This window comes from Aliiruegeria haliotis (assembly GCF_003003255.1).
GTDB lineage: Bacteria > Pseudomonadota > Alphaproteobacteria > Rhodobacterales > Rhodobacteraceae > Tropicimonas > Tropicimonas haliotis.
In genome coordinates this window covers 114,275-226,223 of record NZ_PVTD01000003.1, presented here as the reverse complement: position 1 = coordinate 226,223, position 111,949 = coordinate 114,275, and the positions used below count along the sequence as shown (strand labels likewise).

At 63.5% G+C, this 111,949-nt stretch carries 110 protein-coding genes and 2 tRNA genes (2 of these 112 cut by a window edge); 55 read left to right on the top strand and 57 right to left on the bottom strand.

From position 1 onward, the window contains the following. Positions 1-62, top strand: the 3' portion of a protein-coding gene (gene greA, locus CLV78_RS10320) for a transcription elongation factor GreA (protein WP_106204724.1). It extends 409 nt beyond the left edge of the window; only the last 62 of its 471 coding nucleotides appear in the window; its start codon lies beyond the left edge, outside the window; it ends in the stop codon at positions 60-62. Positions 63-74: 12 nt separating this feature from the next. Beyond that, entirely contained in the window at positions 75-1,106 is a 1,032-nt protein-coding gene (locus CLV78_RS10315; RefSeq protein WP_245924942.1) for a hypothetical protein, read from the top strand. Here CLV78_RS10315 and CLV78_RS10310 read toward each other — a convergent pair. Next, complete coding sequence (locus CLV78_RS10310) at positions 1,089-1,730, bottom strand: GNAT family N-acetyltransferase (RefSeq protein ID WP_245924940.1); 642 nt, start codon at positions 1,728-1,730, stop codon at positions 1,089-1,091. The genes CLV78_RS10315 and CLV78_RS10310 overlap by 18 nt on opposite strands. A gap of 59 nt (positions 1,731-1,789) precedes the next feature. Between CLV78_RS10310 and CLV78_RS10305 the strand changes: the two genes are divergently transcribed. Both CLV78_RS10305 and CLV78_RS10300 read left to right on the top strand, forming a co-directional pair. After that, positions 1,790-2,515: an AzlC family ABC transporter permease gene (locus CLV78_RS10305; protein WP_245924938.1), complete on the top strand. Its 726-nt coding sequence runs from the start codon at positions 1,790-1,792 to the stop codon at positions 2,513-2,515. Then, entirely contained in the window at positions 2,512-2,841 is a 330-nt protein-coding gene (locus tag CLV78_RS10300) for an AzlD domain-containing protein (RefSeq protein ID WP_106204721.1), read from the top strand. Before CLV78_RS10305 ends, CLV78_RS10300 begins: the two co-directional genes overlap by 4 nt. Before the next feature lie 2 nt (positions 2,842-2,843). Here the strand turns inward: CLV78_RS10300 and CLV78_RS10295 are convergent, their stop codons facing one another. The 5 genes from CLV78_RS10295 to CLV78_RS10275 form a co-directional block, all read right to left on the bottom strand. Continuing rightward, positions 2,844-3,536, bottom strand: coding sequence for a hypothetical protein (locus CLV78_RS10295; protein ID WP_211300976.1), 693 nt, complete (start codon positions 3,534-3,536; stop codon positions 2,844-2,846). A gap of 50 nt (positions 3,537-3,586) precedes the next feature. Beyond that, positions 3,587-3,727 (bottom strand): aa3-type cytochrome c oxidase subunit IV, encoded by a 141-nt coding sequence (locus CLV78_RS10290; RefSeq protein WP_106204720.1) that lies wholly within the window; start codon positions 3,725-3,727, stop codon positions 3,587-3,589. Between the two features lie 108 nt (positions 3,728-3,835). Continuing rightward, positions 3,836-4,309: a DUF6173 family protein gene (locus tag CLV78_RS10285; RefSeq protein ID WP_106204719.1), complete on the bottom strand. Its 474-nt coding sequence runs from the start codon at positions 4,307-4,309 to the stop codon at positions 3,836-3,838. Positions 4,310-4,329: 20 nt separating this feature from the next. Beyond that, on the bottom strand, positions 4,330-5,385 hold the full coding sequence (locus CLV78_RS10280) for an MBL fold metallo-hydrolase (protein ID WP_106204718.1): 1,056 nt from the start codon (positions 5,383-5,385) through the stop codon (positions 4,330-4,332). Further along, positions 5,385-7,094 (bottom strand): acyl-CoA dehydrogenase family protein, encoded by a 1,710-nt coding sequence (locus CLV78_RS10275; RefSeq protein ID WP_106204717.1) that lies wholly within the window; start codon positions 7,092-7,094, stop codon positions 5,385-5,387. Before CLV78_RS10275 ends, CLV78_RS10280 begins: the two co-directional genes overlap by 1 nt. Positions 7,095-7,217: 123 nt before the next feature. Between CLV78_RS10275 and CLV78_RS10270 the strand changes: the two genes are divergently transcribed. Further along, positions 7,218-8,168 carry an L-threonylcarbamoyladenylate synthase gene (locus CLV78_RS10270; RefSeq protein ID WP_106204716.1) on the top strand — a complete coding sequence of 317 codons (951 nt, stop codon included), beginning with the start codon at positions 7,218-7,220 and terminating at the stop codon, positions 8,166-8,168. Here CLV78_RS10270 and CLV78_RS10265 read toward each other — a convergent pair. Beyond that, positions 8,165-8,740 carry a YqgE/AlgH family protein gene (locus CLV78_RS10265; protein ID WP_245924936.1) on the bottom strand — a complete coding sequence of 192 codons (576 nt, stop codon included), beginning with the start codon at positions 8,738-8,740 and terminating at the stop codon, positions 8,165-8,167. The genes CLV78_RS10270 and CLV78_RS10265 overlap by 4 nt on opposite strands. Positions 8,741-8,854: 114 nt before the next feature. Between CLV78_RS10265 and CLV78_RS10260 the strand changes: the two genes are divergently transcribed. Further along, entirely contained in the window at positions 8,855-9,673 is an 819-nt protein-coding gene (locus CLV78_RS10260) for a protein-disulfide reductase DsbD domain-containing protein (protein ID WP_245924927.1), read from the top strand. A gap of 16 nt (positions 9,674-9,689) precedes the next feature. On the opposite strand, the gene CLV78_RS10255 is transcribed toward CLV78_RS10260, so the two are convergent. The 4 genes from CLV78_RS10255 to CLV78_RS10240 all read right to left on the bottom strand — a co-directional run bounded on the left by CLV78_RS10255 (position 9,690) and on the right by CLV78_RS10240 (position 16,170). Next, positions 9,690-13,100, bottom strand: coding sequence for an efflux RND transporter permease subunit (locus tag CLV78_RS10255; RefSeq protein WP_106204900.1), 3,411 nt, complete (start codon positions 13,098-13,100; stop codon positions 9,690-9,692). Between the two features lie 9 nt (positions 13,101-13,109). Beyond that, complete coding sequence (locus CLV78_RS10250) at positions 13,110-14,600, bottom strand: efflux RND transporter periplasmic adaptor subunit (RefSeq protein WP_106204714.1); 1,491 nt, start codon at positions 14,598-14,600, stop codon at positions 13,110-13,112. A gap of 150 nt (positions 14,601-14,750) precedes the next feature. Further along, the gene (gene moaB, locus CLV78_RS10245) at positions 14,751-15,293 is read right to left on the bottom strand and encodes a molybdenum cofactor biosynthesis protein B (protein WP_106204713.1); all 543 of its coding nucleotides are present in this window, start codon (positions 15,291-15,293) and stop codon (positions 14,751-14,753) included. A 49-nt stretch (positions 15,294-15,342) separates the two neighbouring features. Continuing rightward, complete coding sequence (locus CLV78_RS10240; protein ID WP_106204712.1) at positions 15,343-16,170, bottom strand: uracil-DNA glycosylase; 828 nt, start codon at positions 16,168-16,170, stop codon at positions 15,343-15,345. 159 nt (positions 16,171-16,329) lie between these two features. Here CLV78_RS10240 and CLV78_RS10235 point away from each other — a divergent pair, with 159 nt between their 5' ends. From CLV78_RS10235 to plsY, 5 genes are all read left to right on the top strand, one after another. Then, a complete protein-coding gene (locus CLV78_RS10235) occupies positions 16,330-17,280 on the top strand; it encodes an aspartate carbamoyltransferase catalytic subunit (RefSeq protein WP_106204711.1) in 951 nt (316 codons plus the stop codon). Further along, positions 17,273-17,701: a hypothetical protein gene (locus CLV78_RS10230; RefSeq protein ID WP_106204710.1), complete on the top strand. Its 429-nt coding sequence runs from the start codon at positions 17,273-17,275 to the stop codon at positions 17,699-17,701. Before CLV78_RS10235 ends, CLV78_RS10230 begins: the two co-directional genes overlap by 8 nt. Further along, positions 17,698-18,243 (top strand): aspartate carbamoyltransferase catalytic subunit, encoded by a 546-nt coding sequence (locus CLV78_RS10225; RefSeq protein WP_106204709.1) that lies wholly within the window; start codon positions 17,698-17,700, stop codon positions 18,241-18,243. The genes CLV78_RS10230 and CLV78_RS10225 overlap by 4 nt, the downstream gene beginning before the upstream one ends. Continuing rightward, the gene (gene pyrC / locus CLV78_RS10220) at positions 18,240-19,511 is read left to right on the top strand and encodes a dihydroorotase (RefSeq protein WP_106204708.1); all 1,272 of its coding nucleotides are present in this window, start codon (positions 18,240-18,242) and stop codon (positions 19,509-19,511) included. Before CLV78_RS10225 ends, pyrC begins: the two co-directional genes overlap by 4 nt. Positions 19,512-19,697: 186 nt before the next feature. Further along, positions 19,698-20,306, top strand: a complete 609-nt coding sequence (gene plsY, locus CLV78_RS10215; RefSeq protein WP_106204707.1) for a glycerol-3-phosphate 1-O-acyltransferase PlsY — start codon at positions 19,698-19,700, stop codon at positions 20,304-20,306. A gap of 26 nt (positions 20,307-20,332) precedes the next feature. Here the strand turns inward: plsY and CLV78_RS10210 are convergent, their stop codons facing one another. From CLV78_RS10210 to CLV78_RS10200, 3 genes are read right to left on the bottom strand one after another with little or no spacing between them, the layout of a single operon-like run. Continuing rightward, complete coding sequence (locus CLV78_RS10210) at positions 20,333-21,805, bottom strand: carboxypeptidase M32 (RefSeq protein WP_106204706.1); 1,473 nt, start codon at positions 21,803-21,805, stop codon at positions 20,333-20,335. Positions 21,806-21,809: 4 nt separating this feature from the next. Beyond that, a complete protein-coding gene (gene ctaA / locus CLV78_RS10205) occupies positions 21,810-22,964 on the bottom strand; it encodes a heme A synthase (protein WP_106204705.1) in 1,155 nt (384 codons plus the stop codon). A 4-nt stretch (positions 22,965-22,968) separates the two neighbouring features. After that, complete coding sequence (locus CLV78_RS10200; protein WP_106204704.1) at positions 22,969-23,730, bottom strand: RNA methyltransferase; 762 nt, start codon at positions 23,728-23,730, stop codon at positions 22,969-22,971. 131 nt (positions 23,731-23,861) lie between these two features. On the opposite strand from CLV78_RS10200, the gene CLV78_RS10195 reads away from it, so the two are divergent. Beyond that, positions 23,862-24,479, top strand: coding sequence for a thiamine phosphate synthase (locus CLV78_RS10195; RefSeq protein ID WP_106204703.1), 618 nt, complete (start codon positions 23,862-23,864; stop codon positions 24,477-24,479). Positions 24,480-24,578: 99 nt separating this feature from the next. Here the strand turns inward: CLV78_RS10195 and CLV78_RS10190 are convergent, their stop codons facing one another. The 9 genes from CLV78_RS10190 to CLV78_RS10150 all read right to left on the bottom strand — a co-directional run bounded on the left by CLV78_RS10190 (position 24,579) and on the right by CLV78_RS10150 (position 36,348). Then, a complete protein-coding gene (locus CLV78_RS10190) occupies positions 24,579-25,808 on the bottom strand; it encodes a DNA recombination protein RmuC (protein ID WP_106204702.1) in 1,230 nt (409 codons plus the stop codon). Then, entirely contained in the window at positions 25,805-27,715 is a 1,911-nt protein-coding gene (gene mutL / locus CLV78_RS10185; protein WP_106204701.1) for a DNA mismatch repair endonuclease MutL, read from the bottom strand. Before mutL ends, CLV78_RS10190 begins: the two co-directional genes overlap by 4 nt. Positions 27,716-27,813: 98 nt before the next feature. Beyond that, positions 27,814-29,118: a M16 family metallopeptidase gene (locus CLV78_RS10180; RefSeq protein ID WP_170111662.1), complete on the bottom strand. Its 1,305-nt coding sequence runs from the start codon at positions 29,116-29,118 to the stop codon at positions 27,814-27,816. 5 nt (positions 29,119-29,123) lie between these two features. Further along, the gene (locus CLV78_RS10175; RefSeq protein ID WP_106204699.1) at positions 29,124-30,473 is read right to left on the bottom strand and encodes a M16 family metallopeptidase; all 1,350 of its coding nucleotides are present in this window, start codon (positions 30,471-30,473) and stop codon (positions 29,124-29,126) included. An 86-nt stretch (positions 30,474-30,559) separates the two neighbouring features. Continuing rightward, on the bottom strand, positions 30,560-31,096 hold the full coding sequence (locus CLV78_RS10170; RefSeq protein WP_106204698.1) for a DUF3035 domain-containing protein: 537 nt from the start codon (positions 31,094-31,096) through the stop codon (positions 30,560-30,562). 52 nt (positions 31,097-31,148) lie between these two features. After that, positions 31,149-31,631, bottom strand: a complete 483-nt coding sequence (lspA, locus tag CLV78_RS10165; protein ID WP_106204697.1) for a signal peptidase II — start codon at positions 31,629-31,631, stop codon at positions 31,149-31,151. 4 nt (positions 31,632-31,635) lie between these two features. Next, positions 31,636-33,225, bottom strand: coding sequence for a bifunctional phosphoribosylaminoimidazolecarboxamide formyltransferase/IMP cyclohydrolase (purH, locus tag CLV78_RS10160; RefSeq protein ID WP_106204696.1), 1,590 nt, complete (start codon positions 33,223-33,225; stop codon positions 31,636-31,638). Positions 33,226-33,241: 16 nt separating this feature from the next. Further along, positions 33,242-35,005: a heparinase II/III family protein gene (locus CLV78_RS10155; protein WP_106204695.1), complete on the bottom strand. Its 1,764-nt coding sequence runs from the start codon at positions 35,003-35,005 to the stop codon at positions 33,242-33,244. Between the two features lie 53 nt (positions 35,006-35,058). Continuing rightward, complete coding sequence (locus CLV78_RS10150; protein WP_106204694.1) at positions 35,059-36,348, bottom strand: RsmB/NOP family class I SAM-dependent RNA methyltransferase; 1,290 nt, start codon at positions 36,346-36,348, stop codon at positions 35,059-35,061. A gap of 97 nt (positions 36,349-36,445) precedes the next feature. Here CLV78_RS10150 and CLV78_RS10145 point away from each other — a divergent pair, with 97 nt between their 5' ends. Beyond that, positions 36,446-36,670, top strand: coding sequence for a DUF1674 domain-containing protein (locus CLV78_RS10145; RefSeq protein WP_425427941.1), 225 nt, complete (start codon positions 36,446-36,448; stop codon positions 36,668-36,670). A gap of 5 nt (positions 36,671-36,675) precedes the next feature. On the opposite strand, the gene CLV78_RS10140 is transcribed toward CLV78_RS10145, so the two are convergent. After that, positions 36,676-37,512 carry a GNAT family N-acetyltransferase gene (locus CLV78_RS10140; RefSeq protein ID WP_211300975.1) on the bottom strand — a complete coding sequence of 279 codons (837 nt, stop codon included), beginning with the start codon at positions 37,510-37,512 and terminating at the stop codon, positions 36,676-36,678. Beyond that, complete coding sequence (gene dapB / locus CLV78_RS10135; RefSeq protein WP_106204692.1) at positions 37,512-38,321, bottom strand: 4-hydroxy-tetrahydrodipicolinate reductase; 810 nt, start codon at positions 38,319-38,321, stop codon at positions 37,512-37,514. The genes CLV78_RS10140 and dapB overlap by 1 nt, the downstream gene beginning before the upstream one ends. Positions 38,322-38,419: 98 nt before the next feature. Here dapB and rbfA point away from each other — a divergent pair, with 98 nt between their 5' ends. Then, positions 38,420-38,839: a 30S ribosome-binding factor RbfA gene (rbfA, locus tag CLV78_RS10130; protein WP_106204691.1), complete on the top strand. Its 420-nt coding sequence runs from the start codon at positions 38,420-38,422 to the stop codon at positions 38,837-38,839. Next, entirely contained in the window at positions 38,829-39,602 is a 774-nt protein-coding gene (locus CLV78_RS10125) for a phosphodiester glycosidase family protein (protein WP_106204690.1), read from the top strand. Before rbfA ends, CLV78_RS10125 begins: the two co-directional genes overlap by 11 nt. A gap of 15 nt (positions 39,603-39,617) precedes the next feature. On the opposite strand, the gene CLV78_RS10120 is transcribed toward CLV78_RS10125, so the two are convergent. Together CLV78_RS10120 and CLV78_RS10115 are read right to left on the bottom strand one after the other, a co-directional pair. Beyond that, a complete protein-coding gene (locus tag CLV78_RS10120) occupies positions 39,618-41,297 on the bottom strand; it encodes a Y-family DNA polymerase (RefSeq protein WP_106204689.1) in 1,680 nt (559 codons plus the stop codon). Between the two features lie 79 nt (positions 41,298-41,376). After that, positions 41,377-41,694 (bottom strand): DUF2834 domain-containing protein, encoded by a 318-nt coding sequence (locus CLV78_RS10115; RefSeq protein WP_106204688.1) that lies wholly within the window; start codon positions 41,692-41,694, stop codon positions 41,377-41,379. Positions 41,695-41,853: 159 nt separating this feature from the next. Here CLV78_RS10115 and CLV78_RS10110 point away from each other — a divergent pair, with 159 nt between their 5' ends. Further along, the gene (locus CLV78_RS10110; protein WP_211300974.1) at positions 41,854-42,606 is read left to right on the top strand and encodes a lysophospholipid acyltransferase family protein; all 753 of its coding nucleotides are present in this window, start codon (positions 41,854-41,856) and stop codon (positions 42,604-42,606) included. Positions 42,607-42,637: 31 nt separating this feature from the next. Here CLV78_RS10110 and CLV78_RS10105 read toward each other — a convergent pair whose 3' ends face one another. The 3 genes from CLV78_RS10105 to argH form a co-directional block, all read right to left on the bottom strand. Beyond that, positions 42,638-42,796: an argininosuccinate lyase gene (locus CLV78_RS10105; RefSeq protein ID WP_245924925.1), complete on the bottom strand. Its 159-nt coding sequence runs from the start codon at positions 42,794-42,796 to the stop codon at positions 42,638-42,640. Continuing rightward, positions 42,793-43,101 (bottom strand): hypothetical protein, encoded by a 309-nt coding sequence (locus CLV78_RS10100; protein ID WP_106204686.1) that lies wholly within the window; start codon positions 43,099-43,101, stop codon positions 42,793-42,795. The genes CLV78_RS10105 and CLV78_RS10100 overlap by 4 nt, the downstream gene beginning before the upstream one ends. A 179-nt stretch (positions 43,102-43,280) precedes the next feature. Then, entirely contained in the window at positions 43,281-44,681 is a 1,401-nt protein-coding gene (argH, locus tag CLV78_RS10095; RefSeq protein ID WP_106204685.1) for an argininosuccinate lyase, read from the bottom strand. A 22-nt stretch (positions 44,682-44,703) separates the two neighbouring features. On the opposite strand from argH, the gene CLV78_RS10090 reads away from it, so the two are divergent. From CLV78_RS10090 to CLV78_RS10070, 5 genes are all read left to right on the top strand, one after another. Next, on the top strand, positions 44,704-45,261 hold the full coding sequence (locus CLV78_RS10090; RefSeq protein ID WP_106204684.1) for a TlpA disulfide reductase family protein: 558 nt from the start codon (positions 44,704-44,706) through the stop codon (positions 45,259-45,261). 533 nt (positions 45,262-45,794) lie between these two features. Next, a complete protein-coding gene (locus CLV78_RS10085) occupies positions 45,795-46,265 on the top strand; it encodes a hypothetical protein (RefSeq protein WP_106204683.1) in 471 nt (156 codons plus the stop codon). A gap of 45 nt (positions 46,266-46,310) precedes the next feature. Next, positions 46,311-46,721 (top strand): hypothetical protein, encoded by a 411-nt coding sequence (locus tag CLV78_RS10080; RefSeq protein WP_106204682.1) that lies wholly within the window; start codon positions 46,311-46,313, stop codon positions 46,719-46,721. Beyond that, positions 46,718-47,653, top strand: a complete 936-nt coding sequence (locus CLV78_RS10075) for a sterol desaturase family protein (RefSeq protein ID WP_106204681.1) — start codon at positions 46,718-46,720, stop codon at positions 47,651-47,653. Before CLV78_RS10080 ends, CLV78_RS10075 begins: the two co-directional genes overlap by 4 nt. A 313-nt stretch (positions 47,654-47,966) precedes the next feature. Continuing rightward, on the top strand, positions 47,967-49,220 hold the full coding sequence (locus CLV78_RS10070) for a DEAD/DEAH box helicase (RefSeq protein WP_106204680.1): 1,254 nt from the start codon (positions 47,967-47,969) through the stop codon (positions 49,218-49,220). Positions 49,221-49,302: 82 nt separating this feature from the next. Here the strand turns inward: CLV78_RS10070 and CLV78_RS10065 are convergent, their stop codons facing one another. Further along, entirely contained in the window at positions 49,303-49,875 is a 573-nt protein-coding gene (locus tag CLV78_RS10065) for a DNA-3-methyladenine glycosylase I (RefSeq protein WP_106204679.1), read from the bottom strand. Positions 49,876-49,986: 111 nt separating this feature from the next. Here CLV78_RS10065 and CLV78_RS10060 point away from each other — a divergent pair, with 111 nt between their 5' ends. From CLV78_RS10060 to phbB, 3 genes are all read left to right on the top strand, one after another. Beyond that, positions 49,987-50,832: an EAL domain-containing protein gene (locus tag CLV78_RS10060; protein WP_106204678.1), complete on the top strand. Its 846-nt coding sequence runs from the start codon at positions 49,987-49,989 to the stop codon at positions 50,830-50,832. 442 nt (positions 50,833-51,274) lie between these two features. After that, positions 51,275-52,450, top strand: a complete 1,176-nt coding sequence (locus CLV78_RS10055) for an acetyl-CoA C-acetyltransferase (protein WP_106204677.1) — start codon at positions 51,275-51,277, stop codon at positions 52,448-52,450. Positions 52,451-52,617: 167 nt separating this feature from the next. Further along, entirely contained in the window at positions 52,618-53,343 is a 726-nt protein-coding gene (phbB, locus tag CLV78_RS10050) for an acetoacetyl-CoA reductase (RefSeq protein ID WP_106204676.1), read from the top strand. A gap of 68 nt (positions 53,344-53,411) precedes the next feature. Here the strand turns inward: phbB and CLV78_RS10045 are convergent, their stop codons facing one another. Continuing rightward, on the bottom strand, positions 53,412-53,594 hold the full coding sequence (locus CLV78_RS10045) for a hypothetical protein (RefSeq protein WP_106204675.1): 183 nt from the start codon (positions 53,592-53,594) through the stop codon (positions 53,412-53,414). Positions 53,595-53,715: 121 nt separating this feature from the next. Between CLV78_RS10045 and gcvA the strand changes: the two genes are divergently transcribed. Both gcvA and yddG read left to right on the top strand, forming a co-directional pair. Continuing rightward, positions 53,716-54,657, top strand: a complete 942-nt coding sequence (gcvA, locus tag CLV78_RS10040; RefSeq protein ID WP_106204897.1) for a transcriptional regulator GcvA — start codon at positions 53,716-53,718, stop codon at positions 54,655-54,657. Beyond that, positions 54,654-55,541 (top strand): aromatic amino acid exporter YddG, encoded by an 888-nt coding sequence (yddG, locus tag CLV78_RS10035; protein WP_106204674.1) that lies wholly within the window; start codon positions 54,654-54,656, stop codon positions 55,539-55,541. The genes gcvA and yddG overlap by 4 nt, the downstream gene beginning before the upstream one ends. On the opposite strand, the gene CLV78_RS10030 is transcribed toward yddG, so the two are convergent. The 3 genes from CLV78_RS10030 to CLV78_RS10020 form a co-directional block, all read right to left on the bottom strand. Next, a complete protein-coding gene (locus CLV78_RS10030) occupies positions 55,528-55,695 on the bottom strand; it encodes a YdcH family protein (RefSeq protein ID WP_106204673.1) in 168 nt (55 codons plus the stop codon). The genes yddG and CLV78_RS10030 overlap by 14 nt on opposite strands. 152 nt (positions 55,696-55,847) lie before the next feature. Then, positions 55,848-56,597 (bottom strand): tRNA1(Val) (adenine(37)-N6)-methyltransferase, encoded by a 750-nt coding sequence (locus CLV78_RS10025; protein WP_106204672.1) that lies wholly within the window; start codon positions 56,595-56,597, stop codon positions 55,848-55,850. A 1-nt stretch (position 56,598) separates the two neighbouring features. Next, positions 56,599-56,820, bottom strand: a complete 222-nt coding sequence (locus CLV78_RS10020; protein WP_106204671.1) for a putative signal transducing protein — start codon at positions 56,818-56,820, stop codon at positions 56,599-56,601. 56 nt (positions 56,821-56,876) lie between these two features. Between CLV78_RS10020 and CLV78_RS10015 the strand changes: the two genes are divergently transcribed. The 5 genes from CLV78_RS10015 to CLV78_RS09995 all read left to right on the top strand — a co-directional run bounded on the left by CLV78_RS10015 (position 56,877) and on the right by CLV78_RS09995 (position 63,485). Beyond that, a complete protein-coding gene (locus CLV78_RS10015) occupies positions 56,877-57,878 on the top strand; it encodes a polyprenyl synthetase family protein (RefSeq protein ID WP_106204670.1) in 1,002 nt (333 codons plus the stop codon). Between the two features lie 127 nt (positions 57,879-58,005). Continuing rightward, on the top strand, positions 58,006-59,274 hold the full coding sequence (lysA, locus tag CLV78_RS10010; protein WP_106204669.1) for a diaminopimelate decarboxylase: 1,269 nt from the start codon (positions 58,006-58,008) through the stop codon (positions 59,272-59,274). A gap of 46 nt (positions 59,275-59,320) precedes the next feature. Further along, positions 59,321-61,921 carry a TIGR02302 family protein gene (locus CLV78_RS10005; RefSeq protein ID WP_106204668.1) on the top strand — a complete coding sequence of 867 codons (2,601 nt, stop codon included), beginning with the start codon at positions 59,321-59,323 and terminating at the stop codon, positions 61,919-61,921. 72 nt (positions 61,922-61,993) lie between these two features. Beyond that, positions 61,994-62,926 (top strand): L-lactate dehydrogenase, encoded by a 933-nt coding sequence (locus CLV78_RS10000; protein WP_106204667.1) that lies wholly within the window; start codon positions 61,994-61,996, stop codon positions 62,924-62,926. A 232-nt stretch (positions 62,927-63,158) separates the two neighbouring features. Further along, positions 63,159-63,485, top strand: coding sequence for a DUF3775 domain-containing protein (locus tag CLV78_RS09995; protein WP_106204666.1), 327 nt, complete (start codon positions 63,159-63,161; stop codon positions 63,483-63,485). 128 nt (positions 63,486-63,613) lie between these two features. On the opposite strand, the gene CLV78_RS09990 is transcribed toward CLV78_RS09995, so the two are convergent. Then, positions 63,614-64,756: a saccharopine dehydrogenase C-terminal domain-containing protein gene (locus CLV78_RS09990; RefSeq protein ID WP_106204665.1), complete on the bottom strand. Its 1,143-nt coding sequence runs from the start codon at positions 64,754-64,756 to the stop codon at positions 63,614-63,616. 11 nt (positions 64,757-64,767) lie between these two features. Further along, on the bottom strand, positions 64,768-65,823 hold the full coding sequence (locus CLV78_RS09985) for a saccharopine dehydrogenase (protein ID WP_106204664.1): 1,056 nt from the start codon (positions 65,821-65,823) through the stop codon (positions 64,768-64,770). A 273-nt stretch (positions 65,824-66,096) separates the two neighbouring features. Between CLV78_RS09985 and CLV78_RS09980 the strand changes: the two genes are divergently transcribed. From CLV78_RS09980 to CLV78_RS09945, 8 genes are all read left to right on the top strand, one after another. Continuing rightward, positions 66,097-68,031 carry a long-chain fatty acid--CoA ligase gene (locus tag CLV78_RS09980; RefSeq protein ID WP_245924973.1) on the top strand — a complete coding sequence of 645 codons (1,935 nt, stop codon included), beginning with the start codon at positions 66,097-66,099 and terminating at the stop codon, positions 68,029-68,031. Then, complete coding sequence (locus CLV78_RS09975; protein WP_106204662.1) at positions 68,028-68,282, top strand: hypothetical protein; 255 nt, start codon at positions 68,028-68,030, stop codon at positions 68,280-68,282. The genes CLV78_RS09980 and CLV78_RS09975 overlap by 4 nt, the downstream gene beginning before the upstream one ends. Then, a complete protein-coding gene (locus CLV78_RS09970; RefSeq protein ID WP_106204661.1) occupies positions 68,270-69,088 on the top strand; it encodes an ABC transporter ATP-binding protein in 819 nt (272 codons plus the stop codon). The genes CLV78_RS09975 and CLV78_RS09970 overlap by 13 nt, the downstream gene beginning before the upstream one ends. Before the next feature lie 114 nt (positions 69,089-69,202). Continuing rightward, positions 69,203-70,156 (top strand): branched-chain amino acid ABC transporter permease, encoded by a 954-nt coding sequence (locus tag CLV78_RS09965; protein ID WP_106204896.1) that lies wholly within the window; start codon positions 69,203-69,205, stop codon positions 70,154-70,156. A gap of 127 nt (positions 70,157-70,283) precedes the next feature. Beyond that, complete coding sequence (locus CLV78_RS09960; protein WP_106204660.1) at positions 70,284-70,535, top strand: hypothetical protein; 252 nt, start codon at positions 70,284-70,286, stop codon at positions 70,533-70,535. Further along, positions 70,535-71,611: a branched-chain amino acid ABC transporter permease gene (locus CLV78_RS09955; protein ID WP_106204659.1), complete on the top strand. Its 1,077-nt coding sequence runs from the start codon at positions 70,535-70,537 to the stop codon at positions 71,609-71,611. Before CLV78_RS09960 ends, CLV78_RS09955 begins: the two co-directional genes overlap by 1 nt. Before the next feature lie 99 nt (positions 71,612-71,710). Next, positions 71,711-72,997 (top strand): ABC transporter substrate-binding protein, encoded by a 1,287-nt coding sequence (locus CLV78_RS09950; protein WP_106204658.1) that lies wholly within the window; start codon positions 71,711-71,713, stop codon positions 72,995-72,997. A gap of 74 nt (positions 72,998-73,071) precedes the next feature. Then, positions 73,072-73,914: an ABC transporter ATP-binding protein gene (locus CLV78_RS09945; RefSeq protein WP_106204657.1), complete on the top strand. Its 843-nt coding sequence runs from the start codon at positions 73,072-73,074 to the stop codon at positions 73,912-73,914. A 62-nt stretch (positions 73,915-73,976) separates the two neighbouring features. Here CLV78_RS09945 and CLV78_RS09940 read toward each other — a convergent pair whose 3' ends face one another. The 3 genes from CLV78_RS09940 to yihU form a co-directional block, all read right to left on the bottom strand. Next, positions 73,977-74,711, bottom strand: a complete 735-nt coding sequence (locus CLV78_RS09940; RefSeq protein ID WP_106204656.1) for a sulfite exporter TauE/SafE family protein — start codon at positions 74,709-74,711, stop codon at positions 73,977-73,979. Positions 74,712-74,723: 12 nt separating this feature from the next. Next, positions 74,724-75,776: an aldose epimerase family protein gene (locus CLV78_RS09935; RefSeq protein WP_106204655.1), complete on the bottom strand. Its 1,053-nt coding sequence runs from the start codon at positions 75,774-75,776 to the stop codon at positions 74,724-74,726. Positions 75,777-75,857: 81 nt separating this feature from the next. Beyond that, positions 75,858-76,745 (bottom strand): sulfolactaldehyde 3-reductase, encoded by an 888-nt coding sequence (yihU, locus tag CLV78_RS09930; RefSeq protein ID WP_106204654.1) that lies wholly within the window; start codon positions 76,743-76,745, stop codon positions 75,858-75,860. A gap of 262 nt (positions 76,746-77,007) precedes the next feature. Here yihU and CLV78_RS09925 point away from each other — a divergent pair, with 262 nt between their 5' ends. From CLV78_RS09925 to CLV78_RS09910, 4 genes are all read left to right on the top strand, one after another. Continuing rightward, positions 77,008-77,781, top strand: coding sequence for a DeoR/GlpR family DNA-binding transcription regulator (locus tag CLV78_RS09925; RefSeq protein WP_106204653.1), 774 nt, complete (start codon positions 77,008-77,010; stop codon positions 77,779-77,781). A gap of 139 nt (positions 77,782-77,920) precedes the next feature. Continuing rightward, on the top strand, positions 77,921-78,505 hold the full coding sequence (locus CLV78_RS09920; protein WP_245924922.1) for a TRAP transporter small permease: 585 nt from the start codon (positions 77,921-77,923) through the stop codon (positions 78,503-78,505). Next, positions 78,505-80,004: a TRAP transporter large permease gene (locus CLV78_RS09915; protein WP_106204651.1), complete on the top strand. Its 1,500-nt coding sequence runs from the start codon at positions 78,505-78,507 to the stop codon at positions 80,002-80,004. The genes CLV78_RS09920 and CLV78_RS09915 overlap by 1 nt, the downstream gene beginning before the upstream one ends. 43 nt (positions 80,005-80,047) lie before the next feature. Continuing rightward, positions 80,048-81,106: a TRAP transporter substrate-binding protein gene (locus tag CLV78_RS09910; protein WP_106204650.1), complete on the top strand. Its 1,059-nt coding sequence runs from the start codon at positions 80,048-80,050 to the stop codon at positions 81,104-81,106. Between the two features lie 62 nt (positions 81,107-81,168). Here the strand turns inward: CLV78_RS09910 and CLV78_RS09905 are convergent, their stop codons facing one another. Further along, positions 81,169-81,654, bottom strand: coding sequence for a tetratricopeptide repeat protein (locus CLV78_RS09905; RefSeq protein ID WP_106204649.1), 486 nt, complete (start codon positions 81,652-81,654; stop codon positions 81,169-81,171). A gap of 27 nt (positions 81,655-81,681) precedes the next feature. On the opposite strand from CLV78_RS09905, the gene CLV78_RS09900 reads away from it, so the two are divergent. From CLV78_RS09900 to CLV78_RS09860, 9 genes are all read left to right on the top strand, one after another. After that, on the top strand, positions 81,682-82,971 hold the full coding sequence (locus CLV78_RS09900) for a cytochrome-c peroxidase (protein WP_106204648.1): 1,290 nt from the start codon (positions 81,682-81,684) through the stop codon (positions 82,969-82,971). After that, positions 82,971-83,855: a PfkB family carbohydrate kinase gene (locus CLV78_RS09895; protein ID WP_106204647.1), complete on the top strand. Its 885-nt coding sequence runs from the start codon at positions 82,971-82,973 to the stop codon at positions 83,853-83,855. Before CLV78_RS09900 ends, CLV78_RS09895 begins: the two co-directional genes overlap by 1 nt. Further along, positions 83,855-84,880, top strand: a complete 1,026-nt coding sequence (locus CLV78_RS09890; RefSeq protein WP_106204895.1) for a tagatose 1,6-diphosphate aldolase — start codon at positions 83,855-83,857, stop codon at positions 84,878-84,880. The genes CLV78_RS09895 and CLV78_RS09890 overlap by 1 nt, the downstream gene beginning before the upstream one ends. 11 nt (positions 84,881-84,891) lie before the next feature. Continuing rightward, positions 84,892-86,274, top strand: coding sequence for an L-fucose/L-arabinose isomerase family protein (locus CLV78_RS09885; protein ID WP_106204646.1), 1,383 nt, complete (start codon positions 84,892-84,894; stop codon positions 86,272-86,274). 3 nt (positions 86,275-86,277) lie between these two features. After that, positions 86,278-87,369, top strand: coding sequence for a Gfo/Idh/MocA family protein (locus tag CLV78_RS09880; RefSeq protein WP_106204645.1), 1,092 nt, complete (start codon positions 86,278-86,280; stop codon positions 87,367-87,369). Positions 87,370-87,484: 115 nt separating this feature from the next. Then, positions 87,485-87,847, top strand: a complete 363-nt coding sequence (locus CLV78_RS09875) for a rhodanese-like domain-containing protein (protein ID WP_106204644.1) — start codon at positions 87,485-87,487, stop codon at positions 87,845-87,847. A gap of 87 nt (positions 87,848-87,934) precedes the next feature. After that, positions 87,935-88,912 carry an NADPH:quinone reductase gene (locus tag CLV78_RS09870; RefSeq protein WP_106204643.1) on the top strand — a complete coding sequence of 326 codons (978 nt, stop codon included), beginning with the start codon at positions 87,935-87,937 and terminating at the stop codon, positions 88,910-88,912. Positions 88,913-89,048: 136 nt separating this feature from the next. Further along, the gene (locus CLV78_RS09865; protein WP_106204642.1) at positions 89,049-90,269 is read left to right on the top strand and encodes a phenylacetate--CoA ligase family protein; all 1,221 of its coding nucleotides are present in this window, start codon (positions 89,049-89,051) and stop codon (positions 90,267-90,269) included. 381 nt (positions 90,270-90,650) lie between these two features. Next, on the top strand, positions 90,651-92,303 hold the full coding sequence (locus CLV78_RS09860) for a peptidoglycan-binding domain-containing protein (protein WP_106204641.1): 1,653 nt from the start codon (positions 90,651-90,653) through the stop codon (positions 92,301-92,303). Positions 92,304-92,348: 45 nt separating this feature from the next. Here the strand turns inward: CLV78_RS09860 and ald are convergent, their stop codons facing one another. Continuing rightward, positions 92,349-93,467 (bottom strand): alanine dehydrogenase, encoded by a 1,119-nt coding sequence (gene ald / locus CLV78_RS09855; RefSeq protein ID WP_106204640.1) that lies wholly within the window; start codon positions 93,465-93,467, stop codon positions 92,349-92,351. A 128-nt stretch (positions 93,468-93,595) separates the two neighbouring features. Here ald and CLV78_RS09850 point away from each other — a divergent pair, with 128 nt between their 5' ends. Next, positions 93,596-94,057 carry an Lrp/AsnC family transcriptional regulator gene (locus CLV78_RS09850; RefSeq protein ID WP_106204639.1) on the top strand — a complete coding sequence of 154 codons (462 nt, stop codon included), beginning with the start codon at positions 93,596-93,598 and terminating at the stop codon, positions 94,055-94,057. Between the two features lie 33 nt (positions 94,058-94,090). Here the strand turns inward: CLV78_RS09850 and CLV78_RS09845 are convergent, their stop codons facing one another. The 3 genes from CLV78_RS09845 to CLV78_RS09835 all read right to left on the bottom strand — a co-directional run bounded on the left by CLV78_RS09845 (position 94,091) and on the right by CLV78_RS09835 (position 96,608). Beyond that, complete coding sequence (locus tag CLV78_RS09845) at positions 94,091-96,058, bottom strand: calcium-binding protein (RefSeq protein ID WP_106204638.1); 1,968 nt, start codon at positions 96,056-96,058, stop codon at positions 94,091-94,093. Positions 96,059-96,331: 273 nt separating this feature from the next. Continuing rightward, complete coding sequence (gene ykgO, locus CLV78_RS09840) at positions 96,332-96,457, bottom strand: type B 50S ribosomal protein L36 (protein WP_039685556.1); 126 nt, start codon at positions 96,455-96,457, stop codon at positions 96,332-96,334. A 76-nt stretch (positions 96,458-96,533) separates the two neighbouring features. Then, a tRNA-Val gene (locus tag CLV78_RS09835) sits at positions 96,534-96,608 on the bottom strand. A 154-nt stretch (positions 96,609-96,762) separates the two neighbouring features. Between CLV78_RS09835 and CLV78_RS09830 the strand changes: the two genes are divergently transcribed. Next, positions 96,763-97,626 carry an N-formylglutamate amidohydrolase gene (locus CLV78_RS09830; protein WP_106204637.1) on the top strand — a complete coding sequence of 288 codons (864 nt, stop codon included), beginning with the start codon at positions 96,763-96,765 and terminating at the stop codon, positions 97,624-97,626. Between the two features lie 41 nt (positions 97,627-97,667). On the opposite strand, the gene CLV78_RS09825 is transcribed toward CLV78_RS09830, so the two are convergent. The 5 genes from CLV78_RS09825 to CLV78_RS09805 all read right to left on the bottom strand — a co-directional run bounded on the left by CLV78_RS09825 (position 97,668) and on the right by CLV78_RS09805 (position 103,297). After that, on the bottom strand, positions 97,668-98,621 hold the full coding sequence (locus tag CLV78_RS09825) for an alpha-L-glutamate ligase-like protein (RefSeq protein ID WP_106204636.1): 954 nt from the start codon (positions 98,619-98,621) through the stop codon (positions 97,668-97,670). Then, the gene (locus CLV78_RS09820) at positions 98,621-100,153 is read right to left on the bottom strand and encodes an inactive transglutaminase family protein (RefSeq protein ID WP_158263502.1); all 1,533 of its coding nucleotides are present in this window, start codon (positions 100,151-100,153) and stop codon (positions 98,621-98,623) included. Before CLV78_RS09820 ends, CLV78_RS09825 begins: the two co-directional genes overlap by 1 nt. 1 nt (position 100,154) lies before the next feature. Beyond that, positions 100,155-100,712, bottom strand: coding sequence for an ATP-dependent zinc protease family protein (locus CLV78_RS09815; RefSeq protein ID WP_106204634.1), 558 nt, complete (start codon positions 100,710-100,712; stop codon positions 100,155-100,157). A 381-nt stretch (positions 100,713-101,093) separates the two neighbouring features. Next, positions 101,094-101,447 carry a hypothetical protein gene (locus tag CLV78_RS09810; protein WP_106204633.1) on the bottom strand — a complete coding sequence of 118 codons (354 nt, stop codon included), beginning with the start codon at positions 101,445-101,447 and terminating at the stop codon, positions 101,094-101,096. Positions 101,448-101,461: 14 nt separating this feature from the next. Beyond that, positions 101,462-103,297 (bottom strand): S8 family serine peptidase, encoded by a 1,836-nt coding sequence (locus tag CLV78_RS09805; RefSeq protein ID WP_106204632.1) that lies wholly within the window; start codon positions 103,295-103,297, stop codon positions 101,462-101,464. A gap of 382 nt (positions 103,298-103,679) precedes the next feature. Here CLV78_RS09805 and CLV78_RS09800 point away from each other — a divergent pair, with 382 nt between their 5' ends. Beyond that, positions 103,680-104,426 carry an SDR family NAD(P)-dependent oxidoreductase gene (locus tag CLV78_RS09800; RefSeq protein WP_106204631.1) on the top strand — a complete coding sequence of 249 codons (747 nt, stop codon included), beginning with the start codon at positions 103,680-103,682 and terminating at the stop codon, positions 104,424-104,426. 155 nt (positions 104,427-104,581) lie between these two features. Here CLV78_RS09800 and CLV78_RS09795 read toward each other — a convergent pair. The 7 genes from CLV78_RS09795 to CLV78_RS09765 all read right to left on the bottom strand — a co-directional run. Then, positions 104,582-104,657 (bottom strand) — tRNA-Trp (locus CLV78_RS09795). Between the two features lie 296 nt (positions 104,658-104,953). After that, entirely contained in the window at positions 104,954-105,289 is a 336-nt protein-coding gene (locus CLV78_RS09790; protein ID WP_106204630.1) for a cupin domain-containing protein, read from the bottom strand. 68 nt (positions 105,290-105,357) lie between these two features. After that, a complete protein-coding gene (locus tag CLV78_RS09785) occupies positions 105,358-107,691 on the bottom strand; it encodes a DUF4962 domain-containing protein (protein ID WP_106204629.1) in 2,334 nt (777 codons plus the stop codon). 76 nt (positions 107,692-107,767) lie between these two features. Further along, positions 107,768-109,324, bottom strand: a complete 1,557-nt coding sequence (locus CLV78_RS09780) for an extracellular solute-binding protein (RefSeq protein ID WP_106204628.1) — start codon at positions 109,322-109,324, stop codon at positions 107,768-107,770. A gap of 38 nt (positions 109,325-109,362) precedes the next feature. Continuing rightward, the gene (locus CLV78_RS09775; RefSeq protein ID WP_106204627.1) at positions 109,363-110,244 is read right to left on the bottom strand and encodes a carbohydrate ABC transporter permease; all 882 of its coding nucleotides are present in this window, start codon (positions 110,242-110,244) and stop codon (positions 109,363-109,365) included. A gap of 12 nt (positions 110,245-110,256) precedes the next feature. Further along, a complete protein-coding gene (locus CLV78_RS09770) occupies positions 110,257-111,234 on the bottom strand; it encodes an ABC transporter permease (RefSeq protein ID WP_211300971.1) in 978 nt (325 codons plus the stop codon). 10 nt (positions 111,235-111,244) lie between these two features. Continuing rightward, a protein-coding gene (locus tag CLV78_RS09765; RefSeq protein ID WP_106204626.1) for an ABC transporter ATP-binding protein crosses the window boundary here: on the bottom strand, positions 111,245-111,949 show its 3' portion. 390 nt of this gene lie beyond the right edge of the window; the window shows 705 of its 1,095 coding nt (coding positions 391-1,095); the start codon falls outside the window, past its right edge; the stop codon is at positions 111,245-111,247.

Here is a 111,949-nt window from a genome sequence, read left to right as displayed (position 1 = left end):
TCGAAGTTCGCACACCGGGCGGCGAAAAGGGGTATGAGATCCTCAGCATCAAATATGTCTGAGTCGGCCCCGCGATGAACCAAAAACCCGCCCCGAAACTCGGCGCAACCACACCTCCGGCCCCGAAGGCAGGGCGGGACCCGGCCGATGTCATCGGGCTGGCGGTGAGTGCGCTGTGGCTTCTGGGCGCCGGTGTCTTTTTCCTCGTGCTACCCGGGGACGACACGGCGGGTTTCGACCCAGCACGGTTCCTGATGACCCTGCTCGCGGTGTTCCTGCCGGTTGCGCTGATCTGGATCGCCGTGACGTCGGCGCGCAATGCAAGGCAGATGCGGGAGGAGAGTGCGCGGCTTCAGGCCGCCATCGATGCCATGCGGCATGCCTATTCGAGCCAGGCGCCGCAGCAGGCTGACGGGTTGCGGCTGCCACTGGAACAGAAGCTTGACGAGATCGCGCGGGCCCAGAAGAAAACCGAAGCCGCTTTGGCACACCTGACCTCGGTCAATGCGCAGGCGAATGTCCGGTTGCGGCCCACCGAGCGACCGGCGCTCTCGGGCGCGAAGCCAGCGGAGCCGAAGCCCGATGCCGCGCAACCCACGCTGGCCCTCGGCACGTCGGTTGAGGATATCGCGGAACGGATTTCGTCGGAGGATTTCATCCGCGCGCTAAACTTTCCCGAGGACGAGCGGGACAGGGAAGGCTTCCGGGCCTTGCGCATCGCGTTGAAGGACCCGACGGCCTCCGCCCTCGTGCGCTCCGCTCAGGACATCCTGACGCTTCTCGCCGAAGACGGGATCTACATGGACGACCTTGCCCCGGACAGTGCCCAGGCAGAGGTCTGGCGCAAGTTCGCAGAAGGCGAGCGCGGGCGCAGCATTGCCGGACTCGGCGGCATCCGTGACCGCTCCAGCCTGGCACTGACGGCAGGACGTATGCGGCAGGACCCCGTGTTCCGCGACTGTGCCCATCACTTCCTGCGGCGCTTCGACACCACGTTTGCCAGCTTCGAGAAGAACGCGACGGATGCAGAGATCGCAGCTTTCGCCGAAACCCGGTCGGCGCGCGCGTTCATGCTTGTGGGGCGGGTGTCAGGGACGTTTGACTGATCGCGGGCGCGGCGGCACCGGACATGTCATGGTCGTCGCTTCCCGAAACCCGAAGATGCGACCGAACGGCCGCGTCCGCACCTTGCCAGTCGGGATGAACCCCAATCTTTCGTAAAGCGCCCTCGCACGCGGATTCCGGTCGATGACGTCGAGACGGACGGTCTGCATACCCTGCCGGGCGGCTTCCTGCATGATCGCTTCGATGAGGGTCGTGCCGACACCTCGGCCACGCGCATCCGACGCAACGAAGATCCCGTCCATCAAGAATTGCCCCTCCGCCATCGGCCGGTCGGTCAGGTCGAGCAGCACGCCGCGCCAGACCGCGCCGATGGCACCGTAGACCCGCGCAAGGTCACCATAGGTTGCCGCCACGAAACCGCCGCGTTGGGTCTTGTACCCGGCGACGCCGAGCAAGGTGCCGTCCTCGTCCAGAACCGTCAGGGCGTGGCTGGGGCGAACCGCGCCATGCAGAAACCGCAGCGCAAGGTCCTGTGGGCCTAGAATTCGCCCGAGCTTGCCGGAGAATGCTTCCCAGAACATTCGCGCCACCTGGTCCCTGTCCTCTTCGCGAAACCCTCGCTCGACACGCACGCCCGCCCGTCCTTTCAGCCGTTCGGCTGCCACTGATTGCATCCCGCGCCGGGATCCCCTATGCGCGGACCATTGCAATCTAGAGCTTGCCAGTGAACTTCACCACACCCCTTGCGGCCTTCCTTTCAGGAATGCGCAGCAGCGCCCCATTCCTGATCGTCGTCGTGCCCTTCGGCTTCCTGTTCGGTGTCATTGCCACGGAGGCCGGACTCGGTATCCGGGAGATCATGGGCTTCACCGTGCTGGTCATTGCCGGGGCGGCGCAGATCACCGCGGTGCAGATGATGCAGGACAATGCACCCGCGCTGATCGTTCTGGCTTCCGCGCTTGCGGTGAACCTGCGGATGGCGATGTATTCCGCCTCGCTGGTGCCCTACCTGGGCGCGGCGCCGATGTGGCAGCGGATGGCGATGGCCTACCTGATGTTCGACCAGAACTATGCTCTCAGCATGGTGAAATTCGAAGAATGCCCGGATATTCCCCTGTCCCAGCGGGTCGCCTACTACATGGGGGCGGTGTCGTTGGTTGCGCCTTGCTGGATCACGTTCACCTATCTCGGCGCAGTGGTTGGCGGGCAGATCCCGCCGGAAATCGCGCTCGATTTTGCCGTGCCGATCACGTTCATCGCCGTTGTCGCGCCGGCCCTCCGAACACTTCCGCATGTGGTGGCGGCATTCGTGGCATCTGTGCTGGGGCTGGTCTTGGCAGGGCTGCCCTACAACACCGGCATGCTGGTCGCTGCCGCGGTGGCGCTGGTCTGCGCCGCAGAGCTGGAGCGCAGGCTGACAGCCGGAAAGACACGAAGGGCGGTAGGATGACCTATGCAACCTGGGAAATCTGGGCCCTGATTGCCGGGATGGCGGTGGGCACTTTCCTGATCCGGTTTTCGTTCCTGGGGCTGATCGGGGGGCGGGAACTCCCGCCTTGGGTCCAGCGCCACCTGCGATACACGCCCGTTGCGGTTCTGCCGGCGCTCGTGGCACCGCTTGTGGCCTGGCCGGAGGCCACCGGCGGTCAACCGGATCTGGCCCGGATCCTGGCCGCGCTCGTGACCGCAGCGTCGGGATACATCACGCGCAGCCTGCTTGCTGCAATCGCCTGCGGGCTCGGCACGCTCTATTTCGCGCTCTACCTGCTAGGCTGACGCTACTGCAACTCGGGGTGGGTGTTGTATCCCGGGTCGGGACCGTATTCGACGATGATATCCGCCCGCGCTGCGGGGTTGTCGGCGACATAGGTCGTGTTGCTTTCGCCGTCCGAATAGAGATCGGAACGATCATCCGGGCCGCCGTCATAATAGCGGGAGATCTTCACGCCGGGGATCTTGTCGAAATAGCGCATTGTTGCCTTTGGGAAGGGGGACGACGGGGCGTCCTCGAACCCGGGAACTCCGCGCAGGATGCGCCCGATGGAGGTCGTGCAGAACGCGTTCGGGACCGCGCCGTAGGACTCGATTCGAGCGAGCGCGATGGCGGCTTGCTCCGGTGTCACCTCGACGTCATGCCGGATCACCCGGAACGTGTTGCGTGCGTGGTAGTCGATGAAGAAATCCAGCAGCGGATCGGTGATGCCGTAGTGCACGTCCGCGCGCTGCGGTGCGTAGGGATGGTGAAAGGTGCCCGCCGGGTTGAAGATCACCCGTTGCGAGCCGTTGACCATCAGCCCCGAATGCGCACCCTCGTTGGAGCGATTGTTGACCATGGTGAAAAGCGTGATGGTCGATGGACCGGGGGCCCGGTAGCGCGCAGCCTGAACGGCCTCGTCCGGCGCCCAGGGGCCGGAGCCGGTGCAGGCAACCAGCAGCAACGGCAGGCACAGTGCCAGCAACAGTTTCTTCATTTTGGGATCTCCTGTTGCCTTCTCTGCCGTGTCCAGGAAAGGCGCCCGGATCAGCCGTTGACCAGGCCAATGAAGATGAGCAGCAGAATGCTGATCACGGCGCCCCAGGTCACCATGCGGATGAACCCGTCAAAGGTCTTCTCCTGCACGGAAATGTCCATGCTGCCGTGTTCGTACTTCGAGTCTGCCATGCGCCTTGCGCCTCCCGTTGAATGTCCTGTCGCTCAGCCTGATTAGCGGATCAATCGGGCGGTGTTAAGAGCCTCGCCGATCAAATCTCGGATCCATGCGACCAGTCTCTAGGCCTCGCCGTCGCCCTGTTCGTTCAACTCCTGCGCGAGTCGGAACCCGATGCGGCGGGCCTCCTGGGTTTCGCCCTGTTTGGGCAGCGCCCGCAGGATGACGTTCAACTGGCTCACGTGCTGGATCAGCTGGGTCCGGGTGCCGGCGCCGTCGGTGCCGTAGAATGTCACGATATCGGGGTCGAAGTATCCGATCCCCTCGATCCGCAGAACGCCTGCGGTCGCGCCGGTGAAGCCCATTGCGACCTCGTGGTCGCCGTCCAGAAGGTCCTCGAAGTTCTTGATATAGAGGATGAGCCGCTCATAGGCCCATTTGGCCGGACTCTTCTTCTCGGGTGGAGTGCGGGCGACCTCCGGAAGGGGATGGCATTCGAAACCGCGACGGGCCTCCGGATCGGCGTGAACTGCGTGGGCGCGTGGGGGATTGGCCTCGTCGGCGTGTGGACCTTTCGGGTCCTTGTCACCTGCCATGCTGGTATCCTTCCCGTTGTTCAACCCGCTCCGACCCGCTGCCAGAGCCAGGCACCGTCCTGACGGCGCTGACGGATCACGTGACCCGCATGCAACAGATGATTGAGGTGTCCGACTGATTCCACAAGGGCCAGACCGTATTCGCCGGCCCCGATCTGCCGTTTGAAGAGCGGCTGGAAGCAGTCATGCGCCGTCCTCGGCTGATCAAGGTGTGCAAGCAGCCGCTCCAATGCGTGGTGATGGTTGTCGATCAACTGCCGCATCCGGACCGGCAGACCGGTGAACGGCAGCTTGTGGCCGGGCAGGACAAAGTGGTCCTCTCGCGCAAGACCGGCCAGCCGTTCGCAGCTTTCCAGCCAGTCGCCCACCGGATCGGCATCCGGCTCGGTCGGGTAGACACCGAGGTTGGGGGAAATGGATGGAAGCAATTGGTCGCCCCCAAGCACCAGCCTGTCGTCCCGGCTCCAGAAAGTCGCATGTTCGGCCGCGTGGCCATTGCCCATGTGCACGTCCCAGTCACGTCCGCCGATGCGGATGACGTCACCTTCTCTGACGCGTGTGAACCCGAGCGGCAGGGGCCACACGGTATCGGCGAAGTTGAACGGACGGTCTTCCATGCGGCGGGCAAGGACCTCCGGGTCCATGCCCGCGCCGCGGTAGAAGGCCAGTGTTTCCTCGGGCCAGCTTTCCTGAACGTCGAGCGTCAGCATCCGGGAGTAGAGCCATGCCGTGCGGCTTGTCACCAGCTCCGCGCCGTGTTGCGACTGGAACCAACCGGCCAGCCCGACATGATCGGGGTGGTGATGGGTGACCACCACGCGTGCCACAGGCTTCCCCGCCAGCGGCCCGGACGTCATGATCCGCTCCCAAAGCGCCCGGCCGCGCCGGCTCGATAGCCCGGTATCCACCACGGTCCAGCCGTCGCCATCGTCGAGCGCGTAGATGTTCACGTGGTCGAGCGCCATGGGCAGCGGCAGGCGCAGCCACAGCACGCCGTCGGCAACCTCGATTGCCTCACCCTCTGCTGGCGGAGCCTCGTGCGGATAGCGGAGCGGAGCGAGCGGGCGCGCGTCCATCACACGGCCTGCAAATCTTCGACGCTCATGGTGTAGAGACCCTCGGCACCCTCGCGCACTTGCGCGATCAGCCCTTCGTGTTCCGGCAGGAGGCGCTTGATGTGGAAGGTCGCAAGGCTGGTGCGCGGGCCGGTCCCGCCTTCGGCCATGGCCGCCATCAGGTGATAGTGCGCACCAAGCACCCGGGCGAAGGCGCGCAGGTAAGGCACGCAACCGGCGAAGCGGTCCTGCATATCCTGCTCGACCAGCCATTCGGTCACTTCCCGGAAGTTCTCGGCGGCGTTGAACATCGGCTTTGCGAGGTCCGGAAGCGTTCCGCGTGCGGCCTCGGCATTGGTCTCCACCTCGTCCAGCAGCGCGTAGGCCGCGGCCCCGCCATCCATCATCTTGCGTGCCACCAGATCCATTGCCTGAATGCCGTTGGTGCCTTCATAGATCTGTGTGATCCGAACATCGCGAAGGTACTGGGCGGCGCCGGTCTCCTCGATATAGCCCATGCCACCATGCACCTGTACGCCAAGGCTGGCGACCTCATGGCCGATATCCGTGCCATAGGCCTTGGAGATCGGCGTCAGAAGGGCCGCCCGTGCCTTCCAGTCCGCATCGCCGGTTGCGTGTCCCATGTCGATGGCCACCGCATTGGCGAGAGAGATAGCGCGGGCGGCAAAGGTCTCCGACTTCATGGTCATCAGCATCCGGCGCACGTCCGCATGCTCAACGATCGTACCGGTGCCACCGACCTTGCCCTGCTTGCGCTCCATTGCATAGGCGACGGCGTGCTGGGTTGCGGCCTCCGCCAGCCCGATACCCTGTGCGGCAACGCCCAGCCGCGCATTGTTCATCATCGTGAACATCGCGGCCATTCCGCGATGTTCCTCGCCCACCAGCCAGCCCCTGGCGCCGTCGAATTCCATCACGCAGGTGGGTGATCCGTGGATGCCGAGCTTGCTTTCCAGGCTCACCACCTTCACGCCATTGGCAAGGCCGGGCGTCCCGTTGTCATCCGGCAGGTTGCGCGGCACGAGGAAGAGGCTGATCCCCTTCGTCCCCGGCGCACCATCCGGCAGGCGGGCCAGAACGAGGTGGCAGACGTTTTCGACGAAATCGCAATCTCCCCAGGTGATAAAGATCTTCTGCCCTGTCACCGCATAGGTGCCGTCATCGTTGCGTTCGGCCCGGGTGACCAGAGCGCCGACGTCGGAGCCTGCGCCCGCCTCTGTCAGGTTCATCGTGCCCGACCACTCGCCGGAGATCAGCTTCGGCAGGTAGAGGTCCTTCAGTTCGTCCGAGGCGTGGGCATTCAGCGCCTCGATCTGCCCCTGAGTTAGCAACGGGTTGAGTTGCAGCGACAGGCAGGCGGAGGACATCATGTCGTTGATCGCGGTCTGTAGCGCGACCGGCAGGCCCATGCCGCCATGCTCGACGGGGCCGGATACGTTCACCCATCCGCCCTCGGCGATTGCGCTGTAGGCCTCGGCATAGCCGGGCGCCGCCCGCACGCGGCCATTTTCCAGCGTGGAGTGATGTTCGTCGCCGGCGCGGTTGACCGGAGCGATCACCTCTTCACAGAGTTTGCCTGCCTCTGACAGGATCGCCTGGGTCATGTCCTCGGTCGCTTCGGAGAACATGTCCGTGGCCCGGACTTGGTCCAGACCGACGAGGGTTTCGAAAAGAAAATGGAAATCGGCGAGCGGAGCGCGGTAGGACATCGGGATTCACCTCAACATGCGGCCTTGGCAGGGCGGTGCCCAAGGCGTATCACCCTTGGTTCAAAAGGAAGTCTAACGCCTGCACAACAGCGGCACAAAACGGACGCAGCGTCACGAGGTTTCATGCCCCCTGTAACCGAACGTCTCGAAGCAGATCTGGCGGGTCTTGCACGTGCCCGCACACTCCTTGGCGCCGGGGAACTCGTGGCCTTCCCGACAGAGACGGTCTATGGCCTCGGCGCCGATGCGCGGCAGGGAGCTGCGGTGGCGCGAATCTTCGAAGCCAAGGGCCGGCCTCGTTTCAATCCGCTCATCGTGCACGTGGCCGACCTCGATACGGCGGAACGCCACGGGGTGTTCGGGACCGATGCGATGGCGCTGGCCGATGCCTTCTGGCCCGGCCCCCTGACCCTGGTGGTGCCGCTGCGAGAAGACTCCGGGCTCTCGCCATTGGTGTCGGCCGGTTTGGAAACGGTGGGCATTCGGGTTCCGGGCGGTGGTGTCGCGCAGGAACTGCTTCGCCTCTTCGACGGGCCGGTGGCGGCGCCGTCGGCCAATATCTCCGGAAAGGTCAGCCCGACCCGCGCGGAACATGTCCTCGATGGGCTCGATGGTCGAATTGCAGCGATTCTGGATGGGGGACCGGCGGAGGTCGGCGTGGAATCCACGATCATCGGTTGTTTCGACCATCCCCGGATGCTGCGCCCGGGTGGCTTGCCGGCCGAGGCGATCGAAGCTGCGCTGGGCCGCCCGCTCGCCCACGCGCCGGTTGGCGATACGCCCAATGCCCCGGGGCAACTCGCGTCCCACTACGCCCCCGGCGCGCCGGTACGGCTCAACGTGGACAGCCCAGAGCCCGGAGAACGGCTGCTTGGCTTCGGTCACGTGCATGGGGCGGCGTTGAACCTGTCGCCCGGCGGAGACCTCGTTGAGGCGGCGGCCAACCTGTTCGACCATTTGCGGCGGATGGATGCCAGAGGGGATGCCCCCATAGCTGTCTCACCGATCCCGGACCATGGGCTCGGGCGCGCGATCAACGACCGCCTGACCCGTGCCGCCGCGCCACGCCCCTAGGCGCGCCCGGCGCTGGCACTGAGCGTCAGCGGATCGATTCCGAGCGTCGCCAGCGCCATTTCCCATTTCTGGGAATTGTCCGCCTCGAAGACGATTTCGTGACTGGCCTCGGCCGTCAGCCAGCCGTTGTGAGCGATCTCGCCCTCCAGCTGTCCGGGGGCCCAACCCGAGTATCCGAGCGCGAGCAGGGCCTTCTTCGGACCGCGCCGAAAGGCCATGTCTTCAAGGATCTGAAGTGTCGCCGTCATGCTGAAGTGATCGTCCACCCGCAAGGTCGTGTCCTCGATCTCGTATTCGGAGGAATGCAGTACGAACCCCCGCCCGTGTTCGACCGGGCCGCCGACGTGGATCTCCGTCGGCAGGTCCGGCTCGCTCATTGGGATTTCAAGCTGCTCCAGCAGGTCGTCGAACATCAGGTCCACGGCCGGCTGGTTCACGATCAACCCCATGGCGCCATCTTCGGAATGGGCACACATGAAGATCACCGACTTGTCAAATCGGGGATCGCTCATGCCGGGCATGGCAATGAGGAGTTTACCGGAGAGATCCATGAGAGATTCGGAGCGTGTCATCGCGGGAACAATGCGGTGCAGCGCTGCACCACACAAGAGTACGTGAGCGCGCAGGTGAGGAGGTTCGCCATTATGTGATTTCCCATGTTGCGGGGGCTGCGTATTGTCGCGCTCATGATCCGTTTTTCACGACTTCTGCTGGCTGCGGCCATGATTGCCGGCACTGTTTCGCCATTCTCCGCCAAGGCCGGCGGGGCACCTCAGGACGTCGTGCAGGCGAAGATCCTCGGTGGATGGGTGACAGAGAACGGCACCCGAATGGCGGCGCTGCACCTGCGACTGCTGCCGGGGTGGAAGACATACTGGCGCGCACCGGGTGATTCCGGCATCCCGCCGAGCTTCAGTTGGAAGGGTTCGAAGAACCTTGGCGGGGTGCAGTACCACTGGCCGAGCCCGGAGGTGTTCACCACTTATGGTATGCGCAGCATCGGCTACAAGGACGAGCTTGTCCTGCCGATCGAGTTGCACCCTCGTCACCCGGGCCAGCCGATTGTCATTCGGGGCAGGATGGACCTCGGTGTGTGTGAGACGATCTGTATGCCCGCACATCTGACCTTCAAGGCAGAGCTGTCGGGCCTTGGGGCATCCGATCCGACGATCCATGATGCGCTCGCGCAGCGTCCGGTGCCAGGGTCGCGTGCAGGGGTCTCCTCCGTGGATTGCGAGCTTGAACCAATCTCTGACGGGCTGGCGCTTCAGGCGACCATCCGAATGCCACGTCTTCAGGGCGAGGAAGTCGCGCTCGTAGAAGCCGGCGATCCGCATATCTGGGTGTCGGAACCCGATGCGCACCGCGCCGGCAATGCGCTTCGTGTCACCGCCGACCTTGTTCCGCCGACCGGGCGGCCGATGGCGCTCGATCGCAGCGCGCTCCGGTTCACGGTCATCGGCGCCAACCACGCGGTCGATATTCAGGGCTGCACCACGAACTGATCGCGGGAACAGCCTGTCAGGGGGTGTCGACCCTCCGTCTCGGCCCGGCAATCCGCAGTGCCACAGCGCCGAGGACGAAGGCCGCGACCCCGATTGCCAGCGATGCTGCGGCAAACAGCCCGAAAGCCATGAACAGGGACACGTCCCCCAAGGATAGCGACGAGGCTAGCGGTGCCCAGACCTCCCCGGTCGCGAGGACCGCACCCATCGTGGCCAGGAACGCGGCAAGTGTGGCGACCGCCGCGAGGATGGTCATCGCGGCGACACCACCTGTCCGCCCGGGATTTCGTATGGCGCGGCGGAAGGCTTCGAACTGCCGGTGGATATCGTGCTGCATGGCAAGCAGTGCAGGCACGATCAACAGCACCAACACGACCCCGAAGCCGAGGCCATAAACCAGCGTGATCACCGTCGGTTTCAGGAACTGCGCCTGTCGCGACGGCTCGTACAGCAGCGGCGCGAGGCCGATGACCGTGGTAAGCGTGGTCAGGAGAACCGGCCGCAGGCGATCCGCTGCCGCATCGACAATCGACGGGAAAAGCCCCCTGTCGCGCGAATACTCGTCCACGGTCGTCACCAGCACGATGGAATCGTTGATGATGATGCCGGACATGCCGATGATCCCGATCACCGTGAACATGGACAGTGGCAAGCCCCAGGCCGCGTGACCATAGATCGTCCCGATCAGGCCGAAGGGGATCACCGCCATGATCAACAGCGGCCGGAACCAGCTTGAGAAAACCCAGGCGAGCGTCAGGTAGATGCCAAGCATGCAAAAGCTGTAGCCGACCAGCGCGTCGTTCAGGAAATCCTGCTCCTGCTCGGCGAGCCCGGACAGGCGGGAGGCGACTCCGTACTCGGCCTCGATCTCCGGCAGGACCTCGTTGCGCAGGATCTGGGTGATTTCCTCGGCCCGCGCTGCGTCATCGTCGGCGATGTCCCCGGTGACGCTGACCACGCGGATGCCGTTCTCCCGGTTGATCATTGAGAAGCCGTTGCGCCGTTCCACCTCCACGATATCCGCCAGCGGCACGTAGTCGCCAGCGGGGGTGCGCAGCTTCGTGCGGTTCATGAAATCGGCGGTCAGCTCGCCTTCGGGCAGTTCGACCCGGATCTCCGCGCTGCGCGGTCCCAGAGGATAGGTCGCGGCTTCGATCCCGTTCAGGCGATTGCGCAGCACTCGGCCCAGTTCGTCGATGGTAAAACCAAGCGACTGACCCTGCGGGGTAAGTTCGAGGATGAGTTCCTCCTTGTCATAGGACAGGGTGTCCTCGACGGCGGAGACCTCGCCGAACTGAGCAACGCGGTCCTTGAGCGCTTCGGCTGCAGCCTTGAGTTGTGCCGAACTGGCGCCGAAAAACTGGACATCCAGCGCGTCGCCGCCCGGGCCGGAGCGCCAGCCCCGGAAGCTGATGGTTTCAACCAAAGGGTGCCTTGCGACACTGTCTTGCAGGTCGCCGACAAACTGGAAACTCGAATAGGGGCGCAGGTCCGGGTCGATCAGCTCGACGGCGATGGATCCGAGCTGGTCGGCGTCCTTCGATTCCGTCCCGGACAGACCGCGCCCGGTGTTGCCGCCAACCTCGGCCAGCACGTAGGTCACGGGGTTCGTGCCATACTCAGCCTCGTATTTCTGGCCAAGTGCCTCCACCGCTGCCTGCATCGCCCGCATTTGCGCTATCGTGTCGTCCCGCGTCGCGCCGGGGGCCATCGCGAAATTGCCTGACACAGACCCTTCTTCGGGCGCCGAGAAGAACCGCCACTGCACGTCGCCGCGCACCAGCAGCACGACCTGGCTGGCGAGGATCACCATGAGCACGGCGACGACGGGGTAGCGCGCCCAGATCACGACCCCCATCAGGCGGCGGAAAATGGTGGTTCGGAACCACGTGAAGCCTCTGTTCACCATGCGTGACGGCCAGTCGTACCATGCCTCCTTCGACGTTGCGGCGTGCAGAGAATGGGCGAGGTGGTTGGGCAGGATCAGGAAACACTCCACCAGCGAAGCCAACAGCACGACGATCACGGTAAACGGGATGTCGGCGATCAGGTTGCCGAACCTTCCCCCGATAACGGTCAGGCCAAAGAAGGCGATGACCGTGGTGATGGTGGCGGAAAAGACGGGGCCCGTCATGCGCCGCGCCGCGTTCTCTGCGGCTTCGACCGGGGGCTCGCCCAGCCGTCGGACCCGGAAATCTGCATGCTCTCCCACGACGATGGCGTCATCGACGATAATGCCGAGGGTGATCAGCAAAGCGAACATGGAGATCATGTTTAGCGTCAGCCCTGCCGCCCACATGAACCCGATTGCGGTCAGCAATGCGACCGGGATCCCCGCCGCGACCCAGAGCGCCGTGCGCGCATTGAGGAACAGGAAAAGCAGCCCGACCACGAGCGCCAGCCCCATGAGGGCATTCTCTATCAGGACGTTCAGGCGGCCCGAGATCGCCTCTGACCGGGTGCGGATCAGTTCGATGGTCACGCCGGCGGGAAGGCCCGCCATGACATCCGCGGCCACGCGCTCCACCGTGTCCTGGATTTCCAGCGCATCGCCCTGCGCGGACCGGTCGACACGAATGGACATTGCCGGGTTCAGCCCGACAAAATACCCTCGGTCCCGGTCCGCCCCCTCGACACGGATCGTCGCGATATCGCCGATTGTCAGCCGCGAGCCGTCTGGGTTCGAACGCAAGGTGATACCGGATATCTCGTCGGCGGATCGCTTTTCCACGCCGGTACGAACCCGCGCATTGGCTCCGCTCACGTCACCGGCCGGATCGGCCGCCACCTCGCCCGCAATCGCCTCTGATATCTCGGCCATGGTCACGTCGTTGCGCACCAGCGCAAGCGTCGGCACCTCGACCACGACCTGCGGCGCCGCGAGGCCGCGAATCGTCGTGCGTGTCACGCCTTCGGTAAAGAGCCGGGCGACGAACTCGTCGGTGAACCGTCCCAGAAGATCGACGCCCACGGGGCCGGATATCACCACGTCGGACACCCTGTCCCGCCAGACGGACCGGCGCACGACGGGGTCGTCGGCGTCGTCGGGCAGGGTGGTGATCGTATCGACAGCCTGTTGCACGTCTTCGGTGGCGCGTGACATGTCGTAGTCCGGCTCGAACTCCAGTGAAATCCGTGCGGTTCCCTCGCGCGAGGTGGAGCTTGAGCTTTCGACTCCGTCCACCGCGAGGAGGGTCGGCGCCATCAGTTCGACGATTGCCGTGTCGACATCATCCGCCCCGGCACCATCCCAGTTGACGGTCACCGTGACCGTGTCGAGCACAACGTCGGGGAAGTACTGCGCCCGCATCTGGGGGAAGGCATAGAAGCCGAATGCGATGAGCACCACCAGCAGCAGGTTGGCCGCCGTCTTGTGGCGGGTGAAATAGGAGAGCAGCCCCTGCGCACCATTTATCCGTCTGGGCATGGCCATGGATCAGCCCCCCATCCGGCTTTCGATCCGCTCGACCATGCTGGCCGGGACCCGGTCCTGCCGGAGGCGTGACAGGATGCGTTCCTTGGCATCGGCGGGCATGCGCGTGTTGCCCTCCACGGCCGCGATCAGCGCCGCACGACGTTCATCGGTCAGTTCCACCGTCTCGTCTTCGCCCATGGGTTGCGGCGTGGTGGCGTCGGTCCCCGCCATCTCTGGGGCCCGATCGGCCGAGAGGTCCTTTACGCGGATCCCCGGCCCGATGAGCGGTGTGCGTTCGGCAACGATGCGGGCGCCGGCAATGTCGTCGGCGCGAACGATCACGTCGTCGCCCTGGCGCCGCAAAAGGCTGACTTCGGCAACTTCCAATCGGCTGTCCTCGCCGATCACAAGTACGGTGTTCGCGGCATCGAGCGCTGTCGCTGGCAGGCGGACCACCCCGCGCAGTTCCGGCTCCTCGATGGACACCGAAACAAAGTCGCCGGGACGGAAGCCTGCGAACTGGTCGAGGCGGGCGAAGAGTTGTCGCCCGGTCTGTCCCTCGCCGACGAGGGCGTTCACGCGCGTGATACGCCCCGTGGCCTCCAGGTCCAGTTCCAGCACGTCCAGCGTCACCCGGACCGGCGCACCGATGAGGTCACCGGCATCGTCCAGAAGCCGCGCATATTGCGTGGTGGACAGCCGAAACGCGACCTCCAGCGCGGTGGGATCGATCAGGGCACCGAGGCGTTCGTTCTGCGACACCAGCCCGCCCTCGACCACGGTGACATCGGATAGGGTGCCGTTGAAGGTCGCGCGAACCTCGTGATCTTCCAGATCGCGCAGGGCAACAGCCAGCGCGAGTTTCTCGCGGTTCAGGCGGCTCTTTGCCTGCCCGACCCGTGTCTCGGCCGCAGCCTCGGACATGCGACGGCCGACGACGGCCTGTTTGGCGCTGGCTTCGGCCAGGGCGGCGGTTTCGACCGCAGCCTCCGTGCCCACTCCGCGTGCTGCAAGGTCGCGCTGGCGCTGCAAGGCCTGTGTGCGCAGGTCGGCCTGCGCCTGGGTAGCGGCGAGTTCATCCCGCACCAGCGCAAGGTTGCGCTCCGCATCCGCCAGTTCGGTTTCGGCTTCCTCAAGGTCGGTTCGCGCCACTTCAACCGCGGATTCGGCGTCCTTGGGGTCGACCAGTGCCAGCAGCGCACCGGCTTCCACCTGCGCACCGCTTTCAAAGTTCTCGCTCAACTGGACAATGCGCCCGCCTGTGCCGGCGCGGATTTCGAGCGAGCGGCGGCTTTGGATCTCTCCGAAGGTCGATATGACCGGGATCACGGACCCGGGTTGCGCCTCGACCGAGTTGACCGAAATGATACGTTCCCGCGCGGGGCGCTGTCGGCTCTCCCGGTTGGCGCGCTCTTCCAGGGCGTCGAAAAAGACCCCGCCTGCATATGCAAGCAGCCCCAACGTGAGGGATAGAAGAAACAGCCCAGTGAGAGACCGTCGGAGAAACAGCATGGCTCAGCCTTCAGATGTGACGCCCGTTCGCTATGGCCTGCCGAGTCTAGTCTGGGAAGGCCGATCGGCAAAGCCACGGTGTTGTTACGTGGCAGCCCGCCATTCTGGTCGGTTTTTTCTGCCAGATCCGCCAAAAAGCCTGAAGCATGGTCACTTGCGGCGCTTGTGCTCGTCGAGCCGTGGAAAGATCTCCACGAAGTTGCAGGGCATGTGGCGATAGTCGAGTTGCGGTTCCAGGATCTCGTCCCAGCCGTCCTTGCAGGCGCCTGTACTGCCCGGGAGCGCAAAGAGATAAGTCCCGCCGGAAACGCCTCCGCAGGCGCGGGACTGCACCGCCGAGGTGCCTATTTTCTTGACGGATACCATGGTGAAGAACGTGCCGAAGGCGTCGATCTCCTTCTCATATACATCGCGATGCGCCTCGACTGTCACATCCCGGCCGGTCAGGCCGGTGCCCCCGGTGGAGATCACTACATCGATGGCCGGGTCGGCGCACCAGGCCCGCAAGCGGTCCGCGATCTCGCTGCGTTCGTCCTTGACGATTGCGCGGTCGGCAAGGATGTGGCCCGCCGCTTCCAATCGCGCCACCAGCGTGTCGCCGGAACGGTCTTCGGCAAGGCTGCGGCTGTCGGAAACGGTCAGGATGGCGATGCGAACGGGAATGAACGTGCGCTCTGAGGCGGGGCTGTGCATGTCTGTCGGCTTTCGGTTTGGCAAGTCGGTATCGGAAAGGTGTTGGGGCTCATCCGGCGGCTCTGTCGTTGCGCAGGCGGGATTGCAGGTCGAGCAGATCCGCCCAGGCCTCCCGCTTGGCGGACGGGTTCCGCAGCAGGTAGGCGGGGTGGAACATGGGCAGTGCAGGCAAGCCGTAGGCCTCTGTCCAATTGCCACGAAGCCGGGTGATCCCGCGCCGCCCCAGCCCGGCCTGACAGGATATGTTGCCCATCAGAACAAGCAGGTCGGGCTGCACCAGCGACACGTGCCGCTCCACGAAGGGCTTGAGCATGGCGATCTCTTCGGGCTTCGGGTCGCGGTTCTGCGGTGGGCGCCACGGCAACACGTTGGTGATGTAGACCCATTTCCCGGCATCTGTCGCCTCTCGCGACAGGTCGATGGCAGCAAGCATCCGGTCGAGCAACTGCCCGGCACGGCCGACGAAGGGGCGGCCCTGAATATCCTCGTCCCGGCCCGGGGCTTCGCCGATGATCATCACCCGCGCGTTAGGGTTTCCGTCCGAGAAAACCAGCGAGCGCGCGCCCTTCTTCAGGTCGCAATGCTCGAACCCGGCCATCGCGTCGCGCAGGTCTTCGAGCGATCCGGCGCTCTCGGCTAGGGCGCGTGCTTCGGCCACGGGATCCACTTTCGGGGCGATGACCGGCGCAGGCGGTGTCTTCTTCAGCGGGAAGGGGTCGTTGTGGCGCGCTTCGGCAGCGGCACGCTTGCGATCTTCCTGTTCGCGGCTCTGTGCGTAGCGGTCCACGGGCGCCTCGCCGATTGCCTCGTCCACGCCCAGCCCGATCTGGAAATCGAGCGCGGCGAAGGCATCGTAGGGAGTGAGGTCCTGGTCCATGCCTCGTTGCTATCCCATCGGGCGGCCATCGGGAAGTGGCCGGAGTGGTGTGGCTTTGCCAGCGGTCGCCCGGGGCGCCTTGGGTCGCAGGAGGGCAGCAGGCCGCGTTGCCGGTGCCGACGGCTCTGTTATAAGCGGCGCAGCATATCGGAGGGGCCCATGACATTCCGCGCCAGACATCTTCTGGGTATCGAAACGCTACACCCCATCGAGATCACGAGTGTTCTGGATCTCGCCGATGAATACGTGGCGCTGAACCGGGCCTCGGTGAAGCATTCCGATACCCTCGCCGGGCTCACCCAGATCAACATGTTCTTCGAGAACTCCACCCGGACGCAGGCCAGTTTCGAACTGGCGGGCAAGCGGCTCGGGGCGGATGTGATGAACATGCAGATGCAGGCGAGTTCGATCAAGAAGGGCGAAACGCTGATCGACACCGCCCTGACCCTGAACGCGATGCATCCCGACCTCCTGGTTGTGCGACACCCGCATTCGGGCGCTGTCGACCTGTTGGCGCAGAAGGTGAATTGTGCGGTTCTGAACGCAGGCGACGGCAGGCATGAGCACCCGACACAGGCGCTGCTCGATGCGCTGACGATCCGCCGGGCCAAGGGGCGCCTGCACCGCCTGAACATCGCGATATGTGGCGACATTGCCCATTCGCGCGTTGCGCGTTCGAACATCCTGCTGCTGGGCAAGATGGAGAACAGGGTGCGGCTGGTCGGCCCGCCGACGCTGGTTCCCTCGGGGGCGGCCGATTGGGGTGTGGAGGTCTATGACGACATGGCAGAGGGGCTCGCCGATTGCGACGTCGTGATGATGCTGCGGCTCCAGAAAGAGCGGATGGATGGCGGCTTCATCCCCTCGGAGCGGGAGTACTATCACCGGTTCGGGCTGGATGCGGCGAAGCTGGCGCATGCGAAGGAGGATGCGATCGTCATGCATCCCGGTCCGATGAACCGGGGTGTGGAGATCGACGGGACCATCGCCGATGACATCAACCGCTCGGTGATTCAGGAGCAAGTTGAAATGGGCGTGGCCGTGCGCATGGCCGCGATGGATCTGCTGGCTCGCAACTTGCGCGCGGCGCGGGAGGCTGGCGATGACTGAGGACGGGGTTGTGGCCGAGGTGGACCGCGTGATCCGGAGCTGGCAGCCGGATCGCCGGATTTACATTCGGGACCATGTTCTTATGGCTGTAGCGCTCTCCGTGCTGGCGACGCTGGTTCTCTTTCTGCTGGGGAATCCTGACTTCTGGGTCGGTGCCGTGGGCGCCTGCCTCGCCATTGCCGTGCGCGGAGGCTACCTGGCGTCCGAGGAACTCGGGCTGCGCTGGGACCTGAGCGCCCGTGCGATCACCGCCACATCGGGCCGGAGCGTTGCGCTGCGCGATCTCGACAAGGTGCGCACCCTCGGGAGCGCGGTGCAGCTGATTACGCGGGACGGCAACAAGCAGTTGATCCGCTACATGGCCGATCCTGCCGAGGTTCAGCGCCGTATCGCCGAAACCGCAGGGGTGAGCGAGCGATGAGTGACGCACCGCCGGGATGGGATGGGCTGCTCGACGACGGGGAGGAGATCCTGTGGCAGGGGCGGCCCTCGGGGCAGGTGTCCTTCCGCGGACTGGAACCCGGAAACGTGCTCACGGGGCTTGTGATGTTCGGGTTCGCGGTGTTCTGGATTTCGGGGGCTATGCGGGCCTCTATCGGGGACGGCAACATTTTCGGGATTATCTTCCCGCTGTTCGGACTGCCCTTCCTGTGGGTGGGATTCGACAAGGCCGGCGGCAAGGTCCTGATCGATGCCTATCGACGCAAACGGAGCTGGTACACACTGACCAACCGGCGTGCATTCATCGCGACGGAAATCCTCGGCCAGCGCGACCGGAACTCCTGGCCGATCCATGCCGGGACCGTGCTCGACTTGGAGGATGGCGCGCTTCAGAGCATCCGCTTCGCCGACAGGCGAAAGACTGCCCGAGGCCAGAACCGCATCGGTTTCGAACTCATTCCAGACGGTCGTGAGGTGTTGGGCCTCATGCGCCAGATCCAGAACCACAGGGGGGCTTCATGAGCGACCTGACACTGACAAATGCCCGCCTGATCGATCCCGAGGCCGGGACAGAGACGCTTGGCACCCTCACGGTCAAGAACGGTTTGATTGCCTCGGTCGTGGCAGGGGATACGCGGGCGGAGGGCGCGCTGGATTGCGGCGGCAAGGTGCTGGCGCCCGGGATTGTCGACATCGGGGTGAAAATCTGTGAGCCGGGCGAGCGGCACAAGGAAAGCTTCCGCACCGCCGGCATGGCCGCTGCGGCCGGTGGCGTGACCACGATGGTGACACGCGCCGATACCCTGCCGGCGATCGATACACCCGAAACACTGGAGTTCGTGACGCGGCGGGCATCCGAGGACAGCCCGGTCCGGATCGCACCCATGGCTGCGCTGACGAAGCAGCGCGCAGGCCGGGAGATGGTGGAGATCGGCTTTCTCCAGGATGCCGGTGCCGTGGCGTTTTCCGACGGTGATACCGTGACCACCGATACCAAGGTCCTGTCGCGCGCATTCACATACACCCGATCGATGGGGGCTCTGGTGATTGCGCACCCGCAGGAGCCAGGGTTGTCGAAGGGAGGCGCTGTGACTTCGGGCAAGTTCGCTTCGCTGAAGGGCCTTCCGGCCGTGTCGCCAATGGCGGAACGAATGGGGCTCGACCGCGATATCGCCCTGGTCGAGATGACCGGGGTGAAATACCACGCCGACCAGATCACCACGCGCAGGGCGCTACCCGCGCTGGAGCGGGCGAAACGCAATGGGTTCGACGTGACGGCGGGCACCTCGATCCACCATCTGACGCTGAACCTGCTGGATGTCGGCGACTACCGGACGTTCTTCAAGGTCAAGCCTCCCCTGCGGTCGGAGACGGACCGGCTGGCGGTGGTGGAGGCCGTCAGTGCGGGGGTGATCGACACGATCTCCTCCATGCATACGCCACAGGACGAGGAGAGCAAACGGCTGCCTTTCGAGGAGGCGGCTTCGGGCGCCGTGGGGCTGGAGACGTTCCTGCCTGCTGCGCTGCGGCTTTACCACGCGGGATTGCTGAGCCTTCCGCAGCTCTTCCGGGCCATGGCGCTGAACCCCTCCAGACGGCTCGGGTTGCCGGGTGGGCGGCTGGAGGTCGGAGCGCCAGCGGATCTTGTGCTCTTCGATCCGGATGCGCCCTTCGTACTGGATCGGTTTGCCTTGAGGTCGAAGTCGAAGAACACGCCGTTCGACGGGCAGCGGATGGAAGGCAAGGTGATCGGGACCTGGGTTGGCGGGAAACGTGTCTTCGAACGCTGAACGGGGGCGGGGGCTCCCGCCGCCTCATGTTGCGCTGGCGCGCAACCTCGGCGTTGGGGGTGGCCGCCCTCCGGGCGGCAAGTCGATCCTGCCATGGGCGACCCGCCCCCAGCCTGAGGTCGGTTGCACGTGGACTTTCGCCCCTCCGGCGGGGATATTCAGGCACAGAAACAGACAGGGAATGCCATGCCTCCGTTCGACTCCGGTGCGATGCCGCTGATTGTTGTTGCCGCGCTGGCCTATCTGCTGGGCTCGGTGCCATTCGGGATCGTGATGGCGCGCGTATTTGGGCTTGGCGACCTTCGTGCCATCGGCTCGGGCAACATCGGCGCAACAAACGTCCTGCGCACGGGCAACAAGCTCGCGGCCTTCCTGACGCTGGTACTGGATGCTGCCAAGGGCGGTGCCGCGGTGTTGATCGCGCGCGCCGTGCTGGGCGAGGATGCAGCACAGGTTGCGGGTTTCTTCGCCTTCCTTGGGCACCTGTTTCCCGTGTGGCTTGGGTTCAAGGGCGGCAAGGGGGTCGCGACGTTTCTGGGTGTCCTGTTGGCACTGGACTGGCGTGTCGGTTTGGCGTGCTGTGCAACATGGCTGGTGGTCGCGCTGGTGGGGCGGATCTCGTCACTGGCGGCGTTGGTCGCGGCGGCTTCGGGCGCACTCTGGGCGCTGGTCCTCGGGCGCGCGGACCTGGTGGTTCTTGCCATTGCGCTGGCGCTGCTGGTCTATGTCCGGCACGCGACCAACATCCGTCGGTTGATGCGCGGAGAAGAACCGCGCATCGGGGCCGGAAAGTAGGGGCAGTCCAACATCCCCGGCGCAGATCAGAGGTTGTAGAGGTCGCTGAATTTCTCTTCGAGGTAGGTCAGTAGCGGATCGACGGAGATCGGCTTGCCGGTGGCCTTCTCGATCACTTCGCGCGGCCGATACAACGCGCCATGGGTCTGGATCTTCGCCCTGAGCCAGTCCGTGGCAGGGCTTGCGTCGCCGCGCGCAAGGGCGGTTTCCCATTCCGGCACGTCTGCCTTCAGCGCCTCGAAGAGGCAGCCCGCATAGACATTGCCCAGCGAATAGGTGGGGAAATAGCCGAAGAGGCCCACGGGCCAATGCACATCCTGCAGGACCCCGTTCGAGGCCTTGTCGACCGCGACACCGAAATCGGCCTTGAAGCGCGCGTTCCAGGCATCTTCGAGGTCGGCCACCTCGAGATCCCCCCGGATCAGCGCCTGTTCGAGGTCGAACCGCAACAGGATGTGGAGGTTGTAGTGAACCTCGTCCGCCTCGGTCCGGATGTAGCCCGGGTTCACCGCGTTGACGGCGGCGTAGAAGGAATCCGGCCCGTCGAGCCCCATGTCGCCGAAGGCAGACTGGCAGCGACCGTGCAGCCAGCCCGTAAAGGCGCGGCCGCGGCCGAGTTGGTTCTCGTAGATCCGGCTCTGGCTTTCATGAACGCCCATCGAGACACCTTCGCCGAGCGGGGTAAGCAGGTATTCTGCGCTCACGTTCTGTTCGTAACAGCCGTGGCCGACCTCGTGGATCGTCGAATAGAAGCAACCGAAGGGTTCGTCTGGAGAGGTCCGGGTGGTGATACGGCTGTCCTGACCCTGGCCAGAGGTGAACGGATGCACCGCCTTGTCGAGCCGTCCGAAATCGAAATCGTAGCCGAAGGCGCGGGCACACGCTTCTGCCAGCTCCATCTGGAGAGGCTCGTTGAACGGGCCGTGGACGGCGGGTGCGGTCGTTTCGCTTCCGAGGATCTTCTCACGCAGGGCTACGAGACGCGGACGCATGGCTGCGAACATCCCGGTGAGGTTGGCGGCGCTCTCGCCCGGCTCGTAGTCGTCGAGCAGCGCATCGTAGCGATCGTCACCTTGCGCGAGCGCGTCCGCCTCCTGCCGGCGCAGGTTCAGGACCTCGCCCAACGTTGGCGCGAAGGCAGCGAAATCATCGCGGGCGCGGGCCTCTGCCCAGATCCCCTGGCTGAGGGAGGTTACCCTCGCGATTTCCGCCGACAGGTCGGCGGGCACCTTGGTTGCACGCTCATGGGAACGGCGGATCTGGTAAACCTGCGCATCCGCTACCGCATCCTTCGGAGTCACTTCGGCCAGCCATTCGGCGACCTGCGGGTCCGTGCGGCGGGCGTGCAGCACCTTTTCCAGCGCCGCGAGTTCCTCTGCCCGCTGGGGCGCGGCGCCCCGTGGCATCACCGTTTCCTGATCCCAGTTGAGCCGGCCGAGCACTTGTTTCAGCGCAACGGTTTCGCGCGTGTGGGACATCAGCTTTTTATAGGCGTTCATAGGGTCAGAGGCCTTCTCGTACGGAGCTTGTGATCGGGTAGCCGGAAAGGAATCGGGCGCGCAGGATGAGAGCCCAGAGCAGAACCGCCGTCAGCTGGTGCGTGATTGCGACATGCCATTGCGCCTGCGTCAGCACGGCGGCAATGCCAATGACCACCTGGCCGAAGGTGAAAACCAGCATCCAGTCAAAGGCGCGTCGCGTGCGCGGATGCGTGGACCTGCGGGCGCGGATCCAGGTGAAGACCGCCAGCGCGAACACAAGGTAGCCAACAATGCGGTGCATGAATTGCACGAGGCCCGCATCTTCGAAGAAGTTTCGCCAGACGGGCATGATCGTGAACGGATCCGGCGGGAAGAAGCTGGAGCCCATCAGCGGCCAGGTCGGAAAGGCGCGGCCGGCATCGATGCCGGCAACAAGCGCGCCGAGCAGGATCTGAAGGAAGGTCAGATGCAATAGACCGGTGGAGAGGCCAAAGAGGCCGCCTTCCTTGGCGCGACGCGCCTGCATGAGATCCCGCTCCGGTCGTCCGAGAAGGCAGATATACCAAGTCAGGAGCCCGAGAATGACAAAGGCCAGGCCGAGATGGATGGCAAGCCGGTAGGAGGCAACATCAAGCATCTCGCCCTGCAGCCCGCTCGACACCATCCACCAGCCGACGGCACCCTGCACGCCACCCAAGGCCCCTGGAAGCACGAGGCGCCCCGTCCATCCCGTGGGGACCTTCCCAAGCAGGAGAAAGGCGCCGAGGCCGACGGCCCAGACGAGGCCGATCACCCGCCCGAGTTGCCGATGCCCCCATTCCCACCAGTAGATCGTCTTGAACTCCTCGATCGTCATGCCGACGTTCTGAAGCTGGTATTCGGGGATCTGCTGGTATTTTTCGAACTCGGCGGTCCAGGACTCCTCCGTCATCGGCGGGATCGCCCCGGTGACAGGAGCCCATTCGGTGATCGACAGGCCGGAATCGGTAAGACGGGTCAGGCCGCCGACCACGATCATCGCAACGACCATGGCGAAGAGCACCATGAGCCACGCCCGGATGGCCCCCCGCGCGCCCGAGGAAGCGCGATCGATCAGGCCGGGCTGAACGGCCTGCGGCTGGCGTTCCTGCGGCGTTTCCTCGCTTACCTCTTCGAAGATGCTGCGTTTGGCGGCCATCTGGTCACTCCTCTGGCGGCTGGTCGGGGGCACCGGATGTCGAGGACCCCGGCGCGGTCACGGTGCGGGTCAATTGCCGCAGCATGCCGTGGAAGGTCTGGACGTCCGAGCGGGTCAGCGCAAGACGCGAGAGCATGTTGCGGACCGCGAGTTTCATGTGCGGGGCCTTGGTCGGCGGGAAGAAGAAGCCTGCCGCGTCGAGGCGCTGCTCGAAATGGTTGCCAAGGGCCTCGACCTCGATGGCGGTAGCGCGTTCGATCTCCGGCGCCTCGATGGGGTCCATGGTCTGCCGCTGCCACTCGTAGGCCGTCAGCAACACGCATTGGGCAAGGTTGAGGGAGAAGAACTCCGGGTTCACCGGCACAGTGATGATCGCATGGGCCCGCGACACGTCTTCGTTCTCCAGGCCGGCGCGTTCCGGGCCGAACAGGATGCCGACGCGGCCCCCGGCCTCGGTCACGGCACGAGCCTCCGCCATCGCTTGTTCGGGCGTCAGCACGGGCTTGGTCAGGCCACGAACCCGAGCGGTGGTGGCATAAACATGGGTGCAATCTGCGATCGCATCGGGAACGGTTTCATACAGGCCGGCCTCGTCGAGCAGTCGACCGGCGCCGCTGGCCAGTGCCACGGCGCGCGGGTTGGGCCAGCCGTCCCGCGGGTCCACCAGCCGCATTCGGTCCAGCCCGAAGTTCCACATCGCCCGTGCGGCACCGCCGATGTTCTCTCCCATCTGGGAGCGGACGAGGATGAAGGCGGGCTGCTGCATGTTGGCTCCTGGACGGGCATGTCTTTCGGCCCTGATACGCCGGGCTGGCGGAGCCTTCAAGGAGCCATGGTACAAGGGGAAAAAGCGGAGTATACCGGCCCGAACCACGACAAGAAACGCCGGAGGGAAGAATGGCCGACGTCGAGCACCCGCAGATTTACCTGATCACCCCTCCAGAATTCGAACTCTCCACTTACCCCGACAGCCTTGCCCGCACCTTGGACTCGCGGGAGATCGCCTGCGTGCGGCTGAGCCTTGCCAGCCGCGACGAGGATCGGATTGCCCGCGCCGCCGACGCGTGCCGGGCCGTCTGCCACGCGCGGGACGTGGCGATCGTGATCGACTCGCATCTGCTGATGGTGGAGCGGCTGGGGCTGGACGGGGTGCACCTGGACGGCGCGCGCGGTGTGCGCGAGGCACGCAAGGCGCTGGGTGAGGATGCGGTCGTGGGAACCTTCTGCGGCACTTCCAGGCACGAAGGGATGAACGCGGGAGAGGCTGGATCCGACTACGCCGCCTTCGGGCCTGTCGGGGCGACGGCGCTGGGCGACGGGTCGGTGGCAGAGCGGGAGCTTTTTGCCTGGTGGACAGAAATGATCGAACTGCCCGTGGTGGCAGAAGGGGGCCTGACGCCGGAACTGGTGGAATCGCTTGCCCCTGTCACGGACTTCTTTGGCGTGGGAGAGGAGATCTGGTCCGGTGCGGATCCTGTGGCTGCGCTCGCCGAGTTGTTGGCCCCGATGACCTGAGAACGGAGCGCTCCCGCCCGTCGTTGGCGCAGCACGCTGCGCCGCCTCCCGTTGGGCCGGGCACCTGCGGTGGGCCTTTTCCCCTGAGGGGATCGAGGGCTACTCGCCCGGCGACGGCACGCCATTGGGCGGATCCTGTCGCAGAATGCGGACAGGGTCGCGCCCTGTCTCATCAGGCGTGGGAACCGAGGGCACCGCATCGCCGGCCACTTCCTCAAAGTCGAAATTGTCCAGTCGACGAGCCCTTTTGCCGGCCTTCTCCGCGCTGATCCGGATTTCTCCGATATCCTTTGCCGCCTGCGAAAAGTGCTTGTCGAGGTTGCCCACCCGGGTCTCCAGCCGCTCGACATCGGCGTGCAGCAGTCCGAGTTCGCGTCGGATTGCACCAGCCTGCTCCCGCATTCTCGCATCCTTCAGAACCGCCCGCATGGTGTTCAGGGTCGCCATGCAGGTCGTGGGCGAGACGATCCAGACCCGTGCGGCGAACCCCTCCCGGACGAGTTCGGGAAAATTCGCGTGCAACTCCGCGTAGACCGCTTCCGACGGCAGAAACATCAGCGCGCCATCCGCCGTCTCTCCCTCGATAATATACTTGGAGGTGATCGCCTTGATATGGGCTTTCACGGCGACGCGCATGGCCTTGGCTGCCTCGTTCAACTCCCACTGGGTGTCGGCGTTTCGCAGCGCTTCGTAGGCCTCCAGGGGAAATTTGCTGTCGATGACGATCGGGCCGGGCGGGTTCGGCAACCGGATCAGGCAATCGGCCCGCTTTCCGTTCGACAGTGTCGCCTGCCACTCGAAGCCGTCACTGGGCAGGGCCTTTGACACGATGTCCCGGAGTTGGATTTCTCCGAAAGCGCCCCGCGTCTGCTTGTTCGACAGGATGTCTTGCAGGCTCAGCACATCCCCGGAGAGTTTCTCTATCTTCGCCTGTGCCCGGTCGATGGTCTCCAGGCGCTGCTGCAACTCGCCCAGCGACCGTGCTGTGCGGCTTGAACTGCCTTGCAGGCTCTCGCCCATCCGGTTGGTGACCTCGGCAAGGCGTGTCTCCATCAATTGCAAGACCTGTGCCTGGCTCTTCGCCGCCGCCTCCGACACGTGGGTCAGCCCCCCGGCCAGCTGCTGTTGCCCGTCGGACAACGTCTGAACCCTCGACGTCAGCGCGGACATCTGCGCCATCATCGGCGCGCTCAACCGTGCCGCCGCTCCGGCCCGCCGCACGGCCATGACAAGCAACCCCACCAGAAGTACGGCAACCGCTCCGCCGACTAACGCGGCCAAGACCATGGGGTCGGAAAGATCAATGACACTATCGCCGAACTGGATCATGTGCGCCCGAACAGCCTTTCGATATCGGAGAGTTTCAACTCCACGTATGTGGGGCGCCCGTGGTTGCACTGGCCGGAATGGGGCGTCGCCTCCATCTCGCGGAGGAGCGCGTTCATTTCCTCGGCGCGCATTCGCCGCCCGGAGCGGATCGAACCATGGCAGGCAACGCGGCTCAGAACGGCGTCGATCCGTGCGCCGAGGGTCGTGGTTTCTCCAAGGTCCGCGATCTCGTCGAGGATGTCGTGCAGCATGGCGTGCGCGTTGATTTCGCCGAGGACGGCAGGGGTCTCGCGCACGGCAATCGCACCGCCACCGAAGGGCTCGATGGTCAGCCCAAGGCGTTTCAGGTCCTCCGCCACGGCCATCAGGCGGGCTGCGTCGCCCTCGCTCATCTCCACGATTTCGGGGATCAGGAGCGCCTGCGCCGCGACCCCGTGTTCGGCGGCCTGTCGCTTGAGTTTCTCGTAGACCAATCGCTCGTGGGCGGCATGCTGGTCCACGATGACCATGCCATCCGACGTTTGCGCGACGATGTAGTTTTCGTGGACTTGCGCCCGTGCCGCCCCGAGGGGCAGGGCAGAGGTGTCGTCAGCGGCTACGTCGGATTCGAGGACGTCTTCGACCCTCGCCGATGGGGCAGCGGTCTCCGCGAAGCCGGAGGGCGCATAGGAAACCTGCGAGGGCGCGTATGTGCCAGGTGTATCGTTCGACAGCGGCGCCTGACCGGTATAGGCGGCCCCAAGAGCGCCACGGCTCGGCCGATCCATCTGATAAACCCGTGCCGGTCCCGTGGGCTCGGGCCGGAACGCCCCGAGGGTCGCGCCGGCAACCGTCGTCGATGCGCGGTGGCCTGCCTCTGCCAGCGCGTGGCGCAGCCCGGACACGATGAGCCCGCGCGCCGTGCCTGGTTCCCGAAACCGCACTTCCGCCTTGGCGGGATGGACGTTGACATCGACAAGCTGCGGGTCGCAATCGATGAACAGGGCTGCGGCCGGGTGGCGGTCCCGGCTCAGGAAATCCATGTAGGCAGCCCGCAGCGCACCGTACAGCAACTTGTCCCGCACCGGGCGGCCGTTGACGAAAAGGTACTGCGCCACGGACGACCCACGCGAATAGGTCGGAAGTGCGGCAAACCCCGTCAGCCGCAAGCCATCGCGTTCCGTGTCCACGGCAATTGCGTTCTCACCGAATTCCGCACCCAGCACCCGTGCCAACCGGCCCCGTAGCGCATCGAAAAGGTCTCCGGTTTCGGCGTCGGCGCGGAAGGTGATCCGTCCTTCGCCGCCATTCGACACATCGCGAAGGGTAAAGCACACTGCAGGTTCCGCCATCGCCAGCCGTTTGATCACGTCGCCAACGGCCTGCGATTCCGCCCGGTCGGAGCGCATGAATTTCAGTCGCGCAGGCGTGGCGAAGAACAGGTCCCGCAGTTCGACCACCGTGCCGCGTGTCAGGGCGGCGGGCGTGACGCTGCCCATGTCACCGCCCGTGACCGAAACCTTCGCTGCCTCCGCATGCCCCCTTGCGCGGCTGGTGACGGTGAGGCGCCCAACCGCTCCGAGCGACGCCAGCGCCTCCCCGCGGAAGCCGAAGGAGCGGATCTCCAGCAGGTCGGATCCGTCGATCTTGGAGGTGGCGTGGCGGGCCAGCGCCAGCGGAAGATCCTCGGGCGCGATGCCACAACCGTCATCGGTGATCCGGATCAGTGTCTTGCCCCCGTCGGCGATCTCGATCCCGATCCGCGTCGCGCCGGCGTCCAGGGCGTTCTCCACCAACTCCTTGACGGCCGAGGCGGGCCGCTCCACGACCTCGCCGGCCGCGATCCGGTTTATGACCGTCTCGTCAAGTTGCCGGATTACGGGAGCCTGTGGATAATTCGGGCTCATGTTGGGGTGCATCGTAGCCATGCCACAAGGGGTAGCATGGCCCGCGGGATTCGGAAACCGGCTTGAGTGGCACAGTGCGGCTTTTCAGAGAGGCCGCCGGGCGCCCCCTCCGATCTCTTTCAATTGGTGGCGTCGAGCCCCTCAGGCTGGCCAACCACGACGAAATGGAGCTGATCCGGATCAATCAACTCGGCCGCCACACGGCGGATATCCTCAACCGTCACCGCGTTCACCTTGTCGTTGCGCGTGATGATGTATTCCGGCGTCAGGTCCTGCATCTGCATCCCGACGAGGATATTGGCGATCGGTCCGTTGCCATCAAAACGAAGTGGATAGGCGCCGGTGAGGAAGGTCTTTGCCCGCTCCAGTTCCTCCTCCGTCACGCCTTCGGTGGCGAGCCGTTCCCATTCGGCCTGCACGACCTCGATGGTTTCGCCAACACGCGTGTTGACCGTGGAGACGCTGCCCATGAGCGCTTCGCCATAGAACATCGGGTAGAGGTAGACACCGATCCCATAGGTCAGCCCGCGCTTTTCCCGGACCTCTTCCATGAGCCGGGAAGAGAACCCGCCACCGCCAAGGATGTGGGTCATGACAAAGGCGGGGAAGAAATCGGGGTCGTGCCGGGTCAACCCGCGCTGGCCAAAGGTCACCACCGATTGCGGGGTCGGGTAGTCGACAACGGTCACGCCACCATCGACAGCGATATCCACATGCTGCGGCATCGGCGCGCCCTCATCCGGAAGCACGCCCAGAAGGCTGTCGAGCAGGTTCCCGAGTTCTTCCGCGGTGATGTCGCCCACCGCGCCAACATAGACTCTGTCACGCGCCAGGATGCGGTCCTTGGCGGCAACAAGGTCGTCACGGGTCAGCGCCGAGACACTTTCGATCGTGCCATCGAGCGCGGAGCCGTAGGGGTGGTCACCATAGGCCATGGTGTTGAAAGTCTGCGCGGAGATCGCATTCGGATCCTTGGCGTCCGACTCGATGCTGGCAATAACCTGTGCCCGGACCCGCTCCACGGCGGCTTCGTCGAAACGCGGTTCGACGAGTGCTTTTCGAAGAAGCTCCATCGCATCATCGCGGTTTTCTGTCAGCACCTTGGCCGAAATCGCGACCATGTCGTCCCAAGCGCGAAACCGGAACTCCGCGGCCAGACCCTCGAGTGCAATGGAGAAGGCCTGCGAATCCATGTCCGCCGCACCTTCTTCCAGCAAGGCGGTCATCAGGTTGATCGACCCGCGCTTTCCCTCGGCGTCAAGGCTGGTTCCGCCCTTGAACCGCAGTTCGAGCGCAACGAAGGGGATCGAGTGTTCCTCGACCAGCCAGGCGTCGATCCCGCCGGGGCTGGTGACTTCCTTGATGTCGATCTCGGCCCGGGCGGGCAGGCTCAGAACGACCGCCATCGCTGTGGCGAGGATCAGGCGGATCATTGGGTCATCTCCTCGGCAGGGGCCTGGGGTTTCTGGAGGAAGCCGGTCACGGCGCGGCGCTTGTCGAACAAGCGTTCGGCGGCCGACATCACGTCCTCTGGAGTCACGGCCTGGAGGATCTCCGGCCAGGCTTGCACGTCCTCGACCGTGAGGCCGCTCGTCAGCGCCTCTCCGTAGGCGCGGGCAAGACCCTGGATGCTGTCCTTCTTGTAGATCTCGCTCGCACGGATCTGCATCTTCAGCCGCTCGAACTGAGCCATGTCCACGCCCTCTTCGAGGAAGCGCGCGATCATGCGGTCCATGTCGGCCTCTGCCTCGGCAAGGCTGCGCCCCGGGACCGGCATCACGAGGACGTTGAAGCTGGTGTCATCAAGGGACACGCCATCGTAGAAGGACGTGGTGTAGAGCGCGGATTGCTCCTCGATCTGCAAGACCCGTCCCATGAGCGAGGTCGTTCCCGAGCCGCCAAGAAGCTGGGACAGGAAGACCAGCGCCGCAGCCTCTTTCTGCGCGCCGGCGTCGCGTTCCGGCGCTAGGTAGCTGCGCATCACGTATGGCTGGGAGACGCGCGCGTCCTCGAAGGTGAGCCGGCGTTCGGACAATTGCGGCGGTTCCTGCGGGCGGGCGCGCTCAGGAAGGTCCGGGTTCGCCGGGATCGGGCCGAAATGGGTCTCTGCCATCCGGCGGACGTCATCGGGCGCCACGTCGCCAGCGACGATCAGGATCGCGTTGTTGGGAGCGTAGTACAGGTCGTAGAACGCCAGCGCATCCTCCTGGCTCAGATCTTCCATCTCGTGCCGCCAGCCGATGATGGGAATGCCGTAAGGATGGTTCATGTACTGCGCCGCGGTGGTCTGCTCCCGGAACAGGCTACCGGGGCTGTTCTCGATACGCTGGTTGCGTTCCTCCAGGATCACATCCCGTTCTGGCAGGACTTCGTCCTCGGAGAGGATCAGGTTGACCATCCGGTCTGCCTCCATCTCCATCATCAGGTCCAGCCGGTCGGCGGCGACGCGCTGGAAATATCCTGTGTAGTCCTGGCTGGTGAAGGCATTGTCCGACCCACCATTGGCCTCGACAATGGCGGAAAACTCGCCGGGCTCCAGAGTCTCGGTGCCCTTGAACATCAGGTGTTCGAGAAAATGCGCGATCCCGGAGACGCCGGGGGGCTCGTCGGCAGCACCCACGCGGTACCACACCATGTTGACGGCGACCGGGGCGCGGTGATCCTCGATCACGACCACGTCCATGCCGTTGTCGAGCGAAAAGGTCGTGACCTCCTCCGCCTGTGCGGGCAGTGCCACACAAAGTGCGAAAGCGACAGCCGAACCGATTTGACGGAACATCCGGGACTCCTTGTAGAGCGCAATAGGCGTCAACATACGACCCAGGGCGCGCCGTTCAAGCGACCCTACGAGGATGTGAGGGGTCGTCAGTCGACTTCGGGGTCGGAGGGGGCAGCCGGCGTCGGCAGGCCGCGCGCACGATAGTACCAAAGTGCGCCGTGCTGATCGATTGCCTGACGTTCATACGCGGAATAATAGGTCGGAACCTGGAAAAGACGCTCCAGCGCCCGCCCGCGATTGCGCTTGCGGTACTCCAGATCCTCCAGCGCCAGGTTGGCACGCACGTTCTGCTCGACACCATATCGTGTCGTGTGCCGGATCAGGCCGGAATCGGCCACGATCTTGCCATCGCGGACGACACGGGCAGGATTGCCGCCAAGCGCCGCAATGGCCTCCGCCTCCGGATTCACGTCCGTGCGGTTGCCGCCAAGCGGGTTCGGCGCCGGAAGGTCGTTGTAGTTCGGAGGGGTCTCGATCGGTTTGTTCGGCAGGATGGCGAATTCATCCGGCGTGGTCATGCCCCGCTGAATGTGCATCATGCTGGGGTCGCCGCGCGAACAGGCAGCCACCAGTGCAACCAGCGCAAGCATGATGCCCGCCCTTGCCACTTTTGCTGCCCGCATTACTGCCTCCTGAACCGTCTTTGCGTCTGTGTATCGCAACCCGCAGGCCGCGTCACGAGGCGTTTTCGCCTCTGCGCCCCTCGCCGCCGAAGAAGACAAGCCCCATCGCGCCGGCGAAAATGAAGACGTCGGCGAGGTTGAAGACATAGGGGTTGTCGATGCCGCAGCATGACATGTTGAGGAAATCCAGAACCCCGGGATAGATCAGCCGGTCGAAGGCATTGCCCAAGGCGCCGCCGATTACGAGGCCGGCGGAGATGTACTCGATCCCGGCATTGTAGTTCCGGCGCGCCCAGTACCAAAGCATCAGGCACAGCACGATAGAGAGCGCGATCAGGATCCAACGCTGTCCTGCGGCGCTGTCGGCAAACAGCCCGAAGTTGACGCCTGTGTTCATTCCCTTGCGCAGCACCAGGTAGGGAGGCAGGACGTCAATGACCTCCTCCGTCACCAGGTTCATCGTGTAAAACACGAAGTTCTTGGTGAACTGGTCCAGCAGAAACGCCAGGCCGGCCGATATCCAGAGCAGCCGCATGCGGTCAGTGCCGGAAGTGGCGCATGCCCGAGAAGACCATGGCGATGCCGGCCTCGTCCGCGGCGGCGATCACCTCCTTGTCGCGCATCGATCCGCCGGGCTGGATCACAGCGGTCGCCCCGGCTTCCGCCGCTGTCAGCAGCCCGTCCGCGAAGGGGAAGAAGGCGTCGGAGGCAACGACCGATCCTTGGGTCAGTGGCGCGGAGAGGCCGAGTGCTTCGGCCATGTCCTGTGCCTTGCGGGCGGCGATGCGGGTCGAGTCCACCCGGCTCATCTGTCCGGCGCCTACGCCAACCGTTGCGGCATCCTTCACATAGACGATGGCATTGGATTTGACGTGCTTGGCAACTTTCCAGGCGAAGAGCAGATCCTTCAGCTCCTGCTCGGTCGGTTGCCGCTCCGTGACGACCTTCAGGTCGTCGATCGAGACATGACCATTGTCCTTGTCCTGCACGAGGTAGCCACCGGACACCTGGCGGATCGTCCGTGCCGCAGCCAGGGGATCAGGCAGACCACCTGTTGTAAGCAGGCGGAGGTTCTTCTTCGCGGCGAAGACCTCCCGGGCGGCGTCATCAGCGTCCGGCGCGATGACGACCTCGGTGAAGATCTCGCTGATGGCCTTCGCCGTGGCGCCGTCCAGCGGCTGGTTCAGGGCGATGATGCCACCGAAGGCGGAAGTGCGATCGCAATCGAAGGCACGGCGATAGGCCTCTTCGAGGGAAGCGCCGCGCGCCACGCCGCAGGGATTGGCATGCTTGATGATCGCGCAGGCCGGGCCGTCCTCGGGAGAAAACTCTGCGACCAGTTCAAATGCCGCGTCGGTGTCGTTGATGTTGTTGTAGGACAGCTCCTTGCCCTGATGCTGCACGGCGGAGGCCACGCCGGGCCGGTCGGAGCCGTCCGTGTAGAAGGCCGCCTTCTGGTGCGGGTTCTCGCCGTAGCGCATGGTCTGGGCGAGGGTGCCGGCAACGGCACGCCGTCGCGGGGTTTCGACGCCGATGGCATCCGCCATCCACGACGACACTGCCGCATCGTAGGCTGCTGTGCGGGCGTAGGCGGTCTGCGCCAGCTTCCTGCGGAACTTCGGGCAGGTGCCGCCGTCGTGCTGGTCCATGTCTCCCAGCAGCTTCTCGTAGTCCTGGACATCCACCACGACCGAAACGAACGCGTGGTTCTTGGCCGCCGCACGGATCATCGCCGGGCCGCCGATGTCGATGTTCTCGATGCAGGTGTCGTAGTCGGCGCCCTTCGCAACAGTTGCTTCGAAGGGATAGAGGTTGACCACCAGCAGGTCGATCTCGACGATGCCGTGCTCCGTCATCGCGGCGACATGCTCGTCATTGTCCCGCAGGGCCAGAAGGCCACCGTGGACCTTGGGATGCAACGTCTTCACGCGACCGTCCATCATCTCCGGGAAGCCGGTCACCTCGGCCACATCGACGACCTCCAGCCCGGCCTGGCGCAGCGTGTGCGCTGTGCCACCCGTGGAGAGCAATTCCACCCCGCGCGCGTCGAGCGCCCGGCCGAGATCCACGAGACCCTCCTTGTCGGAAACAGAGAGCAGGGCACGGCGGATGGGGCGGGTGTCGGTCATGGCAGCGGTCCTTCGGTCAGTCGTCACTCAGGTGTTCATCGTCGTCCCTGACGATGTCGCGGATTGCCTGCGGGGTATCCTGTGCCTTCGCGAAGGTCCAGTTGATCTGGCAGGCTGCGTCGACAACCCGGCCCGAAATCACGATCTGTTTTGTCGCACGCGGCTTCAGCCGGCCAGCCTCGAGGTAGACTGACGGCTCCAGCGAGAGCCTGGAGGACCCTTCGTGCCGGAAAACCCATATCTCGCCGCTCTTGAGGCCGAGAGATACGGCGTATCCTCCCATGTCGAGCGTCGCATCCACGTCCGGGTGCAGGTGAAACCGAATCGTGAAGGACACGCCCTGAAGCTGGGTCGCGGTCAACTGACGCTCGAACCGGGCGCGGTCGGCTTCGTTCAGCGCCCCAAGCGTGTCTTCGCCCTCGAGCGCACGCCCGTCTCGCGCCAGCCCAAGCTGGCGCACATGTGTCAGGCCGTGCGTGGCGACGTAGCCGTCGTGGCCCGCGAGCAGGTGGACAAGGTGGGCGTTGGCCGAGAATTGCGCACGGACCTCCGACGGCAGGTCGTGCAGGATCTCGCCCCGCCGACCACGGCCCAGCCCCACGACGCCGAGGCGGGAGGATGACAGGCCATCCACCCCAAGCGTGGAGTGGCTGGGGGTTGCCCGGCCTGCACGTCGCCAGGTCTCACCGAATGTCGCGCCGGGGCCGCAGTTCACCACGATCGGGCGCCGGCCGGATGTCAGCTCGAAGGCAAGGGTGGAGGCATGGGCGTTGACCGACGCCTCTCCGGTCGGTGGCGCTGCAGCATCGACCAGGACGGTGGTCCGTCCGGCGGCCATGCGGGCAAATCCCATCGCCAACCCCTCGTGCGGTTCCGGCCGGATGCCGGATGCCGCAAGGGCATGGTCCAACCGCCCTTCCATCCCGCGCCCCCCACCATGAAACCGCGCCAGGCTGCCATCGGAATGGCGCAGCGCCCGCAATGTCGGGGCCATGCGCACGATCGCGGCCTCCAGCGGTGCGTCGGGGTGCCGTCCTGAATCGATCAACGCCTGCGCCGTCCAGATCAGCAGGGTAAAGACTTCGAGCAGTTCCTCTGGGTTGCGCGTCGGCAGCCCGCCGCTCTTGTCGATCAGCGCATTGCATTCCTTGCACAGGGCCTTCACGGCCGGGGCGACATGGGTTTCTTGTCCGGCCAGCGACAACCCTGCGTAGATCAACCCGGTCAATGCCTCGAAACGGGGCAGGCCGGAGGCCGCCACGTGCCAGCGCCGGGACAGGAAGATCGTCTGCGCCCCAAGCGCGGCAAAGAAAGCGCGGGAGGCGTCTGCGTCTTGGCCCCGCAACAGGAAAATCGCGTGATTGATCCACCGGATCACCCGGCGTCCGGTCAGGTCCGGCGTCCATCCGGCGCCGCGTCCGCGACCGTAGCGGGCGATCCAGTCCCAGGTCCAGCTTTGCGCTGCCCGCCGCGAAGGCAGGTCGCCGACGGCGGCAAGGTCGTCCAGCCAGCGGAAGCCGTGCAGATCCTCCTCGAAACGCGGCGCGGGCATCCGGATGTCCCACGGGGAACTGTCCGGAGCCTCGACGAGAAAGCCGGCGAACAGGAAATTGCCGGCAAGCAACTGGCGTCCCTTGGAGAAGGTTCCAATGGTGCGTGGCTCGGGTTGTGACAGGAAGGCCGTGGCAGGACGGGCACGCGCCGCACGGCGCGCAGCAACCCGATTCAGGAACCGCGTACGCTGTTCCTGCCAGGTCGGTTTTCCCTCTGTGTGCTCCATCGCTCGTGCCCGCATTGCCGTTGCGCCGACACTATGCGGCGGCGCAGCGCCTGTCAGGCCTTCCGCAGCGCCGCGATGAAAAACCCGTCCAGACCGCCGCGTTCCGGCCACATGTCGGGAGTGATGCGCAACGCGCCGGGGGCGGCGATCCACTCCGGGTCGATGTCCGGCATAGCCTCTACGGCCCCCGTATCGGGTGACAGGTTCGGATGTCTGCGCAGCAATGCCTCCAACTGCGCCTCGCCTTCCTCCGGCAGCAGCGAGCAGGTGCAGAACACCATCCGCCCGCCGGGCCTGAGCCAGTTCACCGCCCGGTCCGCCATCTCCGCCTGCAACTCAAAGAGCGGTTTGATCCCGGCGGAGTCCTTGATGAAAGGGAGGTCCGGGTGCCGGCGGATCGTTCCGGTCGCGGAGCAGGGGGCATCGAGCAGGATGGCATGGAAGGTGCCTTCCGGTTCCCACTCTAGGGCGTCGGCGGCCACGATCTCAGCCGTCAGGCGGGTTCGGGCGAGGTTGTCCTGCAATCGCTCCAACCGGGCCTCTGACACATCGAGCGCCGTCACATTTGCTCCGGCCGCGGCCAGTTGCAGGGTCTTGCCCCCGGGCGCGGCGCACATGTCCAGAACCTTCTCGCCCTGCGACACCCCGAGGAGCCGCGCGGGAAGGGCCGCGGCGGCATCCTGGACCCACCAGTCGCCTTCAGCATAGCCTGGCAACGCGGAGACCTGACCGGCCCGGGGCAACCTGAGGCTGCCGGTCGGTAAGCGGTCACCGGCTGGCAGGACCGTATCCGCGTTGGATTTGAGTGTCAGGTCCAGCGGCGGGTCTGCCTCGAAACGGGCCTCCATCCGCGCGACGCGGGCATTGCCATATTGCGCACCGAGACGGCCACGGAGCCAGTTCGGCAACCTTTGGGGCTGGGCGGTCTGCCAGGATGCCAACCCTCCCTCTGCAACGCGTCGCAGAACGGCGTTGACCATGGGCGCCGCCTTGGGCTGTTCCTTTCGCGCCATGCTCACGGCGGCGTTGACGACGCCATGGGCCGCCTCTCCCTCCGACAGCATCTCGACCGTCGCAAGCCGCAGAAGGGCGCGAATGCCGGCGCCGGGATCGCGCTTCAGGTAGGGTTTCAGGGCCGCATCGGCTCGCCCGGCGAGCCGCAGGGTCCGCCGGGCGAGCCTGCCCGCGCGGGCACGGATCTCGGGCGGAGCTTCGGCGAAATGGGGGTGCGTTTCCATCTCCGCCAGCAACAGGCCCTCTTCCCAGACACCTTGCAGCAGATCCAGCGCCAGTTGTCGCGGGGCGACCCCGCTGACCTTTCCGCTCCGGCCCTTCCCGGTCATGTGACGGCCCTTCCCTTGGTTCTTTGATCCGCGGGGCGTATATCACCGGGGGATCAGCGACAAGGACAAGCGCATGGACGATCAGACCCGGGAAGAGCTGCAGGACGCTCAACACATCGACCCCGAAGCCGCGGCGGCAGCCGAAGCGGAGCGCCGCAAGTCCCTTCCGCCGGCAGCGCTGCGTGCCCTGGAAGAGGCCGAGGCCCGCAAGGCTGCGGCGGATGCCGATGGAATGCCGACCGAACTTGGCGGCCGCATCAAGGGGCTGGAACCTGTCCGCTACGGCGATTGGGAGAAGAAGGGCCTGGCGATCGACTTCTGAGCCGGTCAGTCAGACGAGCCTGACACTTTCGCCCCCTTCGGCTGCAGCGTCGCCGCGACCTGCGACTCGGCCCATGCGAAGCCGCACCTACGGTAGACGCGCCCGGCAGGCCCGTCACTGAGCGCGACGATTACCGGGACGGCATTGGGATCCCGTGACCTCGCCCAGTTCACGCCTTCTGTAACCAGTGCGGCGCAGATCCCGCGCCGTCGATGGCTCGCGCGGGTTTCGACCCGTTGGTAGCGCGCGATCCCTGCGGCCACGAAGATTCCGAGATCGCCAACCAGAAGGTCTCCATCGAAGGCGCCGAACCAACGCCCCCAGCCCTCCGCGATCTGGCATCGGCGAGACGCGAATCGTTGGCGCAGAAAGGCCTCATAGGAGGCGCGTTCGAAACCCTCCTCAAGACCGGTTTCGCATTGCAGCGCGATCACCTTTTCCCAATCCGCATCCGTCTCGATCGGGCGAATATCCACGTTTTCGGGCGGTGGCGTCGCGACCAGATTGCCGGAGAGCGTCAGCACATCCATCGACTCGACCTCGTACCCTGCCTCGGCCAGCGCAGAATGGCCGGGGCCGACTGTCATGGCAGGATCGTCCCATGCCACCAAGACGTGTGCGGCCTGTGGGAAGTCGGCACGAAACTGCTCGGGCTGCGTCACGGGGTCGACCTGGCCGTCGCGAAACAGAACAAGGTTGCCCCACCAGAAATCCGGCTGGTCCGGGGTGCGCAGGACGATCCGGTCGGGGTGCACCTCGGCCATGCTCTCTCCGGCCAGGACCAGGAAGTCGCTGCGAAATCCCAGGGAACGGATTTCCGACAGGGCTTCAAGATGGGACATCACAACCCGAGTACGTCCAGCATGGAGTAGTGACCCGGCCTCTTGTCCTGCCCCCAGAGCACTGCCTTCAGCGCGCCGCGTGCAAAGAGCGCCCGGTCGCTGGCCAGGTGGCGCAGCACGATTCGCTCTCCGGCGCCGGCAAAGATCACGTCGTGTTCACCGACGATGTCGCCGCCGCGAATGGCTGAGAAACCGATCTTGCCGGGTGCCCGCGCGCCGGTGATCCCGTCCCGCGCGGCTTCGTAGGCCTCCTTGAAATCCAGACCTCGCCCTTCGGCAGCGGCCTCGCCCAGCATCAGCGCCGTGCCCGAGGGTGCGTCCACCTTGTGGCGATGATGCGCCTCGACCACTTCGATGTCGAAATCCTCATCGAGCGCGGCGGCGACCTGCTTTGTCAGTTGCGTCAGCAAGTTGACGCCGAGGCTCATGTTTCCGGCACGCACAATCACGGCATGACGCGCGGCGGCGTCCAGTTTCGCAATGTCCTCGTCCGTCATGCCGGTGGTGCCGATGACGTGGACCGCGCGGGCCTGCGCCGCGATCACGGAAAGGTCGATGGTGACTTGCGGCGTAGTGAAATCGATCACGCCCTGCGCGCCGGCCATCGCTTCAAGCGGATCGTCGGTTACGAAGAGCCCGGTCGGCTGCCCGCCCATTGCGGACCCGAGGTCCTTGCCGATCCAACCGTGCCCTGGGCGTTCCACTGCGCCTGCCAGCCGCATCTTCGGATGGGCGTTCACCTCGCGCACAAGCATCTGGCCCATCCGGCCCGATGCGCCCATGACAACAATCCCGGGTGTTTCGCTCATCGTAGTCTCCACTTCAGCACCCGCCCCCTTTAGCCGAGGCCGCCCCGTCACGCAAAGCCCCGCTTGCGAATGCCGTCCCGCCGCCCTAGGTGGGAGGCATGGCAAAGAACAAGTTTCATACTGGTCCCGGCCCGTCGCAGCGGCAGCTGCGCGTCGGTGAGTTGGTCCGCCGGCGGCTCTCGGATGTGCTGGCCCATGGCGACATCCACGACCCCGACCTCAACCGCATGTCGATCACTGTGGCCGAAGTTCGCACATCGCCCGATCTGAAGGTTGCCACCGCCTACGTGCTGCCGCTGGGCGGCGATCACGCGCAGGAGGCGCTGGAGGCGCTCATTCGCAACCGGTCGGAACTGCGCCGGGTGGTGGCGAAGGGGTTGGCGTTGAAATATGCGCCGCAGTTGCGCTTCGTTCTGGACGACACCTTTGATCGGATGGACGAGACACGCCGCCTGTTCTCTCAAGAGGCGGTGAAGCGGGATATCGCGGACGACCAAGAGGACGACGATGCGCTTTGATGCGTGTGTCCGCCTTACGGGCGGGGCAATTCTGGCGGCCCTTCTGGCGCCCTTCCTGGCCGTGACACCTGCGGCCGCCGATCCGGACTGCCGGCGGCTGACCCACGATGGCAGCCGGTATTCCGTCTGCACGGTTCGGACCGACCAGGACGATCTCCGCCTCTGGCACAGCGATTCCGACGGGCGTCTCTACGGTGGCTTCGGGGCCATCGATTCGGCGTTGCGGGAACAGGGCCAGCAACTGGCATTCGCAATGAACGCCGGGATGTATCACGATGATCGCAGCCCGGTTGGTCTCTACCTCGAAAACGGTGTGCAGAGCGGCCCGCTGGTCACCCGCGACGGCCCGGGCAACTTCGGCCTGCTGCCGAACGGCGTTTTCTGCATTCGCGACGGGTCTGCCGCCGTGATCGAAAGCCGGGCTTTCGCCGCCAATCCGCCGAGTTGCCGCTATGCCAGCCAGTCCGGCCCGATGCTGGTCATCGACGGAGCGCTGCATCCGCGCTTCCTTGTGGATTCCGACAGCCGGTTCATTCGCAACGGGGTCGGTGTGGCACCCGACGGCAAGACGGTGCATTTCGCGATCTCGGAGAACCGCGTCAATTTCCACAGCTTTGGTCGCCTGTTCCGAGATGTGCTGAAGACGCCGAACGCACTTTACTTCGACGGCAAGGTGTCCCGGCTCCACGCACCGGCCATCGGACGTTCGGATGCCGGCTTTCCGCTCGGGCCGATCGTTGGTGTCGCGGTGCCTGCAAGCTGATCGCCGGCCTGGGGGTCACGCGAAACATCCCTGGCAGAACCACCCCGCCGACATTGCCCCGCCATGGGCATAGTAGATCCAGAGCCGCTCGCCGCCTTCCACCTCGACGCGCCAGTAATCCCGCGTGCCAGAGCGCCACTCCGGTTCGTCCAGCCACCATTCCGGTGCGATCCGCTCCGGGCCGGTGACACTGACAACGGTGAGGTCCCGCCGCCGCCACCGCAGGCGCGACGGCGGGCGCGCGGGTCGATCAGCTGGCGCGTCCACATGGACCGGTTCGGGTCGGAACAGGACCAGCGGGCGCGGCAGCGGCGGGCGGGAAGGCCAGGTCCGCGCCGGCTCCGACCAGGCCGCCGCAAGGATCTTCGTCGTCTTCTCGGGGATGTGGCTGTCGGCTGGATGCAGCCGGGTGATCGACTCCAGACCGACCCGTGCGCCCAGCCGCCCGATCAGGTCCTCCAGCGCCGCCGCCTGTCCCTTGCGCGTGCTGCGGGCCACCGCATCGGCGGCGGCACCTGCGTGGCCCCGGTGCTGGGTCGCATGCACCGGCTCGGTCACATGCGCCTCCAGCCGGAGCATGTCGATCCCCGGTCCCGCCTCGATCTCGTGCAGCTTCATCAGCAACAGCGGCCGCAGCCGTTCCGGATCGGCGGAGGGCCGGGCCAGACCGACCTCCACCGGCTGCATCGTGTGATCGCAGCGGAAGGCCTGGAACCGCACCCGGCGTGCGCCCTGGCCCTTCTCCCGCAGCTTCTCCGACAGTGCCGGCAGCAGCCGGTCCAGCCCCGCGCGCAGGTCTTCCTCCAGCCCGATCGGTTCCGGCAGGGTCAGGCGGACCGCGAACCGTGCCCGGGGTTTCGCCGGAGAGACCGGCTCCGGCACCAGCCCCATGGCCTGGTCGAGCCGCAGCACAAGGTCCTTGCCGAACCGCCGCGCCAGCGCCGCGCGGGGCTGGCCGGACAATTCGTCGATCCGCCGCAGGCCAAGGCGGTTGAGCTGCCCCACCACTTCGGGGCGCAGCCGCAACGCGGCCACCGGCAACGGACCCAGGATGGCGCGCAACTGCCCCGGCGGGGCGATTCGTGTGCCATCGCAGCCGTCGGCGGCATGTCTCGGCGCTGCCCCGCCCCGCTCCCAATGCCGCCGCTTTGCCGCCCGGGAGCGGGTCGCCCGGGCCTCCTGATCGATGGCATCGCCTGAACGCACCTGCTCCGCACCTCGCCCGGTAAACCGTGCCAGCGCCCAGGCCGCGCCCAGCGTGTCCGCGATCCCGGCCCGCACGGTCAGCCCCAGGCTCGCGCAATCCGCCTCTACCTGCTCCAGCAGCGCCACCTCTCCTCCGAAAAGATGCGCGCAGCCGGTCAGGTCCGCCACCAGGGAGGCCGGCGGGACCTCCGCCACCCAGGGGGAGAACTTTCCCGCCCATCGTCTCAACACGGCAAGAAACGCCGCCTCCGCCTGCGGGTTGGCCAGCCGCGTCAGCAGGTCCGGGCACATCGCCCGCGCATCCCGGAGCGGCTGCCCCTCGGACAGTCCCTCCGCCTGTGCCACGTCATTCAGGGAGGAGAGCACCTGCATGTTGCCCACATCGCGCACCACGGCGAAGGGCGCGGTCTGCACGCCGCCCTCCAGCCGCAACAGGCGTTCGGCCGCCAGGCGGGGAAACCAGAGCGAAAGGATCCGTCGGGCAGGCATCGGGCAGCATCCGGCACACGGTAATGTTCACGTTAAGTTCTCATTCTAGCCGCTTCGAGCCCGGAGTCGAGTCGTCTGCCTATTCCACAGGCCGCGTCCGCAGGAAAAGATAGAGCGGCAGGCCACAACTGACGCCGATGCAGAAGGTTGCCGGAATCGCCCACAGCGCGAGCCAGTTTCGCCGAACGCGGGTTTCCGCGACAATCCACACGGTGAGCGCCACGGCGGCAATTGTCAGGTCCCAGGCAAGGCCCTCGACGCCGGAATGGGCAAACCACGTGTCCTTCAGAGCCACAAGGCTCCAGCCATTGGCCGCCAGCCAGGGCAAGAAATGCGCCATCGGCAGAACCGTGCCCACAACCGCAAGACCAAGATAGATCATTCGCAATGGTGACATCGCCCTCTCCGCCGTCCAGACAGAACAAGACCTGCCACGCGTCGGCGCGCGCAGCAACCTGTCGCCGACACGCCGCGTTTCGCCGGTCGCGGAAACACGGGGCTTGATGGGCGGTGGCAGGGCGTATCACATGCCGGAACGCACCGCCCGGACAGACCGGTGAAGTGCACAAGAACAGGAAGGGTCAACGTGCCGAAATACGCCAAGCGCATACGCCGCCGGGTCGAATCCGTTCTCGACAGCGAGGCGATCACGGGCACGGCCACGACGCTCATGGCACGGCATATCCGGCGGGTTTGCAGCCGGATCGACTGGACCCATGTCGGTCGCGACGACCTTGCGGCGGAGGTCCGATCCGGTCAGCCGGTCATCATGGCGCTCTGGCATGGGCGCCTTGCCGTTGCGCCAAACGGCTGGGACCCGGACTGGGGCCGGCTCTGCGTGGTCACCTCGGCCGCGCGCCCGGGGCGGATGGTTGGTGGCGTCATGCAGCGTTTCGGGCTGGAGACGATGCCCATGCGGGACCGCAAGTCCAACACCGCAACCTCGCTGCAGGTGGCGCGAATGGCGCGTGACGGGGTTTCCATGGGCTTCGCGGTCGATGGCCCCGAAGGTCCGGCGCGGATCGCCAAATCGGTGCCGATCGACTGGGCGCGGCTGACCGGTTGCCCGATCTGGCTCTACTCGAACTCGGTGGAACGCTATCGCATTCTCCCAAAGGTCTGGGACAACATGTTTTCGCCCAAACCCGGCGGGCGCGGGGTCATGCTCTATCGAAAGTGGGAAGTGGAGGTGCCAAAGCGCCTCGACGACAGCACACGCGAATGCCTGCGGCAGAAGCTGCAAGATGACCTCGATGCGCTGTCGCTGGAAGCGGACAGGATGATGGGACACCCGGACCGGATCAACTAGCGCGCGGTTTGGCTGGAGGCCGCGGGAGCCTCTAGGAACTGCCGCCGGTCACGCCGATGCTTGCGGTCCCCGAGATGGACACACCGGGGCTGCGCGCGGGATCGGGATCCGAAGGCGGGATCGGCTCGCCATCCACGCCGCAACCGGCGAACGCGGCCAGCAGCCCGAGTGTCGCCAGTGCCCGCCTCACAGCCGCAACCCGACACCGCCACGGCCCAGATGCACCTTGACCGGTCCCTTGCCAACGCTGGCTGAGGCGCCGCCGGTGCCGACGGAGACATCCACGTTCTTCGTGTCCACGACATCGACGCCGGCATAGGGCTTTCCGCTCGTCGTCACACCGCCATGCACGCGGCCCGAGTTGACGCCGACGTTGCCTGACACGTTCCCGTTGGCGTTCACCGAGACCCCCGCATCGGGTTTCGGCTGTGCGCAGGCGGACAGGCTCAAGGCCAGCATGATTGCCGACACCCCGCTGATGATCTTCTGACGCATTTGCCTTCTCCTGTTTTCGATCCATCGGAAATGCGCATCAATTGGTGATGCGCACGCCATGCCGGATGATCTTCACATGCACCGTGCCGACGGCGACCGATGGTCCGCCGGTGCCCACGCTGGCGCCAGTGGTACAGGGCCAATGGCGATGCTCTCAGGCAGGTAGATCACAATTCGCTTCATTCCAATCGTTCATTCCAAGTTGAAATCTGCTCTCGCACCCGCAATGGTGCCGTTCCCCCATAGGAAGTCCTGCTGGCGACCGAGTTGTAAACCCCGAGAACCCCAAAAACCTCTTCGGTAATGCCCGAATGGACAGATTGCATCTCCGGCAGAGTAAGGTCCGGAAGGTCGCACCCTTTTTGCTCGGCCATAGCAACAAGCGACCCGGTGACGTGATGGGCGTCGCGGAACGGAAGATTCAGCGCCCGCACGAGCCAGTCGGCGAGGTCGGTCGCCGTCGAGAACCCGCTGGCTGCCGCCCGCTCCAACTCTTCGCGGTTGGCCGAGAGGTCGGCGATCATGCCGGTCATCGCTGCCAGCGCAAGCATCAGGCTGTCCGCGGCATCGAACGCCTGTTCCTTGTCCTCCTGCATGTCCTTGGAATAGGTCAGCGGCAGACCTTTCATCACCGTGAACAACCCCACCATCGCGCCCATGATCCGGCCGATCTTGGCCCGGATCAGTTCCGCAGCATCGGGGTTCTTCTTCTGCGGCATGATCGAGGAGCCTGTGGAGAAGGCATCCGACATTCGCACGAAACGGAACTGTGCCGAAGACCAGATCACCAGCTCTTCGGCAAGCCGGCTGAGGTGCATCGCGCAAATTGAGGCGGAGGCGAGGAACTCCAGTGCGAAATCTCGATCCGACACCGCGTCGAGCGAGTTTGCCGCCGGACGGTCGAAGCCGAGCGCGGCCGCCGTCATATGCCGGTCGATCGGGAAGGATGTGCCGGCCAGCGCCGCCGCGCCCAGCGGGCTTTCGTTCATCCGTGTGCGCCCATCACGGAAGCGACTGGCGTCGCGCCCCAGCATCTCCACGTAGGCCAGCATGTGATGGCCCCAGGTTACAGGCTGCGCAGTTTGCAGATGGGTGAAGCCGGGCATCACCCAGTCCGCGCCCTGCTCGGCCTGCGCGAGGAGCGCCTTTTGCAGGGCTTCGATCCCCGCGATGGCGGCATCGTACTGGTCCCGCATCCACAGTTTGAAGTCCGTTGCCACCTGGTCGTTTCGCGACCGCGCCGTGTGCAGCCGACCCGCCGGCTCGCCGACGATTTCCTTCAGCCGGGCCTCCACGTTCATGTGGATGTCTTCGAGCGCACGCGAGTAGGTGAACTTTCCGCCCTCGATCTCTGACAAGACCGTGAGAAGGCCTTCCCGGATCGCCTCCGCATCGCTATCCGTCAGGATGCCCTGTGCGGCCAGCATGGCCGCATGGGCGCGCGAGCCCTCGATATCCTGCCGGGCCAGACGCTTGTCGAAATCGATAGAGGCATTAATTGCCTCCATGATTGCGTCTACACCGGTGGAAAAACGTCCGCCCCACATCTGGTTGGCGGAGGTGTCGGAGGCATCGCTCATGGGTTGGACCTCGGAGGTAGGAATGAAGCATCTATTGGCCGCGATGGTCTATACGGGGCTTGCTGTCTTGGCAAACCCGGCGTCTGCCGACGTGGAAACGGCCGCCGCGCTGCGTGAGGGCGACATGAAGAAGCTGGTGCTGCACGAGGCGCCGAAGGACGCAATCGATGTCGTGGTCGTCGATATCGCGGGGCAGTCGTATTCGCTGGCCGACAAGCGCGGACAATGGCTGGTTGTGAATTTCTGGGCCACCTGGTGTGCGCCCTGCCGCAAGGAGATGCCGACACTCTCGAACCTCCAGACGATGATGGATGGAAAGCCGGTCGAGGTCGTCACCATTGCAACCGGGCGCAACAACCCGCAGGCGATCCGGAAATTCTTCGAGGATATCGGTGTGACAAACCTCCCGGATTACCTCGATCCAAAGCAGAAGGTGGCGCGGCAGTTCGGTGTCATGGGGCTTCCGGTGACGGTGGTTCTCGACCCCGAAGGGCGCGAGGTCGGCCGCCTCATTGGTGATGCGCACTGGGACAGCGACAGCGCCTTGGCAATCCTCGAAGCGCTCGCCGCGGAGGGATAAGCCACGCGGCATGAGCAGTTGACAGGCCAACTCTGGGGCCGGTCTGCCTGCCGCTTGTGCTGGTGCGTCGGGAGAGCCGCCCACATCCACGCCCGGGGTGGCTTGCGAGCCAGGACGGTCGGGCGGAAACTGCCGCATGGCCCACCACGTTCCCGGCCCACTTGGACTGCAATGCAGAGGGGCGAAGACAGGCATTCCGACGAGACTGAAGCGGGTTCGTCCTCGCCGTCTGTGGCGGCATTCTTCCCGACGCGGCAGGCGAGCGGAGGGTGACTTTTGCCTGCAACAATGTGCTCGTTGCGTGGCAAACGCCCTTTGCTGCTGGTATCTGGGCCCATTCGGCAACACTTTCCGTCAACCGGCGATTTCCCGTTTGGCCATGATCCGCCGATACGGTGTAATGAGCGGGAAATTGCCGACAGAGAGCATGCGCCAGATCAAATCACAAATCCCGACGCGGAAACCAGTGCGGAGCGCATACGCTCCGTTGCTTCCCGTCGCGCGATTCCTGGCAGGTCGGAGGGAGTAGGCGGATGCCATACCGCTACCAGATCCATCCTGACCCCGGGCTTCTTGTGATGCGATACGTCGGCCATACGACGATGCAGGACCAGCGCGACCTGGTCACCGACGTCACCTCGGATCCGGACTGGCGGTTCGGACTGCCGATGTTTCTCGATTCCTCGCAGATGACCGGGACCGATATTACGGTGCTCAGCCTGATCTCCCTGCGGGACCGGTTTCGGCCGCTCTTTACCCAGGTCGACCAACCTGTGCTCTGGGCCCAGTACGCGCCAAACGACCTTGCTTTCGGCATGAGCCGCATGACGCAGGAAATCATGGACGAAATTCCGACGGTCAACATGGAGGTCTTCACCGACCTTTCGTCGGCAGTGACCTTTCTTGGCGTTGAAGGCGAGGTCCACGGGCTGCTGGAAAGCATCGGCATTGCGGCCTCGGACCTGTCACATGGGCACGCGCCCGTGACGCTACGACGTCTTTGACAGCGACGCCTCTGCGCGGCAACCCTCCGGGCGGAGGTGTCATTCATGCCATTGGAGATACTGCTCGTCCTCGTGGTCGTCGGAATCGTCGGGATTGCCTTGCTGACCCATCTGTCAGGACGCTCCATTTCGCGCCGTCTCTCTACCCCGTCCGATGCTCTAGCCGCGTGGGAACGCGAGTTTCCCGCGGATCCTGCCTGGTTTGCGACACTTGCCGCAGGTGGCCATTCCGCGCTGGTCGAGGCGCAATCCGGTCCGGGGATTGTCTGGGTCATGGGGCTGGATACCACTGCGCGGCCCCTCGCGGGGGCCCGGGTGCAGCAAACCGCCGACGGTCTTGACGTTCGGTTTCCCGATTTCGGCGCGCCTCGGCTCCGTGTTCACCTCGACGAAACCTCCGACATCTCCGCATGGAGTGCCATCCTCACCGAGGAAACCGGGAGCCTGCCTGCATGACTGACCAACTGTCCTATCCGGATGTCGTCAACTTCGCCGTCCCTGTCTTCATTGCCGCGATCCTTCTGGAACTGACATGGATCGCCGTCAGGCACCGCGGCGGCCGGTACGAGACACGCGACGCCGTCACCTCGCTGATCATGGGAGCTGGCAGCGTTGCTTCGGGCATCCTGCTGGGCTTCATTGCGTGGGGCTTCTTCATGGCGCTCTGGGCGATCACGCCATTCGACCTGGGAACCTCCTGGGGGGCGGTCGCTGTGTGCTTCGTGCTCGATGATTTGCGCTACTACTGGGTTCACCGCTTCGGCCACCGCATCCGTTGGGTCTGGGCCAGTCACGTCAACCACCATTCCTCCCAGCACTACAACCTGACGACGGCGTTGCGACAGACATGGACGGGGACATTCACCTTCATGATGATCGTCCGAGCGCCGCTGATCCTGGCGGGGTTCCACCCTGCGATGGTGCTTTTCTGTGGCGGTCTGAACCTGATCTACCAGTTCTGGATACACACCGAGGCAATCGGGAAGATGCCCCGCTGGTTCGAGGCCGTGATGAACACGCCCTCCCACCACCGCGTGCATCACGGACGCAATCCCCGCTACCTTGATGCGAACTACGCTGGTGTTTTCATTGTATGGGACAAGTTGTTCGGCACGTTTGTTCCGGAACTGAAGGACGAGAAGCCGGATTATGGGCTGGTCCACAACATCGGCACGTTCAATCCGCTTCGCGTGGCCTTCCACGAATGGGTGGGCATTTTCCGCGATGCTACGCTGCCGGGATTGAGCCTCCGCGAGCGGCTCCTGTACTGCGTGGCGCCCCCGGGCTGGAGCCACGACGGCTCGCGGCTGATGTCGGAGGGGATCAAGGCCGAGCACCTGCAACGCCACCCCGAGGACCGTGGCTCGCCGGGGTTCGAGACCCGCTGATGTAGCGATCCGGATGCCCCCGCCGAAGGTTACGGGTTGACTTGGGCACCTGCAGGCCCCAAGTGGGGTCAATCGACGCCTCTGCCGCGTGAGCAGACGATGGCTCTCCCTCTCCGGGATGAAGCGGCGCGATACTTCCCAGGTTCCCAAATCACGCGGGGGTCCGCCGCGGTGACGGCATTCCGGGCAGTTCGGCCCGCCGCCAGTGCACCGTGGAACCCGACTGCGATCCGCCGCCCTGTCCGGACGGCGACGTTCCCGTTTCTGCCGCCGGTCCGATACGGCCGTCCGGCCCCAAAGGAAATCCATCCGAATGACATTCGAAACCCTCGGCCTCCAGCCGCGCCTCGTGACCCGCCTTGCCGAACAGGGCATCACCGAGCCGACCCCGATCCAGACACAAGCCATCCCGCATGCTCTCGAAGGACGTGACGTGATGGGAATCGCCCAGACCGGCACCGGCAAGACTGCCGCCTTTGGCCTGCCTATGGCCCACAAGCTCCTGAAAGCTGGCACCAAGCCGGATCCGAAGTCGGTGCGCGGCCTGATCCTCGCGCCGACCCGCGAACTGGCCAAGCAGATCTCCGACAACCTGCGCGCCTACACGGAAGGTACGCATCTCAAGGTCAATCTCGTCGTCGGCGGTGCCTCGCTCAATGCGCAATCCCAGCGGCTGCAACGCGGCTCGGATCTGCTTGTTGCCACGCCGGGTCGCCTGATCGACTTGATCGACCGCAAGGCGGTTCGCCTCGACCAGACCCGCTTCCTCGTCCTTGATGAAGCCGACCAGATGCTCGACATGGGCTTCATCCACGCGCTGCGCCGCATTGCCCCGCTTCTGCGCAAGGACCGTCAGACCATGCTATTTTCCGCCACCATGCCGAAGCTGATGGCGGAGCTCTCGAGGGCTTACCTGACCGATCCGGTCCGCGTGGAGGTTGCCCCTCCGGGCAAGCCCGCCGACAAGGTCACCCAAGGCCTCCACTTCGTCCAGCAGGCAGAGAAAACCGCGCTCTTGATCGAGCACCTCGACGCTCACCGCGCCGAACTGGGCCTCGTCTTCACCCGCACGAAGCACGGCGCCAACCGGCTGGCGAAATCCTTGGAGAAAGCGGGATACGCGGTCGGGGCCATCCACGGCAACAAGTCCCAGGGACAGCGTGAACGCGCAATCAAGGCCTTCCGCGACGGCGAGTTGAAGGTGCTGGTGGCAACTGATGTCGCCGCCCGCGGGCTCGACATTCCGGGCGTGCGCCATGTCTACAACTACGATCTGCCCAACGTTCCGGACAATTACGTCCACCGCATCGGCCGCACCGCGCGTGCCGGTCGTGACGGTCGCGCCGTGGCCTATTGCGCGCCTGCAGAAATGTCCGAGCTGAAGGCGATTCAAAAGACGATGGGACGGGAAATCCCGGTCCTCGGCGGCACCCGTTGGGGTGGCGACGGCATCGAGACGCAGGGGCGGCAATCCCGCGGCAATGGTCCCGGAAAAGGGAACGGGCGTGGCAAGCCCTCCCGTGGACAGTCGTCTAGAGGCCGCTCCCGCGGTCGCAAGGCCGCCTGAGGTCACCAAACCGGGTCTCGGTCGCCCCCTCGTTGGGGCGGCAGAACACAGGCAACTTCGTCGGCGCAATTGGCCGCGCTGGCTATTGTCCCATCGCCGCGCAATCCGCATGGCGTGGGCAACCAACCAGATGATCGTTGATCAGTCCCGTGGCCTGCATGAAGGCATATACGATTGTCGGCCCGCAGAAACGGAACCCGGCAGACTTCAGGTCCCGCGAAACCCGTTGCGAGAGGGGCGTCTGTGCGGGTACGTCCTCCAGCCTCTGCCACCGGTTTTGCAACGGTTTGCCGTCCAGCCGATCCCAGAGGAAGGATGAAAACCCGGTCGCTTCCTCGATTTCGAGGAACGCCCGGGCATTTCCGATGGTGGCTTCGATCTTGCCACGATGGCGGATGATGCCCGGGTTCTTCAGAAGCGTCTCAACCTCCCGATCGCCCCAGGTCGCAATCTGTTCCGGGTCGAAACCGCCGAATGCGTCGCGGAAGTTCTCCCGCTTCTTCAGTATCGTGATCCAGGAAAGACCGGCCTGGAAGCCGTCCAGAATGAGCTTCTCCCAAAGCGTGCGACTGTCGCGGATCGGCACGCCCCATTCGGTGTCGTGGTAGTCGATATAGATCTGCTCGGGCCCGGCCCAGCCGCATCGTTCGCCCATTCTCCGCCTCCAGTTCCCGGCATTTTCCGCAAATTGGAACAAAAGGCGAAGCTTTACCACTCGTTCATGCCCCGGTGCACAAATGGGGCAGACGAGTTGGTGGAGTCGGACATGCAGGCAGTGGCAGACGGGATCGCTCCGGGAGCGTTGGAGGGAGTCGGCAATCCTCTCGCGGCGGCCGTGACAGTGCGGGACAAGAACATCCTCGCGATGGTGCGCCGGTCGTTGGAACGGCGGGATGTCCTTCTCGCGTATCAACCTGTTGTCGACGCGAGATCGCCCGAGAGAATCGCGTTTTTCGAGGGGCTGGTCCGTGTCCTTGACGATACGGGACGGGTCATTCCGGCAGCAGAATTCATGGGTGCCATTGAATCAGACGAGATCGGGAGGATGATAGATTGCATCTCGCTGGAACTCGGTCTTGCCGCGTTGAAGGCGGCACCGGGGCTGCGGCTGTCGATCAACATGTCGGCGCGTTCCATCGGCTACCCCCCGTGGATGGAGGCATTGACCCAGGGGCTAACCGACCGGCCTGAGGCGGCAGAACGACTGATCGTGGAGATCACGGAGAGCTCGGCAATCCTGCTGCCAGATGTTACAATGGTGTTCATGCAGAACCTGCAGGACCGTGGGATCTCCTTTGCACTCGATGATTTTGGCGCTGGCTACACGGCCTTCCGCTACCTGCGGGACCTTGATTTCGACATTCTCAAGGTCGCGGGGGAGTTCATTCGGGGGATTCATGCAAACCCGGACAACCAGGTTCTGACCCGGGCGTTGATCCACATCGCCGAGGAGTTCGAGATGTTCACGGTGGCCGAGTCCGTTGAGAACGCGGAGGATGCCAATCTTCTGTCGGCTTTCGGTGTCGATTGCATGCAGGGCTACTACTTCGGAGTTCCAACGACCCAACCGACCTGGGACGCATTTCCGGAGAGCTTCCGGAAGGCCGTCTGAGGGGCTGCCGAAGGCAGGGTTTCGACAAGCAACCGGGCTTTCGTTTCCTGCCGGTGGGGGGCGCCTTCCTGCAATGGAAGCGTGCTCCGCCAATTGTTGTCCCTGCTGGTCACCTCCCTTTTCAAAAGGTGGCCGACAAAGGGGCACCTGGCGAGGTGCTGCCGTCAGTACTTTGCCTGCCACGGACTGGCTGCGCAGATCCCTAACGGCTGTCTTGCGGATTCGAAGGCAGCAGCTTTCGCTTGTGTTCCCTTTTGGGGCGGGCATGTTCGCTGGAACCCTGTTTTGCCGCGCTCCTGCGGAGGAACACCCAAGGTGGGACATGCTGTCAGTTGCCACATCGAAACGCTCCCCCTAACCAAGTCTTGGACCCGAGGGGCATCGGGAGGTTGCCGCACCGGCAGCGCGGCCCCTCCTGTAGATGACTTGAAGAGGAGCCATCATGACCAATGTCGTCATCGCCTCGGCCGGCCGCACGGCCGTCGGATCCTTCCTGGGATCGTTTGCCAATACCCCTGCCCACGACCTCGGCTCAGCCGTTCTCAAGGCCGTCTGCGAGCGCGCGGGTGTCGACCCGTCGGAGGTGTCGGAGACGATCCTCGGCCAGGTCCTGACCGCAGCACAAGGGCAGAACCCGGCCCGGCAGGCCCATATCAACGCCGGTTTCCCGCAGGAATCCGCGGCTTGGGGGATCAACCAGGTATGCGGGTCCGGCCTGCGCACCGTGGCGCTTGCGGCCCAGCACATCATGCTCGGTGATGCCTCCATCGTCGCCGCCGGCGGGCAGGAGAACATGTCCATGTCGACCCACGCCGCCGCGCTGCGCGCCGGTCAGAAGATGGGCGACATGAAGTATATCGACACCATGATCAAGGACGGTCTGTGGGATGCCTTCAACGGCTACCACATGGGCCAGACCGCGGAGAACGTGGCCGAAAAATGGCAGATTTCCCGCGAGCAGCAGGATGAGTTCGCCTTGGCCTCTCAGAACAAGGCCGAAGCGGCTCAGAAAGCCGGGAAGTTCGCCGACGAGATCGTCCCCTTCACCATCAAGACCCGCAAGGGTGAGACGGTGATGGACGCCGATGAGTACATTCGCCACGGCGCCACTATCGAGAACATGCAGAAACTGCGCCCTGCCTTTGCGAAGGATGGGTCGGTGACAGCGGGCAATGCCTCCGGCATCAACGATGGCGCAGCGGCGGTGCTCTGCATGTCTGCCGACGAGGCCGAGAAGCGTGGCATCGAGCCGCTCGCCCGCATCGCATCCTACGCCACGGCCGGTCTCGACCCGTCGATCATGGGCGTTGGTCCGATCTATGCCTCCCGCAAGGCGCTCGACAAGGCCGGTTGGTCGGTCGACGATCTGGATCTGGTCGAGGCCAACGAGGCCTTCGCGGCACAGGCCTGCGCGGTGAACAAGGATATGGGCTGGAACCCGGAGATCGTGAACGTGAACGGCGGCGCCATCGCCATCGGCCACCCGATCGGTGCTTCCGGTTGCCGGGTGCTCAACACGCTCCTGTTCGAAATGCAGCGCCGCGACGCCAAGAAAGGCCTCGCCACTCTGTGCATCGGCGGCGGCATGGGCGTAGCTCTGTGCGTCGAGCGTCCGTAACCGATCGGTCGCAGGCAAAGAAATCCGGGGCGCCGCATTTGGCGCCCCTTTTATGAATTCGAAATGATCAACTTGAAGCGGCAGGATCACCGCGCAATAATGTTGCGTAAGTTGCGGCGCTCGATTTAACGGAGTTGCCAAGTATTACGCCAAGCTGGAGGAACACCATGGCTAGAGTTGCAGTCGTCACCGGGGGGACCCGTGGAATCGGGGCCGCCATTTCAATCGGCCTCAAGGAGGCGGGCTATGAAGTCGCTGCAAACTTCGGGGGCAACGAGGAAGCCGCCGCAAAGTTCTCCGGCGAGACCGGTATCAAGACCTACAAGTGGTCTGTTGCGGATTACGAGGGCTGCGAGAATGGCATCAAGCAGGTCGAGGCGGACCTGGGACCGGTCGACGTTCTGGTCAACAATGCCGGCATCACGCGGGATGCCATGTTCCACCGCATGTCCGTGCAGCAATGGAACGACGTGATCGACACCAACCTGCACGGCGTCTTCAACATGACCCACCCGGTTTACCCCGGCATGCGCGAACGTAAATGGGGCAGGATTGTCAACATTTCCTCGATCAACGGCCAGAAGGGTCAGGCGGGTCAGACAAACTATTCCGCGTCCAAGGCAGGCGACCTGGGGTTCACCAAGGCGCTCGCACAAGAAGGTGCGCGCTTCGGTGTGACCGTGAATGCGGTTTGCCCGGGCTATATCGGCACGGAGATGGTTCGGGCCATCGACGAGAAGATCCTGAACGAAAAGATCATTCCGCAGATCCCGGTTGGCCGCCTGGGAGAACCGGAAGAGATTGCCCGTTGCGTGGTTTTCCTCGCCTCCGAGGATGCCGGTTTCATCACCGGGTCGACGATATCTGCGAATGGCGGTCAGTTCTTCGTCTGATACGCACTTCAGCTTTGATCGAATGCGCCCCCGCCGATGCGATTGGCGGGGGCGTTTCGTTTCCAGGGTCAATGGCCGGCGGGAGAGCCCTGCGGCGACTTTCGCCACCGGCGGGTGCCAACCTGCGGCAAGGACAGGGAACGAATCGGGCGGGTGATCGCGGCGAGAAGGTCGGCGAAGGCCTCGGCGCGTTCATGATGGGCGCGCTCGATAGCGTCGCGGTGTGCGGTGGTTGTGGCGACTTCGAACATCTTGCGATCTCCCGTTCTCGGTTTCGGTTCAGCATTCCTTGACTGTTATCAATATCGGTTGTGGTTTGGCCGCTGACAAACGAGACTTCTCATGGCTTCAGTTTAGTATTACTTGTCTGAAATGACCGACCGCCTGCCGCCGCTGACCGCATTGAGAGCCTTTGAGGCCGCTGCTCGCCACATGTCTTTCGCAAAGGCTGCAGGCGAGTTGGGCGTTACACCTGCTGCGTTGTCGTTCCAGATCAAGTCACTGGAGGAGCATTTGGGTCAGCCGGTTTTTCGCCGGTTAAATCGCGCGGTAGAGCTCACAGAGGCGGGGGAGGCACTGGCGCCGGGATTGTCGGACGGCTTTGATTCGCTGCATCGGGCCTGGCGGCATACGCGGCGGCTCGGCAATGACACCAACCTGACCGTGACAGCCGGTCCGGCCTTTACGGCGAAATGGCTTGCACCGAGGATGTACGACTTCGCACGCATGAACCCGGACATCGAGCTGCGGTTCTCTGCAAGTCTGCATTTTGCCGATCTGGAGCGCGACGACGTGGATGTCGCCATCCGTTTCAGCGCAGAACTCCCGACCGGTCTGCATTGCGAAGAATTCATGCGGGACTGGATGACGCCAATGATGTCACCTGCGATGGCAGAGCAGGTCACAGCGCCCGAAGATCTGTTCGCCCTGCCGCTTATCCACCAGGATTACGCGACAATTCACCGGGCGCAGATCAACTGGGATGTCTGGTGTCGCGCTGCCGGGCTTGGCACGCCCCCGCCGGGTGGGCCGCGCTTCAGCCAGGCAGATCACGCGGTGGATACCGCTATTGCCGGCGGCGGGGTCGTGCTGGGTCGGATCTCGGCGGCCAGCGAGGCGATGGCGGCCGGGCTACTCGTCGCGCCCTTCCCGCTGACCATCTACACCCGTGGATCCTATCGCATCCTCTGCCTGCCATCGGCACGGCAGCGGCGAAAGGTTGCGGCCTTCATCGATTGGTTGCATGAGGCGGCGAAAGACATGGTGCGCCTGGAAGACGGGCGGGATTTCAGGGAGCCGGACAACCTTTCATGACACGTATGCGCGCCACCGCAACAGGTTTCATTGCAGTGCTGCTTTGGGCTCTGCTTGCACTCTTCACTGTCGGTAGCGCCCCCGTGCCGCCCCTCCAGCTCACCGCGATGAGTTTTGCCATCGGGGGTGCAATCGGCCTCCTTTGGACCTTGCTCGGAGGTGGATACAACCGGCTGCGCAGAGTTGGATGGAAGGTCTATGCGTTCGGCACAATCGGCCTTTTCGGATACCACTTCTTCTATTTCTCCGCGTTGCGGCTTGCTCCGCCTGCGCAGGCGGGGTTGATTGCCTATCTCTGGCCTCTGTTGATCGTGCTGATGTCGGGGTTGCTGCCCGGCGAGCGACTTCGTGCAGGGCACTTGATCGGTGGCGCGCTCGGGTTCGCAGGGGCCGCCCTGATCATTCTCGGCGATGGGGCCGAACTCGGTGCCGGCGCCTTGCCGGGCTTTGGCCTGGCATTGGTTTGTGCCTTTTTCTGGTCCGGCTACTCCGTGCTGTCGCGAAGGATCGGCCATGCGCCAACGGAGACGGTCGCGATTTTCTGTCTCGCCACGGCGGTGCTGTCTGCATTGGCGCACGTCACACTGGAGCAGACCGCTTGGCCGGACTCGTCCATCGGTTGGGCGAGTGTCGCCGCGCTCGGGATCGGGCCCGTGGGCCTTGCGTTCTATGTTTGGGATATCGGGGTGAAGCAGGGGGACATCCAGCTTCTCGGGGTTGCAAGCTATGCCGCGCCGCTCTTGTCGACACTGGCACTGATCCTTGCAGGTCTTGCGGCGCCGACGCCCAACCTGTTGGTGGCAGCGGCGCTCATCACCGGCGGTGCCGCGCTGGCCGCCTGGGCCAGCACGCGCCGGAGTTCAGACGCTCCTATACAGACGTGAGTCTGGTAATCTCTTCCTTTATCCGGAGCTTCTTCTTCTTGAGTTCTACGATTTCGAGGTCGTCGGAGCCGGGAGCTGCTTGAATTTGTTCCACTTGGGCCGAAAGTGCGGCGTGCTTCTTGCGGAGTTCATCAACGCGGGCGGACTCGGACATGGCCAACTTCTCCTCTCAGGACGATGTACGAATCAAGTGCACCATGAATTCCGCGGCTTGTCACCCGGAACCGGTGTCCCGGGTGAATTTTTTGCATGGGCTCTGTGAAGCCTTGCCGGCAATGACTATATGGGCGGGCCTTGAAAATCGGTTCAGAATCCCGGGAAGGGAGCGGAGCTGCGCAGCACCGCGCGAATGGCCGGGCTGTAGTCCTCACCATCCGTGACGTGCTTCTCGCCCGTGTGCAGCGTGACCGGAGGATGCAGGCGCAGCGGTGCGCGCCCGTTCTTGCGCGCTCGCAGGAGAATCAGGTTGGCCTCACGGCCGGGTCTCGGTTGCAATGGCTGGATCTGGACCGAGCCCAGCGTACCCAGGTCGCAGAGCAGGTCCGCCAGGCGTTCCGTGCGGTGGATGAGGGTCAGCCATCCCTTTGGTTTCAGCCGACGTGCGGCAACATCCATCCATGTTGCAAGCGCCGTGTCCTCCCCCATCGCGGCTTCGCGCGCGGGGTGAGGGGAGGCGTGGCTCTCCGAGCGGAGGAAAAAGGGCGGGTTGGCGATGACGTGATCGTAGCTTTGCTGCTTCACGGCGTCGGGGAGGGTCGCGATATCCGCCGTGACAACTTGAAAATGTGCGCCGGTTTCCGAGGCGTTCCGACAGGCCAGCGCCGCCATATCCGCTTGGCGTTCGACGCCCGTGATGCGCAGGTCGGGCACGCGGACCGAGAGGCAGAGCGCGGCAGTTCCAACGCCACAGCCGAGTTCCAGAATGCTCTCTCCCGCTTTCGCCGGACAGGCCGCAGCAAGGAGCACGGGATCTATTCCGGCGCGATACCCTCTTGCTGGCTGCCAGAGAGAAAGACGGCCCCCGAGGTAGTCGTCGCGAGTGAGCGCCTCGTCCATGTCACCCTTCGTCGCTGACGGTGATATCATTGTCACGCAGCGCCGCGCGTGCGAGGAACAGGTCGCGGTCGCGCACCATCAGGCGGCGCGGCAAAATACCGATCGATCCTTCGAGGACGCTCATATGGACGTCCATTTCGAAGCAGTCTATATCCTCGCCTGCGAGGAGGGATTTCGCGAAGGCGATCACTGTCGGGTCGTTTGTGCGTAAAACCTCTTTCATGGCACTGACTTAAGGGACCCCGGGCCGATTTGTCGAGACGGGGTTACGAGACCGTGATGAGCTTGGACGACGCTTCGCAGAAACCGCATGACCGCCTGGGGCGGCTTCTGGCCGATGATATGGGCCTGGTGAACACGCTGATCCGGGAGCGGATGGCCTCCGAACATGCGCCGCGCATTCCAGAGGTCACGGCGCATCTGGTAGAGGCCGGCGGAAAGCGCCTGCGCCCGATGCTGACGCTGGCGACCGCGCGGATGTGCGGCTACGTCGGCGAGGATCACCTGCGCCTCGCGGCGACGGTGGAGTTCATTCACACGGCGACCCTGTTGCATGACGACGTTGTGGACGAGAGCGGCCAGCGACGTGGCAGGCCGACGGCAAACCTCCTGTGGGACAACAAGTCCTCGGTGCTTGTCGGCGACTACCTGTTTGCCCGTTCGTTCCAGTTGATGACGGAGACGGGCAGCATCCGCGTGCTGGACATTCTCGCCAATGCCTCTGCCACGATTGCCGAAGGTGAAGTGTTGCAGATGACCGCGGCGCAGAACCTTGCCACGGACGAGGAGGTCTACCTCAAGGTGATCCGCGGCAAGACCGCGGCGCTCTTTGCGGCGGCCTGCGAGGTGGGTGGCGTCATCGCCGGGGTTCCGGATGCACAGGTGGCTGCGCTGAACGCCTATGGCGACGCGCTGGGGATCAGTTTTCAGATTGTCGACGACCTGCTGGATTATGGTGGAGATGCCTCCGCGACCGGCAAGAATGTCGGTGACGATTTCCGGGAGCGGAAGCTGACAATGCCCGTCATACAGGCGGTGGCCAAGGCCGATACTGCCGAGCGCGCGTTCTGGCAGCGCACGATCGAGAAGGGACGCCAGGAAGATGGTGACCTGGAGCAGGCCCTGGCGCTGATCGCGAAGCACGGTACGATGGACGCCACCCGGGAACAGGCCGTGCTCTGGGCCGATCGGGCCAAGGCGGCTCTGGACGTTTTCCCGGACAGCGACATTCGCGGGATGCTGGTCGATTTGGCCGACTATGTCGTGGCGCGGGTACGCTGACAACGGCACATCGGTCTTCAACCGTTGCGTCGCAAGCGGTTGCCGGGGTCGAGTTATGCGCGGATTGCCTTGGCGTGGCGCTGTGATATGACCGGCCTCCGGACGACAAACGACGAAGGGCCGCCCGATGGATCATTTTCTTTACCGTGACGGCGTGCTCCATGCCGAGGATGTGCCGGTGCCCGAAATCGCGGCGCAGGTCGGGACGCCATTCTATTGCTATTCCACCGCGACGCTGCAACGCCATTTTCGGCTGTTTGACGAGGCGCTGGACCCGCTGGAGCACCTTGTGTGTTTCGCGATGAAGTCGAACTCGAACCAGGCGATCCTTAAGACGCTGGCGGCGATGGGTGCAGGGATGGACGTGGTGTCCGGCGGCGAATACGCCCGGGCGAAGTCCGCGGGCGTTCCCGGCGAACGCATCGTTTTTTCAGGTGTCGGCAAAACCGCCGAAGAGATGCGGGCCGCGCTTGAGGGCGGGATTCGTCAGTTCAACGTCGAAAGCGAACCGGAAATGGAGGTGCTGAACGCGGTGGCGCTCTCCATAGGGGCAAGGGCGCCGATCACGTTGCGCATCAACCCGGACGTCGATGCAAAGACCCATGCGAAGATCGCAACTGGAAAGTCAGAGAACAAGTTCGGTATTCCGATCGCGCGGGCGCGGGAGGTTTATGCCCGTGCGGCCGCCTTGCCCGGGCTCGAGGTGATCGGGATCGACGTGCACATCGGCTCGCAACTGACGGAGCTGGAGCCATTCGAACAGGCCTATCGCAAGGTGGCAGAGCTGACAGCCGTCCTGCGGGCCGATGGTCACGATATTCGTCGGCTTGATCTGGGCGGCGGGTTGGGAATTCCTTACGCGAGGTCCAATACTGCGCCGCCGCTTCCCAGCGAGTATGGCGAGTTGATCAAGCGAACGGTCGGCGATCTCGGCTGTGAAGTGGAGATCGAGCCGGGGCGGCTTATTTCCGGCAACGCGGGGATCATGGTGAGTTCGGTGATCTACGTGAAGAATGGCGAAGGGCGGGATTTCCTGATTCTCGACGGCGCGATGAACGACCTGATCCGGCCGTCGATGTACGATGCGCATCACGATATCGTTGCCGTTCAAGAGCCCGAAGCCGGGAGCGAACAGGTGCCGTTCGACATCGTCGGGCCGGTTTGCGAAAGCGGAGATACCTTTGCGAAACAGCGCAATATGCCGGTCCTGACGGCGGGTGACATGGTGGCGTTTCGCTCCGCTGGGGCCTACGGGGCGGTGATGTCCTCCGAATACAACACCCGGCCGCTGATCCCGGAGGTCTTGGTGAATGGGGATCAATTCAGTGTCATCCGGGCACGTCCCACCTTTGACGAAATGATCGCGCGAGATAACATTCCCGAGTGGCTCCTGTAACGGGGCTGCCTTCGGGCCCGGGTTGCGGGCCTCCGAAAGGAGCGACATGGATCCCGACGCCGCCCACGTGCGCGCTCAGAAACGGCTGGTCAGGCCGCTGCGGCTGACCCGCATCGGCATGGTGGCGGAGCGGTTCGTGCACGCGTTCTGGCCGGTCTGGTCGATTTTGTTCGCGGTGGCGACGGTTGTCCTTCTGGGCCTTCACGAAACCGCGCCTCTTGAGATCGCCTGGATCATTGCACTTCTTGCGCTGGTAGGAAGCATCTGGTTTGCTATCGCAGGCATTCGAAAGTTCCGCTGGCCCAGCCGGGAAGAGGCGATGGCGCGGCTTGACGCGACCTTGCCGGGGAATCCCATTCAGGCGTTGAAGGACAGCCAGGCGATCGGAACCGGAGACGAGGCCTCCGCGGCGGTCTGGGCGGCGCATCTGGAGCGTATGGCGGGTCGCGCGGCGGGGGCAAAGGCGGTACAGCCCGACCTGAACCTGTCCCGGCGCGATCCCTTCGCGCTGCGGTATGTGGCCGCGACCGCGATTGCCGTGGCGCTGCTGTTCGGATCTCTCTGGCACGTGGCAACCGTGGGCGATGTTGTGACCGGTGGAAAGGTCGCCACAACCGCCGCCGGCCCATCGTGGGAGGGCTGGATCGAGCCGCCGGCCTATACCGGCAAACCGAGCCTTTATCTCAACGATATCGATGGCGAGGGGATTGCCGTTCCTGTCGGTAGCCGCGTGACATTGCGGCTCTATGGTGAGGTCGGCGCATTAAGTGTGGATGAGACCGTTTCGGCCCGGGCCGGGGAGGAGGTCGTCCCGGCAAGCGAGCCAAGCCAGGGGTTCGAGATAAACCAATCGGGACGGATCGCGATTCTGGGGGAGGGCGGAAAGGCGTGGTCCATCGATGTCCTGGCCGACCAGCCTCCGATCATATCACTGGAAGGCACCGCCGAGATGGAAGCCAACGGCCGGATGAGCCAGCCATTCCGGGCGCAGGACGACTACGGCGTCGTGGCCGGATCAGGTGTGATCGACCTCGATCTGGCGGCCGTGGAGCGGGTCTATGGCCTTGCCCTCGCGCCGGAGCCCCGTGACCCGATCGAACTGGACCTCCCGATGACGATCGCCGGCGATCGCGCAGATTTCGTCGAAACCCTGGTCGAGGATTTCTCGAAGCATCCCTGGGTCGGATTGCCGGTGACGATCACGCTGAGCGCGGTCGATGCAGCCGGACAGAGCGGGCAGTCGGTCCCCACGGAAATGGTCCTGCCGGGCCGTCGTTTCTTTGAGCCGCTGGCCGCCGCCTTGATCGAGCAGCGCCGGGACCTTTTGTGGGCACGCGGGAACGGCAAGCGGGTTGCGCAGGTCATTCGGGCCGTGACGCACCGCCCGGACGATATCATCCGTGACGGGAGCACCTTCCTGCCATTGCGGGTCGCCCTGCGAAGGCTGGAAGTCGGGATCGCTGCGCCCGACGGATTGTCGGCGGACGTTCAGGAGGAAGTCGCCGAGGCTCTCTGGAACATCGCCGTGAAGATCGAGGAAGGGGACCTGTCGAATGCGCTGGAGCGTTTGCGCCGCGCGCAGGACCGCCTGTCCGAGGCAATCCGGAATGGTGCCACAGACGAGGAGATCGCCCAGTTGATGGACGAGCTGCGCGAAGCGATGCAGGAATACATGCGCCAGCTCGCCCAGCAGCAGGACCCTGACCAGCAGCAACAGCTTTCCGAGAATACGCAGGAGATTACCGGCGACCAGCTTCAGGAGATGCTGGACCGCTTGCAGCAACTCATGGAGGAGGGGCGAACGGCAGAAGCCCAGCAACTCCTCGAACAGCTCCGTCAGATGATGGAGAACATGCAGGTCACGCAGGGCCAGCAGGGGCAGAGCGGTCAAAGCCCGGGCGAGCAGGCAATGCAGGGGCTGGCGGAGACGCTGCGCGACCAGCAGGGCCTTTCGGATGAGGCGTTCCGCGATTTGCAGGAGCAGTTCAACCCGAACCGTGGCCAACAGGGCGAGAGCGGCGAGAACGAAGGGCGGAACGGCGACATGGGCCGCGGCCAGAGCCATGAGGGCCAGAACGGACAGCAGCCCGGCGGCCAGCAGGGGCAGGGCGGAAATCAGGGGCGACAAGCCCAGGATGGACAACCCGGTGAAGGATCCCTTTCGGAGCGCCAGGGGCAACTGCGCCAACGGCTCGACTCGCTGCGTCAGAACCTGCCCGGCGCGGGAACCGAACAGGGCGATGCGGCCCGGGAGTCGCTTGGCGACGCGGGCCGGGCAATGGACCGGGCGGAGGACGCGCTTGAGAACGATGATTTCGCGGGCGCCATCGACGAGCAATCGCGGGCCATGGAGGCGATCCGCGAGGGCATGCGGAACCTCGGGGAGGCGATGGCGCAGGAGCAGCAGCGCCAGCAGGGCGGACAGGGACAACAGACCGGGCAGGCCGACGGCGCCGACCAGCGCGACCCGCTGGGACGCCGCGCAGGAACGTCAGGTAGCTTCGGGACCGAGGAGAACCTGTTGCAAGGCGACGATATCTACCGCCGCGCACGGGAGCTTCTTGACGAAATCCGTCGGCGCTCCAGCGACCGGGAACGCCCAGAGCTGGAGCTGGACTATCTTGAGCGCCTGCTCGATCGGTTCTAGCCGGGTCTGTCATGGCCTGACATCTCAGGCATGCTATGGCTTGGGCCAGAACCCGTTCAGGAGAGTAAACCCATGAAAGTTGGCATAATTGGCGCCGGCATGGTCGGCAGCACGGCGGCCTACGCGATCGGCCTGCTCGGCGTTGCACATTCGGTGGTTCTGGTAGACCTCGACCCGGCCATGGCGCGGGCGCAGGCCGAGGATATCAGCCACGGAATGCCATTTGCCTCCACCACCATAGTGACCTCGGGTGGCTACGAGGATCTTGCCGGCGCGGAGATCGTCATCCTCGCCGCCGGGGTCGGTCAGAAGCCGGGTGAAAGCCGGCTGTCGCTCCTGTCGCGGAATGCGGATGTGTTCCGGGCTGTCATTGGCTCGATTCTGTCCGTGGTCCCGGACCCGATCCTTCTTGTGGCGTCAAACCCGGTAGACATCATGACGACGGTTGCACGACGCCTGTCTGGCCTGCCGGCGCATCGGGTGATCGGGTCAGGCACAATCCTCGACACCGCGCGTTTCCGAAGCCTCCTGAGCCGTCATGTCGGCCTCGCGCCGCAATCGATCCATGCCTACGTGCTGGGCGAGCACGGCGACAGCGAGGTTCTGGCCTGGTCCGGGGCGCGTGCGGGGAACATGTCGCTCGATGCCTTCGCGGCCTATGCTGGGGCGCCGATCACCGAGGATATCCGGCGCCAGATCGATGACGGCGTGCGATACGCCGCCTATTCCATCATCGAGGGCAAGGGGGCGACATACTACGGGATCGGCGCCGGGCTTGCGCGGCTCGTGGGGGCGATTGTCAGTGATGGGAAGGTGGTCATGTCCGTCTCTACGGAGACCAATGGCATCGCTGGATTGCCTCAGGTCGCATATTCGATCCCTCGGGTGATTGGCCGCCGCGGGGTCGAGCTTGATCTAGCACCCGACATCAACGATGCCGAACGCATGGCCCTGGAGCGCAGCGCCACGCTCCTGAAAGAGACCGCGCAGGCCTTGGGAACCTAGATCGCGCAGGCCTTGCAAGGCGGGCCTGAGCGAGCGTTCGCCCCACCCGCTCCGGATGGCGCGACGGCCAGCTGGAGATGGGCGGTCAAGCCAGCGCCGTGGTCGCCCAGGCGGCGGCCGTTTTCGCGGTTTCTGCCCGTTCGGTGCCACTGATTGCATTCTCACCCACGCTTCCCCTTGCCTCCGCCGCCGTGGCGCGAGAAAAAGGAGGAACAAGAACAGGGGGAAATCCATGCTCGACATCAGCAGCGGTAAGGTCGTCAGGGTCGTTGCCCTGTCCCGCGAATACGGGCCGGAAAGCGGTCATCTGCGGGACTACATTTCCGGACTGAATGTCGATGAGCAGGTCAGCCTCGTGGCGTTGATGTGGATCGGGCGGGAGAGCTTCGCGGCCGACGAATTGGAGGATGCGCTGTACACCGCCCGGCGCGAACGAACCGCCCCGACGGAGGACTACCTGTCGGGAATGCCGGAGCTGGCCGACTTTCTGGAGGACGGTATGGATGCGCTGGGTATCAGCGTGGCCGACGAGGAAGACCGCCTGCGCGAGCGGGACTGACTCAGGCGGCGATGGCTCCGGTGGCGCCGCAGGCGCTTGAACGCTGCGCGCCTTTGGCGCGCCCGGCCCCAAACCGTTGAGACGCGAAAGCGTCGATGCGGGAGGGGCACCCCCCGCCCCCAATGCCGTCAGGTGAGATGATCGACGATTTCCAGTCGTTGCGCCTGTACGTCGACATCTTTCAGCCAGCGCTGCAACAGCTTCGGATCCTTCGGCGCGGCGGAGACCCCGACCGGGATCTCGCGCGCGGTCACGGCCTCGACGGCATAGGACACTGTCTGTGACACCAATCGCGCCATTGCGCTGCCCCGCGCGTCGCCCCAGGCATCCATCACGTAGGTCTTGTGATAGCCTGGAACACCGTCCTGGCTGACCTTCAGTCCGACACAGAGCACAACGCGGTCCGGTTCGCCTTCTGCATAGGCATGATCGGCCCAGAACTGGTCCGACATCTCCTTGAGGCGCGCATCGCCCCCTGCGCCCTCAAGGGTCTCGATCTCGGCGAAGACATCCGACCAGGCATCCTGCCAGCCATTGAGGCGCAACGTTCCGCGCACGAACTCGCGCACTTTCCAGCCCTCCTCGAACCCGTACTCCGCCATGAATGGCAGAGAATCCCGGTTCGGGTAGACTTCGAAAGTCTCGGGTTGCGGCAGCGGCGCGTCATAAGAGGTGATCGCATCCCAGGGGCGCGCCACTTCAAGCGTGGAATAGTCGCGGATCGACCGCGAGGGCGAGCGCAATGCCTTGAGCACGCCGAGAGGCGACCAGCTGAACTTGTAGCGAAAGGCGTTGGGTTCCTTCGGAACGCCACCACAATAGGAGATGAACTCGTACTCCGCGCCTGGCCGCACGTGACCGCCGGCGCGCATGTCTGCCACAAGCCAATGTGCCATCAGGTGATCGATCCCGGGGTCCAGCCCGACTTCGTTCACAAGACACACCCCGGCGATCCGGGCAGGTTCGTTCAGTGCCGCCATTTCTGGCGAAATGTAGCTCGAAGAAACAAAATGCGCCTTGGTGTCGATGCAAAGCTCGGCCAGCGGCACGTGCCAGTCGCCCGGCAGCATGGAGACCACGACGTCCCCGGGGTGCAGCGCCTCGGCCAGCACGGATATGTCGAACCGCTCGATCCAGTCGGTCAGGTCGCCCACGGCGTCCTGTGCCTTGTCGACCGTCCGGTTCCAGACGCAAATATCGTGTCCGGCTTCCAGCAGCCGCCGCAACCCGGGAATGGCGCTCAGACCGGTGCCGCACCAGTGAATGGTCATTGTTTCTCTCCTCAGATGGTGGCGACGTGGGTGTCGAATTCCGCCTTTGCCCGTGCCCAGACGCCGGCATCCAGCCTGTCGAGAGTTTGGAGCGAGGGCAAGAGCTGCGTGGCATAATCCTCCGAGCTTTCCACCGGCAGCATGGAGGGCAGATTGTCGATCGCGGTGACATCCAGCACCGGGTCGTCATGTACGCGGAGTGCCGGATCGGCCCAGTCGGTCACCCGGTCATATACCTTGATCGGGGAGAAGTCGCTCGACGGGTCGCAGGCGATGTCGCCGATAACCGACAACTTGCGGGGCGATGAGGGCGCGGAGGCCGGAACGAAGACCGGTGTGCCGGGTCGCGCGAGGATGCAGTTCAGGAACACGGTGTGATCGAGGACTTCCGGGAAGGGCCCGCCATGCGCGGTTTCCTCCATGTCCCAAAGGGTCGATGCAACGCCCATCGCCGCGCAGAGGTCTGCTGCGCCGGTGCCGACACGGCCCTTGGCACCAATGATCAGCGCATCTGGCCGGGCGGCACCGGTCGCCGAGATCTCGGCTTCCAGGTCGTCCAGCATCGCCTGCTTGTCGGGATAGACGTCGACCGGGCCGCAGAGTTCGCCCCGCTGCTGGGCCGCCCAGCATTTGAGGGACACGGCGGCACCGGCAAATCCGGCCCAGTAGCCGAACGCGGCCACGCGGCGACCTGCCGCGTCCACGAGGTATTCGAGGTCGTAGAGTGTGCCGCCTCCGGCCTTGAACTGTTTCAGCAACTCGCGCCCGTCCGCCTGCCCCTTGTAGGCATGACCGAACATGATGTGGCGGTGCCTGAGCGGCGTGCCGTCCAAGGGCAGTTCTTTCAGGCCGAAGACGATGGCATCCCGGGGCGCCTCGCGCCAGCTGCCGGGGCGGGCGATCGCTGCGCCAGCCGCGCGGTAGCCATCGATCGGGATCCGGCGCACCGGACTCTCCTCGACGGTCACCTCGAACCCCTTCGACAGCAATGACTTCACGCCCTCGGCCATGATCCCCACGCGCTCTTCGTTCGGCCTCTCTTCGGCCCGTACCCAAAGATGTGTCATTGCGTCCCCGCTGGTTCGTTCCGTCTCTCCTAACCTGCCCGTCGCGGGGCGTCCATGAGGCGACGGCGCGCGCTTTGCTGCCGCAGAAGAAATGCTGCAATGGCAAAGTAAACAAGGGTGGGGGCGTTATTTGAACGCCCGTTCAAAAAACATTTGACGATTCCCCGAATCCCGGCCCTATAGTGGGACATGCCGCAAGGCAGGTGTGTGGAGGCGCACCAGGGGAGGATAGATTTGACCGCAACAGCAACGCCCTCGGGCGGTCTGTGTTCGATGCCCGCGCTCCTGCGTCGCAACGCGCGGGAATACGGCGACAGGCCCGCCTACCGCGAGAAAGAATACGGGATCTGGCAGAGCTGGACCTGGGCCGAAGCCCTCGACGAGATCGAGTGGCTGGCGATGGGGTTCCTGGCATTGGGCATGAACCGGGGCGATCACGTTGCCATCATCGGGCGCAACCGTCCCGATCTCTACTGGTCGATGATCGCGGCACAGATGTGCGGCGCCGTGCCGGTGCCACTCTATCAGGACGCCGTGTCCGAAGAGATGGCCTATGTCCTTGAGCATTGCGGTGCGCGCTTCGTGGTCTGCGGCGATCAGGAGCAGGTCGACAAGGTGATCGATGTGCAGGATCGGCTGCACCAGGTCGATCATGTGCTGTACCACGACAAACGCGGCATGCGGAAATATGACCACGAGCACCTGAACTGGCTTCAGGACATCCGTGACGAGGGGAAGGCGGCACATCATCGCCACGAGGAGCAGATCCACCGGCGCGAAGCCGAACTGGACTACGATTCCACCTGCGTGATGCTCTACACTTCGGGCACTACGGGCAAGCCAAAGGGCGTGGTGCTGTCCAACCGAAACATTATCGAGACCTCCAAGAACTCCAGCGAATTCGACCACCTGCGCAGCGAGGACGAGATCCTTGCCTATCTGCCGATGGCATGGGTCGGAGATTTCATCTTCTCCATGGGGCAGGCGCTCTGGAACGGGTTCTGCGTGAACTGCCCGGAGAGCAGTGAAACGATGATGACCGACCTCAAGGAGATCGCGCCGACCTATTACTTTGCCCCACCACGGGTGTTCGAAAGCCAGCTCACCCAGGTGATGATCCGGATGGAGGATGCCAGCCCGACGAAGCGGTGGCTGTTCAAGCGTTGCATGGACCTGGCGAAACGCGTGGGGCCGGCGATTCTCGATGGCAAGCCGGTGGGCACACTGGATCGTCTGCGCTACGCGTTTGGCGAGTTTGCGATCTTCGGCCCGCTGAAGAACACGCTGGGTTTCTCGCGGGTCAGGGTCGGCTACACTGCGGGCGAAGCCATCGGGCCGGAGATCTTCGAGTTCTACCGGTCGCTCGGCATCAACCTGAAACAACTCTACGGACAGACTGAGGCTGGCGTGTTCATTGCCCAGCAGCCCGACCACGAGGTCCGGGCGGATACGGTTGGCGTGCCCAGCCCGGGCGTGGAGATCCGAATCGACGACACCGGTGAGATCTTCTATCGCTCGCCCGGCGTTTTCGTGGAGTACTACAAGAACCCCGAAAGCACCGCCTCGACCAAGGACGCGGAGGGCTGGGTGGCCACCGGCGATGCCGGGTTCTTCGAGGAGGGGACTGGGCATCTGCGGATCATCGATCGCGCCAAGGACGTGGGAAAGATGGCCGACGGCCACATGTTCGCTCCCAAGTATGTCGAGAACAAGCTGAAGTTCTTCCCGGATATTCTGGAGGCCGTGGTTTTCGGAAACGGCCGCGACTATTGCACGGCCTTCATCAACATCGATCTGACGGCGGTGGGCAACTGGGCGGAGCGGAACAACATCGCCTATGCATCCTACCAGGAACTTGCAGGCCACCCGCAGGTCCTTGAGACCATCCGTTCCCATGTGGAGGATGTGAACCAGTCGGTAGCGGAGGACGACATGCTCTCTGCCTGTCAGATTCACCGGTTCCTGGTGCTGCACAAGGAACTCGACGCGGACGACGGGGAGATGACACGGACGCGAAAGGTGCGACGGCGGATCATCGAAGAGAAGTACGCCGATCTGATTACGGCTCTCTACGATGGCTCCGAAATGGTCTCCACAGAGACCGAGGTGACATACGAAGATGGGCGCAAGGGCAGCATCTCTGCGACGTTGAAGGTCGTCGATGCCGCGACCGTCGTACCCCGGCATCACAAGGTGGCCGCCGAATGAACGAGCAGCGGCCATCTCTCCCGGTCTACATCACCGTGCCCATCAGCCTGGTCGTGATCGTGCTCGCCCTGGTGGGTGAGGCTCCGGCCGGGGTGCGTGGCGCGCTCATCGGCGCGGCATTCGCAATCCCGATACCGTCGTTGGTGCCGCGTCCGCCGAAGGTCTGGATCCATGGCGCGCTTATCGTCATCTCCATGCTTGCCGGTGCCATTATTTCTGGATTCATCTGGGGGCAGGGATGGACGCTTTGACAGAGGGTTACGTCACCGAGGACGGCCGGCGGATTGGCGGCGTCCTGATGGAGATGAAGAACATCACCCTGCGCTTTGGCGGCGTGGTTGCGATCAAGGATATCTCTTTCGACATCCGCGAGGGCGAGATCCGCGCGATCATCGGACCGAACGGCGCCGGGAAATCCTCGATGCTCAACGTCATCAGCGGGTTCTACCATCCGCAAGAGGGAGAGGTCTGGTACAAGGGCGGCGTGCGGCCTTCCATGAAACCCTTCGAGGTGGCGCGGCAGGGCGTGGGGCGTACCTTCCAGAACATCGCTCTTTTTGAGGGTATGACGGTGCTCGACAATGTCATGACCGGTCGCCTGACACATATGAAGGCTTCGATCTGGGAGCAGGCGATCTGGTGGGGGAAGGCCGAACGCGAAGAGGTCCACAACCGGGAACAGGTCGAGAAGATCATCGACTTCCTGGAGATCCAGTCGATCCGCAAAACCCCGGTGGGCAGGTTGCCTTACGGGCTGAAGAAACGGGTCGAACTGGCGCGTGCGCTGGCCGCGGAGCCGAGCCTGCTGCTGCTGGACGAGCCCATGGCCGGGATGAATGTCGAGGAGAAAGAGGACATGTCCCGCTTCATCCTTGATGTGAACGACGAATTCGGCACCACCATTGCCCTGATCGAACACGACATGGGCGTGGTGATGGATCTGTCGGACCGTGTGGTCGTGATGGACTATGGCAAGAAGATTGGCGACGGGACGCCGGACGAGGTGCGCTCCAACCAGGATGTGATCGATGCCTACCTCGGGGTGGCCCATGACTGAGCGTCCGTCGGTTCATTCTAGGGTCGGCCCCCGGACAGCCCCGGTCGAGACGCGGAAAACACATCCGGGACATTCGGTTCCTGTGCAAAAACTTGCGGGAGATGCGGCATGGAACTGCTGAACAAGATCTTCGTGGCACCGTTCGCGGACATGATCGCGGCACCTGACTTCCTGATGCAGGTGCTCTGGGAAGGGCTGGTATCCGGCGTGCTCTATTCGCTGATCGCGTTGGGCTTCGTCCTGATCTTCCGCTCCAGCCGGATATTCAATTTCGCCCAGGGCATCATGGTGGTGTTTGCCGCCCTCACTCTGGTCGGGCTGCACGAGATGGGCGTACCTGCCTGGATCTCCGTCGCTCTGACGCTCGGCGTCATGTTCCTGCTGGCCGTAACCATCGAGAGGGTTGTGTTGCGGCCGTTGGTCGGGCAGCCGGATATCATCCTGTTCATGGCCACCATCGGGATCACCCTGTTCCTGATCGGGTTTGGCGAGATCATCTTTGGCGGCGAGAACAAGGTTATGATCACCTCGGAACTCGGCATTCCGACCGGGGACATCGTGCTGGAGCCGTTTGGCGGGCTGTTGATCCTGCAGCACATCGACATCACCGCGGTGCTGGTTGCGGCGACGCTGGTCGTCTCGCTCCTGCTGTTCCTGAACAAGACCCGCATGGGCCGTGCCATCCGGGCGCTGGGTGACGACCATCAGGCGGCGTTGTCGGTTGGCATCAGCCTTCAGACGATCTGGGTGCTGGTCTGGTTCATCGCGGGGATTATCGCGCTGGTCACCGGCATCGCCTGGGGCAGCCGCGCGGGGGTATCCTTCGCGCTGGAAGTGATCGCCTACAAGGCACTCCCCGTTCTGATGCTGGGCGGGCTGGAGTCGATCACCGGCGCGATCATCGGCGGGCTGATGATCGGGATGCTGGAGAAGCTTTTCGAGATCTACTGGGGCGCACCGCTGCTCGGTGGCAACACCGAAAGCTGGTTTGCCTATGTGCTGGCGCTGGTCGTGCTGCTGTTCCGCCCGCAGGGGCTGTTCGGCGAGAAGATCATCGAGAGGGTGTGATGAGACGATGGCGCCGCCCGGGGCTGGTCGCCCGGAGGCGCATCGAACACGTAGAGGAATTCACCCCGTCGGGGCGGTGCGCAAACCGTTCAGGTGGGAGACACGGTATATCGGGGAGGAAACCGAAGTGGCGAAGCTGGTTGCAATCCTGAACGTCGTGGCCTGGTCGGGCTTCTGGGCGTTTGGCTACCTGGCGTTGTCCTCGGGCAACGAGGCTGGCGGGCAAATGATGATCGCGCTTGTGCTCGCCATTCTTGGCGCGGCGGCCGGGCTTTGGGCGTATATGTGGCTGGTCCGGCACAACGAGCGGACGGGCTATGCGAAGCGACCGAACCGGGCCGTGCCCGAGCAATTCCGCCCAGATGGGGATTCCGCCTGATGCTCTATCGTACCGCCGGTCAGTTCAAGACCTCCTACCGCGCCGACCAGGCGCTGTTTCCGATCCGGCAGGACGCGTTTCTGCTGGGGTTGATCCTCGTCTGCGCCTGGGTCGTGTTCCCGCTCACGGCGAGCGAGTTCACTTTCCAGACGATCCTGACACCGATCCTGATCTACTCGCTGGCGGCGCTGGGGCTCAACATTCTGACCGGTTTTGCGGGGCAGCTCTCGCTCGGAACCGGGGCTTTCATGGGCGTCGGGGCCTATGCCTGCTACAAGATGATCACGCTGATGCCATGGATGAACCCGATCATCGCGATCCTGTTGTCGGGTGTATTCTCGGCTGGGGTGGGCGTGCTCTTCGGTATCCCCAGCCTGCGGATCAAGGGATTCTACCTCGCCATCGCCACCCTGGCTGCACAGTTCTTCCTTGTGTGGCTGTTCGAGAAGTGGGCCTGGCTCTACAACTACAATGCCAGCGGCGCCATCCAGGTGCCGAACCTCGACATGTTCGGCTTCTATGTCTCTGGGCCGCAGGCTAGTTCGATGACCCAGTACTACGTGGTGCTGACGATTGTCTCGCTGCTGACCTATCTCGCGATCAACCTGACGCGCGGCAACCTTGGGAGAACGTGGAAGGCCACGCGTGACATGGACATCGCCGCCGAGTTGATCGGGATCAACCTGATGAAGTCGAAACTGACGGCCTTTGCAGTGTCCTCGTACATCGTCGGGGTCGCCGGGGCGCTTTTTGTCTTCATGTGGAGGGGGGCGGCCGAGCCGAACCTCTTCGATATTCCGCTCAGCTTCCGGGTGCTCTTCATCGCGATCATCGGTGGGCTCGGGTCGATCATGGGCAACTACCTTGGAGCGATCCTGATCGTGGGGTTGCCGGTTGTCCTCAACACAGTGCCCGGCTGGCTGGGCATCCATGTGGAATCCGCGCTTTTAGAGCACTTGAACATCATGATCGTCGGGTCGCTGATCATCTTCTTCCTGATCATCGAGCCGCACGGGCTGAACCAGTTGTGGCGGCTGATACGGGAAAAACTGATTATCTGGCCGTTCCCGCATTGATGGCCGGGGCGCGTGTTGCGTCCGAAAAAAAACGGAGAATCCACACGGGGGAAATCCCCAAAAACGACAGTCGACCATGTTCATTCAGGGAGGAGAGACATGAAGACATTCAGGACGCTGGCGCTTGCCACTGCGGTGAGCCTTGTGGGAGTCGGGGCAATGGCCGAAGGGATTTTCGCGCCGAACCTGACCTATCGGACCGGGCCCTTTGCGGCGACGGGCATCCCGCTCATGGATGGTCAGAAAGACTACATGACCATGTTGAACGAGCGCGATGGCGGGATCGGCGGCGTGCCGATCATGTTCGAGGAATGCGAGACCGGCTATTCCACCGAGAAAGGTGTGGAATGCTACGAGCGGACCAAGGCCAATGCTGTTGTCACACAGCCCTGGTCCACCGGCATCACGTTGCAGGTGCTTCCCAAGACCAACACCGACATGATCCCGATCCTGGCACCCGGCTATGGGTTCTCGCCGATGGCCAACGGCAAGGTGTTCCAGTGGGCCTTCAACCCGCCCGCCTCTTACTGGGATGCGGCGTCGATGATCGTTCAGGATATCGCCGCGGGCGACCTTGGCAGTCTCAACGGCAAGAAGATCGCGCTGCTCCATCTCGACCATCCGTTCGGCAAGGAGCCGATCCCAGTACTGGAGGCCATGGCGGCGGAGTACGGGTTCGAGTTGGTGCTGATCCCGGTCGGCCTAAAGGAGATGCAGAACCAGTCCGCGCAATGGCTGCAGATCCGCAAGGAGCGTCCGGACAATGTGGTGATGTGGGGCTGGGGTGCAATGAACGCCGGCGCCATCACCGAAGCCGTGAAGACCAAGTACCCGATGGATCAGTTCATCGGCGTCTGGTGGTCGGGCCACGATGCGGATCTCAAGCAGGTCGGCGAGGCTGGCAAGGGCTACAAATCCATCTCCTGGTCGATGCCGCAGCCTGATGCGCCCCTGTTGGCCGATCTTAAGACCCACGTCTATGACAAGGGTATGAGCGAGGCAGAGGACACGAATGCGGTGTTCTACCAGCGTGGTCTGGTGATCTCGATGATCCTCGCCGAAGCCATCGCCAAGGCGCAGGAAATCCATGGCACCGGTGAGATCAACGCCGCGCAACTGCGCGACGGGCTGGAAAACCTCGATATCAGCGAGGCGCGGCTGGAGGAGTTGGGAATGTCCGGCATGGTGCCGCCATTCTCGACGTCCTGCGATAACCACACCGGGCACTCCGGTGCATGGATGCTGGAGTGGGACGGCGAGAAATTCGTTCAGGCCTCCGACTTGCTGATGGCAGACGCGGCCTTCATCGCACCGCTTGAGGCTGAGAAATCCGCCGAATACGCCGAGGCCAACGCGCCCTGGCCGGTGAACGAGAGCTGCAACTAAGGCTTTGAGCCTTCCGCCGGCGGGTCAGGGCTCGCCGGCGGATCAAGGGTTCCAACTCCAGGAAGAAGACCGACATGCTGGACACTGCCCCTTCCGTGAGCCGCGAGACCGGCGCGGAGACACTGCTCGAGGTCAACAACGTCGAGGTGATCTACAACCACGTGATCCTGGTGCTCAAAGGCGTGTCGTTGAACGTGCCGAAAGGTGGGATCACGGCGCTTCTGGGGGGCAACGGGGCCGGCAAGACGACGACCCTCAAGGCGATCTCGAACCTGCTGCATTCGGAGCGGGGCGAGGTGACCAAGGGGTCGATCAAGTACAAGGGTGAGGAGGTTCAGGACCTCGATCCCGCGAAGCTGGTGAAAAAGGGGGTCATCCAGGTGATGGAAGGCCGCCACTGCTTCGAACACCTGACCGTCGAGGAGAACCTGATGACCGGCGCCTATACCCGCAATGACGGGGCGGGCGCGGTCGCTGCGGATCTCGAGATGGTCTACTCCTATTTTCCGCGTCTCAGGGAGAGACGGAAGAGCCAGGCAGGCTATACGTCCGGAGGCGAGCAGCAGATGTGTGCGATCGGTCGCGCGCTGATGTCCCGTCCGGAGACGATCCTGCTGGACGAACCCTCCATGGGTCTCGCGCCGCAATTGGTGGAGCAGATCTTCGGGATCGTGAAGGCCGTGAACGAGGGCGAGGGCGTCAGTTTCCTTTTGGCAGAACAGAACACCAATGTGGCGCTGCGGTTCGCGCACTATGGGTACATCCTTGAGTCCGGCCGTGTCGTCATGGACGGCCCTGCCGCCGACCTGCGGGAGAATCCCGACGTGAAGGAATTCTACCTCGGAGTGGGAGACGAGGGCCGCAAGTCCTTTCGTGACGTGCGCAGCTATCGCCGTCGCAAGCGTTGGCTGAGCTGAGGCGGGCTTCACCGGAAGGTCGGTAGACGACCCGCAGCCATCGGAAGTCCAAGTGGCGCGCTTCAGGCGGCCTTGACGATCAGCATTGCCCCCACGGCCAGCAGCAGACCGTGCACGATATGGTGATAGTTGATCTCGCGATCCTTCATGCGGGTGTAGCCGTACATGCCAAGCGCAGCGCCAGCCATAAAACCAGGTACAGCCTGAATCAGCAGCGATACAACGGTTTCGGTGACTAGGCCCTTTGCCCAGAAGCTGCCGATGGCCCCGACCATCTGCAACATGAAGAAAGCCGCGAGGGTAGATTTCACCTGATCGCCTGTCCACGGCAGCATCGACGTATAGGCGATAACCGGAGGACCGGGTTCGCCGACGGCCGCACCGAGGGCACCGGAGAAAAAGCCGGTGATGGCGCTCAATCCCGGTGGGGCGGCGGCGATCAGCGCATTGGTGGAGATGAAGGCATAGAGCGATGAGGCGATCAACACGACGCCCATGGCAGCAAGGATGATGCTGGCGGGCAGGGTCCTCAGAAGCTCGGCGCCGAGCCATGAGCCGGGCAGGGACCCCAACACCAGAATGGCCACGACGTTCCACTGGATATGCGCACGCATCCGCCAAACGATCGGGAACGTGACCAGCCAGCCGAAGATTCCGGCCACGGGCACCGCCGCCCTGACATCCAGCGCAAGCGACAGCAACGGAACAGAGACAAGCGCAAGGCCGAAGCCTGTCAGCCCCTGGACGAATCCCCCGAGAAAGAGAATGGCGGAGACGATGAAGAAGGTGGGGATCATGATCCGCCCCGCTCAGCGCGTGTAGAACGCATGAACCGTCCGTTGCTCCCAGAGTTGACCTGCGCGCAGCGTCGTTGTGGGAAACTGCGGGCGGTTCGGGCTGTCAGGGAAGTGCTGGGTTTCGAGGCAAAGCCCCGCGTATGCAGGGTAGCGGGTGCCGTTGCGGCCATACCACGCGCGATTTGAAAGCTTGGCGCCATTGTAGAACTGCACCCCAGGTTGGGTGGTCCGGACGCGCATTCCGCGCCCGGAAGGTGGATGGTAGAGGTCGGCAGCAGGACGCAGCCCGTCCTCTTCTGCAGCGCCGAGGCAGAAATTGTTGTCGAAGCTGCCGTCAGGGCGGGCAATGAAGGCGTCGGACAGCCGGCGCGGTGCGCGGAAATCGAACTCGGTCCCCGCGACCGGCGCGATGGCGCCTGTGGGCAGCATACGGTCATCCACCGGAATGAACGTGTCGGCGGAGACGGAGAGTTCATGGTCCTCGACCGTCGTGCCCTCGATGCCGGAGAGGTTGTAGTAGCTGTGGTTGACGAGGTTTAGGATGGTGTCGCGATCGGACACCGCGCGGAACTCCATTCCCAGCGCGTTCGACTGGTCGAGCCAGATCGTGTGGACGACGTCGAGGCGACCCGGGTATCCGGCGTCGCCATCCGGCGAGGTGTGATAAAGGTTCAGGGCCAACGCTCCGTCCCGCTCCTCAATACCGTAGCCCCAGACCGCCTTGTCAAATCCCTGCGTCCCACCATGCAAGTGTTGTCCAGTTGGCGCTTCGTTGCACTCCAGCGTGTACGTCTTGCCATTCAGCGTGAAACGGCCCTCACAGATACGGTTGGCGAAACGGCCTGCGATGGAGCCGAAGAAAGGATGGCCCTTCAGATAGGCATCAAGCTCGCCATAGCCGAGCGTGGCATCGGCGATGTTTCCCGAGCGGTCGGGGACAAGCACGGATTGCACGATGCAACCATAGGTCAGCACTGCGACCTTCATGCCCTGGTCGTTTTCGAGCGTGATCTTCGCGACGGGGCGACCCTTCACCTCTCCGGCGGGCTCGATGTCATGGCGCATGGTGTTTCCTGTATTCCGGGCGCCGGAATGACCGTGCGCCCAATCGGACCGTAAGCCTCGCGCGGATACGCAAGGCTGGGGTCAGTGGTGCGGCAAGCCGCCGGATGCGCGCACCTGCTCAAGGATGGCGCTCCAGTCCTGACGGCCGCGGCCGGCCGCGCGCGCAGCGGAAAACTGCTCCCGCGCGGCGCTGCCCATAGGCATCGGCAGATGCATCTGGTTGGCGAGGTCGAGCGCGATGCCGATGTCCTTGTGCGCGAGGTCGATCATGAAGGCTGGAGACAGGTCGCCCTTGAGCACCTTGCCCGGCCAGGTCGTTGTGAAGTGGCCGTTGCCGGCAGGCGTGCCGCTCATGACCTTCATCGCGGTATCGAGCGGAAGGTCGATTGCCTCGCAGAGTGCCGCGGCTTCTGCCGACAAGGCGTTCAACGCGATACTCATGTAGTTGTTGATGATTTTCACCCGGATCCCGAGCCCGGCGGCACCGGTGACAACGGTTTCCGATCCCATGCAGTCAAACAGTGGCGCGAGATGTGCAACGCCGGCCTCATCCGTACCCGCCAGAACCAGCAATTGCCCCTTCTCGGCGTGGTCGGACGTACGGCCGACCGGCGCGTCCACAAAGGTGAAACCACGGGCGGTGGCCTCTTTCGCGATGCCATCGGAGGCCAGCGGATGGACGGTCGACATGTCGACGATCCAGGCGCCGTCCGGCAATGCATCGGCCGCGCCCCCCTCGTCAAACAAGACGGCCTTCACCACGTCTCCGTTGGGCAACATGGTGATCAGAACATCGACACCCGCCGCGCAATCGGCAACCGAAGCGCAGACGATCGCGCCATGGTCCGCTAGGGCGGCCATTGCAGCGGTGTCGGTGTCGTGCACCTGCACCGTATGGCCGCCTTGAACGAGGTTCCGCGCCATCGGGCGTCCCATCTGTCCAAGGCCAATGAAACCTACCTTGATCATCTCTTCCTCCTGGGCGTCGCGTTTGTTTCGTTCGATAGCCTTAAACGCGCGAGTGATCAAGATTTGAGCTTCGTTTTGCCATTGAGTCGCAGTATAGCACGCATTTATATACAAGATTCGCGCTTTAACGCGTATATACGGCGATCGATTTTTCTCGATATCCCGAGGTTCTCTGTCGTCTGGGGTTTAAACGAAACTATTGAGTTTTCAAAACTTTCGAATTAACGTTTGTCTGGAAACGTTCAAGCCGGGAGAGAGTGAGATGAAGGTCGGACGTAGCTCCAGCGCCCGACAGCAGGCAATCCTGCGTCTTCTGCGTCAGCGTGGCCGGGCAATGGTCGAGGAGATGGCGGAGCTCTTTGACACGACGCCGCAGACGATTCGGAAAGACCTGACTGTTCTCGCCGACGACGGAAAGGTGATGCGCTTTCATGGTGGCGCCTCGTTGATGGCGGGCACGGAATATACCGGCTACGAGGTGCGAAAGCAGATTGCGAGCGGGCAGAAGGAAGCGATCGGTCGCGCCGCGGCAAACCTCGTGCCCAACCACACGGCGATCATCATCAATGCGGGCACCACGACCGCGGCTGTCGCGCGCAATCTTCAACACCATACGGGGTTGAAGATCGTCGTTGACAATGTTGAACTTGCCAATGAAACAAGGGATTTTTCCGGGGCCGAGGTCATGATCCCGGGAGGGCTCGTTCGCCCGTCCGACGGCGCGCTGCTGGGGGAGCCGGCGATCGAGTTCATTCGCCAGTTCCGGGCCGACATCGCAATCGTCGGTGTCGCGGCCATCGCAAGCGACGGCGCCCTTCTTGACTATGATTTGCGGGAGGCATCGTTGACCCGCACGATCATGAAATGCTCCCGCAACGTGATCCTCGCGGCCGACTCGTCGAAGTACGATTCAATGGCGCCGGTGTCTTTCGGCCACATCGGTCAGATCCGGACCGTGGTGACGGATGCCGGTTGCCCGCCAGAGTTGAGGAGCTTGTGCGAAGCCTCGGGTGCGGGGCTGATCGTGGCCGAGTAGACCAATGTTCGTTTTTGCGACGTTCTTGTTCGTAGTTGTGCTTGACAGAAGAGTTCGCTTCGACGAGCGTTGCGCTCAAATCGAAAATCGAAACGCGCGCATTGAGTCGTGCGGGTCGGCTTCGGAGGAGGAGGAAGAAGTGCTCACGTTGTTGGGGCCGCTGTCCTGGTTCAATACCCGGATCCTGAGAATGGGCCGCACGGTGGCATGGGTCGCGCTTGCGATCATGGTGTTCGTCATTCTGCTGCAGGTCTTCTTCCGCTACGCGCTGAACAATGCGCTGGCCTGGCCAGACGAGGCGGCGCGGTTCCTCATGCTTTGGATGACCGGGCTCATGGCGCCGTCGGCCTATCGCTGGGGAGGCTTCGTCGCAATCGACATGCTTCCGCAGGCGCTGCCGCGGCTGCCAGGGTTGCTACTTTCGCTCTTCATACTGGTCTGTTCGCTGCTTGTGCTCGTGGTGGGTGTGCAACATGGCTACGAGCATACGATGGGCTTTGGCGGCAAGTTCAACTCCTCCTCGCTGCGCATCCCACTGGAGTGGCTCGGGATGGAGACCGTCAAGGTGAAGCTCCGCTTCATGTACGCCTCGATCTTCGTGGGCTTCGTCCTGCTGATCCTCGTCAATGTCGAGCTGATCCTACGCAACCTAGTGCAGATCGGCGACCCGGACGCCGACCTTCCGAGCACCGACGCTCCGGACGCTCTGCAGGGAGCCGACTGATGCTTGCATTCTTCCTGCCGCTGTTTCTTGTCTTCCTGATGATCGGGATGCCGGTCTTCTTTGCGTTGCTTCTGGCGCCGGGCCTGTTGCTGCAACTAAACGGCCAGGAGCGTGACATCGCGCTGTTATATCGTAACCTCTACAACGGGATGGACAGTTTCCCACTGATGGCGCTGCCGTTCTTCGTGCTCGCCGGCGAATTGATGAACAAGGGGGGGATCACCACCCGCCTCGTCGAGTTCTCGCAGGCGCTCATGGGGCACCTGCGTGGGGGCCTTGCCCACGTCAATATCCTCAGTTCGATCCTGTTTGCCGGGCTGTCGGGCTCGGCCGTGGCCGACACGTCCGCGCTGGGGTCCACCTTGATCCCGGCAATGGAGAAGAACGGCTATTCCAAGACGTTCGCGGCTGCGGTCACGGCTGCATCCTCCGTGATCGGACCGATTATCCCGCCCTCGGGCATCATGATCATCTATGCCTATGTCATGGGCGAGAGTGTCGCCGCATTGTTCCTGGCCGGTATCGTGCCCGGTGTGCTTGTGGGCGTTGGCCTGATGGTGATGGTTCGGCTCATGGCGGACAAGTACGATCTGCCCAAAGCGGAGCGGATCGTGAACCCGGGCCAGTCGATCAGCCCACTTGAAAGCGGCGTATCCTTCGTGCTCGCCCGGCTGAATGTCGCCGGATTGCTAATGGTGGTGTTCTCGCTCGTCAGCTCTGCGATGAAGGCGCTGGCCGGAGTGGAGCTGTCGCTCAACGGCTGGCCGGTATTCCTGGTGTTCCTTCCGATTGCACATGTCCTCTTGATGGGGTTGCGCAAGCGGGTCAGCCCCGACTTCCGGATCATTTGCAAGAAGGCGGTCGCGCCACTGCAGACCCCGATCATCATTCTCGGCGGCATCCTGATCGGGGTTTTCACCCCGACCGAGGCCTCTGCCATCGCGGTGGCCTATGCGCTGGTGATCGCGTTCTTCGTGCTGCACTCCATGAAGCTTCGGGACCTGCCGGCGATCCTGACCAAGGCCGCTGTTTCGTCTGCAACGGTGCTCCTACTTGTGGGCGCGGCCGTATCCTTCAAGACGGTTGTCAGCCTCTCCCACGCGCCGGAGACAATGGCGCATTTCATCCTTGGCCTCTCCGAGAACCCGTTGATCCTGCTCTTCCTGATCAACATCCTGCTGTTCATCGTCGGCATGTTCCTTGATGCCGGCCCCGCCATCATCATCCTTGGGCCGATCCTCGGGCCGATCTTCACCGATCTCGGCGTGCACCCGGTGCATTTCGCCATCATCATGTCGGTCAACCTCACCGTGGGGCTGGCGACGCCGCCGATGGGGCTGGTGCTCTTCGTGGCCTCGGCCGTGTCGGAGGAAAAGGTGGAGGCGATCTCCAGGGCGATCTTGCCGTTCCTTGCCGTGGAAGTGATCGTGATCTTCCTGATCACCTATTTCCCGGCGATCTGCATGACGATCCCGCGACTGACGGGGTTCGTCCAGTGAGTGTATCCTTAGAGAATCCAGACTGCTGAAAAGGGAGGAAAGCATGTTCAGGACAACCATCAAGGCCGTGACGGTCGCGGCGATGCTCGCCGGTTCGACCATCGCGGTGCAGGCGGCGGATTACACGCTGCGCGCCACCGCGAACGCGAATGAAAACGACGAGGATTATGACGGCCTCATCGTGTTCAAGAACTTCGTCGAAAGCGCCTCCAATGGCGCCGTCGAGGTCGAGATCTTCATGGGCACGCAGCTCTGCGGCAACGGCGCGGAGTGCCTGCAGGGCGTGGCGGACGGGTCGATCGACATCTACGTGTCGACCTCTGGCGGCGCGGCGGGCATCTTTCCCTACGTGCAGGTTCTGGACCTGCCGTACCTGATGACCTCGGACCGGGTCGCGGAGGCCGCGCTTCCGGGTGATTTCACCCGCACCCTGCGGGACATGGCGCTGGAGGATTCCGGCGGGATGATCCGGCTGATGACCATCGGCAACACCGGCGGCTGGCGCAACTTTGCCAATACCAAGCGTCGGGTGCAGACGCCTGCCGACATGGAAGGGCTGAAGATCCGCACGGTTGTCGCCGACCTGCCGCAGGAGTTGGTGAAGGCGCTCGGTGCCTCGCCGACCCCGATCCCCTGGCCGGAGCTGTTCACCTCGTTCCAGACCGGCGTTGTCGAAGGGTCCAAGAACGGCATCACCGACATCATGTCGATGAAATTCCCCGAGGCCGGGCTGCAATACGTGACGCTGGACGGCCATGCCTACATGGGGGCGTTGTGGTGGATGAACAACGCCAAGTTCTCAGAGATGCCCGACGAGCTGAAACAGGTCGTCGTCGATGGTTTCTATGCCTTGCAACAGGCCACCTTCGCTTCACCGAAGCGGAAGTCGATCCAGGCCTACGAAGATTTCGTTGCCGGTGGTGGCGATCTCTACGTGCCGAGCCCGGAAGAGAAGGCCGCATTCAAGGAAGCCGCCGCACCTGTCTACGACTGGTTCAAGGCCAATATCGATGGCGGCGAGGAGATCTTCAACGCGTTGACCGAGGCCGTTGCCGAGGTCGAGGCCGAACTGGCCGAGGCCAATGCCATGGATCTCAAGTGATCCCTGGCTGACATGAATTGCAGAGGGGCGGCTGCGTGCCGGCCCTCCGCCCCCCGGATCCCTCAGCGGAACGGGTACAACCACACCCTGTAATCATCAATCAGCTCATGGGCGGACTGGATTTGTTCGGTCGTCATCTTCTTTACGACTTCTTCCTGGGACATCGCGGCATCTGGGTCGCCGCCGATGGCGGACAGCGCGTACCACATGTAGGCCCGCACAAGGTCCGGCGTCGGCAGCCCGCGCCCGACCTCGTAGTACCAGCCCACGCCCGACTGCGCACCCGCATGACCTTTCATGGAGGCACGCAGGTACCATTCAAACGCCCGTCGGTCATCGCGTTCGACGCCGAGCCCGCTGGCGTACATGACACCGATCAACTCCTCGGCCTCGGCGTTGCCGGAACGGGCGGCCGGCAGAAGCTCTTCCATGGCGGCCGGGTAGTCGCCCGCGTCCATCAGGTCGCGCGCGGTCTCGATCTCGGCACGGGCGGGAAGCGCTACGGCGAGGCAAAGGGCAAGCCCGAGGGCAGGGGCAAGGCGGCGCATGGGATCTCCTCTCTCGCGATGGCATTTATGGTCGCGGTCACAGGGGCCCATGCAAGCGATCTTCCGGCGCCATTGCAAGCGGATGATTTCATCGCTTTCGATGATCGCCAAGCACAGATCGGGCAGTTGCTATTCTTCGATCCGATCCTTTCGGGCAATCGAAACATCTCCTGCGCGACCTGTCATCATCCCGACCACGGGAGCGCCGATGGTCTTCCGCTTGGCATAGGCGAGGGCGGCAGCGGCATCGGTCCCAGGCGCACCGCTGGCGAGGGCGAGGACCGGATCAGGAAGCGCATCCCGCGCAATGCGCCTGCGCTTTGGAATCTTGGCGCCAAGGAGGTCGATGTCCTGTTCCACGACGGCCGCGTGTCCGTCTCAGACATTTACGGCAACGGCTTCAACACACCGGCGCAGGAGTGGCTGCCGGACGGGCTGAACTCCCTGTTGGCGGTGCAGGCGCTGTTCCCGATGACATCGCAATTCGAGATGGCGGGAAACCCGAAGGAGAACGAGGTGGCCGGCGCGGTTCACGACCGGATCGACAATGTCTGGCCGATCATCGCCAAGCGGGTTCGCGTGATCCCGGAATATGCCGAGTTGTTCATGGCCGCCTTCGATGATGTCGACAGCCCCTTCGACATCGATATCACCCACGTGGTCAACGCGATCGCCGCCTTCGAGGGGACGGAGTTCCAGAGTTTCGACAGCCCGTTCGATGCCTACCTCTCCGGCGACAGTGCTGCGCTTACAGCCCGGCAACATGCAGGAATGGAGCTGTTCTACGGCAAAGCAGGCTGTAGCTCCTGCCATTCCGGATCGCTCCTGACCGACCATGGATTCCACGCGCTGGCGTTGCCGCATTTCGGTCCCGGCCGTACCCGTCAATGGGATTCCATCGTGCGCGACGTGGGCCACATGGCGGTGTCCGACCGGATCGACGATGCCTACCGATTCCGCACGCCCGCCCTGCGAAACGTCGCCCTCACCGCGCCGTACGGCCACAACGGGGCCTATCGGACATTGGAGGCGATGGTGCGTCACCACCTCGACCCGCGCGCCGGTTTTGATGGCTGGACGCCGCAGGAAGTGGATCTTCCTGATGTGCCATGGCTTTCTCAGGCCGATTTCATTTCGATGCAGGACGAGCGCGAACGCGGCCGTTTGGCCTCCCGGATCGACATCACCCCGGTCGAGCTCACCGATGCAGAGATCGCGGAGATCATTGCCTTCCTGCACGCCCTCACGGGCACTCAAAGCCTGAAGGGCCGACTTGGACGCCCCGACAATGTGCCCAGTGGTCTGGAGATTGACTGATGAGCGATGTTCTCGTCCTCGGTATGGCGGTTGTTGATTTCGTCATGTCCATGCAGAGCCTTCCGACGGAGGCCACGAAGTACCGTGCAGACAAGGCGCGGATCGTTGGCGGCGGCGTTGCTGCAAATGCCGCCTGTGCGATTGCCCGATTGGGGGGGGCGGCGACGCTTGGCGCGCGGCTTGGCGACGATCCATTGGGAGACCTGATCCTTGCCGATCTGCAAAAGGATGGTGTCGATACCACTCTCGTACATCGCACTCCGGACGGGCGGTCGTCTTTTTCATCCGTCTATGTCGACGCTGCGGGCGAGCGGCAGATCATGAACTTCCGCGGTGAGGGGCTGACCGAAACGACGGGCTGGATCTCGGAAGCTCCGAGAAGCAGGGCCGTGCTGGTCGATACCCGCTGGACCGAAGGTGCGGCGGCTGCGCTGGACCTTGCCCGGGATTGGGACGTGCCCGGTATCGTGGATGGAGAAGCGCCTCTCGACCCGGTGCTGATGGAGAAAGCCACCCACCTCGCGTTTTCCCGGCAGGGTCTGCGATCCGTTACCGGTACGGGTGCCATCGATGCCGGGCTGGAGATGCTCGCCCGGCGATACGGCAACTGGATCTGCGTGACCGATGGCGCGAACGGGGTCTTCTACACGACCCCGAACGGCATTGCGCATATTCCTGCCTTCAGGGTGGAGGTGGTGGACACGTTGGGCGCCGGGGATGTCTGGCACGGCGCCTTTGCGCTGTCGCTCGCAGAAGGTGCCGGCGAACCCGATGCGGTGCGCTTCGCCAACGCCGCAGCGGCCCTGAAATGCATGACCTTTGGCGGACGCGCCGGCACGCCCGACCGCTCCGCCGTGCAAACCATTCTCAAGGAGAACGAATGATGGAACTCACGCCCGGCAAACTCTGGGGTCTGCGGCGAATGGCCGACGCCAACGGGATCTTCAAGATGACCGCCACCGACCAGCGCCCGCCGATCAAGAACCCCATCAAGACCCACCTGGGCCTGGACGAGGCCCCGTGGGCGGAAGTTGCCCGCTTCAAGGGCCTGCTGGTGGAGACCTTGCAGGCGCAATCCACGGCAATGCTGCTCGATCCGCATTTCGCCATTCCCTATGCCATGGACGTCCTTGATCCCCAAAAGGGACTGATTGTGACTCTGGAGGACTCGATCTTCACCGAGACCCCGGGCGGGCGCCTGTCGTCCAATATCGACGATTGGTCGGTTGCGAAGATCAAGCGGATGGGTGGCGATGCGGTGAAGGTGCTGGCCTGGTACCGCCCGGATGCCGACGCGGACGTGGTGCGGAAGCAGCACGACTACGTGAAGCGGATCGGTGAGGATTGCGCGACATACGACATCCCCTTCCTGCTGGAAATGCTGGTGTATCCGCTGGCAAAGGACGCGCACCAGACCCGCGACTATGTCGAGATGAAAGGCAAGAAATCGGACGATGTCCTTGCGACGGTCGAGGAGTACGCCAAGCCTGACTACGGCGTGGACGTCTTCAAGCTGGAAAGCCCGGTGAATGCCGAGGATGCTGACGGCTCTGCGGCGGTGCAGGCGATCTTTGATGAAATGGGCCGGCTGGCCGGGCGTCCCTGGGTGATGCTGTCGGCCGGGGCGGGCAAGCCGGAGTTCCGAAAGGTGCTCGAACACGCGTTTGCGGCAGGGGCATCCGGCTTTCTGGCAGGTCGTGCGATCTGGCTGGACGCGTTCGAGAACTACCCGGACTGGGCGAAAATCGAGGCAGACCTGCGCGCGGGCGGTGCCGCGTACATGGCGGACATCAGCAGGTTGGCAGATGAACAGGCCGCCGCCTGGTCCGGGCACGCGTGCTACGGCGAGGGCGGCGCGACGTTCAAGCCTGCCGATGCCTCCTTCCGCCACTCCTACGACGCCTTCTAAGGGAGAGTGATGTGAAGATCGGTATTCTGCCGCTGGGGCGCCCGACGTTCGACGTGCCCTTCGCGGAGGAGAAACTGGCCGCGATGCTGGCCGCGCTCGACGCAACCGGCCACGAAATCGTGGGTCAAAGAGGGCTGCTATTTGACGAAGACGCAACCCGCAAGGCCATGTCCGGGCTTCAGGCCGCGGCCGTCGATCAGGTTCTTGTGCTACAGGTGACCTTTACCGACGCGTCGATGACCGCGCTGGCGGCATCGAGTTTCGATCAGCCATTGTCGATCTGGGCGGTGCCCGAGCCGCGGCTCGGCGGACGTTTGCGGCTCAATGCCTTCTGTGGATTGAACCTCGCAAGCCATGCGCTCGGGCTGAATGGTCGGGCATTCTCCTGGCTCTACGCGGATCCGTCCGGCGAGATCACCGCGGACCTCACGGCGCTGCTCGCAGGCGACCGCCTGGCAGGCAGGCTCGACGCGAAACCCGTGTCCGGGACGTCGGCGGATGGTGCCCGTGTGGCAGCCGCATTGCGAGGGCGCCGGATCGCCCGGATCGGAGAGCATCCGGTGGGGTTCGATACCTGCGCCTACGACGCACAGCACCTAAATGCGCTGACCGGAGTGTCCGTGGACACGCTACGGCTCGATGACCTGTTCAATGCCGCGAAGGAGGTTTCGCAAGAAGCTGCCGACGCCGTTCGCGAAGCCGCCGAAGGTGATGTCGCAGGGCTGGGCGACGTGGATCAGGAGGAGCTCGACCGGTCGCTTCGCCTCAAGGCCGGGCTAGACGATCTCCGGAAACGCGGTGGCTACGATGCCTTCGCGATCCGTTGCTGGCCGGAGACATTCACGCAATACGGTGGCGCGGTCTGTGGTCCCGCCGCGATGCTGGGGGAGGGAAAGGTACCCTGCGCCTGCGAGGCGGATGTCTTTGGCGCACTTACCCAGCTTGTACTGCTGGAGGCGGCGCAGGCGCCGGTTTTCCTCACCGACCTGGTGGACATGGATGCGGGCGACGACACCGGTGTTGTGTGGCATTGCGGCCAGGCTCCGATTTCCATGCGTGATCAGGAGGCGGAGGCAACAGCCACCGTTCATACCAACCGCAAACAGCCGCTGCTCTATCAGTTTCCGCTGAAACCCGGGCCGGTGACCTTCGTGCGGATCTCACAGGCCTTCGGCTCTGCCCGGATGGTGTTGAGCCATGGAGAGATGCTGCGTCGACCGATGGCGTTCACCGGCACCTCCGGCGTGGTCCGCTTCGATCGTCCTGCGGCCGCGGTTCTCGGCGACATCGTTGCCTGCGGGCTCGAACACCACATGGCCCTTGCCTATGGCGATCATCGCCAGACGCTGCGCGCAACAGCCGCAGAACTGGGCCTGCCTCTTCTGGAGATCTGAACGATGACACTGAGATATGGCCTGATTGGCTCCGGCATGATGGGGCAGGAGCACATTCGCAACCTCAACATCCTGGAAGGTACCGAGGTCGCGGCCTTTGCCGATCCCGACGAGGGAATGCGCGCTGTGTCGGCGCAAACGGCGGGAAACGGTACGCGGGGGTTCTCCGACTGGAAGGAGATGCTGTCGGCAGACATCTGCGACGCCTACGTGATCGTGTCGCCCAATGACACGCACCACGAGATCATGCTCGACGTGCTTTCGACCGGAAAACCGATCCTTTGTGAAAAGCCGCTTTGCACGACCTCCGACGATTGTCGCGATCTGTTGGCAAGGGCCAACGGTCGCGAGGCGCCCGTCTGGGTGGCGATGGAATACCGCTACATGCCGCCGATGCAGCGGCTGCTGGCGGAGATAGCCGCCGGACGCGTCGGCACACCGCGTATGATGACCATTCGCGAACATCGTTTCCCGTTCCTGCCCAAAGTGAACGACTGGAACCGTTTCAACGAGCGGACCGGCGGCACGCTGGTGGAGAAATGCTGTCACTTCTGGGACTTGATGCGGCACACGTTGGCAAGCGATCCGGTCCGCGTCTACGCCTCCGGTGCCGGCAACGTGAACCACAAGGACGAGACCTACGGCGGGCGCGTTCCGGATATCCTCGACAACGCCATTGTCACCGTCGATTTCGAGAATGGCGCGCGGGCAATGCTGGACCTGTGCATGTTCGCCGAGGGTGCATACTGGCAGGAGGAGATCGCCGTCACCGGCGAAAAGGCGCGGATCGAGGCGAAAGTGCCAGGTCCCGCCCGGTTCTCCACGGACGGATTGGAACGGGATGCGCAGATCGTGATCTCCGAGCGGGAAACGAAACGCGTGGTGCGGGAGAAGATCGATGTGCCGATCGAGGTGCTCCAGGCCGGTGACCATCACGGCTCCACCTTCTTCCAGCACCAGCGTTTCCGTGACCTGATCCTCGCCGGGAAGGGAGAGCCAGAGGTCAGCCTTCGGGATGGGCTTTGGTCCGTCATCGTGGGCGAGGCCGCAGAGGCCTCTGCCCGCAGCGGTGAGGCGATCGCGGTTTCCCTCTGATCTGGTACGCTGAGCGTCGGCTTTTGCTTCCCGGTCGCGACGCAGATCTCGTGGTCCTTGCAACCACGGGCTTGTCGATATATTCGGCAAAGTGAATTTGAATTGAGAGGCCCCGATGTTTGCACTGCTCAACCCTTTCGCTGCTGGCGCAGACAAGATCGCGCCGGCGGCTGCGGTCGCCATGGTCAAGTCGGGCGAGGCGGTGTTGATCGATGTGCGTGAACCGGCAGAATTCGCGCAGTCCCGGGCAGATGGGGCGGTGAATATCCCGGTCTCCCAGCTCTCTTGGATGGGGGACCCATCGAGCGCGGATAGCGCGGTGGCATTGACGACCGGCAAGCCGGTGATCCTGTATTGTGCCTCCGGTGCCCGCTCCGGCATGGCCGGAAAGCTCCTGCGCAAGCGCGGGCACAAGACCGTCTACAACCTCGGGTCGCTGAACGAGTGGCGGAATGGTGGCGGACGGGTGCTCGGCTAGTTTCTGACAGCCGACCGGGTGCCTTCCTTTCAGGAGACATCAAACCCGATCCGTGCGAACCTCGCCGCGTGAAGCGGGGGGCGTGGCATGAAAGCGGTCTGGTACGAGGAATTTGGTGACGCTGATGCGGTGCTGACTGTCGGGAAGATGCCGGATCCGGCCCCCGGACCGGGCGAGGTCTTGGTGCGTGTACATGCCAGTGCGATCAACCCGTCGGACGTGAAACTGCGTGCCGGAGCGCGCCCCGGGGCGGCGATGGAATTCCCCCGGATCATCCCCCATTCGGACGGGGCCGGCGTCATTGTTGCGGCAGGCGAGGGCGTTGATCGAAACCGCCTTGGTCAGAGGGTCTGGATCTGGAACGGGCAATGGCAACGGCCCTTCGGAACGGCTGCCGAATTGATCGCGCTCCCACAAGCGCAGGCCGTGCCCTTGCCCGATGCCGCGACATTCGCCGCGGGCGCCTGTATGGGAATTCCCGCGATCACGGCGTGGACAGCGGTGTTGGGGGATGGCCCGGTCGATGGGCAGACTATTCTCGTCACCGGGGGCGCGGGAACAGTCGGTCGGTATGCTGTACAAATGGCCCGTCTGGCGGGCGCACGGGTGATCACAACGGTGTCCTCGAAGACCAAGGCAGAGCATTCCACCGCGGAAGAATGGATCAACTACCGCGACGCCAACGTCGTCGATGCCGTGATGGAAATGACGGGCGGAGCCGGCGTGGATAGGGTGGTGGAAGTCGATTTCGGCGCCAATCAGGATGACTCTCTGGCAGTCCTGAAATCGCGCGGGACGATTGCCGCCTATGCATCGGCCCGGGTCATGACGCCGGTGCTGCAATTCTATCCCATGATGTTCAAAAACCTGACCCTGCGCGCTTTCGTGGTCTACCTTCTGGATGACGCCATGCGGGCACGGGGAAATGCCCAGCTTGCTGCCTGGCTGGAGTCGGGCGATCTCTCCCACGCGGTTGTCGATGCCGGCACTTTGTCGGACGTCCCGGCGGGTCACGACCTCGTGGCTGCGGGACAGAAGCTGGGCACGGTCGTCGTTTCGGTCTGACCGCCATGCACGCGTTGCAGGCGTGGCGATCTGCGACTTGCAATCGGGCGGAATGCGGCGTGAACTGCTGGCAGCGACGAAGAGGCAGTCAGCAAGTCACGTGCCAATGGCTGCCCTCGAAGGAGGACCTTTCGCGATGGTACGCATGTATGATGCGCTGGAAACGCGCAACGCAGACGAAAGGGCAGCGGCCCTTGCCGAAGCCCTTCCCAGCCAGGTGGCACGGGCAAAGGCCCTGTCCGGCTATGGCGAAGCTCTGGCCGATGTCGATCCTGCGGCGATCACCGACATGTCTGCTCTCGCGGCACTTCCGGTGTTGCGAAAGTCGGAGCTTGGCGCGAAGCAATCCGCGGACGAGCCTTTCGGCGGGTTCACCACGCGTCGTGCCCAGGATTTCGACCATGTCTTCCAGTCTCCCGGACCACTCTACGAACCCGGCATGATCAGCAAGGACTGGTGGCGCATGGGCCGGTTCCTCCACGCTGCGGGGATCGGTGCGGGGGATATCGTTCAGAACTGTTTTGGCTACCACTTGACGCCTGCGGGAATGATCTTCGAGAGCGGCGCGCGCGCGGTCGGTTCGGCGGTTCTTCCGGCCGGCACCGGGCAGACGGACCTTCAGGTGCGGGCGGCCGTCGACGTCGGCACCAGCGCTTATGCCGGTACGCCCGACTACCTGAAGGTGATCCTTGACCGGGCCGCGGAGATGGGCGTGAGCCTGAACATCTCCAAGGCCGCCGTGTCCGGTGGCGCGCTCTTCCCCTCGCTGCGCCAGGAATACGCGGAGCGCGGGATATCCTGCCTGCAATGCTATGCAACGGCCGACCTGGGCAACATCGCCTACGAAAGCCCGGCGATGGAAGGGATGATCGTCGATGAAGGCGTGATCGTGGAGATCGTGACGCCGGGCACCGGCAACCCCGTGGCGGAAGGAGAGGTCGGCGAGGTCCTCGTGACGACGCTCAACGCCGACTACCCGCTGATCCGTTTCGCGACCGGCGACATGAGCGCCTGGCTTCGCGGAGAGAGCCCCTGCGGCAGAACCAATGTCCGCATCAAGGGCTGGATGGGACGCGCCGACCAGACCGCCAAGGTAAAGGGCATGTTCGTTCGGCCGGAACAGGTCGCGTCGCTGGTGGCACGTCACAGTCACGTTCACAAGGCCCGCGTGATCGTCACCCGCGAGAACGAGATGGACAAGATGCACGTTCAGATCGAAGCCGACGGCGGCGACTGGACCGAATATGCCAACGACGTGCACGACCTGATGAAGCTCAAGGCATCGATCGAGGTGCTGGAGCCGGGGGCGCTGCCAAAGGATGGCATCGTCGTGGAGGACAAGCGCAGCTACGATTGACAATCTGCGCCGGCGGACCCGGTCGTTTCCCGGGCGCCGTCCCGGTTGCTTTCGTCCGCTCCGTTCAACTTCACTGGCGTGCATGGCAGTCGGACACCTTGGGTTGGATTGGCCCCCTCGCGCGGCGCGCCTTGCCGCTTGTTCCTATCCCCGCTCAAAGGCGGGCACTAGCCAGCGGAACTATCGCCGCTAGGATATTGCCCAGTGTCTTTTGGGGGTCGAAGCGCGGTTGCCACCATTCCGCACAATTCACTCGGCGTCATCGGCGGTGAGGGAGCCAGCAACGCCGGGCACGGAATTGCCGGTTTTTGCCGGCTGCTATTCAATATCGGCGGGCCAGGGCATAGGTTGCCACCAAGAAAGACCTTTACGGAGGCGACGATGAGCAGGTTTCTTTCGCTGCTGGCTGCGGCCGGTGTTCTTGTGGCGTCAGCCAGCGATGCGCTGGCGGACCGGGCGCTCGTGATCGGTGCACCCGAAGAAGAGCGGCGTGGGCTTCTGCGCGGCTCGGGAACACCCGACGTGGCACAAGCGCTCCGGGACTCCGGGTTCACGGTGATCACGGCTGATGCCGGCTCGGTCGAGGCCATGCGCTCGGCGCTGTCGGAGTTCATGGACGGGCTGGGAGACGAAAGCCGCGCTGTTGTGCACCTGTCCGGCCAGTTCGTGCGCGGCGCCGGTCAGGCGTGGCTTCTGGAGGACGGCGCGGAGCGATCGGATCTTGCCACGGTGGGCAATGTCGGGCTGTCGCTGGACGGGGTGTTGACAATCGCGGGGCGTGTGCCCGGCGCGGCCGTCGTGGCGCTCGGTGTCGAAGAGGGGGGAGCCTCTCCCGGTGACGGGCTGAGATCGGGCGTGGCCTTCACCGCCATCCCGCAGGGCGTGACTCTTGCCCGTGGGGCGCCAGAGGACGTCGCACGATTTGTTGCATCGGAGTTGCTTGAGGAAGGGCGCAGTATCCCGGATGCGATCGACGCGGCCCGGGAGATCACAGGGCGGGGTTTCCTGTCGCGCCAGTCTGCGTTCCTGCCCCTCGGTGAGGAACGCCCGATCGCTCCTCCCGACGCGGCCGAAGTCGAGCGTGCCATCTGGCAGGCGACACGGGCACAGGATACCGTCGCCGGATATCGCGGCTACCTGAAGCGTTATCCGGATGGTTTCTTTGCGGATGATGCCAAGAAGGCAATTGATGCAATCCAGACCGAACCCAATCGAGTGGCGAGGCAATCCGAAGAGGCGCTGGAGCTTTCCAGAAGCGCACGGCGGGAAATCCAACAGCAACTGACCCTGCTGGGGTACCAGCCACGCGGTGTCGATGGGATCTTCGGTTCCGGCACGCGGGCAGCCATCACCCGGTTTCAGGAAAAGGCGGGGTTCCCGGACACGGGATACCTCGACGCCCGGCAGATCGAGCGGCTTTCGCTGCTGGCAGAGCGACGTCAGGCAGAGTTGGAGGCCGATGCGGCTCGCGTGGCTCTGGAGCGGGAGAAACGCGACAGGGAGGCCTGGGCGACGCTTGGAAAGGGCGACGAGGCGGACCTGCGAACCTATCTGGAGCGCTACCCGGATGGGTTGTTCGTTGCCATCGCAAAGCAACGACTTTCGGTGATCGAAGCGGAGAACCGGGCCGCAGAGGAGGCACTGGACCGGGCAGACTGGGATCGCGCCGCTGCGGCCGGAACGGTTTCAGCCTACCGCGCCTATCTCAAGGCGCATCCCAAGGGGAGTTTCGCCGGCGAAGCCCGGGAACGGCTTGACGCGCTCGGCACGGCAGAGAGTGAAGCCGTTGTCGCGGCGCGCGCTGCGGAGGCGCAACTGGGGCTGAACGCGGTGACGCGGATGTTGGTGGAGCGTCAACTGGACGAAATGGGGCATAAACCCGGGGCCGTCGATGGCACGTTCGACGATCAGACACGCTCGGCCATCCGGCGCTTCCAGAGGCAGCATGGAATGAGTGTTACGGGTTATATGAGCACCGACGTAGTGGCGCGCATGCTTGCGGACTTCAGCGGGCTGCTGTCGCCCGGGCGTTGATGGAACCCCGGGCGACCTGCCACCTTGCGCTCGGTGGTGTCCGGGTCAGGCGGCGAGTGCAACCTCTGGAGCGGTGAACTCATACCCGAGGGCTTCGGCGACCGCCTCGCATGTGATCCGGCCATCCCAGACGTTGAGGCCATTGCGCAAATGCGGATCGGCCAGCAGTGCCTCGCGCCAGCCCTTGTCCGCCATGCGCAGGGCAAACGGGAGGGTGACATTGTTGAGCGCATAGGTCGACGTGCGCGCCACCGCGCCCGGCATGTTGGCAACGCAGTAGTGCACGATGCCGTCCACCTCGTAGGTCGGCTCGGCATGGGTCGTGGCGCGCGAGGTCTCGAAGCACCCGCCCTGGTCGATGGCAACGTCGACGAGGACGGCGCCGGGTTTCATCGTTGCGAGGTCGGCCCGGCTCACGAGTCTCGGTGCGGCGGCACCGGGGATCAGGACCGCACCGACCACCAGATCGGCCTCTGCGATCAATTCGGCAACACGGGTCCGCGTGGAATAGGCGGTCTTGGCGCGGCTCTCGAAATGTGTGGACAGACGTTCCAGCACGTCCGGATTCCGGTCGAGGATCGTGACGTCGGCGCCGAGGCCCACTGCCATTTGAGCTGCGTTGAAGCCGACAACGCCGCCGCCCAGAACCACCACACGGGCCGGGGCCACACCGGGAACACCGCCCAACAGCACGCCCCGGCCACCGTGTGCTTTTTCGAGTGCGGTGGCACCGGCCTGGATCGACATCCGGCCTGCCACCTGGCTCATCGGTTTCAGCAACGGTAGCGCTCCTGAGGGGCTGGTGACGGTCTCGTAGGCAATGGCCGTCGCGCCGGAAGCGATAAGGGCGCGGGTCTGCTCGGGGTCGGGGGCGAGGTGCAGGTAAGTGTAGAGCAACTGACCCGGGCGGAGCATCTCGGTCTCGACCGGTTGCGGCTCCTTCACCTTCACGATCATGCCCGCCTCGGCAAAGATCTCAGCTGCGGTTTCGCGTATTTCGGCGCCAGCGGCGGCATAGGCCGCATCCTCGGCGCCAATACCAATGCCCGCCTGTGTCTCGACGAGAACCGTATGGCCGTGCGCCACGAGTTCGGCCACCGATTCCGGCGTCAGCCCGACCCGGTATTCGTGATTCTTGATTTCCTTGGGAACGCCAATAAGCATGGTAGGTCCTCCTCCCTGATCGCAATGATTGAGTATCTCCCGGGCGGAACCGACTTTGATTCGTTTCTTGTGTGCGATCTGACGCGAACGTGGTAAAAAATCCGAAGAACAACGCGAAATGGTGGAAAATGCTCGATCGCTTTGATGCTCACATCCTGCGGGAGATGCAGCGCGATTCCAATGTGGCCATCGCTGTCCTCGCCGAGAGGATCGGGCTATCCTCGTCAGCCTGTCACCGGCGGGTGAAGCTCCTGGAGAGTGCCGGCCTCATCGATGGCTACTCCGCACGGGTCAACCGGAAGGCCCTCGGCCTCAACCTGGAGGTCTTTGTCGACATCACGCTGACATCCCAGAGCCAGGAGGCAATGGACGCCTTCGAGCGCGCCGTGATGCTTTATGAAGAGATCCTGGAATGCGTGCTGACAACAGGGACGGCGGACTACATCCTGCGCATCGTCGCCCGCGACGTCGGGCACTACGACAACATTCATCGCAACTGTCTGGCACGCCTGCCCGGCGTTTCAGGCATGCAAACAAGCTTCGCCCTGCGGTCGATCAAATCCTGGCGCGGCTATCCGGTGCCGGGATGACCGGGGCGACGCGGATGGCCACCCCGGTCAGTATCAGGTGAAGTCGAAGGAACCGGCGGTCAGTTCTCCCATCGTGATTCCTTCGAGAATGATCACGTTGAGGCCGTCGTTGTCCAAATCGTAGGTCACGCTGCCGCTTTCGTTCCGTGCCGCGTTCTTGAACGCTGTGAGACTGTGCGCCTCGCCATTTCCAGACAGCATCCGGATCACATCGCCGTCCGATACGCTGAAGTCGGTGATCGTGTCGGTGCCAAAGCTGCCAGCGAAGACGAAGATGTCGGACCCGGCCCCGCCGAGGAGCCGGTCCGTGCCTCCGCCGCCGCGTAGAAGATCATCGCCCAAGCTCGCCTTCAGCACGTCATCCCCACGGCCGCCCAATAGGACATCATTGTCGCGTCCGCCGCCGAGCTTATCGTTGCCCTGTCCGCCAAAAAGCTTGTCGACGCCCTGACCGCCACTCAGTCTGTCGTTTCCGTCCTCTCCCGAGATCGAATCGGCTCCGGAGCCGCCTTTCAGAATGTCATTGCCATCCTGGCCGTTCAGCCCGTCATCTCCGGCCTGGCCAAACAAGGCGTCGTTCCCTTCACCGCCACGCAGGGTGTCGTTCTGGAGCCCGCCGACGAGCTTGTCGTTCCCCTTACCGCCAACGAGAAGATCATAGCCCTTGCCGCCCCGGAGAACGTCGTCACCGGCGAAGCCGAACAGTTTGTCGTTGCCCCCCTGGCCGCGAAGCTTGTCGCCGGCGGAAGTGCCTGTGAGTTTGATATTGCCTCCCTCGACGTCATAGAAAGCAACGTGAACGGTGTCGGTGTCGCCGCGGATCGCCCTGCCGCTTGCGTCATGAAAGGCGATTGCAATGCGGCCATCATCGGTTTCGGTCAGGCTCGGGGCGCTCTTGGGGCCGCTTGATCGACCGACCGTGACCTGATCGGCAATCTCTCCATTCGCATCCAGCAGGTAGAGATCGATGGCGTTGGTCTTGTCCACGGCCAGCGCGGCACCGCCATTTGCCAGACCGATCATGTCGAGCGTGTCGCTGGTGCTGTCGACCTTGCCGTCGCGGTCGATCTGGTTGTTGCGGTAGGTATACTCGCCAGCGTGATACTCGAACGCGCCGTAGTTGCTCAGCACATCAACGAGAACGCGGATATTCTCCTTGTCGATCTGTTCGGTGTAGGCGACGGCGAAGTGCCCGTCCTTGAGCGGGGCAACCTCAACCTGGTATTTGGCGAAGTCCTCGCCTTTTGTGCCTTTCAGGGACAGGTTGAGAGGCCCGTATATCCCTTTGCGCACGCTCGGGGCATCGAAGCTGGTATCCGTCAGAACCAACTGAATAACGGAGTCGCCGTTCGCAGACGCCCGTACGATATCGCCATTCGGGAGTTGCGCTATGTCGGTATCGACGTAGTCGGTGAGGGTTGCAGCGGCGAAGGACTCCAAGCGATACCCGCTTGGAGAGATGACATTGACCTGACCACTGCCGAGCACAACCACCAGTCGATTGTTTGAAATCGAGACCAGTTCGTGCAGCTGCTCCGCGGGATCCTGTGGCCACTCCACGAAACCGGATCCGTCAGCGGATTCCGACGGGCCGTCCGGGTACAGGTCAATTGATCCGCTCGTGCGTTGGCTCCCGTCCAAGAAGTAGGAGTACATGAATACATCGACATCGAATGGATTGTCGCCATATTGCGCCGACTGCGTCCAGGCGATGCTCCAACCGCCGTCTTCCAGTGCGGCGACTTGCGGGGCGTCCTGCCGGAAGGGTTGCCAGGTGTTGACCTGAAATGAATCGCCAAGAGGCGATCCGGTGTCCGAGAACAATCGCGCAAAAACCGCGCTGTCTACGTCATCGTGCTTTGATGTCGGCCGTTCGAGGAGTTCGCTCCAGACGACAATCAGATCGCCGTTCGCCAATGTTGCGATATCAGGCTCGTGTCCCACCGGGGAGAAACCGACGGAGCCGGCAAGTACTTCATTCTGAATCTGGGATAACTGCAAGATCTTCCTCCTTTATTCTTTGGTCAAGGCGTATCCGGCGCGACTCACCTGGTCAATAAAAGTGTCGTCGTTGTGGCAATCGTGCGGTGGCGTGGAAGCGCATTGGCAGCATTGGGGAGAATTGCGTAGCGAACAGGCAATTTGCCGCTTTGCACGGCACATTTCCGGTCAATGGGATCGTGTGGCAGAGAAAAGGAGGATGAGAGGGGGAACCAAATACGAAAAGAGGGCCGCAGTTTCCTGCGACCCTCTTTCATTTCCGATCTGCGCTGATCAGCCCTGGCGGGCCTTGAAGCGGCGCTGGGTCTTGTTGATGACGTACACGCGGCCCTTGCGGCGCACGATACGGCAATCCCGATGCCGGTTTTTCAGCGAGCGGAGCGAGTTGCGGACCTTCATGGCCTTCCCTTTCTCTAGCTCTGGCGCTGAACGGCGCCAAGGGTTTCAACAAAGCCGGTTTCCCGGCCCAATCTCATGGTGGGCGGTACTGGGATCGAACCAGTGACCCCTACGATGTCAACGTAGTGCTCTACCGCTGAGCTAACCGCCCGTCCGGCGCCAAACCTGCTGCGTCCCGTTCCCGAAAGGAAAAGGACGCGGTCGATTCCGCGTCGGTGGAGGGCGTATAAAAGGAACCGGCGGTGGGTTCAAGGGCTTTTGGAGAGAGAATTTATACCGCTATATGGTGGGGCGAAGGAGACGATATGACCGAACTGCCATTTCGCCTGAGTTTGCCTGCGAACCGCACCACCTGTGTGGTGTTTTCGTCCCCGCACAGCGGGTGCGACTACAGTTGGGATTTCCTGCGACGCTCCGTGTTGGACGAGATGTCGATTCGCAGTTCGGAAGACGCGTTCGTCGATCGGTTGTTCGAAACGGGAACCGGGTTTGGAGCGCCGTTACTGGCCGCGCGGGCACCGAGAGCCTTTGTCGACCTCAACCGCGGTGCTGACGAGCTTGACCCGGCCGTGATCCAGGGCGCACGCAGCCTGACCCACAATCCCCGGGTGGCCTCGGGTCTTGGAGTGATCCCCCGAGTGGTTTCGAACGGGCGTGCAATCTATCGCGGAAAGCTGCCGCTGGCCGAAGCGCGAGGGCGGTTGAACGGTTTCTGGCATCCGTATCACGAGCGACTTCAATCCCTGCTGGACGAAAGTAAGAACGCCTTCGGCTCGTCCATCCTGGTGGATTGCCATTCGATGCCGCACGAGGCTGTGCAATCTGTTCCGGGGTCGGACAATCGCAAACCGCATGTCGTTCTTGGCGACCGGTTCGGGGCGGCCTGCTCCCCGGAAATCATGGATCGTGTCGAGGTCGCGTTCACGCGGGCAGGTCTGCGGGTTGCACGAAACGCACCCTTCGCAGGCGCCTACATCGCCGAGCACTACGGGCGACCGTCCCGCAAACAGCATGCAATCCAGGTAGAGATCGACCGCTCGCTCTACATGGACGAGCGCAAGATCCAGCCCAGCCGGGACTTCAGCGGCTTTCGGGAAACGCTGCGGGGCGTGATCTCGGACATTGCCGATATCGGGCGTCTCGCATCGATGCCGCTCGCGGCGGAATAGTCCGGTTGGGATTCCAAGGGACCCGGTGCAGCGAAGCTGATCTAGGCGAACGCCTCCATCGCCCAGTCCGCGCGATCCTCGGGCTGTTCCGGCGCCTCGCCGCTGGCAAGCAACGCTTCGATCCGATCAATCCTTCCAGCCATGCCAGCGCCATTGGCGACCTGGATTGCTAGTCCCGGTCGCGCATTCAGTTCAAGTACCTGAGGCCCCTGGTTGCGGTCCAGCACGATATCTGTGCCGAGATACCCAAGACCGCTTGCAACCTGACAGCGTGCCGAGAGCCGGACCAGATCTGGCCAGTGCGGGACCTGGATGTCGGCGAGCGTCGCCCCGGTATCGGGATGCGTCTCCACCGGGACACCGTTCATCACGGCGCGCAGAGCGTGCCCGGTCGCGATGTCCAACCCGACGCCCACCGCCCCCTGATGCAGGTTGGCCTTCCCGTCGGAAGCGCTGGTGGACAACCGCGTCATCGCCATTGTCGGAAACCCCTTGTAGACGATCACCCGGATGTCGGGCACGCCTTCGAATGTGAACCCGTCGAAAACCCGGTCGAAATCGACCATGGACTCGATCATCGCCACGTCCGGCTTGCCGCCAAGCGAAAACAGTCCCGACAACGTGTTGTTTATGTGTCGGGCGACGGCCTCGAAACCGATCGTGCTTCCGGAGGGTTTGACGTAGCTGTCGCCCTCGCGTCCGGACACCACAAGGATCCCTTTTCCGCCAGAGCCTCGCGCTGGCTTGATCACGAATTGCCTGTGCGGTTCCAGAAAACCGGGAAGCTCCTTGATCTGACCCGTCTGCTTCACCACTCCGATCAGTTGTGGCGCGGCGAGCCCGTGGGTCTCCAGCAACTGCTTGGTTCGCAGCTTGTCATCCACGAGGGGATAGAGGTGGCGGGGATTGTTCTCGGCGATCAGCTGAACATTGCGGCGGTTCATGCCGACGATCCCGGCCCGCGAAAGCTGCCACGGGGTTGCCAGGCCAAACATCACTTGTCCCTCGCGAGCGGCTCGAACCGGCGCAGCTCGCTCAGGCGGTAGCCCGTGTACTGACCGATCACCAGGATGATCGCGAGCACGACCAGCAAAAGCTCGGGGAACTCGAAGGCCCAGTAGGAGACGTAGCGGTTGGTCATCACCAGATAGGCAAGAACCGCCGTCAGAAGACTGCCCCCGCCTTGTATGAGCACGTCCTTCATGCCCTCCTCCTCGGCCAGAACGGACATGCGTTCGATGGTCCAGGAGATGATGATCATCGGGAAGAACGTGACCGACAGGGCTGTCGTGAAGCCGAGTTTGAATCCGACGACCGACAGGAAGATGTAGAGCGATATCACGACGATCAGGACGGCGGCTATTCGTGGAACCAGCAACAGGTTGAGCGAGGTCAGGTAGCCGCGGATGAAAAGGCCGATGCTGACCACGACGAGGAACAGCGTCAGCCCGGGAATCAACTCCGTCTGAACAAAGACCAGCGCGATCAGGATCGGCATGAAGGTACCGGATGTCTGCAATCCGACGAGGTTGCGCAACACGACGACAACGAGAGCGCCGATCGGGATCAACAAGAGCGTAGCAAAGGTTTTCTGGCTCTCGACTGGCAGAGAGAAAATCGAGAAGTCGACGAGCAATGACCCGCTTGCCTTCGACGCGGCGAGCGCACCGCGCCGCGACGAAATCTCGTCGGCGATAGCGGAGAACTGGATCTTGGATCCGAAGGCGCCCTCCACCTCAAAAATGGCTTCTTCACCACGCTGGAAGGGTAGGAACAGTTCAGGCAGTCCGACTTCCGCAGTCGCCGGATTGATCGCGACCCATTGCTCGCCTGTCCAGACTTCGAACATTGTTTGCAGACCGGAATTGGATCCGTCCTCGTCCAGCGCAATGCCACGCAGCTGGTGCGCGGGGATCCCGGCGGCGTGCAGCAAGCGAACGATCATTGCCACTTCCTCTCGGCTGGTCGGCTCGTCGGGAAACAGCGCTGTGGCGGCCGGTGAGGGGGCATCAGAGCCAAGCGCCTGAGCGAGGCGGATCGCCATCCCCTCCGGGTCGGCCGAGAATGTGTGCGCCTCTGCGAGTATGGTGTCAGCCGCGTCGGCCTGATCCTCGGTGAAGATCGGGGCCTGCGGGATCTCCGGATCGCCGGGGGCATGGGCGGGCGGTGTGCCGTTGCCGCGGTAGATCCGGGCGCGGTAGTAGAGCGAGTGGTTTCCGACCGGCGCACGCGCTTGCCAGACGCCGGTGCGGCCGGGGCCATCCTTTTCGATGTGGAAACCAAAACCGCGACCGGCTGCCCCCTGATCCACCACCAGCAGCGTGTCGGTGCCTTGTGGAAGGCTCATCGATACTTTCACCGGTTCACCGGCTGCTTGGAAGGAAATCCTCGCCTCTGCTGTCCAGACGGTCTCCTTCATCCCCGGTGTCAGCGGGAACCCGAGGCCGAAATGCTTGAAGGCTGTCATCCCGAACCCGACGATCAGGAGGACCGTGACGATGATCCGAAGCTGGGACTTGGCTGACATGTCACTCTTCCTTGGCGGGTTGGGGCGTGTCCTGCACATAGGACTGGCTGACGTCGACGATGGCCACCTGCTGCAGGAAATTCCGACCAATCAGCAAAGGGAACTCGAAATCCCCTCGATCCGTCAGGTTGACCTCGATTCTGCGTGACACCTCGCCGATTGTCACGTCCAGTTGGACGACCGCGCGCTGGTGGCTTTCCTCGCTCTCGCGTTTCTTGATCCGCACCATCCGTTCAACGGGCCGGGAGGTCTCGATAGAGGTGTCGTCTTCATCGTTGCGCAGGGTAAAGCGGACCCATTCCTTGCCGTCCCTCTCGAAGATCTCGATATCGACGGCGTGGATAGAGGTCGTCGTCGCCCCGGTGTCGATCCGGGCCGGCCATGTGACGTTGAACTCGGGCAAGTGAACGTTTTCCGCCTCTCCCAGAACGAGCAGGTCACCGAAGGCAAGGTTCTCCTCCAGCCGGATGACCCGCGGCGCCTCCTCTGCGGTGAGCCATGTCGGGCAAAGGCTTGCCGCAAGAGTGAGGGCAACAGAACAGCGCAACAGGAGTTTCATCAATCCGTGCTCCTTGAGATCCCGTCTGGACAAGAACCGTCACGATGCCAAATCGGACTCGACAACGCAATTGCGATCAACGACTTGCGGAAAAGGCCATGGTGGATGCGCCGTCGCTTCAGGCATATCGGCTTGCAACTTTATTGGCACGGGGCGCTTCCTGCTGGGTGCCCCGGCTTCAGATCACGTGCAGCTATCTTGGTCTGCTGGCTGTTGGAGCGGGTTGCCAAGCATCGGCTGGCTGAACTGGTGTTGTCCCCTCCCGTCGCCAGACATGGCACCGAGAGAACCGGGGTGCCGACAACCCACTCCGCCAATCGGAGAGTGCGAAACTCCGGACGGTCGATTGTGCGCGAATGTCTTGAACGCTTGGTGCCGGTGTCAATCGTCCGGCAGGCGCGGTGCCTTCCCGCCCATGTAGGACAGAAATTCGGCCGAACCTTCCTCACCCCTCGGTGCCAGTTTCATCGGGTCCTCGATCCTCACCATACCTGGCACCTCGACGGCCCGCGAAAGGCTGCGTCTGGGCAGGTTGCCCACGATGACGCCGACACCGGAACTCGTTACCGTGACGTTCAAGTCAGTGAGCGTTCGGGCCATGACTTCGGGATCGGCGTCCGGCGCAATGCGAAAGATCACCGTGCGGGTCTGGTCCGGGTCGCCTCCCGCCGCCCAGCCGGCCAGGCTGGACGCGATCTTCTTCGGGTTTGGCGACGTCTTGCCGGTGTCACTCATGCAGATCCCCGCGATCAGGTCACGACAAGATAGTCCAGAAGTGCCTCGACATCCACTTTGCCGTAGCCGAATGCCGGGTTCCAGACCGCGCCAGTGTCGTCGTCCCTTTGTCCGGTTGCCCGCAGCCGAAGCTGGATGTCCTCAGGCGTCAGGTGCGGTTCCTGTTGCAACATGAGGGCGATGACGCCGGTCAGAAACGGCGTTGCCATGCTGGTACCCTGAATCGAAATGTACTGGTTGCCCGGCAGGCGGCGCGGCGCGAACCTCGGATCGTTGGCCAGAGTGCTGTTGCTGGCAAGGGCGGCGACCACATGTTGACCAGGCCCGGCGATCACCGGTCGCTGCACGCCGGTCCGGGTGGGTCCGTTGCTGGAAAAGGGCGAGATCTGTCCCCCAGCGAGTCCCGGCAGCGGCGGGTCGCCCGGGAGGATGCCCGCACGGCTGACAAAGGAGCCTACGGAGATTGCGCGTTCCTCGGTCGCAGGCATGCCGATCGAATGAAGGGGCGAGGTCTGGGACATGAAGATGTTGCGCGCGTTGTCGAAGCTGGCCGTGTGTGCCCAGGCATGCACCTCGCCCTGAAGGACCCTTGTCGCGTTCAACCGCAGGGTCCAGCGGCGATTGCTCTGGAGCGCGCCCACGGCGAAGAAGAGGTTGGTGTCTCCATTGAACTGGTCCCTGCGCAGATCGCCGATGAACTGACCCGCCGCGGTCTGCTGCAACTGTCCATCCAGGGCAACTTCCGTCCCGTCGGGATCAATGACCGAGGCGTCGACATCGTCCCCCCTAGGGATCCACACATCGATCCATTGGGGCGAGTCGCGAATGGTGAACTCGATATTGAGGGCGGAACCCTCGATCAGTTCCCCTCGAAAATGGATCCTGTCCTGTGCCTCGTTTCCCGCGGCCACAACCACGATCCGTCCCGGTCCGCTTTCCTTGGAGATCACGTTCTCCAGCGCGCTTGTGCCGTCGTGCGGTCCGATGTGGCCGCCCAGAGAGAGGTTCACGACCGCTGGCCGGTCACCGGCGGCGGCGAAGACCCTCCGTATGCCCTCGATCGTATGCGTGTCGAACAGCGAGTCAGAGCGAACCGCCATCAACGTCGCGCCCGGGGCCACACCGCGATACTGCGCGTCCTGCGACGCGCGACCGTTGCCTGCAGCGATCGACAGGCAGTGTGTTCCGTGGCCGTTGGGGTCGCCTTGTGGAACGTTGCCTCCGCCTGCCAGGGCAGTGTCGATCTGCGCCTTGTCGAAGGTGTCGAATATGTCCTGGTCGGTCGCCGCATGACGATGGGCATGGATGAACAACTCCAGGCGGCTGTCGTTGGAGCCGGTCTGAAAATCGGGGTGCGTCCAGTCCACGCCGCTGTCCACGATACCAACGACGACACCTTCGCCGTTCAGGGCGGGGTGGCTGGCAGCGGCAATATCCGCCCGGGTCGCAGGACCGCGCGCCTCGTCGAGGCGCAACTGCAATTTGCGGCTCAACTCGGCACGACGAAGGCCCGCGATGTCGTCAAGCGCGGCAATGTTGGACCTCGGGATATTCGCCAAAAGAACGTTTGGCCCGCGGGAGACAACCTTCCCACCGATCTCGGCAACGCCACCAATGACCTGCTTTTGCGCGCCGCTGTCTACGACGAGCTTCACCGTCAAAGTGTCCTGGGGAAGGGCGGCGGTACGAGCCACGTTGGCTGGCCGGCCCGTGGGCAAGGGAGCCTCCGTCAGTTGAAGCGCCATTTCCGGGTCGTCCTGGAACGTGTCGGCAAAGAGCACGTTCTTTTCGCTCGCGGTGTGTGTCAACTCGTAGAGTCCGCCGTCAAATACAGATTTTCGCGTATCCATTTTCGAATGCCCTCTCTTTTGAAATAGACCTATTCTACCATATTTCCGGCCTGAACGGTATTTCGCGGGCTATGGGCGCGTCGGAAGCACACGCGGCAGTGCCGCACCGGTCCAGTGGCTCCACCGGGAGATACGGACGTTCCTCTTGCTGCGCGCTTCGCGACCAGAGCGGGGTGCCCGTAACGGACCACTTGGGCACCGGGACGACGGACGAGTGCTGCCCTGCCAGTTGTTGTTTGCGAACATCCGTGCGTCGGAGAAAAGCCGAGGCGATCGTCCCGTGGTTGCGGTGTTTTCTTCGGCGGTTTCCGGGAATACCCTAGGCCACTTCGGGAGCAACTTGCGGGAACACCTGACACCTCCCGATAAACTGGAGGTCGGTATGAAACTGGACGGCAAGGTCGCAATCGTCACCGGGGGTGGACGGGATATCGGGCGGGCATGTGCCCTGCGGCTGGCCAGCGAGGGATGCGCGGTGGCGGTCAACTACCTGCGAAGTGCGGACGGCGCAGAACGCACGGTCGAGGAAATCCTTGCTGCAGGCGGGCGGGCGTTCTCCGTGCAGGGCGACATGACACGGCCGAAGGCCGTTCGGGCGCTCGTTGAACGCACCGTCTCGGAGTGGGACAGTATCGATATCCTTATTCCCAACGCCGGTGGGCTGATCGGGCGAAAGACACTTCCGGAAATGACGCTCGACCACTGGCGCGCGGTTTTTGATGTGAACGTGACATCAGCCATGCTTCTCGTACAGGCGGCACATCCCTTCATGAACGACGGCGGTTCGGTGACGATGCTCGCCTCTCAGGCGGGACGTGACGGTGGTGGCCACGGAGCGGTTGCTTATGGCATGGCCAAGGGGGCAATCATGGCAATGACGCGTGGGATGGCAAAGGAACTCGGCCCGGCCATCCGCGTGAATGCCATGTGTCCCGGCCTGATTGATACCGATTTCCACAATATCTTCACCAAGCAGGAGGTCCGAGCGAGAATCGCCAATGCAAGTGCACTGCAGCGCGAGGGATCGGCGGAGGAAGTCGCGGATCTGGCGTTGTTCCTGGCCTCGGACGAGGCATCTTTCATCACCGGGGCCTGCTTGGACGTCAATGGTGGGACCATCTTTTCCTGAAGGAACGACTGGGACCTCGCCGCCGGGCACTGATCGAGGATGGGTTCATCGCCGAATGCACGCTGTGCCGGGATTGAAACGGGTCCGAGCCGGGATGATCCGACGCAGAGCATTGGCGGCATCGACAGGTAATTCACGGATTTATTTGAATATTCTGGCAGGGGCAGCAGGGTTCGAACCCGCGACCTACGGTTTTGGAGACCGTCGCTCTACCAACTGAGCTATACCCCTAAGGCCCGCGTTTCTTATGAATTTGATGCGGGTGCGTCAAGCGAATATCCGATGTCGTCACCAGGGGCGTCGGTTTCACGGTCTGCTGCAGTCAAATACGGTGTTTCCGTGCGCCGCCCAAACCGGCTTTCGGGCCCGTACGCGCTGTTGGACATGCGGTTTGCGGTACATGATCTTGACGGGATTGTGGGCGGTGCCCGGCGCCATCTTTTGGGGGGCGACCGGGGTCTGGCGCCTTCAACTCCCGGAACCGGTGCACGCGGGAGCGTCACACCGGGCCGCGGTCGTCGGCGAGCCTACTTCACGAAGTCCTCGCGGTGGGGCGTGAAGAAATCGAGCAACATGCCCTTTTCGAGGCACTTGGCACCATGCGGGATGTTGGGTTGCTTGTAGGTCGTGTCGCCAGCGCGCACGATCTTTGTCTCGTCACCAATCTGAAACTCGAACGCGCCGGAAACGACGTAGGAGATCTGTTCGTGCGGGTGGCTGTGCACCGCGCCGACAGCGCCCTCTTCAAAGTGCACTTCGACGACCATGGCATTGTCCGCATAGACGGCCATGCGACGGCTGACGCCACCGCCGAGATCTTCGAGTTCGTTATCCTTGGAAAAGCAGAAGTTGGTTACGTCCATCGGTTTTCTCCGTGGGGTGTGGCAGGAGGACGCCGGCCCGCGCGTCGGGGCCGGCTGAAGGGTTGGGATCAGGCTTTCATCAGTTTCTGAACGACGACCTGGAAGGTGTTCTCGTCGGCATCCGTGAAGTAGAGGTTCGCGTCGTAGCCCTGATCATCGATGAAGTTGAACACACGGCGAGGTGCGTCCTTGGGGTAGGGTACGACAAGCGTCGCGATCCGGTGGCGCTGCGCCTTGGGATAGGATGCCCGAACCAGGCTGCCCACAGGCAGGCCTTCGTACTCTTTCGGATCGGTTCCCTCGTAGCCTTCGGCCTGAGTGATCTCTGGTGCACCGGCTTCGGAGAAGACAACCTTGGCATAAAACCCGGCGCGTTCACCAGTATAGCGGAAGCTGTTGGACCCGACCTGAAATGGTCCGTTGGCGTGCATCAGGAAGTCGAGCGACACCGGTTCCGAAGCATCTACGCTGTCGACGATCACGAAATAGCTGTCGTTCACGAAGTAGACTTCGCGGGTCACATTGGTCACTTCAGGGGACTGCACCTTGTAGGCCTCGGTGGCATCGCCCTTGATGTAGATGTGATCGCCGCATTCCTCCGCGTTGAGGATCGTGCCGGTGGCCTGCATGGCCAGAGCCTTGTTGCCATCGGCATACTGACCCTTGCCGTTGATCAGGATCGCATTCTTCGACTTCGTCTGGCGTCGCCAGTTGCGGTGCATGGACGTGTTGAAGCCAATATAGTAGCCGGAGTTGACCGCGAGGTCTTCTCCAAACGCCGACAGGCAGAAGCTGTTCTGATCGCCGTGGCTGTGGCTGATCGAGCCATAGGGGCTCGACTTGAACACGAAGCCGATCTGCTCGTCGATGTTGCCCATGCGGTGCTGGATCGCGGCCCATCCGGTCCCCTTGAACCACTTGAGACGATCCGCATCCGCCGGGGGCTCCGGATCGACACTCGGCCAGTCGTGCCGGTAGCACATCTCGTCGAAGTTCAGGTCCCACCAACCGTAGTTGTAGAACATCATCTCCGTGCCCGGATCGTTCCGCTTCACTTCGTCATAGTACCACTGGAACGCGCCGTTTCCGGTGACGCCCGCGTATTGGCGCAGGTTGTAGGCCACCTTCAGGCAGACGCTGTCGCCCATGGTGCTGTCGTCGCCGAGCGTGAAGCGGCGTGTCAGCGGACCCTTGGTATACAGCGGGAAGTAGCCCGTGTTCTTGAAGAACGGACGCTCGTAGAGATTGAGGCCGGCGAAATTCTTCAGGTAGTTTGCCCCGTCGATGAGGTAGGCCATTGCCGTCATCCAGTAGTGCGGTCCCTCGGCCCAGCCCCCATCGGGGTCCCCCCATGGAGAATAGACGGTGTAGAGGTAGTCGACGGAGAAATCGAGCCACTCCCGGGCGTCTTCCTCCTCGCCCAGCATGGCGATGCAGGCCGGGATAATCACGGCATAGACAGAGCGCACCGCATGGCTGTCATAGGGGAACAGGTGGATATTGGCGTTCTTGATGGCGTGATCTGCCACGTCGCGGGTGCGTTCGAGCAGCGCCTTGCGCACCTTCGTGCGTTCATCCTCGGTCAACTGGTCATAGAGCCAGTCGTATCCCCAGGTGAGCGCATTGGCGATACGATAAGCCCATTCATCGGTGTAGGACCGTGAGGTCGTGCCATGCACATCCCAATCGGACACCGACAGTAGCCATTCCTTGGAGCGGTCAAGCAGAGCCTGATCGTCCAGCACGCGTCCGGCGATGGCGAGGTGACGGATTGCGTAGAGGACTTCCTGGCAGTCGATATAGCCCTGGCGCCACACCGGTGGCGTACGCTGGTTGTTCTCGTATGGCCTGATTTCTTCAATGATCGGTCGGTCGATCCACGGCTTGACCGACTTTTCGTAGAAGGTCGACCAGGTGCAGTGTTCTGGATCGGCGGCGACGGCCTCCTTGAAGGCGTCGAGTTCCTTTGGCCCGAGCCAAAGGCGCGGATGCGCCATGTTGGTGTTGGCATACCGGGTATCACGGCTTGCCAGCGGCACTTCGGGCACGCTGTCGGGGATGACGAATGCTCGGGTCTGACTCCACGCGGTGGCAGGTTTCTTTGAACCCTCGTCCCACTCGGCGTAGCTCCAGTGGTATTCACCGGGCTCGAAAACGATGTCAGGCGTATGGAAATTCAAAGGAATATTGGAGAAAACCCGAGTGCCTTTCCGGGGGAAGGATGGGTCACGGGAAACCCGCAGGACATAGCGCGCATCCTCCTCGACAACAGGCAGCCAGGTGAAGCGGGGCGGGTTTTCGACCACTGCTTCGCCGCCGGCAGGGGAATACTGAATGTTCAGCCGCCCGGCTCTCGGTTCGTCGAGATAGGCGGTGGCGTCTTTCATTGCAGACGAAGACATCTACGGGTGTCCTTGGATAGCGGTTCAAAAGAGGATGCCGCCCGCCGGAAGCGGGCGACACCGGGAGGAGTCCTGTTTAGCCGCCGTACTGGCGTTCGTAGGCCGATTGCATGACTTCAAGCACCTTGTTCATGCCCATGTCATCCAGCTCGGCCAGGTACGCATCCCATTCGGCTTCCACATCGGAGGAACCGAGGATCCAGGCCTGCTGCTTCTCGAGCATGTAGGTCCGGGCTTGAGAGAAGTACCGGTCATAGACCTTTTGCTCGTCGGCGTTGAGCGCGACACCCAGGAACTGATCGATCAGGTAGTCGCCCTCATCGTAGAGCGCAATGCCTTCGAGAGCGTATTCGTTCGACCACTGTTTCTCGTACTCGTAGTTCTGGAAGTAGCCGCGAGCGTGGAGCTGCGCGCCGACCTCGTAGAGCTGCGAGTTCATCGGGCGGCCGTTGTTCAGGACCTCTTCCTTGAACGTCGGCTTGCCGTCGACCATGTCCCAGAATTCACCTTCGACACCAAAGTTCACGAGGTTCCGGCCTTCTTCGGTGAACCAGAAGTCAAAATATTTGATGGTTTCGACCGGGTGCTTGTTGGTGCCGCCGATGGCCCAGCCGTCAGGCTTGATCGGGATTCGACGGTGCTCTTCGATCCGGTCGCCATTGACGTTCTCGGGGGGAACCATCGCCTTGAAGGTAAACCCTTCGATGCTGTCCTGCAGGCTCGAATTGTAACCTGCGGTAGAAGCGAACCAGTCGTGGGTCGCACCGCCAAGGTTTTCAGAGAGCAGGAACTCACGCGAGGACGATCCGCGGGTGAAGATTTCGGCGTCGACCAGGCCTTCTTCGTACCAGCGAGCCAGGTTCTTGATGCCTTCTTTGTAACCTTCGCCCATGTACGGATACTTGATCGTGGCGTCTTCGACATAGAAGTCGTGATAGGTATCCGACCCCGAGGAGCGGCCACCCCAGAGCGTGACGAGGCGGATCAGTTCTTCCCACTGACGTGCGAAGTAGGGAACTTCATCTGCCACGCCGTTTCCGTTCGGATCCTGTTCCTTGAAGGCACGAAGCACGGCTTCGTACTCTTCCACTGTATTCGGCACTTCAAGGCCGAGCTTGTCCAGCCAGTCGTAGCGGATGAAGAACGCACGACCGTACTTCCCGTCCGGCAGGTACGGGATGTAGTAGAGGTTGCCGTCGGCGGCACTGAGCGCGGCCTTCACTTCCGGACGCTCATCGAAATAGGCCTTCAGATTCGGCGCATGCTCGTCGATCAGGTCGTTGAGCGGCAGGAAAGCGCCCTGCGGACCGTATTGGAACACGAAGTCCTTGATCCGCGACGTGCCGACGATGTCCGGGATCTTGCCCGAGGCCAGAAGCAGGTTGAACGCTTCTTCCGAGCTGGTCGAGTTCGAGCCCACCGTCACGTTCTTGAGATGAATGTTCGTCATCTCCCTGGCGGCCTGTTCAACCGGCCACTCCTCGTCGTACTTGGTGTAGCGCTTGTGGTGCATGTGCACCGTGAGCTCCAGCGGCTCCTCCGTGATCTTGTGATGGTCATCGGCCCATGCCGGCGCGACCGAAGTCAGTGCCGATGTCGCCAGAGCAACAGCCGTCAGTTTCGCAATTCGCATGGAATTTCCCTCCCTGGGTTTGCTTGCGAGTTGAGTGATCATTCCTTCACACCTCCGAGCATGATGCCCTTGTTGAAGTATTTCTGGACGAACGGGTAAATCATGAGGACCGGGATGATGGAGCAGACGATGATCGCTGCGGTCACGGTCTCCACTGAGTACGGAGCGGTCAGGAGTGTTGACGAGAATTCCTCGTCGTCCGAAAGCGCCGATATCGTGTGCCGCAGATACACCTGCAACGGTATCTTTCCTTCGTCGGTCAGCAACACCATGGCCCAGAAGAAGCCGTTCCACCGGGATACGATGCAAAAGAGCGTGATCGTTGCGATGGCCGGTTTCGACAGCGGGACAAAGACCTTCCAGAGGATCTGGAACTCATTGGCCCCGTCCATTCGCGCCGCCTCCTGGAAGCTTTCCGGGATACTCTCGAAGAAGTTCCTGAGCAGGATGACGTTGAATGCGTTGAGGGCGAAGCCGATGATGATGCCGAAGTAGCTGTCCAGCAGGCCGAGATCACGAAAGTTGAGCCAGATCGGGATCATGCCGGCGTTGAACCACATCGTGAACGCCACCATCAGGTTCCAGAAGCGCCGCCCCCAGAGATTGGGCCGCGAGAGCGCGTAGGCCCCGGGGATCACCAGCAAGAGCGAGGTGAGGGTTCCGCCGAAGGTGTAGATGAAGGTGTTCTTGTAGGAGTTCCAGAAGGCAGGTTCCGACATCACCCGCTCATAGGCGGCCAGAGTCAGGTCGATCGGCGTCAAGACCACGGTGCCCGCCCGCGCCGCGAAGCCCGAAGAGAAGGACATCGCTGCGATATAGATGAACGGGTAGAGCGTGGAGAGCGTGAAGATCCCGATCAACACCATCGTCGTGTAGACGAAGAACTTGTCGCCGCGGGAGTAGAGGTTCATGTTTTTCATAGACTTATCCCCTTACCACAGCGACGTTCTGGAAACGCGCTTGGCGATCGCGTTGGCGCTCATGACGAGCACGAAGGCCATGACAGCGTTGAAGAGACCGGCTGCGGCTGCGACATCGTACTGACCACCGACAAGACCCTGACGGTAGATGAACGTGTTGATGACGTCCGCCGTCTGATAGGTCGCGGGCTGATACAGCAGGATGATCATCTCGAAGCTGACTTCCAGCAGGTTGCCGATACGGATGATCAGCATGATGATGATTGTGGGCAGAATGCAGGGAATGGTGATCTTCCACATCATTTGCCAGCGGTTCGCCCCGTCCACCACGGCCGATTCATAGAGCGATGGGTTCACACCCGCGATCGCTGCCAGGAACACGATGGATTGGAAGCCCGCTTCCTGCCAGATGCCCGCGCCGATGAAGATCGGCCGGAACCATTCCGGTTTCGTCAGGAAGTAGATCGGTTCCACTCCGAACCACCCCAGGAAGGTGTTCACGATACCGGCGGACGGCGAGAAGGCCGTGATGATGATACCGGCGATGATCACCGAGGAGATGAAGTGCGGCAGGTAGACGATGGTCTGCGCGGTCCGCTTGTAGGTCTCGCTCAGGATCTCGTTGAACATAAGCGCCAGGATGATCGGCATGGGAAAGCCGATGAACAGGCTGAGCAGCGAAATGATGATCGTGTTCTTGAAGGCCCGTACGAACTGGTCGCTCTGGAAAAGGGTCTCGAAATGCTCGAACCCGATCCAGGGGCTGCCCTCGATCCCGAGGAATACCGAGTAGTCCTTGAAGGCGATCTGCAGGCCATACATCGGCCTGTAGTTGAACAAGAGGAACCAGATGACCAGCGGCGCAAGCATGGCATAGATCTGCCATTCCTGCTTCAGGTGCATCTGGATGCGGTCAAGCCGCTGCGCGATGGTCAGCTTGGGGACGATCGTCTCTGTCCCGGCTGACGATTCTTTGTCGACCATTGCCATTGTGCTGTCCTCAGGCCGCCTGGCCGATTGCGCGGCCGGTATCCTTGTCGAAAAGCTTGACGCGCTCGGGCTTCACATGGAGCGCATTGACGCCGTTCAGGTGGCCGATTTCGCCATGTGTCTCCACCTTGGCGACAAAGGTCTCATTGCCGACGTGTGTGTGCAGGAGCGCCTCGGAGCCAAGTGTCTCGATCAGGTCCAGGCTGATCGGAATCTCGGCGGTGCCGGGCTCGGCGTTCAGCATGACGTGCTCCGGGCGAATGCCGACAATCACGTTGCGCCCTGCGGCGCCACGCAGGGCCTCTTGCCCTTGGAGCTGGATGAGGGTGCCATTGGCGCGGGCAATCGGGCCTTGATCGGTATCCTCCAGCACCGCTTCGAACTGGTTCATCGGCGGCGAGCCAATGAAGCCCGCGACGAAAGTGTTGGCCGGATTGTTGAACAATTCCATCGGCGTACCTATCTGCTCGATGTTTCCATCGGCCATGACGACGATGCGATCCGCCAGTGTCATCGCCTCGACCTGGTCGTGTGTCACGTAGACAGAGGTGACGCCGAGGCGCTTGTGCAACCGCTTGATCTCGGCGCGCATCTGCGTTCTGAGCTTGGCGTCGAGGTTCGAGAGCGGCTCGTCGAAAAGGAACACATCAGGGTGGCGCACGATGGCGCGGCCCATGGCGACACGCTGGCGCTGACCACCGGAGAGGTCTGCCGG

Excerpts from the sequence above, each read along its gene's own strand:
- CLV78_RS09860 (WP_106204641.1), top strand. The coding sequence starts at position 90,651 with ATGAGCAGGTTTCTTTCGCTGCTGGCTGCGGCCGGTGTTCTTGTGGCG.
- CLV78_RS09905 (WP_106204649.1), bottom strand. The coding sequence starts at position 81,654 with ATGCGCCGCCTTGCCCCTGCCCTCGGGCTTGCCCTTTGCCTCGCCGTA.
- CLV78_RS10015 (WP_106204670.1), top strand. The coding sequence starts at position 56,877 with ATGAGCTTGGACGACGCTTCGCAGAAACCGCATGACCGCCTGGGGCGG.
- CLV78_RS10125 (WP_106204690.1), top strand. The coding sequence starts at position 38,829 with ATGCGCTTTGATGCGTGTGTCCGCCTTACGGGCGGGGCAATTCTGGCG.
- rbfA (WP_106204691.1), top strand. The coding sequence starts at position 38,420 with ATGGCAAAGAACAAGTTTCATACTGGTCCCGGCCCGTCGCAGCGGCAG.
- CLV78_RS09970 (WP_106204661.1), top strand. The coding sequence starts at position 68,270 with ATGGACGCTTTGACAGAGGGTTACGTCACCGAGGACGGCCGGCGGATT.
- CLV78_RS10225 (WP_106204709.1), top strand. The coding sequence starts at position 17,698 with ATGAGTGACGCACCGCCGGGATGGGATGGGCTGCTCGACGACGGGGAG.
- CLV78_RS09925 (WP_106204653.1), top strand. The coding sequence starts at position 77,008 with ATGAAGGTCGGACGTAGCTCCAGCGCCCGACAGCAGGCAATCCTGCGT.
- CLV78_RS09900 (WP_106204648.1), top strand. The coding sequence starts at position 81,682 with ATGGTCGCGGTCACAGGGGCCCATGCAAGCGATCTTCCGGCGCCATTG.
- CLV78_RS10000 (WP_106204667.1), top strand. The coding sequence starts at position 61,994 with ATGAAAGTTGGCATAATTGGCGCCGGCATGGTCGGCAGCACGGCGGCC.
- CLV78_RS09910 (WP_106204650.1), top strand. The coding sequence starts at position 80,048 with ATGTTCAGGACAACCATCAAGGCCGTGACGGTCGCGGCGATGCTCGCC.
- CLV78_RS09980 (WP_245924973.1), top strand. The coding sequence starts at position 66,097 with ATGCCCGCGCTCCTGCGTCGCAACGCGCGGGAATACGGCGACAGGCCC.
- CLV78_RS10060 (WP_106204678.1), top strand. The coding sequence starts at position 49,987 with ATGCAGGCAGTGGCAGACGGGATCGCTCCGGGAGCGTTGGAGGGAGTC.
- CLV78_RS10195 (WP_106204703.1), top strand. The coding sequence starts at position 23,862 with ATGGCCGACGTCGAGCACCCGCAGATTTACCTGATCACCCCTCCAGAA.
- CLV78_RS10065 (WP_106204679.1), bottom strand. The coding sequence starts at position 49,875 with ATGGGCGAACGATGCGGCTGGGCCGGGCCCGAGCAGATCTATATCGAC.
- CLV78_RS10100 (WP_106204686.1), bottom strand. The coding sequence starts at position 43,101 with ATGCGTCAGAAGATCATCAGCGGGGTGTCGGCAATCATGCTGGCCTTG.
- CLV78_RS10250 (WP_106204714.1), bottom strand. The coding sequence starts at position 14,600 with ATGCTGTTTCTCCGACGGTCTCTCACTGGGCTGTTTCTTCTATCCCTC.
- CLV78_RS10240 (WP_106204712.1), bottom strand. The coding sequence starts at position 16,170 with ATGGACCAGGACCTCACTCCCTACGATGCCTTCGCCGCGCTCGATTTC.
- dapB (WP_106204692.1), bottom strand. The coding sequence starts at position 38,321 with ATGAGCGAAACACCCGGGATTGTTGTCATGGGCGCATCGGGCCGGATG.
- gcvA (WP_106204897.1), top strand. The coding sequence starts at position 53,716 with ATGACCGACCGCCTGCCGCCGCTGACCGCATTGAGAGCCTTTGAGGCC.
- CLV78_RS10025 (WP_106204672.1), bottom strand. The coding sequence starts at position 56,597 with ATGGACGAGGCGCTCACTCGCGACGACTACCTCGGGGGCCGTCTTTCT.
- CLV78_RS09790 (WP_106204630.1), bottom strand. The coding sequence starts at position 105,289 with ATGGACGTAACCAACTTCTGCTTTTCCAAGGATAACGAACTCGAAGAT.
- CLV78_RS10190 (WP_106204702.1), bottom strand. The coding sequence starts at position 25,808 with ATGATCCAGTTCGGCGATAGTGTCATTGATCTTTCCGACCCCATGGTC.
- CLV78_RS10300 (WP_106204721.1), top strand. The coding sequence starts at position 2,512 with ATGACCTATGCAACCTGGGAAATCTGGGCCCTGATTGCCGGGATGGCG.
- CLV78_RS10230 (WP_106204710.1), top strand. The coding sequence starts at position 17,273 with ATGACTGAGGACGGGGTTGTGGCCGAGGTGGACCGCGTGATCCGGAGC.
- CLV78_RS09880 (WP_106204645.1), top strand. The coding sequence starts at position 86,278 with ATGACACTGAGATATGGCCTGATTGGCTCCGGCATGATGGGGCAGGAG.
- argH (WP_106204685.1), bottom strand. The coding sequence starts at position 44,681 with ATGAGCGATGCCTCCGACACCTCCGCCAACCAGATGTGGGGCGGACGT.
- CLV78_RS09895 (WP_106204647.1), top strand. The coding sequence starts at position 82,971 with ATGAGCGATGTTCTCGTCCTCGGTATGGCGGTTGTTGATTTCGTCATG.
- CLV78_RS09785 (WP_106204629.1), bottom strand. The coding sequence starts at position 107,691 with ATGTCTTCGTCTGCAATGAAAGACGCCACCGCCTATCTCGACGAACCG.
- CLV78_RS10315 (WP_245924942.1), top strand. The coding sequence starts at position 75 with ATGAACCAAAAACCCGCCCCGAAACTCGGCGCAACCACACCTCCGGCC.
- CLV78_RS09975 (WP_106204662.1), top strand. The coding sequence starts at position 68,028 with ATGAACGAGCAGCGGCCATCTCTCCCGGTCTACATCACCGTGCCCATC.
- yddG (WP_106204674.1), top strand. The coding sequence starts at position 54,654 with ATGACACGTATGCGCGCCACCGCAACAGGTTTCATTGCAGTGCTGCTT.
- CLV78_RS10085 (WP_106204683.1), top strand. The coding sequence starts at position 45,795 with ATGCCATACCGCTACCAGATCCATCCTGACCCCGGGCTTCTTGTGATG.
- CLV78_RS09800 (WP_106204631.1), top strand. The coding sequence starts at position 103,680 with ATGAAACTGGACGGCAAGGTCGCAATCGTCACCGGGGGTGGACGGGAT.
- ald (WP_106204640.1), bottom strand. The coding sequence starts at position 93,467 with ATGCTTATTGGCGTTCCCAAGGAAATCAAGAATCACGAATACCGGGTC.
- CLV78_RS10265 (WP_245924936.1), bottom strand. The coding sequence starts at position 8,740 with ATGACACGCTCCGAATCTCTCATGGATCTCTCCGGTAAACTCCTCATT.
- CLV78_RS09990 (WP_106204665.1), bottom strand. The coding sequence starts at position 64,756 with ATGACCATTCACTGGTGCGGCACCGGTCTGAGCGCCATTCCCGGGTTG.
- CLV78_RS09935 (WP_106204655.1), bottom strand. The coding sequence starts at position 75,776 with ATGCGCCATGACATCGAGCCCGCCGGAGAGGTGAAGGGTCGCCCCGTC.
- CLV78_RS09875 (WP_106204644.1), top strand. The coding sequence starts at position 87,485 with ATGTTTGCACTGCTCAACCCTTTCGCTGCTGGCGCAGACAAGATCGCG.
- ykgO (WP_039685556.1), bottom strand. The coding sequence starts at position 96,457 with ATGAAGGTCCGCAACTCGCTCCGCTCGCTGAAAAACCGGCATCGGGAT.
- CLV78_RS10270 (WP_106204716.1), top strand. The coding sequence starts at position 7,218 with ATGCCCCCTGTAACCGAACGTCTCGAAGCAGATCTGGCGGGTCTTGCA.
- mutL (WP_106204701.1), bottom strand. The coding sequence starts at position 27,715 with ATGGCTACGATGCACCCCAACATGAGCCCGAATTATCCACAGGCTCCC.
- CLV78_RS09950 (WP_106204658.1), top strand. The coding sequence starts at position 71,711 with ATGAAGACATTCAGGACGCTGGCGCTTGCCACTGCGGTGAGCCTTGTG.
- CLV78_RS10080 (WP_106204682.1), top strand. The coding sequence starts at position 46,311 with ATGCCATTGGAGATACTGCTCGTCCTCGTGGTCGTCGGAATCGTCGGG.
- CLV78_RS10285 (WP_106204719.1), bottom strand. The coding sequence starts at position 4,309 with ATGGCAGGTGACAAGGACCCGAAAGGTCCACACGCCGACGAGGCCAAT.
- purH (WP_106204696.1), bottom strand. The coding sequence starts at position 33,225 with ATGACCGACACCCGCCCCATCCGCCGTGCCCTGCTCTCTGTTTCCGAC.
- CLV78_RS10295 (WP_211300976.1), bottom strand. The coding sequence starts at position 3,536 with ATGAAGAAACTGTTGCTGGCACTGTGCCTGCCGTTGCTGCTGGTTGCC.
- CLV78_RS09890 (WP_106204895.1), top strand. The coding sequence starts at position 83,855 with ATGGAACTCACGCCCGGCAAACTCTGGGGTCTGCGGCGAATGGCCGAC.
- CLV78_RS10210 (WP_106204706.1), bottom strand. The coding sequence starts at position 21,805 with ATGAACGCCTATAAAAAGCTGATGTCCCACACGCGCGAAACCGTTGCG.
- CLV78_RS09865 (WP_106204642.1), top strand. The coding sequence starts at position 89,049 with ATGGTACGCATGTATGATGCGCTGGAAACGCGCAACGCAGACGAAAGG.
- CLV78_RS10030 (WP_106204673.1), bottom strand. The coding sequence starts at position 55,695 with ATGTCCGAGTCCGCCCGCGTTGATGAACTCCGCAAGAAGCACGCCGCA.
- lysA (WP_106204669.1), top strand. The coding sequence starts at position 58,006 with ATGGATCATTTTCTTTACCGTGACGGCGTGCTCCATGCCGAGGATGTG.
- CLV78_RS09955 (WP_106204659.1), top strand. The coding sequence starts at position 70,535 with ATGCTCTATCGTACCGCCGGTCAGTTCAAGACCTCCTACCGCGCCGAC.
- CLV78_RS10255 (WP_106204900.1), bottom strand. The coding sequence starts at position 13,100 with ATGCCCAGACGGATAAATGGTGCGCAGGGGCTGCTCTCCTATTTCACC.
- plsY (WP_106204707.1), top strand. The coding sequence starts at position 19,698 with ATGCCTCCGTTCGACTCCGGTGCGATGCCGCTGATTGTTGTTGCCGCG.
- CLV78_RS09945 (WP_106204657.1), top strand. The coding sequence starts at position 73,072 with ATGCTGGACACTGCCCCTTCCGTGAGCCGCGAGACCGGCGCGGAGACA.
- lspA (WP_106204697.1), bottom strand. The coding sequence starts at position 31,631 with ATGCGGCTGCTCTGGATATCGGCCGGCCTGGCGTTTCTGCTGGACCAG.
- pyrC (WP_106204708.1), top strand. The coding sequence starts at position 18,240 with ATGAGCGACCTGACACTGACAAATGCCCGCCTGATCGATCCCGAGGCC.
- CLV78_RS10175 (WP_106204699.1), bottom strand. The coding sequence starts at position 30,473 with ATGTTCCGTCAAATCGGTTCGGCTGTCGCTTTCGCACTTTGTGTGGCA.
- CLV78_RS09775 (WP_106204627.1), bottom strand. The coding sequence starts at position 110,244 with ATGAAAAACATGAACCTCTACTCCCGCGGCGACAAGTTCTTCGTCTAC.
- CLV78_RS09995 (WP_106204666.1), top strand. The coding sequence starts at position 63,159 with ATGCTCGACATCAGCAGCGGTAAGGTCGTCAGGGTCGTTGCCCTGTCC.
- CLV78_RS09820 (WP_158263502.1), bottom strand. The coding sequence starts at position 100,153 with ATGTCAGCCAAGTCCCAGCTTCGGATCATCGTCACGGTCCTCCTGATC.
- CLV78_RS10290 (WP_106204720.1), bottom strand. The coding sequence starts at position 3,727 with ATGGCAGACTCGAAGTACGAACACGGCAGCATGGACATTTCCGTGCAG.
- CLV78_RS10275 (WP_106204717.1), bottom strand. The coding sequence starts at position 7,094 with ATGTCCTACCGCGCTCCGCTCGCCGATTTCCATTTTCTTTTCGAAACC.
- CLV78_RS10170 (WP_106204698.1), bottom strand. The coding sequence starts at position 31,096 with ATGCGGGCAGCAAAAGTGGCAAGGGCGGGCATCATGCTTGCGCTGGTT.
- CLV78_RS10140 (WP_211300975.1), bottom strand. The coding sequence starts at position 37,512 with ATGTCCCATCTTGAAGCCCTGTCGGAAATCCGTTCCCTGGGATTTCGC.
- moaB (WP_106204713.1), bottom strand. The coding sequence starts at position 15,293 with ATGCACAGCCCCGCCTCAGAGCGCACGTTCATTCCCGTTCGCATCGCC.
- CLV78_RS10280 (WP_106204718.1), bottom strand. The coding sequence starts at position 5,385 with ATGGACGCGCGCCCGCTCGCTCCGCTCCGCTATCCGCACGAGGCTCCG.
- CLV78_RS10045 (WP_106204675.1), bottom strand. The coding sequence starts at position 53,594 with ATGTTCGAAGTCGCCACAACCACCGCACACCGCGACGCTATCGAGCGC.
- CLV78_RS09810 (WP_106204633.1), bottom strand. The coding sequence starts at position 101,447 with ATGAGTGACACCGGCAAGACGTCGCCAAACCCGAAGAAGATCGCGTCC.
- CLV78_RS09830 (WP_106204637.1), top strand. The coding sequence starts at position 96,763 with ATGACCGAACTGCCATTTCGCCTGAGTTTGCCTGCGAACCGCACCACC.
- CLV78_RS09770 (WP_211300971.1), bottom strand. The coding sequence starts at position 111,234 with ATGGCAATGGTCGACAAAGAATCGTCAGCCGGGACAGAGACGATCGTC.
- CLV78_RS09815 (WP_106204634.1), bottom strand. The coding sequence starts at position 100,712 with ATGAAACTCCTGTTGCGCTGTTCTGTTGCCCTCACTCTTGCGGCAAGC.
- CLV78_RS10070 (WP_106204680.1), top strand. The coding sequence starts at position 47,967 with ATGACATTCGAAACCCTCGGCCTCCAGCCGCGCCTCGTGACCCGCCTT.
- CLV78_RS09825 (WP_106204636.1), bottom strand. The coding sequence starts at position 98,621 with ATGTTTGGCCTGGCAACCCCGTGGCAGCTTTCGCGGGCCGGGATCGTC.
- CLV78_RS09850 (WP_106204639.1), top strand. The coding sequence starts at position 93,596 with ATGCTCGATCGCTTTGATGCTCACATCCTGCGGGAGATGCAGCGCGAT.
- CLV78_RS09805 (WP_106204632.1), bottom strand. The coding sequence starts at position 103,297 with ATGGATACGCGAAAATCTGTATTTGACGGCGGACTCTACGAGTTGACA.
- CLV78_RS09915 (WP_106204651.1), top strand. The coding sequence starts at position 78,505 with ATGCTTGCATTCTTCCTGCCGCTGTTTCTTGTCTTCCTGATGATCGGG.
- CLV78_RS10235 (WP_106204711.1), top strand. The coding sequence starts at position 16,330 with ATGACATTCCGCGCCAGACATCTTCTGGGTATCGAAACGCTACACCCC.
- CLV78_RS10150 (WP_106204694.1), bottom strand. The coding sequence starts at position 36,348 with ATGACCGGGAAGGGCCGGAGCGGAAAGGTCAGCGGGGTCGCCCCGCGA.
- CLV78_RS10120 (WP_106204689.1), bottom strand. The coding sequence starts at position 41,297 with ATGCCTGCCCGACGGATCCTTTCGCTCTGGTTTCCCCGCCTGGCGGCC.
- CLV78_RS10005 (WP_106204668.1), top strand. The coding sequence starts at position 59,321 with ATGGATCCCGACGCCGCCCACGTGCGCGCTCAGAAACGGCTGGTCAGG.
- CLV78_RS09780 (WP_106204628.1), bottom strand. The coding sequence starts at position 109,324 with ATGCGAATTGCGAAACTGACGGCTGTTGCTCTGGCGACATCGGCACTG.
- yihU (WP_106204654.1), bottom strand. The coding sequence starts at position 76,745 with ATGATCAAGGTAGGTTTCATTGGCCTTGGACAGATGGGACGCCCGATG.
- CLV78_RS10020 (WP_106204671.1), bottom strand. The coding sequence starts at position 56,820 with ATGAAAGAGGTTTTACGCACAAACGACCCGACAGTGATCGCCTTCGCG.
- CLV78_RS10260 (WP_245924927.1), top strand. The coding sequence starts at position 8,855 with ATGATCCGTTTTTCACGACTTCTGCTGGCTGCGGCCATGATTGCCGGC.
- CLV78_RS10155 (WP_106204695.1), bottom strand. The coding sequence starts at position 35,005 with ATGGAGCACACAGAGGGAAAACCGACCTGGCAGGAACAGCGTACGCGG.
- CLV78_RS09940 (WP_106204656.1), bottom strand. The coding sequence starts at position 74,711 with ATGATCCCCACCTTCTTCATCGTCTCCGCCATTCTCTTTCTCGGGGGA.
- CLV78_RS10075 (WP_106204681.1), top strand. The coding sequence starts at position 46,718 with ATGACTGACCAACTGTCCTATCCGGATGTCGTCAACTTCGCCGTCCCT.
- CLV78_RS09985 (WP_106204664.1), bottom strand. The coding sequence starts at position 65,823 with ATGACACATCTTTGGGTACGGGCCGAAGAGAGGCCGAACGAAGAGCGC.
- CLV78_RS10090 (WP_106204684.1), top strand. The coding sequence starts at position 44,704 with ATGAAGCATCTATTGGCCGCGATGGTCTATACGGGGCTTGCTGTCTTG.
- ctaA (WP_106204705.1), bottom strand. The coding sequence starts at position 22,964 with ATGGCCGCCAAACGCAGCATCTTCGAAGAGGTAAGCGAGGAAACGCCG.
- CLV78_RS09870 (WP_106204643.1), top strand. The coding sequence starts at position 87,935 with ATGAAAGCGGTCTGGTACGAGGAATTTGGTGACGCTGATGCGGTGCTG.
- CLV78_RS10055 (WP_106204677.1), top strand. The coding sequence starts at position 51,275 with ATGACCAATGTCGTCATCGCCTCGGCCGGCCGCACGGCCGTCGGATCC.
- CLV78_RS10200 (WP_106204704.1), bottom strand. The coding sequence starts at position 23,730 with ATGCAGCAGCCCGCCTTCATCCTCGTCCGCTCCCAGATGGGAGAGAAC.
- CLV78_RS10115 (WP_106204688.1), bottom strand. The coding sequence starts at position 41,694 with ATGTCACCATTGCGAATGATCTATCTTGGTCTTGCGGTTGTGGGCACG.
- phbB (WP_106204676.1), top strand. The coding sequence starts at position 52,618 with ATGGCTAGAGTTGCAGTCGTCACCGGGGGGACCCGTGGAATCGGGGCC.